General features: G+C 58.3%; 103 protein-coding genes, 3 tRNA genes, 2 other RNA genes and 4 pseudogenes (2 of these 112 only partly in view). 52 read left to right on the top strand and 60 right to left on the bottom strand.

Features of this window, described 5'->3' with window-relative positions; all coding sequences use genetic code 11:
* Both yccS and ACR809_RS16395 read right to left on the bottom strand, forming a co-directional pair.
* Positions 1-1,393, bottom strand: the 5' portion of a protein-coding gene (gene yccS, locus ACR809_RS16400; RefSeq protein ID WP_002898422.1) for a YccS family putative transporter. Its footprint begins 743 nt before the window's first position; the window shows 1,393 of its 2,136 coding nt (coding positions 1-1,393); it begins with the start codon at positions 1,391-1,393; its stop codon lies off the left edge, out of view.
* 17 nt (positions 1,394-1,410) lie between these two features.
* A complete protein-coding gene (locus tag ACR809_RS16395; RefSeq protein ID WP_002898425.1) occupies positions 1,411-1,857 on the bottom strand; it encodes a YccF domain-containing protein in 447 nt (148 codons plus the stop codon).
* A gap of 124 nt (positions 1,858-1,981) precedes the next feature.
* Here ACR809_RS16395 and helD point away from each other — a divergent pair, with 124 nt between their 5' ends.
* Positions 1,982-4,036, top strand: coding sequence for a DNA helicase IV (gene helD, locus ACR809_RS16390; RefSeq protein WP_004179218.1), 2,055 nt, complete (start codon positions 1,982-1,984; stop codon positions 4,034-4,036).
* An 11-nt stretch (positions 4,037-4,047) separates the two neighbouring features.
* Here helD and mgsA read toward each other — a convergent pair whose 3' ends face one another.
* On the bottom strand, positions 4,048-4,506 hold the full coding sequence (mgsA, locus tag ACR809_RS16385) for a methylglyoxal synthase (RefSeq protein WP_002898432.1): 459 nt from the start codon (positions 4,504-4,506) through the stop codon (positions 4,048-4,050).
* A gap of 154 nt (positions 4,507-4,660) precedes the next feature.
* Between mgsA and ACR809_RS16380 the strand changes: the two genes are divergently transcribed.
* The gene (locus tag ACR809_RS16380; protein WP_004144085.1) at positions 4,661-5,074 is read left to right on the top strand and encodes a CoA-binding protein; all 414 of its coding nucleotides are present in this window, start codon (positions 4,661-4,663) and stop codon (positions 5,072-5,074) included.
* A 30-nt stretch (positions 5,075-5,104) separates the two neighbouring features.
* Here ACR809_RS16380 and hspQ read toward each other — a convergent pair whose 3' ends face one another.
* Complete coding sequence (gene hspQ, locus ACR809_RS16375; RefSeq protein WP_002898441.1) at positions 5,105-5,422, bottom strand: heat shock protein HspQ; 318 nt, start codon at positions 5,420-5,422, stop codon at positions 5,105-5,107.
* 59 nt (positions 5,423-5,481) lie between these two features.
* A complete protein-coding gene (gene rlmI / locus ACR809_RS16370) occupies positions 5,482-6,684 on the bottom strand; it encodes a 23S rRNA (cytosine(1962)-C(5))-methyltransferase RlmI (protein WP_004141630.1) in 1,203 nt (400 codons plus the stop codon).
* Positions 6,685-6,874: 190 nt separating this feature from the next.
* Here rlmI and ACR809_RS16365 point away from each other — a divergent pair, with 190 nt between their 5' ends.
* Genes ACR809_RS16365 through yccX form a run of 3 tightly spaced genes read left to right on the top strand, consistent with a single transcriptional unit; the run spans position 6,875 to position 8,565 of the window.
* Positions 6,875-7,429 carry a YbhB/YbcL family Raf kinase inhibitor-like protein gene (locus ACR809_RS16365; RefSeq protein WP_004210995.1) on the top strand — a complete coding sequence of 185 codons (555 nt, stop codon included), beginning with the start codon at positions 6,875-6,877 and terminating at the stop codon, positions 7,427-7,429.
* Between the two features lie 17 nt (positions 7,430-7,446).
* Positions 7,447-8,235: an AraC family transcriptional regulator gene (locus tag ACR809_RS16360; protein WP_122051433.1), complete on the top strand. Its 789-nt coding sequence runs from the start codon at positions 7,447-7,449 to the stop codon at positions 8,233-8,235.
* Between the two features lie 48 nt (positions 8,236-8,283).
* Complete coding sequence (yccX, locus tag ACR809_RS16355; RefSeq protein ID WP_004150835.1) at positions 8,284-8,565, top strand: acylphosphatase; 282 nt, start codon at positions 8,284-8,286, stop codon at positions 8,563-8,565.
* Here the strand turns inward: yccX and tusE are convergent.
* Entirely contained in the window at positions 8,562-8,891 is a 330-nt protein-coding gene (gene tusE, locus ACR809_RS16350) for a sulfurtransferase TusE (RefSeq protein WP_002898457.1), read from the bottom strand. The two genes, yccX and tusE, sit on opposite strands and share 4 nt — an antisense overlap.
* A gap of 88 nt (positions 8,892-8,979) precedes the next feature.
* A complete protein-coding gene (yccA, locus tag ACR809_RS16345) occupies positions 8,980-9,639 on the bottom strand; it encodes an FtsH protease modulator YccA (RefSeq protein WP_122051432.1) in 660 nt (219 codons plus the stop codon).
* Between the two features lie 269 nt (positions 9,640-9,908).
* Here yccA and ACR809_RS16340 point away from each other — a divergent pair, with 269 nt between their 5' ends.
* The 4 genes from ACR809_RS16340 to ACR809_RS16325 all read left to right on the top strand — a co-directional run bounded on the left by ACR809_RS16340 (position 9,909) and on the right by ACR809_RS16325 (position 14,901).
* Entirely contained in the window at positions 9,909-11,561 is a 1,653-nt protein-coding gene (locus ACR809_RS16340) for an ABC transporter substrate-binding protein (protein ID WP_023286208.1), read from the top strand.
* Between the two features lie 119 nt (positions 11,562-11,680).
* Positions 11,681-11,768 (top strand) — tRNA-Ser (locus tag ACR809_RS16335).
* 303 nt (positions 11,769-12,071) lie between these two features.
* Positions 12,072-14,498, top strand: a complete 2,427-nt coding sequence (locus tag ACR809_RS16330) for a glycogen/starch/alpha-glucan phosphorylase (RefSeq protein ID WP_122051431.1) — start codon at positions 12,072-12,074, stop codon at positions 14,496-14,498.
* A gap of 64 nt (positions 14,499-14,562) precedes the next feature.
* Positions 14,563-14,901, top strand: a complete 339-nt coding sequence (locus ACR809_RS16325) for an STAS domain-containing protein (protein ID WP_117076696.1) — start codon at positions 14,563-14,565, stop codon at positions 14,899-14,901.
* A gap of 38 nt (positions 14,902-14,939) precedes the next feature.
* Here the strand turns inward: ACR809_RS16325 and ACR809_RS16320 are convergent.
* Together ACR809_RS16320 and ACR809_RS16315 are read right to left on the bottom strand one after the other, a co-directional pair.
* Positions 14,940-15,701, bottom strand: a pseudogene (locus ACR809_RS16320) (EAL domain-containing protein); the annotation flags it as partial.
* A gap of 162 nt (positions 15,702-15,863) precedes the next feature.
* A pseudogene (locus tag ACR809_RS16315) lies at positions 15,864-16,475 on the bottom strand (CSS-motif domain-containing protein); the annotation flags it as partial.
* A 399-nt stretch (positions 16,476-16,874) separates the two neighbouring features.
* Between ACR809_RS16315 and ACR809_RS16310 the strand changes: the two are divergent.
* From ACR809_RS16310 to ACR809_RS16295, 4 genes are all read left to right on the top strand, one after another.
* Positions 16,875-17,891, top strand: a complete 1,017-nt coding sequence (locus ACR809_RS16310) for an iron ABC transporter substrate-binding protein (RefSeq protein WP_004179245.1) — start codon at positions 16,875-16,877, stop codon at positions 17,889-17,891.
* Between the two features lie 21 nt (positions 17,892-17,912).
* On the top strand, positions 17,913-19,487 hold the full coding sequence (locus ACR809_RS16305; protein ID WP_046654476.1) for an ABC transporter permease: 1,575 nt from the start codon (positions 17,913-17,915) through the stop codon (positions 19,485-19,487).
* Between the two features lies 1 nt (position 19,488).
* A complete protein-coding gene (locus ACR809_RS16300; RefSeq protein ID WP_004179253.1) occupies positions 19,489-20,517 on the top strand; it encodes an ABC transporter ATP-binding protein in 1,029 nt (342 codons plus the stop codon).
* A 243-nt stretch (positions 20,518-20,760) separates the two neighbouring features.
* A complete protein-coding gene (locus tag ACR809_RS16295; RefSeq protein WP_122051429.1) occupies positions 20,761-21,681 on the top strand; it encodes a GGDEF domain-containing protein in 921 nt (306 codons plus the stop codon).
* On the opposite strand, the gene ACR809_RS16290 is transcribed toward ACR809_RS16295, so the two are convergent.
* The gene (locus ACR809_RS16290) at positions 21,678-22,511 is read right to left on the bottom strand and encodes a helix-turn-helix transcriptional regulator (protein WP_004183598.1); all 834 of its coding nucleotides are present in this window, start codon (positions 22,509-22,511) and stop codon (positions 21,678-21,680) included. The genes ACR809_RS16295 and ACR809_RS16290 overlap by 4 nt on opposite strands.
* Before the next feature lie 261 nt (positions 22,512-22,772).
* Between ACR809_RS16290 and ACR809_RS16285 the strand changes: the two genes are divergently transcribed.
* Positions 22,773-23,540 carry a phytanoyl-CoA dioxygenase family protein gene (locus tag ACR809_RS16285; RefSeq protein ID WP_004183607.1) on the top strand — a complete coding sequence of 256 codons (768 nt, stop codon included), beginning with the start codon at positions 22,773-22,775 and terminating at the stop codon, positions 23,538-23,540.
* Between the two features lie 13 nt (positions 23,541-23,553).
* Here the strand turns inward: ACR809_RS16285 and ACR809_RS16280 are convergent, their stop codons facing one another.
* From ACR809_RS16280 to ACR809_RS16260, 5 genes are read right to left on the bottom strand one after another with little or no spacing between them, the layout of a single operon-like run.
* Positions 23,554-23,895, bottom strand: a complete 342-nt coding sequence (locus ACR809_RS16280; RefSeq protein WP_004179260.1) for a PTS fructose-like transporter subunit IIB — start codon at positions 23,893-23,895, stop codon at positions 23,554-23,556.
* Between the two features lie 15 nt (positions 23,896-23,910).
* Positions 23,911-24,786, bottom strand: coding sequence for a [formate-C-acetyltransferase]-activating enzyme (locus ACR809_RS16275; RefSeq protein WP_004179261.1), 876 nt, complete (start codon positions 24,784-24,786; stop codon positions 23,911-23,913).
* Positions 24,752-27,049, bottom strand: a complete 2,298-nt coding sequence (locus ACR809_RS16270) for a formate C-acetyltransferase (RefSeq protein WP_019705935.1) — start codon at positions 27,047-27,049, stop codon at positions 24,752-24,754. Before ACR809_RS16270 ends, ACR809_RS16275 begins: the two co-directional genes overlap by 35 nt.
* Before the next feature lie 49 nt (positions 27,050-27,098).
* Positions 27,099-27,419 carry a PTS fructose-like transporter subunit IIB gene (locus ACR809_RS16265; protein ID WP_122051428.1) on the bottom strand — a complete coding sequence of 107 codons (321 nt, stop codon included), beginning with the start codon at positions 27,417-27,419 and terminating at the stop codon, positions 27,099-27,101.
* A gap of 20 nt (positions 27,420-27,439) precedes the next feature.
* Complete coding sequence (locus ACR809_RS16260; RefSeq protein ID WP_122051427.1) at positions 27,440-28,516, bottom strand: PTS fructose transporter subunit EIIC; 1,077 nt, start codon at positions 28,514-28,516, stop codon at positions 27,440-27,442.
* A gap of 309 nt (positions 28,517-28,825) precedes the next feature.
* Here ACR809_RS16260 and ptsP point away from each other — a divergent pair, with 309 nt between their 5' ends.
* Positions 28,826-31,327: a phosphoenolpyruvate--protein phosphotransferase gene (gene ptsP / locus ACR809_RS16255; RefSeq protein ID WP_122051426.1), complete on the top strand. Its 2,502-nt coding sequence runs from the start codon at positions 28,826-28,828 to the stop codon at positions 31,325-31,327.
* Positions 31,328-31,364: 37 nt separating this feature from the next.
* Here the strand turns inward: ptsP and ACR809_RS16250 are convergent, their stop codons facing one another.
* The 5 genes from ACR809_RS16250 to ACR809_RS16230 all read right to left on the bottom strand — a co-directional run bounded on the left by ACR809_RS16250 (position 31,365) and on the right by ACR809_RS16230 (position 38,162).
* Positions 31,365-32,330 (bottom strand): PDR/VanB family oxidoreductase, encoded by a 966-nt coding sequence (locus tag ACR809_RS16250; RefSeq protein ID WP_122051425.1) that lies wholly within the window; start codon positions 32,328-32,330, stop codon positions 31,365-31,367.
* A gap of 57 nt (positions 32,331-32,387) precedes the next feature.
* Positions 32,388-33,836, bottom strand: coding sequence for an NAD-dependent succinate-semialdehyde dehydrogenase (locus tag ACR809_RS16245; RefSeq protein ID WP_115664765.1), 1,449 nt, complete (start codon positions 33,834-33,836; stop codon positions 32,388-32,390).
* 18 nt (positions 33,837-33,854) lie between these two features.
* Positions 33,855-34,979, bottom strand: a complete 1,125-nt coding sequence (gene yeaW / locus ACR809_RS16240; protein WP_122051424.1) for a carnitine monooxygenase, oxygenase subunit YeaW — start codon at positions 34,977-34,979, stop codon at positions 33,855-33,857.
* Positions 34,980-35,015: 36 nt separating this feature from the next.
* Positions 35,016-36,623: a BCCT family transporter gene (locus tag ACR809_RS16235; RefSeq protein ID WP_004183615.1), complete on the bottom strand. Its 1,608-nt coding sequence runs from the start codon at positions 36,621-36,623 to the stop codon at positions 35,016-35,018.
* 453 nt (positions 36,624-37,076) lie between these two features.
* The gene (locus ACR809_RS16230; RefSeq protein WP_075394728.1) at positions 37,077-38,162 is read right to left on the bottom strand and encodes a tartrate dehydrogenase; all 1,086 of its coding nucleotides are present in this window, start codon (positions 38,160-38,162) and stop codon (positions 37,077-37,079) included.
* Positions 38,163-38,244: 82 nt separating this feature from the next.
* Between ACR809_RS16230 and ACR809_RS16225 the strand changes: the two genes are divergently transcribed.
* Positions 38,245-39,207 (top strand): LysR substrate-binding domain-containing protein, encoded by a 963-nt coding sequence (locus ACR809_RS16225; protein WP_004221441.1) that lies wholly within the window; start codon positions 38,245-38,247, stop codon positions 39,205-39,207.
* On the opposite strand, the gene ACR809_RS16220 is transcribed toward ACR809_RS16225, so the two are convergent.
* From ACR809_RS16220 to puuD, 4 genes are all read right to left on the bottom strand, one after another.
* Positions 39,204-40,484: an NAD(P)/FAD-dependent oxidoreductase gene (locus ACR809_RS16220; protein ID WP_002898585.1), complete on the bottom strand. Its 1,281-nt coding sequence runs from the start codon at positions 40,482-40,484 to the stop codon at positions 39,204-39,206. The two genes, ACR809_RS16225 and ACR809_RS16220, sit on opposite strands and share 4 nt — an antisense overlap.
* 2 nt (positions 40,485-40,486) lie before the next feature.
* A complete protein-coding gene (gene puuC, locus ACR809_RS16215) occupies positions 40,487-41,974 on the bottom strand; it encodes an aldehyde dehydrogenase PuuC (protein WP_122051423.1) in 1,488 nt (495 codons plus the stop codon).
* Between the two features lie 320 nt (positions 41,975-42,294).
* Positions 42,295-42,852, bottom strand: coding sequence for an HTH-type transcriptional regulator PuuR (gene puuR, locus ACR809_RS16210; protein ID WP_002898590.1), 558 nt, complete (start codon positions 42,850-42,852; stop codon positions 42,295-42,297).
* 25 nt (positions 42,853-42,877) lie between these two features.
* Positions 42,878-43,630 (bottom strand): gamma-glutamyl-gamma-aminobutyrate hydrolase, encoded by a 753-nt coding sequence (gene puuD, locus ACR809_RS16205; RefSeq protein WP_020802183.1) that lies wholly within the window; start codon positions 43,628-43,630, stop codon positions 42,878-42,880.
* 225 nt (positions 43,631-43,855) lie between these two features.
* Between puuD and ACR809_RS16200 the strand changes: the two genes are divergently transcribed.
* From ACR809_RS16200 to ACR809_RS16190, 3 genes are all read left to right on the top strand, one after another.
* Complete coding sequence (locus tag ACR809_RS16200) at positions 43,856-45,277, top strand: glutamine synthetase family protein (RefSeq protein WP_002898595.1); 1,422 nt, start codon at positions 43,856-43,858, stop codon at positions 45,275-45,277.
* A 172-nt stretch (positions 45,278-45,449) separates the two neighbouring features.
* Entirely contained in the window at positions 45,450-45,641 is a 192-nt protein-coding gene (locus tag ACR809_RS16195) for a YmjE family protein (RefSeq protein WP_004176616.1), read from the top strand.
* On the top strand, positions 45,631-47,022 hold the full coding sequence (locus ACR809_RS16190; RefSeq protein ID WP_004141463.1) for an APC family permease: 1,392 nt from the start codon (positions 45,631-45,633) through the stop codon (positions 47,020-47,022). The genes ACR809_RS16195 and ACR809_RS16190 overlap by 11 nt, the downstream gene beginning before the upstream one ends.
* 118 nt (positions 47,023-47,140) lie before the next feature.
* Here ACR809_RS16190 and ACR809_RS16185 read toward each other — a convergent pair whose 3' ends face one another.
* Complete coding sequence (locus tag ACR809_RS16185) at positions 47,141-47,263, bottom strand: small membrane protein (RefSeq protein ID WP_002898600.1); 123 nt, start codon at positions 47,261-47,263, stop codon at positions 47,141-47,143.
* Between the two features lie 256 nt (positions 47,264-47,519).
* Between ACR809_RS16185 and ACR809_RS16180 the strand changes: the two genes are divergently transcribed.
* Positions 47,520-47,741, top strand: coding sequence for a hypothetical protein (locus tag ACR809_RS16180; RefSeq protein ID WP_002898602.1), 222 nt, complete (start codon positions 47,520-47,522; stop codon positions 47,739-47,741).
* A gap of 20 nt (positions 47,742-47,761) precedes the next feature.
* Here ACR809_RS16180 and ACR809_RS16175 read toward each other — a convergent pair.
* Together ACR809_RS16175 and ACR809_RS16170 are read right to left on the bottom strand one after the other, a co-directional pair.
* Positions 47,762-48,550: pseudogene (locus ACR809_RS16175) on the bottom strand (SDR family NAD(P)-dependent oxidoreductase).
* 115 nt (positions 48,551-48,665) lie between these two features.
* Positions 48,666-49,115 (bottom strand): winged helix-turn-helix transcriptional regulator, encoded by a 450-nt coding sequence (locus ACR809_RS16170; protein WP_023341274.1) that lies wholly within the window; start codon positions 49,113-49,115, stop codon positions 48,666-48,668.
* A gap of 152 nt (positions 49,116-49,267) precedes the next feature.
* On the opposite strand from ACR809_RS16170, the gene agp reads away from it, so the two are divergent.
* Positions 49,268-50,515: a bifunctional glucose-1-phosphatase/inositol phosphatase gene (gene agp / locus ACR809_RS16165; protein WP_004183618.1), complete on the top strand. Its 1,248-nt coding sequence runs from the start codon at positions 49,268-49,270 to the stop codon at positions 50,513-50,515.
* Between the two features lie 68 nt (positions 50,516-50,583).
* Here the strand turns inward: agp and ACR809_RS16160 are convergent, their stop codons facing one another.
* The 3 genes from ACR809_RS16160 to ACR809_RS16150 all read right to left on the bottom strand — a co-directional run bounded on the left by ACR809_RS16160 (position 50,584) and on the right by ACR809_RS16150 (position 51,776).
* On the bottom strand, positions 50,584-50,811 hold the full coding sequence (locus ACR809_RS16160) for a YccJ family protein (RefSeq protein ID WP_002898701.1): 228 nt from the start codon (positions 50,809-50,811) through the stop codon (positions 50,584-50,586).
* 20 nt (positions 50,812-50,831) lie between these two features.
* On the bottom strand, positions 50,832-51,428 hold the full coding sequence (gene wrbA / locus ACR809_RS16155) for an NAD(P)H:quinone oxidoreductase (protein ID WP_002898704.1): 597 nt from the start codon (positions 51,426-51,428) through the stop codon (positions 50,832-50,834).
* Between the two features lie 216 nt (positions 51,429-51,644).
* On the bottom strand, positions 51,645-51,776 hold the full coding sequence (locus tag ACR809_RS16150; protein WP_004224058.1) for a hypothetical protein: 132 nt from the start codon (positions 51,774-51,776) through the stop codon (positions 51,645-51,647).
* Between the two features lie 87 nt (positions 51,777-51,863).
* Here ACR809_RS16150 and ACR809_RS16145 point away from each other — a divergent pair, with 87 nt between their 5' ends.
* On the top strand, positions 51,864-52,037 hold the full coding sequence (locus tag ACR809_RS16145) for a general stress protein (protein ID WP_002898708.1): 174 nt from the start codon (positions 51,864-51,866) through the stop codon (positions 52,035-52,037).
* Between the two features lie 162 nt (positions 52,038-52,199).
* A complete protein-coding gene (locus ACR809_RS16140) occupies positions 52,200-53,138 on the top strand; it encodes a DMT family transporter (RefSeq protein ID WP_004183619.1) in 939 nt (312 codons plus the stop codon).
* A gap of 406 nt (positions 53,139-53,544) precedes the next feature.
* On the opposite strand, the gene rutG is transcribed toward ACR809_RS16140, so the two are convergent.
* Genes rutG through rutA form a run of 7 tightly spaced genes read right to left on the bottom strand, consistent with a single transcriptional unit; the run spans position 53,545 to position 58,967 of the window.
* On the bottom strand, positions 53,545-54,867 hold the full coding sequence (gene rutG / locus ACR809_RS16135) for a pyrimidine utilization transport protein G (RefSeq protein WP_122051422.1): 1,323 nt from the start codon (positions 54,865-54,867) through the stop codon (positions 53,545-53,547).
* 21 nt (positions 54,868-54,888) lie between these two features.
* On the bottom strand, positions 54,889-55,383 hold the full coding sequence (gene rutF / locus ACR809_RS16130; protein ID WP_004176611.1) for an NADH-dependent FMN reductase RutF: 495 nt from the start codon (positions 55,381-55,383) through the stop codon (positions 54,889-54,891).
* A 10-nt stretch (positions 55,384-55,393) separates the two neighbouring features.
* Positions 55,394-55,984 carry a malonic semialdehyde reductase gene (locus ACR809_RS16125; RefSeq protein ID WP_002898814.1) on the bottom strand — a complete coding sequence of 197 codons (591 nt, stop codon included), beginning with the start codon at positions 55,982-55,984 and terminating at the stop codon, positions 55,394-55,396.
* The gene (gene rutD, locus ACR809_RS16120) at positions 55,981-56,784 is read right to left on the bottom strand and encodes a pyrimidine utilization protein D (RefSeq protein ID WP_004179289.1); all 804 of its coding nucleotides are present in this window, start codon (positions 56,782-56,784) and stop codon (positions 55,981-55,983) included. The genes ACR809_RS16125 and rutD overlap by 4 nt, the downstream gene beginning before the upstream one ends.
* The gene (gene rutC, locus ACR809_RS16115) at positions 56,781-57,173 is read right to left on the bottom strand and encodes a pyrimidine utilization protein C (protein WP_002898877.1); all 393 of its coding nucleotides are present in this window, start codon (positions 57,171-57,173) and stop codon (positions 56,781-56,783) included. The genes rutD and rutC overlap by 4 nt, the downstream gene beginning before the upstream one ends.
* Complete coding sequence (rutB, locus tag ACR809_RS16110) at positions 57,166-57,876, bottom strand: pyrimidine utilization protein B (protein WP_117076684.1); 711 nt, start codon at positions 57,874-57,876, stop codon at positions 57,166-57,168. The genes rutC and rutB overlap by 8 nt, the downstream gene beginning before the upstream one ends.
* The gene (gene rutA / locus ACR809_RS16105; RefSeq protein WP_004176608.1) at positions 57,876-58,967 is read right to left on the bottom strand and encodes a pyrimidine utilization protein A; all 1,092 of its coding nucleotides are present in this window, start codon (positions 58,965-58,967) and stop codon (positions 57,876-57,878) included. The genes rutB and rutA overlap by 1 nt, the downstream gene beginning before the upstream one ends.
* 284 nt (positions 58,968-59,251) lie before the next feature.
* On the opposite strand from rutA, the gene rutR reads away from it, so the two are divergent.
* Positions 59,252-59,890 carry an HTH-type transcriptional regulator RutR gene (gene rutR / locus ACR809_RS16100; protein ID WP_002898883.1) on the top strand — a complete coding sequence of 213 codons (639 nt, stop codon included), beginning with the start codon at positions 59,252-59,254 and terminating at the stop codon, positions 59,888-59,890.
* On the opposite strand, the gene ACR809_RS16095 is transcribed toward rutR, so the two are convergent.
* Both ACR809_RS16095 and putA read right to left on the bottom strand, forming a co-directional pair.
* Positions 59,887-60,282, bottom strand: a complete 396-nt coding sequence (locus ACR809_RS16095; protein ID WP_002898886.1) for a lysozyme inhibitor LprI family protein — start codon at positions 60,280-60,282, stop codon at positions 59,887-59,889. The two genes, rutR and ACR809_RS16095, sit on opposite strands and share 4 nt — an antisense overlap.
* Positions 60,283-60,467: 185 nt before the next feature.
* Positions 60,468-64,430: a trifunctional transcriptional regulator/proline dehydrogenase/L-glutamate gamma-semialdehyde dehydrogenase gene (putA, locus tag ACR809_RS16090; RefSeq protein WP_440310704.1), complete on the bottom strand. Its 3,963-nt coding sequence runs from the start codon at positions 64,428-64,430 to the stop codon at positions 60,468-60,470.
* 421 nt (positions 64,431-64,851) lie between these two features.
* Between putA and putP the strand changes: the two are divergent.
* Both putP and ACR809_RS16080 read left to right on the top strand, forming a co-directional pair.
* Positions 64,852-66,361 (top strand): annotated as a pseudogene (putP, locus tag ACR809_RS16085) (sodium/proline symporter PutP).
* A gap of 134 nt (positions 66,362-66,495) precedes the next feature.
* Positions 66,496-66,930, top strand: a complete 435-nt coding sequence (locus ACR809_RS16080) for a DUF3574 domain-containing protein (RefSeq protein WP_004150827.1) — start codon at positions 66,496-66,498, stop codon at positions 66,928-66,930.
* Positions 66,931-66,961: 31 nt separating this feature from the next.
* On the opposite strand, the gene ACR809_RS16075 is transcribed toward ACR809_RS16080, so the two are convergent.
* Positions 66,962-68,146: a NupC/NupG family nucleoside CNT transporter gene (locus ACR809_RS16075; RefSeq protein WP_002898911.1), complete on the bottom strand. Its 1,185-nt coding sequence runs from the start codon at positions 68,144-68,146 to the stop codon at positions 66,962-66,964.
* Positions 68,147-68,416: 270 nt separating this feature from the next.
* Here ACR809_RS16075 and efeU point away from each other — a divergent pair, with 270 nt between their 5' ends.
* The 4 genes from efeU to phoH all read left to right on the top strand — a co-directional run bounded on the left by efeU (position 68,417) and on the right by phoH (position 73,007).
* Complete coding sequence (gene efeU, locus ACR809_RS16070; protein WP_002898913.1) at positions 68,417-69,247, top strand: iron uptake transporter permease EfeU; 831 nt, start codon at positions 68,417-68,419, stop codon at positions 69,245-69,247.
* A 51-nt stretch (positions 69,248-69,298) separates the two neighbouring features.
* The gene (efeO, locus tag ACR809_RS16065) at positions 69,299-70,426 is read left to right on the top strand and encodes an iron uptake system protein EfeO (RefSeq protein ID WP_004157740.1); all 1,128 of its coding nucleotides are present in this window, start codon (positions 69,299-69,301) and stop codon (positions 70,424-70,426) included.
* A 4-nt stretch (positions 70,427-70,430) separates the two neighbouring features.
* Entirely contained in the window at positions 70,431-71,714 is a 1,284-nt protein-coding gene (gene efeB, locus ACR809_RS16060) for an iron uptake transporter deferrochelatase/peroxidase subunit (RefSeq protein WP_002898921.1), read from the top strand.
* 504 nt (positions 71,715-72,218) lie between these two features.
* On the top strand, positions 72,219-73,007 hold the full coding sequence (gene phoH, locus ACR809_RS16055) for a phosphate starvation-inducible protein PhoH (protein WP_002898923.1): 789 nt from the start codon (positions 72,219-72,221) through the stop codon (positions 73,005-73,007).
* Positions 73,008-73,904: 897 nt separating this feature from the next.
* On the opposite strand, the gene ACR809_RS16050 is transcribed toward phoH, so the two are convergent.
* The 3 genes from ACR809_RS16050 to ACR809_RS16040 all read right to left on the bottom strand — a co-directional run bounded on the left by ACR809_RS16050 (position 73,905) and on the right by ACR809_RS16040 (position 75,694).
* Positions 73,905-73,992 (bottom strand) — tRNA-Ser (locus tag ACR809_RS16050).
* A 145-nt stretch (positions 73,993-74,137) separates the two neighbouring features.
* Positions 74,138-74,815, bottom strand: a complete 678-nt coding sequence (locus tag ACR809_RS16045; protein WP_002898927.1) for an isochorismatase family protein — start codon at positions 74,813-74,815, stop codon at positions 74,138-74,140.
* Positions 74,816-74,833: 18 nt separating this feature from the next.
* Entirely contained in the window at positions 74,834-75,694 is an 861-nt protein-coding gene (locus ACR809_RS16040; protein ID WP_004199757.1) for a pirin family protein, read from the bottom strand.
* A 114-nt stretch (positions 75,695-75,808) separates the two neighbouring features.
* Between ACR809_RS16040 and ACR809_RS16035 the strand changes: the two genes are divergently transcribed.
* A complete protein-coding gene (locus tag ACR809_RS16035; protein ID WP_004141420.1) occupies positions 75,809-76,714 on the top strand; it encodes a LysR family transcriptional regulator in 906 nt (301 codons plus the stop codon).
* Between the two features lie 93 nt (positions 76,715-76,807).
* Here the strand turns inward: ACR809_RS16035 and ACR809_RS16030 are convergent.
* The 3 genes from ACR809_RS16030 to ACR809_RS16020 form a co-directional block, all read right to left on the bottom strand.
* A non-coding RNA gene (locus tag ACR809_RS16030) (RtT sRNA) lies at positions 76,808-76,946 on the bottom strand.
* Positions 76,947-76,989: 43 nt separating this feature from the next.
* Positions 76,990-77,127, bottom strand: a non-coding RNA gene (locus ACR809_RS16025) — RtT sRNA.
* A 43-nt stretch (positions 77,128-77,170) separates the two neighbouring features.
* Positions 77,171-77,258, bottom strand: a tRNA-Ser gene (locus ACR809_RS16020).
* A gap of 268 nt (positions 77,259-77,526) precedes the next feature.
* On the opposite strand from ACR809_RS16020, the gene ghrA reads away from it, so the two are divergent.
* The 6 genes from ghrA (at position 77,527) to ACR809_RS15990 (ending at position 81,791) form a co-directional block, all read left to right on the top strand.
* Positions 77,527-78,465, top strand: coding sequence for a glyoxylate/hydroxypyruvate reductase GhrA (ghrA, locus tag ACR809_RS16015; RefSeq protein ID WP_023284934.1), 939 nt, complete (start codon positions 77,527-77,529; stop codon positions 78,463-78,465).
* Positions 78,466-78,553: 88 nt separating this feature from the next.
* Complete coding sequence (locus tag ACR809_RS16010) at positions 78,554-79,291, top strand: phosphatase (protein WP_004140764.1); 738 nt, start codon at positions 78,554-78,556, stop codon at positions 79,289-79,291.
* Positions 79,292-79,313: 22 nt separating this feature from the next.
* Complete coding sequence (locus ACR809_RS16005; protein WP_004140758.1) at positions 79,314-79,868, top strand: TorD/DmsD family molecular chaperone; 555 nt, start codon at positions 79,314-79,316, stop codon at positions 79,866-79,868.
* A 103-nt stretch (positions 79,869-79,971) separates the two neighbouring features.
* Positions 79,972-80,454, top strand: coding sequence for a DUF1097 domain-containing protein (locus tag ACR809_RS16000; protein ID WP_002898950.1), 483 nt, complete (start codon positions 79,972-79,974; stop codon positions 80,452-80,454).
* A gap of 149 nt (positions 80,455-80,603) precedes the next feature.
* Positions 80,604-81,131 carry an O-acetyl-ADP-ribose deacetylase gene (ymdB, locus tag ACR809_RS15995; RefSeq protein ID WP_004176593.1) on the top strand — a complete coding sequence of 176 codons (528 nt, stop codon included), beginning with the start codon at positions 80,604-80,606 and terminating at the stop codon, positions 81,129-81,131.
* A 66-nt stretch (positions 81,132-81,197) separates the two neighbouring features.
* Positions 81,198-81,791, top strand: coding sequence for a TetR/AcrR family transcriptional regulator (locus ACR809_RS15990; protein ID WP_122051421.1), 594 nt, complete (start codon positions 81,198-81,200; stop codon positions 81,789-81,791).
* Between the two features lie 34 nt (positions 81,792-81,825).
* On the opposite strand, the gene mdoC is transcribed toward ACR809_RS15990, so the two are convergent.
* Positions 81,826-82,986, bottom strand: a complete 1,161-nt coding sequence (gene mdoC, locus ACR809_RS15985) for a glucans biosynthesis protein MdoC (RefSeq protein WP_021469789.1) — start codon at positions 82,984-82,986, stop codon at positions 81,826-81,828.
* Between the two features lie 251 nt (positions 82,987-83,237).
* On the opposite strand from mdoC, the gene mdoG reads away from it, so the two are divergent.
* The 3 genes from mdoG (at position 83,238) to ACR809_RS15970 (ending at position 87,606) form a co-directional block, all read left to right on the top strand.
* Positions 83,238-84,791, top strand: coding sequence for a glucans biosynthesis protein MdoG (mdoG, locus tag ACR809_RS15980; protein WP_004140751.1), 1,554 nt, complete (start codon positions 83,238-83,240; stop codon positions 84,789-84,791).
* The gene (gene mdoH, locus ACR809_RS15975) at positions 84,784-87,312 is read left to right on the top strand and encodes a glucans biosynthesis glucosyltransferase MdoH (protein WP_002898967.1); all 2,529 of its coding nucleotides are present in this window, start codon (positions 84,784-84,786) and stop codon (positions 87,310-87,312) included. The genes mdoG and mdoH overlap by 8 nt, the downstream gene beginning before the upstream one ends.
* A 66-nt stretch (positions 87,313-87,378) precedes the next feature.
* Complete coding sequence (locus ACR809_RS15970; protein ID WP_002898978.1) at positions 87,379-87,606, top strand: YceK/YidQ family lipoprotein; 228 nt, start codon at positions 87,379-87,381, stop codon at positions 87,604-87,606.
* Here the strand turns inward: ACR809_RS15970 and ACR809_RS15965 are convergent, their stop codons facing one another.
* The 3 genes from ACR809_RS15965 to ACR809_RS15955 all read right to left on the bottom strand — a co-directional run bounded on the left by ACR809_RS15965 (position 87,607) and on the right by ACR809_RS15955 (position 90,403).
* A complete protein-coding gene (locus tag ACR809_RS15965) occupies positions 87,607-87,993 on the bottom strand; it encodes a MysB family protein (protein WP_002898981.1) in 387 nt (128 codons plus the stop codon). It lies immediately after the preceding gene.
* 91 nt (positions 87,994-88,084) lie between these two features.
* Positions 88,085-89,311: a multidrug efflux MFS transporter MdtG gene (gene mdtG / locus ACR809_RS15960; protein ID WP_002898984.1), complete on the bottom strand. Its 1,227-nt coding sequence runs from the start codon at positions 89,309-89,311 to the stop codon at positions 88,085-88,087.
* 171 nt (positions 89,312-89,482) lie between these two features.
* Complete coding sequence (locus ACR809_RS15955) at positions 89,483-90,403, bottom strand: Kdo(2)-lipid IV(A) acyltransferase (RefSeq protein WP_032419104.1); 921 nt, start codon at positions 90,401-90,403, stop codon at positions 89,483-89,485.
* Positions 90,404-90,608: 205 nt separating this feature from the next.
* Between ACR809_RS15955 and trhO the strand changes: the two genes are divergently transcribed.
* Positions 90,609-91,673 (top strand): oxygen-dependent tRNA uridine(34) hydroxylase TrhO, encoded by a 1,065-nt coding sequence (trhO, locus tag ACR809_RS15950; protein WP_002898987.1) that lies wholly within the window; start codon positions 90,609-90,611, stop codon positions 91,671-91,673.
* Here trhO and ACR809_RS15945 read toward each other — a convergent pair.
* From ACR809_RS15945 to mdtH, 7 genes are all read right to left on the bottom strand, one after another.
* A complete protein-coding gene (locus ACR809_RS15945) occupies positions 91,659-91,772 on the bottom strand; it encodes a DUF2770 family protein (RefSeq protein ID WP_002898988.1) in 114 nt (37 codons plus the stop codon). The genes trhO and ACR809_RS15945 overlap by 15 nt on opposite strands.
* Positions 91,773-91,843: 71 nt before the next feature.
* On the bottom strand, positions 91,844-92,962 hold the full coding sequence (solA, locus tag ACR809_RS15940; protein ID WP_002898990.1) for an N-methyl-L-tryptophan oxidase: 1,119 nt from the start codon (positions 92,960-92,962) through the stop codon (positions 91,844-91,846).
* A gap of 125 nt (positions 92,963-93,087) precedes the next feature.
* Complete coding sequence (gene bssS / locus ACR809_RS15935; RefSeq protein WP_002898992.1) at positions 93,088-93,342, bottom strand: biofilm formation regulator BssS; 255 nt, start codon at positions 93,340-93,342, stop codon at positions 93,088-93,090.
* A 302-nt stretch (positions 93,343-93,644) separates the two neighbouring features.
* A complete protein-coding gene (dinI, locus tag ACR809_RS15930; protein WP_002898994.1) occupies positions 93,645-93,896 on the bottom strand; it encodes a DNA damage-inducible protein I in 252 nt (83 codons plus the stop codon).
* A gap of 72 nt (positions 93,897-93,968) precedes the next feature.
* Positions 93,969-95,015, bottom strand: a complete 1,047-nt coding sequence (pyrC, locus tag ACR809_RS15925; RefSeq protein ID WP_004176586.1) for a dihydroorotase — start codon at positions 95,013-95,015, stop codon at positions 93,969-93,971.
* 125 nt (positions 95,016-95,140) lie between these two features.
* Complete coding sequence (locus ACR809_RS15920; protein WP_004150824.1) at positions 95,141-95,701, bottom strand: lipoprotein; 561 nt, start codon at positions 95,699-95,701, stop codon at positions 95,141-95,143.
* Positions 95,702-95,814: 113 nt separating this feature from the next.
* Positions 95,815-97,023 (bottom strand): multidrug efflux MFS transporter MdtH, encoded by a 1,209-nt coding sequence (mdtH, locus tag ACR809_RS15915; protein ID WP_002899096.1) that lies wholly within the window; start codon positions 97,021-97,023, stop codon positions 95,815-95,817.
* A 229-nt stretch (positions 97,024-97,252) separates the two neighbouring features.
* On the opposite strand from mdtH, the gene rimJ reads away from it, so the two are divergent.
* From rimJ to murJ, 4 genes are all read left to right on the top strand, one after another.
* Positions 97,253-97,837, top strand: a complete 585-nt coding sequence (gene rimJ / locus ACR809_RS15910; protein ID WP_002899099.1) for a ribosomal protein S5-alanine N-acetyltransferase — start codon at positions 97,253-97,255, stop codon at positions 97,835-97,837.
* Between the two features lie 9 nt (positions 97,838-97,846).
* Positions 97,847-98,500 carry a YceH family protein gene (locus ACR809_RS15905; RefSeq protein ID WP_004179323.1) on the top strand — a complete coding sequence of 218 codons (654 nt, stop codon included), beginning with the start codon at positions 97,847-97,849 and terminating at the stop codon, positions 98,498-98,500.
* 15 nt (positions 98,501-98,515) lie between these two features.
* Entirely contained in the window at positions 98,516-99,427 is a 912-nt protein-coding gene (locus ACR809_RS15900) for a Gfo/Idh/MocA family protein (RefSeq protein ID WP_004140718.1), read from the top strand.
* 111 nt (positions 99,428-99,538) lie between these two features.
* Complete coding sequence (gene murJ, locus ACR809_RS15895) at positions 99,539-101,074, top strand: murein biosynthesis integral membrane protein MurJ (RefSeq protein WP_002899104.1); 1,536 nt, start codon at positions 99,539-99,541, stop codon at positions 101,072-101,074.
* 54 nt (positions 101,075-101,128) lie between these two features.
* Here the strand turns inward: murJ and ACR809_RS15890 are convergent, their stop codons facing one another.
* Positions 101,129-102,343, bottom strand: a complete 1,215-nt coding sequence (locus tag ACR809_RS15890; protein ID WP_004176581.1) for an MFS transporter — start codon at positions 102,341-102,343, stop codon at positions 101,129-101,131.
* A gap of 16 nt (positions 102,344-102,359) precedes the next feature.
* Here ACR809_RS15890 and ACR809_RS15885 point away from each other — a divergent pair, with 16 nt between their 5' ends.
* A complete protein-coding gene (locus tag ACR809_RS15885) occupies positions 102,360-103,388 on the top strand; it encodes a LysR family transcriptional regulator (RefSeq protein WP_004218670.1) in 1,029 nt (342 codons plus the stop codon).
* 38 nt (positions 103,389-103,426) lie between these two features.
* On the opposite strand, the gene rne is transcribed toward ACR809_RS15885, so the two are convergent.
* Complete coding sequence (rne, locus tag ACR809_RS15880; RefSeq protein ID WP_040251837.1) at positions 103,427-106,660, bottom strand: ribonuclease E; 3,234 nt, start codon at positions 106,658-106,660, stop codon at positions 103,427-103,429.
* Positions 106,661-107,359: 699 nt separating this feature from the next.
* Between rne and rluC the strand changes: the two genes are divergently transcribed.
* Positions 107,360-108,313 (top strand): 23S rRNA pseudouridine(955/2504/2580) synthase RluC, encoded by a 954-nt coding sequence (rluC, locus tag ACR809_RS15875; protein ID WP_002899271.1) that lies wholly within the window; start codon positions 107,360-107,362, stop codon positions 108,311-108,313.
* A 37-nt stretch (positions 108,314-108,350) separates the two neighbouring features.
* Here the strand turns inward: rluC and ACR809_RS15870 are convergent, their stop codons facing one another.
* On the bottom strand, positions 108,351-108,935 hold the full coding sequence (locus tag ACR809_RS15870; protein ID WP_002899273.1) for a Maf family protein: 585 nt from the start codon (positions 108,933-108,935) through the stop codon (positions 108,351-108,353).
* Between the two features lie 141 nt (positions 108,936-109,076).
* On the opposite strand from ACR809_RS15870, the gene yceD reads away from it, so the two are divergent.
* The 5 genes from yceD to fabD all read left to right on the top strand — a co-directional run.
* Positions 109,077-109,598, top strand: coding sequence for a 23S rRNA accumulation protein YceD (yceD, locus tag ACR809_RS15865; RefSeq protein WP_002899276.1), 522 nt, complete (start codon positions 109,077-109,079; stop codon positions 109,596-109,598).
* A 16-nt stretch (positions 109,599-109,614) separates the two neighbouring features.
* The gene (rpmF, locus tag ACR809_RS15860) at positions 109,615-109,788 is read left to right on the top strand and encodes a 50S ribosomal protein L32 (RefSeq protein ID WP_000290724.1); all 174 of its coding nucleotides are present in this window, start codon (positions 109,615-109,617) and stop codon (positions 109,786-109,788) included.
* Positions 109,789-109,991: 203 nt separating this feature from the next.
* The gene (gene plsX, locus ACR809_RS15855) at positions 109,992-111,089 is read left to right on the top strand and encodes a phosphate acyltransferase PlsX (protein ID WP_004224085.1); all 1,098 of its coding nucleotides are present in this window, start codon (positions 109,992-109,994) and stop codon (positions 111,087-111,089) included.
* A gap of 53 nt (positions 111,090-111,142) precedes the next feature.
* The gene (locus ACR809_RS15850; RefSeq protein ID WP_002899288.1) at positions 111,143-112,096 is read left to right on the top strand and encodes a beta-ketoacyl-ACP synthase III; all 954 of its coding nucleotides are present in this window, start codon (positions 111,143-111,145) and stop codon (positions 112,094-112,096) included.
* A 15-nt stretch (positions 112,097-112,111) separates the two neighbouring features.
* Positions 112,112-112,948, top strand: partial view of an ACP S-malonyltransferase gene (gene fabD / locus ACR809_RS15845; protein WP_122051420.1) — the 5' portion only. Its footprint extends 93 nt past the window's final position; only the first 837 of its 930 coding nucleotides appear in the window; it begins with the start codon at positions 112,112-112,114; the stop codon falls past the right edge of the window.

Raw genomic sequence — 112,948 nt, 5'->3', positions numbered from 1 at the left:
GCCCTTCAACAGAGGGAACCAGCAGCAGGACCGGCAGGCCGATCGCCACCCCAACCAGCGTGCCGATAATCCTTAGCGCCAGGCGATGGCGGGTGGCGTTATAGTTCGGCTGACAGACGAACAGGCTGGTTAGCAGGATCCAGTAGCCATGCTGGAGCCCGGTAAACTGGATAAAGGCATAGCCGGCGCAGAGCACCAACGACATACGTACTGCGTGGCGGAAAAGGGCCGACTCTGGCGACATATTGCGCTGCAGGCGCAGCCAGATATCGCTCAGACCGCCAAGTCTGTCGTCGGCCAGCAGCGTCTCGGTATTACTCCCGGCAGGCGCGGTGGTTTGCACCGATTCAATGGTGGCCAGCTGAGCATCGATAGCGCGCAGGTTATTCAGTAAATACCCTAGGGCGTTGAGCTGCTCGTCGGATGCGCCGCCGGCGCGCACGCGCTCAAGTGCCGCATCGAGATGCATGAACGCCCGTTCAAAATGGGCATCATGCTGATAGGGTTCGCGTAACAGAATCGCCCGCGACAGTTTCTGGCAGGCCTGCGCCTGCATCGAAAGCATTCGCTGGAAACGGAACATCACATCGCTATAGCGAAATTGATCGCGTAGGGTTTGATACTGAATATGCGATGAGCTGGCGCGTTCATGAATATCCTGGGCCACAAAGTAGTACTGCAGGGTGCGGCGGGTGCCGCGCTGGCCACGATCGCCTCGCAGTCGGGTTAGCAGCGAGACCTTGGTTTGGTTAAGCGTAGCTACCAGCTGGCCATTAGCGAGCGCCAGATCGTACAGCGGCGCCTGGCTCTCATCCTCAAGGTCAGGATCAAACAGCCGGGATTTGAGCTCAAGATAGCGGGCCAGCTGCTCATAGCTACGCGCCAGGTTGTCCTGCAATGGACGAATCGGAAAGATCAGGTGCCCGGACAGCGTTAGCAGGTTGTACCACACGGCCCCCGCCAGCAGGAACAACGGCTGCAGATACCAATGATCGTACAGCGTGACGCCGAGCATGGTGTAGATGGCGATAAGCAAGGCACCGAAGGCAATGGTCGCATAGCGCTGACCGAGGCCGCCAAGCAAAATAAAGCCGATGGTAGACACGGTCAAACCAAGGGCAAACAGCGGCGGCCACGGAAACAGCAGCTCCACGGAGGCGGAGGCGATAAAAAAGCAAACCAGAGTAATGGCAAGATTACGCAGACGGCCGGCCAGACGGTCGTCAAGGTCGGTCAGAGCCGCAGCTACGACGCCGAGGGTGAGGGGGATGGTCAGTTTGACTTCGCCGATCCACCAGGGAAACAGCGTTGTGCCGCAGAGCGCGATAAAAATGCGTACGTTATAAAGCCAGGCGCTGTTCCAGGTGTAGCGGCGTAGCAGGGGGCTAATCATGTCCGTGTTCCGTTCGGTTACTGAAAGCGACGACGCGCATTGGCTTCACGCGCAGCACGCGCGGTTTCCACAGAAACGACCCGGCGACCCACCGGCCAGAGGGCGATGGCGGCTATTTTGAAATTCGCGATCCCCACCGGGATGCCTATGATAGTCAGGCACTGAGCTATACCGCTGAAAATGTGCATCAGGCAGAGCCACCAGCCGAAAAAAATGAACCACAGAATGTTCAGAACGGTACCGCCGGCGTTCAGTAGACCGTTTTTGCGCCCCGGCTCGAGCTCGTCAACATGAATCGCCTCGTTACCGTAGGGAAATAACGAAAGGCGAGTGATTTCCCAGCAGGAACGAGTCAGCGGCAGCGTGACAATCAGAATGATGCTGACCAGGGTGGCGAGTAGCCAGCCTAGAGTGGTGGCGAAACCGCCAAGGATAAAGTTCAAAATATTCAGAATGGTACGCATAAAGCCTCGGTTTTGCCCGGTGGATAATAAGACCTGATGATTGTAACGTTTTTTTGCGCTGGAGCACCTGGTCCGGGGCGGTTAAACTGAAAAACAATCCACCCTGATTGAAAATCGACATTATATGGAACTTAAAGCGACAACATTGGGCAAACGCATGGCTCAGCACCCTTATGATCGGGTGCAGCTACTGAACGCCGGGGTAAAAGTTTCCGGCGATCGTCATGAGTATCTTATACCTTTCAATCAGTTATTGTCAGTGCATTGTAAGCGCGGTCTGGTCTGGGGCGAACTGGAGTTTGTGCTACCGGACGGGAAAGTCGTGCGTTTGCACGGTACCGAGTGGAGCGAAACGCAGCGCTTTTATCATCATTTACATACGCTCTGGCAGCAGTGGAGCACGGAGATGAGCGATATCGCCGCCGGCGTGCTGAAGCAGCAGCTGGCGACGATCGAGCACACTCGCGCAGAAGGCAAGTGGCTAACCCGTCAGCAGGTGGCGGATGTTCAGGATAATATACGCCATGCGTTGACTGGTTTGCCGATGCCCACCAGTCGGCTTGATGCCTTTGATAACTGCCGGGAGCTGTGGCGGGAGTGTCAGCGCTGGTTAGGCGATATTGAAGCGACGCGTCTGGCCCATAACCAGGCCTTTACCGAGGCGATGCTGGAGCAATATCGCGAATTTTTTGATAGCGTTGAGTCGTCCCCGCTCAATGCGTCACAAGCGCGTGCGGTAGTGAACGGCGAGCGCTCCCTGCTGGTGCTGGCGGGAGCGGGCAGCGGTAAAACCTCGGTGCTGGTGGCGCGAGCGGGCTGGCTGCTGGCGCGGGGAGAAGCCGCGGCAGATCAAATTTTGCTGCTGGCATTCGGCCGCCAGGCGGCGCAGGAAATGGATGAGCGGATCCGCGAGCGTCTGGCATCAGATGATATTACCGCGCGTACTTTCCATTCGCTGGCGTTGCATATTATTCAGCAGGGCAGCAAAAAAGTGCCCACTATCAGTAAGCTGGAAAGCGATACTGCGGCCCGCCACGCATTGCTGCTGAAAAGCTGGCAAAAGCAGTGCCAGGAGAAAAAAGCGCAGGCGAAAGGTTGGCGCCTGTGGCTGGAAGAAGAGATGGGCTGGCAACTGCCGGAGGGGGACTTCTGGCAGGACAAAAAGGTGCAGCGGCGGATGGCCAGCCGGCTTGACCGCTGGGTGAGCCTGATGCGCATGCACGGCGGCTCCCAGGCGGAGATGATTGCCGGGGCGCCGGAAGCGGTACGCGACCTGTTCAGTAAACGGGTGAAGCTGATGTCGCCTCTGATGAAAGACTGGAAGGCGGCGCTCAAGGCCGAGAATGCGGTCGATTTTTCCGGCCTGATCCATCAGGCGGTCAATATTCTCGATAAAGGCCGCTTCGTCAGCCCATGGAAACACATTCTGGTGGATGAATTTCAAGATATTTCGCCGCAGCGAGCCTCGCTGTTGGCCGCGTTACGCCGGCAGAATAGCCAAACCACGCTCTTTGCCGTCGGGGATGACTGGCAGGCGATCTACCGGTTCAGCGGGGCGCAGCTTTCTCTGACCACCGCATTCAACCACTACTTTGGCGAAGGGGATTGCTGTGCGCTGGATACCACCTATCGCTTTAACGGGCGTATCGGCGAAATAGCCAATGGCTTTATCCAGCAAAATCCGCATCAGTTAAGCAAACCGCTGAACAGCCTTATGGCAGGTGATAAAAAGGCCGTCACGCTGTTAGCCGACGACAAGCTGGACGATCTTCTGGATAAGCTGAGCGGTTACGTTAAGCCCGAGCAGCGCATCCTGCTGCTTGCCCGTTATCACCATCTGAAGCCTGAGGCGCTCAACAAAGCGGCGACGCGCTGGCCGCACCTGCAGCTTGATTTTATGACCATTCATGCCAGCAAAGGTCAGCAGGCTGACTTTGTCATTGTGTTGGGACTACAGGATGGGGAGGATGCGTTTCCGGCCCCGGCGCGCGAGTCGATTATGGAGCAGGCGCTCCTGCCGCAGCCGGAAGATTTTCCGGATGCGGAGGAGCGTAGACTGTTGTACGTGGCGCTCACCCGCGCTCGTCACCGGGTATGGCTGTTATTTAACAAGGCGCAACCTTCGCCGTTTGTCGAGATCCTGCAGGCGCTGGATGTGCCCGTGGCCAGGAAGCCGTAATCGCGGCTCGATTATTTCAGGCGCTCGGCAAGATAGCGTGGATAATCCGGGATCAGAATATCTAGCGGTTGACCGAAGTGCGGTGACTGGATAATAAAGTCAGCGGTGGAGACGTTAGTGGCGACCGGAATGTTCCAGACGGTGGCCAGGCGCAGCAACGCTTTGACATCCGGGTCGTGGGGAACGGCGTTCAGCGGATCCCAGAAGAAGATCAGCACGTCGATTTTGCCTTCTGAAATGAGGGCACCCACCTGCTGGTCGCCGCCCATCGGACCGCTCAGCATGGCATTAACCTCCAGGCCGGTAGCCCGGGAGACGAGATTACCGGTAGTGCCGGTAGCATACAAAATATGTTGCGCCAGCAGCGCCTGATGGCGAGCAACCCATTTCATCAGCATATCTTTGCAGTGATCGTGAGCCACCAGCGCGATATGTTTTTGCGCAGGCAGGGTACGTGTTGTCAGTTCCATATTTTCATTCCACATTTTGACCTGCAAACAGATTACTGAATGTGGCTGTCGCTGCAAGCATCGGGGATGAAAATTTTGCTGAATCTGTGGGTTAGGCTGGATGGCCCCCTGCTGCGGATTAGCATACACTTAGGTGAAATAGCAGGAGGAAACCATGAAAGAGAATGATATTGCTGGCATCCTGACCTCGACACGGACGATTGCGCTGGTCGGAGCCAGCGACAAGCCTGACCGTCCGAGCTACCGGGTCATGAAGTATCTGCTGGATCAGGGGTATCACGTTATCCCGGTTTCGCCGAAGGTGGCGGGCAAGACGCTGCTGGGACAACAGGGGTATGCGACGCTCGCCGACGTTCCGGAAAAGGTCGACATGGTTGATGTCTTCCGTAATTCAGAAGCGGCGTGGGGCGTAGCGCAGGAGGCGATAGCCATCGGCGCGAAAACGCTATGGCTGCAGCTGGGGGTGATCAATGAGCAGGCTGCGGTGCTGGCCAGGGAAGCCGGATTGAGCGTAGTGATGGATCGCTGCCCGGCCATTGAACTACCGCGACTAGGGTTGGCGAAATAAAATAAAACCCCGCGTTAGCGGGGTTTTATTTTAGTTGCGAAGGCGCGGAGCCTGCAGCTGCTGACGAATCGTTTTGGCCAGTTCGTCAAGGGACGGCTGTTCCGGGTGTTCGTCGCGGGTTTCGCTGCTCAGCTGCGCTTCTGCCAGATAGGTGTGAATCGGCTGGCCATCATCATCTTCCATCACCACATGGTACCAGGGCGCCGCGCGCAGTTCGTCATTGGCGGCAATTTCATCCTCTTCCGGCTCCGCGAGCGAATACTCGGGATCGACATCGACGATGACGCCCAGGTAGCCCAAGAGCGTATGGCGGACCTGTTGGCCGATACCGAATTTGCTGGCTATCATAGGCACCTCCTGGGAAACATGAATACTCCCTATATGAGGCTCATGTTTCGTTTTTCAAGTTACATGACGCGACAGGCAAACCCCTTCAGATACAGCCCTTCCGGGTAGGTTGCGATCACCGGGTGGTCGGCAGCCTGACGGAACTGTTCTATAAATTGTACATCACGCCCGGCATCAATTGCGGCATCGGCGATGATTTTCTGAAATAAATCGGTGGTCATCAGCCCGGAGCAGGAGAATGTCAGCAGCACGCCGCCGGGGTTCAGCAGCTGGATCGCCAGCATATTGATATCTTTATAGCCGCGGCAGGCGCCCATCAGCTGGCTTTTATTTTCCACGAACTTCGGCGGATCCATCACGATCACGTCGAATTTCTCTCCCTGATCGCGGTATTTACGCAGCAGTTTGAACACGTCGTCGCGCACAAACTCCGCTTTGGACAGATCCAGTCCGTTGATCTCCACGTTCTGGCGGGCAACGTCGAGCGCCTCCTGCGAGGTATCCACGCTGGTGACCTGGCGGCAGCCGCCCATCAGCGCCGACACCGCAAAGCCGCCGGTGTAGGAGAAGCAGTTCAGCACCCGTTTATCCGCGACATAGCGGCGGGTGGCCAGGCGGCTGTCGCGCTGGTCGAGGTAGTAGCCGGTCTTGTGCCCGCCCTGGATATCGACTAACAGCTTCATGCCGTGCTCGGTGATCGGCAGCAGCGCCGGGGGCAGTTCGCCCACCACCGGCCCCTGGGCCAGCTCCAGTCCCTCTTTTTTACGCACGGCGACATCGCTGCGATCGTAAATGGCGCAGTCCGGGAACAGGTTCTGCAGGGCGCTGATGATGGCGGCGCGCTGGTATTCGGCGCCTGCGCTGAGCAGCTGCAGCACGAAAAAGTTGCCAAAGCGGTCGATAGTGACGCCCGGCAGGCCATCGGACTCGCCGGCGATCAGGCGGTAGCTGTCGAGGCCATCGCGCTCGGCCAGCCAGGCACGCCAGGTTTGCGCCTGCTGCAGACGGCGTTCAAAGAAGGCGCTATCGATGGCTTCATTGCGGTCGAAGGTCCACACGCGGGCGCGGATCTGCGACGACGGCGAGTAAGCGCCGCGGGCCAGCCATTTTCCCTGATGGTCAACGATATCGATGGTTTCACCGCTGCGGGCTTTACCTTCCATGCGGGCGACGCCGCCGGAGAATATCCACGGATGGCGACGCAGCAGGGATTTCTCGCGTCCTTTGGCTAACACTAAGCGGGGGAATAGGGAATCTGTCATGGGGCTACCTTTAAGCAACGGGAATGTCGGCACCGAAAAATGGCGCGTAGATTAGCACACCTGGCGCACGCAAGCATCTTTCGCCCGGCAGGCACAGGTGAGCGTTTCGGCACAAAATGCAGGCGCTTCGGCACATTCAGCTGGTGCGGACTCTCATACCCTGTTTTCTCACCCCAACGAGGAGCAGACGATGAAAACAGGTATCCGCATGGCTGTGGCGATGGTAGCGGCTGTGAGCAGCGGCGCGATGGCCGCGCCGTTTAGCGTAAGCAGCAATGATATGCGTGACGGGCAGCCGCTGGCCCAGCAGCACTGGTTTGCCGGTTTCGGCTGTACCGGAGGCAATGTCTCTCCGCAGCTGGCATGGAAAAACGCCCCGGCGGGTACGCGCAGCTTCGCGGTCACCGTCCGGGATCCCGATGCGCCTACCGGCAGCGGCTGGTGGCACTGGACGGTGGTCAATATCGCCAGCAGCGTCTTTTCGCTGCCCGCTGGCGCGGGAGATAAAAACAGCGCTACACTGCCGGGCGGAGCGGTCCAGGGCCGCAACGATTTTGGCTATGCCGGCTTCGGCGGCGCCTGTCCGCCGGCGGGAGATAAACCGCACCGCTATCGCTTTACGGTATGGGCGCTGGATGTCCCCACGCTGCCGGTGGATGCCGGGGCCAGCGGGGCGCTGGTCGGCTATCTGTTACATAGCCATGCTCTCGCCAGCGCACAGTTGACGGCGATGGCCGGGCGTTAAAATAAAAGGTTGGTCTGATGGAGAGTATCCACTTTCAGCATAACGCCTTAACCGCGGCGGAGATCACCACCCGACGGCTATGCAGACTGCATCGCGTGCGGCTGTTCTCCCCGGCGCTCTGTCGGGTGAAACGCGGCAGCAAAGTTATTGTGCAAGGGGAGAGCCGGGTGCTGGCGACTCCGCAACAGCTGATTGTTTTGCCAGCTGACGTGGAACTGGAGGTGATTAACCAGCCGGAGAATGGCCTCTTTTGCTCCGATCTGCTATCGCTGACGCCCGAGCTGCTGACGAGGTTTAAGATTCGTTATCTCAGCGAACCACCGCCAGGGCGCATGACCTCGCTCTGCGCACCGGTGACGACAGAGCTGGCGTTTATGTGGCAAAGCGTTCTGCAGGCGGTGCGGGAGGGATTGTCCGTCGCGCTGCAGCAGCACCAGACCATGGGGCTGCTGCTGGCCCTGCATGAGGCTGGCTATGCGGGCCCGCTGCTCGTCGAGCGGCAGCAGGATCTGTCGGCGCAGGTGCGGCAGCTGATTATGCTGTCGCCGGCGCAGGCATGGAGCGTGTCGCGGGTGGCGAAAATGCTCTTTCTCGGCGAGTCCACGCTGCGCCGTCGGCTGCAGCAGGAATCGCAGAGTTTTCGCCAGATCGTCGAGGAGGTGCGGATGGCCCACGCCCTGGGGCAGCTGCAGACCACCTCGCGGCCAATAGGCGAAATTGCGCAGAACAGCGGATATCAGTCGGGATCGCGCTTTACCGCGCGCTTCCGTCAGCATTATGGTTTACTGCCGAAGCATGTACGCTGAGCGAATTTGCTATCCTCAGCGTATAGCGTGAGCGAAAAGGAGATGATTATGGCCAGTATCTGCACAATGGCATGGGTTTACGGTTCGGTTCAGGGCGTGGGATTTCGCTATTCCACGCAGCGGGAAGCGCTGCAGCTGGGGGTGACCGGTTATGCCCGTAATCTGGATGACGGCGGGGTGGAAGTGCTTGCCTGCGGCGAGGCGGAGCAGGTGGAAAAACTCATCGCCTGGCTTAAAGCCGGGGGGCCGCGCAGCGCGCGGGTTGACCGAGTGTTAACCGAACCCCATCAACCCACCCGCAGCTGGGACAAATTCGCGATCCTCTATTAGATGCACTTCACCGGCTTCGGCAAGCCGGCGATTTTAGTCGCCTGTTTGGCGGGTCCTTTCGGGAACAGGCGATAGAGATAGCGGCTGTTGCCTTTCTCTTCGCCAAACTTGTTGGCCATCGCCTTGACCAGCATACGGATCGCCGGGGAGGTGTTAAATTCAAGGTAAAACTCGCGCACAAAGCGCACTACTTCCCAGTGTTCAACGGCGAGCGTTATCCCTTCCTGCGCGGCAATGACTTCCGCCATCGCCTCGCTCCACTGGGTGGTATCTTTCAGATAGCCTTCGCTATCCGTTTCAATTTCGTTGCCTTCAAAAATAAACATGATTTTTCACATACCGCCTGAAACTGGCCGCAGTGTAGCAAAAAAAAAGGCCCCGCATAAGCGAGGCCTCTGTTAAGCAGGGGAGCGGTTAGTCCCGGCTGGCGAAGCCCAGGATGCTCAGCAGGCTGACAAAGATGTTGTACAGCGAGACATACAGACTGACCGTCGCGCGGATATAGTTGGTTTCACCGCCGCGGATAATGTTGCTGGTCTCGAACAGGATGGCGCCCGAAGAGATCAGGATGAACACCGCGCTAATCGCCAGGTGCAGCGCCGGCAGCTGCAGGAACAGGTTAGCGACCATACCAATCAGGACGACCACCACGCCGGCCATCAGCATCCCGCCAAGGAATGACATGTCTTTACGCGTCGTCAGCACATAGGCCGAGCAGCAGAACAAGACCAGCGCCGTGCCGCCCAGCGCCAGGCCGATTAAATCGCCCATGCCGGCAGAAAGATACGCGTTCAGCATCGGCCCAAGGATATAGCCGAGGAACCCGGTGAAGGCGAAGGCGGAAATAATCCCGGTGGGTTTATTCGCCGTTTTGTAGGTCAGGAACATCAGACCGTACATCCCCACGAGGGTCAAAATGAGACCCGGCGAAGGGAGCATCAGCACTGTGCTGGCGGTGGCGGTGATAGCGGAAAACGCCAGCGTCAGGCTGAGCAGGAAGTAGGTGTTACGCAGAACCTTGTGCGTGCTGAGCAGCGAGGAACGGTCACGCGATGATGTAATTATGCGATCCATGAGTCACTCTCTTATGACAGATGTAATTAGGGATAAAGAATAAGAAAAACAAGCGTGAAGCCCTAATGCTTTTACCCATCTTTACTTAGTTTTTACCGCTTTTGCCTGGCATAAAATTCTATATAGATAGGGAAAAGCGATATATTTTCGCTTTTCGCGTCGCTGAGCCGATCGAAATCTTATAGGTCACTGAAAAATATTGCCTTATTGCAGTTCTGCGACTAAGTGTGGAAGAGGGGGATTACCCCGTACGTCAAAGGCAAAGGGAAATGACATTACACAAAAAAAATCACATCACCCGAACACTCCTGGCTGTCAGTATGCTGGCTATGAGCGGCGGGGCGCTGGCGGCGCAGGTGCCGCCGGGCACCCAGCTGGCGGAAAAGCAGGAGCTGGTCAGAAATAACGGCAGTGAACCGGCGTCACTCGATCCGCATAAAGTCGAGAGCGATGTTGAATTCAATATCATTAGCGATCTCTTTGAAGGGCTGGTTAACGTGTCGCCAGCGGGGGCGATCCAGCCGCGACTGGCGGAACGCTGGGAAAACAAAGACAACCTGTTATGGACCTTTCATTTACGCCCCGGTCTGACCTGGTCTGACGGCACGGCCATTACAGCGCAGGATATCGTCTGGAGCTGGCAACGGCTGGTCTCGCCGGCAACAGCCTCCCCCTACGCGAGCTACCCTGGCAATATGCATATCGCCAACGCCCGCGAGATTGCCCTTGGGCAAAAGGGACCCGAGACGTTGGGGGTGAAAGCGCTGAACGACACCACGCTGCAGGTCACTCTGACCCAGCCGAATGCCGCCTTCCTGGCGATGCTGGCGCACCCTTCGCTGGTACCGATCGACAAAGTGCTGGTGGAGCGGTATGCCGATAAATGGACCCGACCAGAGCATATCGTCACCAGCGGCCCGTATAAGCTGTCCCAATGGGTGGTGAATGAGCGGCTGGTGGCTGAACGTAATGCAAAGTACTGGGATAATGCGCATACCGTTATTAATAAAGTGACTTACCTGCCAATCTCTTCGGAGGCCGCTGATGTCAACCGCTACAAAGCAGGGGAGATTGATATTGTCTATACGGTGCCGATCAATCAGTTTGCGCAGTTGCAGAAAACCATGGGCGACCAGCTGGACGTTTCGCCGCAGCTGGCGACCTATTACTACGAATTCAATACTACCCGGCCGCCGTTTAACGACGCCCGTGTGCGTCGCGCGCTGAATATGGCGCTTGATAAAGATATCATTGCCGGAAAAGTGCTTGGCCAGGGCCAGCGCCCGGCCTGGCTGATCGGTCAGCCGGATATCGGCGGCGTGACGCTGCATAACCCGGACTACGCCAGCTGGCCGCGTGAGAAACGGATTGCCGAGGCGAAAAAACTGCTGGCGCAGGCGGGGTATGATGAAAGCCATCCGCTGGTCTTTACCCTGCTCTATAACACCTCTGAGTCGCACCAGCGTATCGCCATTGCCGCCAGCTCTATGTGGAAGAAAAACCTCGGCGTCGAGGCGAAGCTACAGAACCAGGAGTGGAAGACGATGCTGGATACCATGCATACGCATAACTTCGACGCCGTCCGCTACGCGTGGATTGCCGACTACGACGATGCCGCCACCTTCCTCAATACTTTCCGTACCGGGGATAGCGAGAACACCAGTCAGTACAGCAACCCGGCTTACGACGCGGCGCTGCGCAACGCGGCGCAAGCCTCCGACGTGGCGACCCGGGGCAAATACTATCAGCAGGCGGAAGATCTGCTGGCGCAGGATGTTCCCGCCATTCCGGTCTATCACTATGTACGTACCCATCTGGTGAAACCTTGGGTAGGGGGCTTCACGCCGGATAAGCTGGGGTATTACTACACCAAAGACATGTACATTAAAAAACACCCATCCGCCAGCGGCGATGGGCGTTGATTTTCTGTGCAAACTGCCTGAAATTCAGACGAATAACACAAAATTGTTTGTTTTTAAGGCAGTTGATCAAAATGATGCTTTACAGCATCCGCCGAGGTGTTTATAGTGCGCCTCACACCGGAAGTGTGGCCGAGCGGTTGAAGGCACCGGTCTTGAAAACCGGCGACCCGAAAGGGTTCCAGAGTTCGAATCTCTGCGCTTCCGCCATATAAAAGAAGGGGTTACCGAAAGGTAACCCCTTTTTGCTTTTACCTGTAGCCGTCCTGACTGCACTTCACCTTCACCTCCCGACTCCGCAAACCCGCCATGTCTGTAGTGTTATCGCTGGCGAAAAGGTGACGATCAATCCATTGCAAATGGTTGTTATTTTAATTATTCAGCCTCTTGTTATAAACGGCAATGGTGCTGAGGAATAAAAGCCATGCGGTAAAATATCTTCGTCTATACTTGGAAAAATGATGATTTACCTGCCATGGTTTTTACGCAGATACAGAGACCAGAGAGGTCAGCATGCCTGACATTAACCCGCAAAATATCAAAGAATTACGGGCGTTGGTTGAACAGCAATTACAGTACACATTGTGTGTTAGCTTAAATAAAGCTACGCATGGCGATATTTTTAACGCGGTGGCGCTGGCCATTCGTCATTTTCAACAGGACCATTTTTTGTTGAGCCAGAAGCGGCAACGTGAAGAACGTAAAAAGCGCGTTTACTATCTGTCGATGGAGTTTTTACTGGGACAGTCGCTGCGTAATAACCTTTTGAATATGAATTTACTGGCGGAGATGCACCAGGTGGTGAATGACCTGGGGTTTGATCTTGACCACCTTCTTGACGAAGAGCCCGACGCCGCGCTGGGTAACGGAGGGTTAGGGCGCTTAGCCGCCTGTTTTATCGATTCGATGGCCACCCTTGATATTGCCGCATCCGGGCATGGCATCAAATACGAATATGGTCTTTTTCGCCAATCCTTTCAAAATGACCAGCAGATCGAGCATCCGGATGACTGGCATTCCATGCACTCCCCGTGGCTGGTCGAACATCACGCTCAGCAAATCCTGATCCCGCTGGGAGGCTATATTGAACACAGCGAAGATGTTGATGGCAATTACAATCCAATGTGGCTGGGCTGGAAAACGATTATCGGTATACCCCATGACTATTTCGTTTCCGGTTACCGGGATACGACGACCAACAAGCTGCGGCTTTATAGCGCGGTGGCCTCTGACTCCTTTAATATCCATATTTTCAATCGCGGTGATTATATCAAGGCGGTGAGTGATAAAATCGCGTCGGAGAATATTTCAAAAATACTCTATCCATCCGATGAGGTGCTGACCGGAAAAGAGCTGCGGCTGACGCAAGAGTATTTTCTGGTGGCCTGTACGCTGCGGGATATATTTCGCGACTATGCCGAGGTTAATGACGATATTACTTTCCTGCCGCAGCATGTGGCGATTCAGCTGAATGACACCCATCCGGCATTAGCGGTGGTGGAGCTGATGCGTATCCTCGTCGATGAATACCGGCTGCCCTGGGAGCAGGCGTGGGAGATAACGCAAAACACCTGTGCCTACACGAATCATACGTTGATGCCGGAAGCGCTGGAGACCTGGCCGGTGACGCTGTTTGAAAAACTGCTGCCGCGTCATTTGCAAATTATATTTGAGATCAACCATCGTTTCCTTGAAGAGGTGGCCCGGCGCTGGTCGGATAAAAATCATCTGTTATCTTCGCTGTCTTTAATCGACGAACATCACGATAAGCAAATCCGTATGGCCAATCTGGCGATTGTCGGTAGCCATCGCGTGAACGGGGTAGCATGGCTGCATTCGGAACTGGTCAAGAAACAACTGGTGCCCGACTTCTATTTTATGACCCCGGAGAAATTCATTAATCAGACCAACGGCGTCACGCCGCGACGCTGGGTGCAGCAGGCTAACCCCGGCCTGGCCGCTTTTTTGCACCAACAGCTGGGGGAAGGGTGGCCAACCGATTTACCCTTGCTGTCCAGTCTGGAAAGCCTGGCCGATGATACTGCTGTTATTGATAATATCCGGGCCATTAAATTTGCCAACAAAACCGCGCTCAGCCAGCTGGTCGCTCAACGCTATGGCATCGTCCTCGATCCGCTGGCGATGTTTGATTGTCAGGTCAAACGTATTCATGAATATAAGCGTCAGTTGCTCAATATTCTTCATGTGATCGCGCTTTACCTGGATATCAAAGAGACAGGGAAAACTATCGCGCCTAAGGCGCATTTGTTTGCGGGTAAAGCGGCGCCGGGCTATCGGATGGCGAAGCTGATTATTCAGTTGATTAATACCGTCGCCCGGAAAATTAACCGCGACCCGCAGGTCGCCGGACAGCTTAAAGTGGTTTTTCTCGAAGATTACAAAGTCTCGCTGGCGGAAAAAATCATTCCGGCCACAGACCTCTCCGAGCAAATTTCCACCGCCGGGACCGAGGCGTCCGGCACCAGCAATATGAAGTTTGCCATGAACGGCGCGTTAACCATCGGCACCTATGATGGGGCGAATATCGAAATTCGCGAGGCCGTGGGGATCGATAATTTTTATCTGTTTGGCGCCGTGGCGGAAGAGATTGAAGAGAGCCGGCGCCTTGGGCATCACCATAATTTCTATCATCAGAACCCGGCTATGGCGCGTGTTGTCGATACCCTCGTGTCTGGGTTGTTCACCAGCGATCGTGAGCTGTTTGCACCCCTTCACCACATGTTGACTGAGGGCGATCATTACTGTCATTTACTGGATTTCGACAGTTATTGTCAGGCCCAGCGGCAGGCGATGGCCGATTTTGAACTGCCGGAACAATGGCACCGTCGGGCCTTACTCAATATTTGTCGGATGGGAGAATTTTCCAGCGACAGAACCATACGTGGCTACGCCCGGGATATTTGGGGTATCACCTGCTAAAGAGAGAACACGCCGGCCGAAAAAGGGACTCGTCGACGGATATCAGTCACTATTGAGGATGAGCATGAACGTTGAATTACATACCGAGCAGGGCGTAAAAATTATTGTACCTCTTGTGCGCCGACTGGATGCTTCCGTCGTGCAGGCGTTTAAGCAGCAGGTTCTGGAGGCTATCGACCCGGATACCAAAAACGTGCTGCTGGATCTGAACCACGTCGATTTCATCGACAGTAGCTGCCTTGGCGCGCTGGTTTCCATTCTGAAAAGCGTCAACGGTCAGGGCGAGTTGGCGCTGTGTTCACTCAATGACACGATTAAAAATCTGTTTAAGCTCACCCGCATGGATCGCATCTTTTCCATTAAGGAGACCCGACAGGATGCGCTGAATTCGTTGACTCAGTGATGAGATTGGTGCAGGCCCGCGGGTTATGGAGCGCCCGCTCATTCTTCGACAATCCGCGCCTTCGGTTTGCTCAGCAGGAGCATCACCAGCGCGACGTAGGGCATCGGCTTCCAGAAATAGTAGCCCTGCAGCAGATGAATATTCTGGCGATTGAGATACTCCAGCTGGACCTGGGTTTCGACACCCTCGGCAATGATGCGCAGTGACAGCGTCCGGGCCATCTCTATCACGCAGTCCAGCAGTTTGCTTGACGGCGCCTCCCCGGTTACCCGGCCGACAAAACTCTGATCGATTTTGATATAGTCGAAAATCAGCTCGTGGAGACAGGAAAGCCCGGAATAGCCGGTGCCAAAGTCGTCCAGCGCGATGGAAAACCCGCGGGAGTGTAACGTATTGAGCTTGTCCACGACCGCGTCGTTGAGCAACAGCGGCTCCTGCTCCGTGATCTCCAGCATCAGCTTCACCGCTTTCCCCTCAAAGCCGCGCTGATAGTGCAGGCAGTCATCGATAAACGACAGGGCGTTAATGTGTGACACGCTGATATTCAGGCCAATATGAAACCCATCCGGCAGCTTACTGAAGATGGGATTCATCTGGGCGGCGACCTGCGCCATCAGGCTGCGGGTCAGCGGGATAATTAAGCCGGTACGTTCGGCCAGTGGAATAAATTCCGCTGGCGAGCGCGATGGCGTCGTGCTGTTTTGCCAGCGGGCGAGAATTTCCACGCCGTATATCTCTCCGGTTTTCCCATTCACCAGCGGCTGATAGTAGGGAACGATATAGCCCTGATTGATGGCGTAGCGCAGTCTTTCCTCTTCAGAGGTATAAACATTGAGATATTTACGCATCAGGAAATAAAACAGCAGCGAAACTGAGAAAATAAAGATCAACAGACCGGAGCCATTATGGACTAAGCGGCCGGGGCTAAAGAAAAGTGAATCAGGGTAGGTAATGCGAAATGGATAGGCAGGTGAGGTAAAGACGCCCTGGTGTGGGTCAGCAGCCAGCGGCTTAACATCGCCATATCTGGCAATCATTTGGTTCTGCACCCAGAGTGCCAGCCCGTTGTTATCGGTATCGCTATATAGTGCATCACGCAGATGGATGTCGCTGATAGTGACAATCACCCGGATCGCCGCTACGCGCGCCTGATAGATCAGTACCGGCCGTTTATTGACCATCATTCTGGCCGGGAGCAGCAGCAGAGGTTCGTCAGGCAAAGACTCAGGGCTGAGCGTCAGGACCCGATTGCCGGGCAGGGACGAGCACCACACCTGGCCATCTTTTATCAGCAGAATGGTACGCAGGTGCGGCTGCAGGGCAGCTTCCGTTCCGAGCTGAAATTGACCCTGGCCGGAGCAACCACTGCGGCTAACGTTCAGCGCCGTGGCCGTCGCTTCACGAGCCTCATCCAGAATGGCTGCGATCTTTTTCGCCGCCTGACGGGCGGCGGCGACATGGGTGGCCTGGTCTGAATGCCACAATTGCCAGTTAATGACAAACACGCCAGCAAGAAATACCACCAGTGCCAGAGAAAAGGCAATCCATGCATTTCGCCGCTTTATCTCTTTCATTTATTTAGCGTGCTAAGGTAATTAGGCATAAAGGGAACCGTCCATCTGGCGTTAAAGGCTTTTCAATGATCGTAGAAGGGGGAAATCTTTCGCGATGATTGAGCATATTAAAAATATGATCCATATCACAATACCCACTGGCAAGGCCGCTTACCGCATGTAACAACGGCAGATTTTTCCACCGACAATAAAAAATCGAAATTTAATGTTTTCTTAATATAAATTCCGGTGCGGTATGTTTTTAAGCATTTTCCCATCCAGAGTGGTGCGCCGACGTTATTTTTTGCTTTTTTAAGTTTATGATAATTGTTTTCATTATCATTCTTTTTTTGCTGTGATTTAATCCTCTCCGTTCAGGCTATTTACCGTTTATTGCCCTATTTCATTAAGGATGCGTTCATGAAATTTCGCTTATCGCCCCTCCGTACGGCAGCGCTGGTTGCCGCTTCTCTGTTTCTGGCGCCGCAGGGGATGGCGGCTGACGCTCAGAACGGGATTGTGGTTTACAACGCCCAGCACGAAAATCTAGTGAAGTCGTGGGTGGATGGATTCACCAAAGAGACCGGTATTAAGGTCACGCTGCGCAATGGCGATGACAGTGAACTGGGTAATCAGCTGGTTCAGGAAGGCTCCGCGTCGCCGGCCGATGTGTTTCTGACCGAGAACTCGCCGTCGATGGTGCTGGTCGATAATGCCAAACTTTTCGCCCCGCTGGATGCCGCCACCCTGCAGCAGGTTCCGGCGCAGTACCGTCCGCAGCATGGGCGCTGGATCGGCATTGCCGCGCGCAGCACCGTTTTTGTCTACAACCCGGCGAAAATCAGCGAGGCGCAGCTGCCGCATTCCCTGATGGATCTGGCAAAACCGGAGTGGAAAGGGCGCTGGGCGGCTTCGCCATCGGGGGCTGATTTCCAGGCTATCGTCAGCGCGATGCTGGCGCTGAAGGGTGAGCAGGCGACTCTCGACTGGCTGAAGGCGATGAAAACCAACTTTGTCGCTTACAAAGGCAATAGCACGGTGATGAAAGCGGTCAACGCCGGGCAGATCGACGGCGGGGTGATCTACCACTATTACCGCTTCGTCGATCAGTCAAAAACCGGCGAAAACAGCAAAAACACCCAACTGTATTACTTCAAACACCAGGATCCGGGCGCCTTCGTCAGCATTTCCGGTGGCGGTGTGCTGGCTTCCAGCAAACATAAAGCGCAGGCGCAGGCCTTTATTAAATGGATCACCGGCAAGCAGGGGCAGGATGCACTGCGCACCAATAACGCCTTCGAATATGCCGTGGGGGTAGATGCGGCCTCTAACCCGAAACTGACCCCGCTGAAAGATCTGGATGCACCGAAGGTAGAACCTTCCTCGCTGAACAGTAAAAAGGTCATTGAGCTGATGACGCAGGCTGGCCTGCTCTGATCCTGAGGAAGTGATGTTGCTATGTCTGTTCTGAGTTTGTCGCTCGGAAAGAAAACAGGACGCCTGCCCGAGCGCAGGCGTCCTGCATTTCCGATGGTGGCGTTAGCGCTGCTGTTTTCATTGCTGGCGCTGTTGCCGTTAGGGTTTGTGGTGGCGGTTGGGTTCGACACCGGCTGGCCGACCATTAAAGCGCTGGTCTTTCGTCCGCGGGTAGGGGAGCTGCTCAGCAATACCCTGTGGCTGACGGTGCTGGCGGTCCCCATCAGTATTGTGCTCGGCGTGACGCTGGCCTGGCTGACGGAACGTACTGCCCTTGCCGGTCGGCAGCTGTGGTCGGCGCTGGCGGTAGCCCCGCTGGCGATCCCGGCCTTTGTCCAGAGCTACGCCTGGGTCAGTGCCGTGCCTTCGCTGCATGGCCTCTCCGCCGGGGTGTTTCTCTCGGTGCTCGCCTACTATCCGTTTATTTATATGCCGGTGGTGGCCGTGCTGCGCCGCCTCGATCCCACCCTTGAAGATGTCGCCGCGTCGCTGGGCACGCCGGCGTGGAAAGTGTTCTTCCGGGTGGTGCTCCCGCAGCTGCGTCTGGCAATCTGCGGCGGTGCGCTGCTGGTGGCCCTGCATCTGCTGGCGGAATATGGCCTGTATGTGATGATCCGCTTCGATACCTTCACGACCGCTATTTACGATCAGTTCCAGTCGACCTTCAGCGGTCCGGCCGCCAATATGCTGGCAGGCGTGCTGGCCTTGTGCTGCCTGGCGATCCTGCTGCTGGAGAGCGCCTCACGCGGTAAAGCGCGTTACGCGCGTATCGGCGCCGGGGCGGCCCGCGAGCAGAAGCGGCTTGTGCTGGGTAAAGGGGCCGCTTTTGGCGCGCAGCTACTGCTTCTGCTGCTGGTGATGCTGGCGATGGGGGTTCCCTTACTGGTCCTGTGCCGCTGGCTATGGCTGGGCGGCATCGACAACTGGCTGCATGCCGATCTCTGGCATTCTCTGCGCCAGACCCTGCTCCTGGGGGCGGGCGGGGCGCTGCTGACAACGGTTTGCGCGATCCCCATTGCGTGGCTCGGCGTGCGCTATCCGCGCCCGCTGTTCCGCCTGCTGGAGGGGTGTAATTACATCACCAGCTCGCTGCCCGGTATTGTCACCGCGCTGGCGCTGGTGACGGTCACCATCCACTACGCCCGTCCGGTGTACCAGACCGAAGTGACGCTGTTTCTGGCCTATCTGTTGATGTTTATGCCGCGTGCGCTGATTAACCTGCGCGCCGGTATCGCGCAGGCGCCGGTGGAGCTGGAAAACGTTGCCCGTAGTCTCGGACGCAGTCCGGCCCGCGCCCTGTGGAGTATCACTATGCGGCTTGCCGCGCCGGGCGCGGCCGCAGGTGCCGCGCTGGTGTTCCTTGGCGTCAGCAATGAGCTCACCGCCACGCTACTGCTTTCGCCGTTAGGCACCCGCACCTTGTCGACCGGTTTCTGGGCGTTAACCAGTGAGATCGACTACGTAGCGGCGGCACCGTACGCGCTGTTGATGATCGTCATTTCGCTGCCGCTGACCGCGGTTCTTTATATGCAGTCGAAAAAAATGGCAGGGTTGTAACATGCTGGAATTGTCTTCTATTTCGAAATCCTTCGCTGATGCGCTGGTCCTCGATAATCTCAATCTGACCGTAGCGCCGGGGAGCCGGACGGCCATTGTTGGTCCGTCCGGCTCGGGGAAGACCACGTTGCTGCGCATTCTCGCCGGTTTTGAAACGCCCGATCGCGGGCGGATCGTCATGCACGGTAAGTCTCTGTTTGCCGACGGTGTGTTTGTCCCCGCCCACCAGCGACGGATCGGCTATGTTCCGCAGGAAGGGGCGCTGTTTCCTCATCTTAATGTTGCGGACAATATCGCCTGGGGGCTCGACGCCAGCCGTGAGGAGAAGCGTCGCCGCGTGGGGGCGCTAATGGAGATGGTCGCCCTCGACGCTGGCCTGGCGAGCCACTGGCCACATGAAATTTCCGGTGGTCAGCAGCAGCGCGTTGCCCTGGCCCGTGCGCTGGCTCAGCAGCCGGCGCTGATGCTGCTGGATGAGCCGTTTTCTGCACTGGATACCGGGCTGCGCGCCAGCACACGCAAAGCGACGGCGGACCTGCTGGCCGAGACGGGGATCGCCTCGATTCTGGTGACTCATGACCAGAACGAGGCGCTGTCGTTCGCTACGCAGGTGGCGGTAATGCGTCAGGGGCGCTTCGCCCAGGTTGGAACCCCGCTGACGGTTTACTCGCAGCCGGTGGATGAAGAGACGGCGTTATTTCTTGGCGATGCCCTGATCCTCCCCGCACGCCTTAGCCCCGGCCGGGCAAGCTGCGCGCTGGGGGACCTGGCGACGGACGCACTGCATCCTGCTGGCGAAGGTAGGGTGATGCTGCGTCCGGAACAGCTGAGCGTCAGTGTGAGCGGGCCGCAGGAAAGTACCGCCATTATCCGCGATGTCGATTTCTCAGGCCAGCTTTCCACGTTGACGCTGTCGATGGCTGGGCACGAGCGGCCGATTGTCCTGCGAACCGTGAGCCAGCCGGCGTGGCAGCCCGGCGCGATGGTGAGACTGACGGTCAGCGGCAAGGCGCGAGTGTTTAGCGGCTAAACCCTGAGCAGGCGGCGCCGGCTATCGCCGGTGCCGCACAGAAAGCTAATCAGGCGGAGGATGAAGCCGATAGTATCCGCGCCACTGACCTCGTCGCCATGGAGTGGTAGTACGTTGGAACAATTCCGCGGGGTCAGTCCAGTTCCCGCCATTTTACCGAACCGTCGCTTTTTCATTCGTCCCTCTACGCTTAACTGTTATCCTGTCTCGCGATCGGCCCTGTTGTTACCATGAGACACCGCTATGCCTGAACTCCATACTCCTGCGAATCGCCCCGGCCCGGCCGCTGTGGCCCGGGTGACGCTCCTGCCTGCGCTGCTGATTATCGTTGCTGTTGCTGTCGGCTGCGCCCTGGTGTCGCCTCCGGTCGGTACACGACACGAGATCCTGAATAACCCCGGCCTCTATATCGATCTGCTGGCGTTGTTGTTTCTGGTGTTTATGCTGTGGAGCTCGGCGAAGGTGCGGATGAGCCACATTGCCGTCAACTGCGTACGCTATGGGCTGCTGTTGTGGATTGCCGGCGGCACCTTTGACGTGATGGATGAGATCGTGGTTCAGCCGCGCTGGATGGGCTACTACTGCGAAGATCTGCTGCGCCTCTCCGGGATGCTGCTTACCGTGGTGGGGGTCTACAAAATTATTGAGCGAATCAATTTGCTGTACGTCGATGCGCGCTCGCAATCCCTGAAGGATGAACTGACCCAGTTACCCAACCGGCGTTTTTTCATTGATACCATTCGCGAGAAGTCCGGGCATGCGCTGGGACTCATGATTCTGGATATCGATTTTTTTAAGAAAATCAATGATAGCTGGGGCCACCTGGTGGGGGATGAAGTGTTATTTTCGCTGGGGAAACAGCTGGCGAAACTAACCAGCGAGCAGGTCCAGCCGGCGCGGATCGGTGGGGAAGAGTTTGCCATTATCGTCGATGGCCTGTCGGAGCCCGAGCTGCACGCTCTGGCGCAGGCGATCCTTGCTAACGCCCGCATCATCCTGATCAATCATCAGACGCCGCTGTCGATCAGCATTGGCGTCGGAACCTGGCGGCCAGGCGAAGCGCAGGAGACGTTTATCCGTAAAGTCGACGAGGCGCTGTACAAGGCCAAGCATAACGGCCGCGGCCGCGTGGAGTGGGCGCCATCTGCCGGTTCGGCAGGTTAGGCCTGCTGCGCGCTACGGCAGTGTCGCCGATACTCCGATGGCGAGCGTTCTGTGTAGCGTTTAAAAACCCGACAAAAATAGTTGCTGTCGACAAAGCCGCAATTATGCGCAATCTCTTTCACCTTCAGGTCATAGCCGCGCAATAGCTGCTTCGCCTTTTCCAGACGGACACGGGTCAGATATTCATTAAATCCCACCGAGCCTGATTTCTGAAAAATATGCGAAAGATAGTTGGGCGTGATGTGAAAACGTTTGGCTACCGATTCCCGCGTCAGCGGTAGACTGAGATTTTCCTCAAGGTAGTCCTGGACGGCGAGAAACAGATCCCGGCTGCGGCTGACGCGCATCTCCAGCCCGACCAGCTGTTCACGACAATGACTCAGCAGCGCGGCAACCACCAGTCGCGCGGTCAGCGGATCGGGCTGCAGGCTGACTTCATTCAGGCTCAGCAACAGGTAGGAACCCACGCGCGGCCCAAGCCGGGAAACGCTCTGTTTTTCCGTGTGCAGGCTTTTTCCGTCCCAGCGCTGAATACTGAATCCCAGTTTCTGCCGACCAAACAGAATGCTCAGGGTAGTGGCCGGGCCGGTCCACTGCGGCAGCGTCCACTTCCCCGCCTGCACGTACAGTACCTGCAGCGTGGTTAACGTCGAGGCGGCCAGCGGCAGTCCCTGTTCATTCAGTTGGCCCTCCAGCACAATTTCCAGACGCGGAAACGGCACGTTGAAGGCGAGGGCAGGCACGGAGATATCCGGCTCAGGAAATCTCACCTGTAGGTGATCTTTTTGACCGATTAACCGATGCAGTATATCCGGCAGATCTTCAATCATTCTTTGCCCTCAGCATGCGCATTATCCTGTTGATGGTAATCTATTTTTTCCTTCCCGGCAGCGTTAGTTTAGCCATTTTGCGCAGCGGATTGCCGGCCAGCTGCAGCGCATGCATCGCCGGAAAAGAGATTGTTGATGTCCATCACACTTTGTGGGCTCGCGTACGTATGTCCAGTTTTTTGTAGCGCTCGCCTCGTGTCATGCCGCGGAGGGACCAGTAGAGTTTGTTTGTGTTATCGGAACGTTAAAAAGGAACGTAAAATGAACTCATCATCGGCTAACTTTCTCGATGCGTTAGGCGCCAGCCAGACGCTCAGCGCGCAAATGAAACACGAGCTCGACACCCTCGGCTACACCGTCGTGCATAACGTCGTTGACGCCCAGTGGCTGAGCGAAATGCGCCTGCTTATTGACACCCTGGTTGAACGCGAAGGCGATAATCTGGCGATGGAGCACCATCAGGAGGCGACGGCGACGCGGATCGCTAACCTGATTAATAAGGGGGTTATCTGGGAGAAAGTCTGGTCACACCCGCTGATCCTCTCCGCTTGTCGCTATATCTTCAACGGGGATTTTAAAGTCTCCAGCCTGAACGCCCGCGAGGCGCTGTATAATGGCGGCCACCAGCCGCTGCACGCCGACTGGAAAAAGCCGCGCCCGGATTTTCCCAAAGTCCACCTGGTGAATACCATCTGGGCGATAGACGATTTGAGCGCCGCCAACGGTGCACCGCGGATCATTCCTGGTACCCACCTCCGCCCCGAGTTACCGGAGGAGGTGCTGGCCGACCCGGAACAGGCCCATCCCGATGAGATTGTGTTTGCCGCGCCGGCCGGCAGCGTGATGATCTACAACGCCCACGCCTGGCACGGCGGCACCCGTAATCGTGAAGGCAGCAGACGACGCGTACTGCATGGGTTATATATCGATCGTGCGGATACGCCGCAGCAGGACCAGCGGCGCTGGCTCACGCCGGAGACGGCAAGCCGCCTGACGCCGGCGCAAAAGTGGCTGCTGGATGTAGAATAAGGTCTGTCGCCGGTCAGGGAAGTTCTACATAGACGACCGGCTTTTTCATGATGCTTTTCACGGCCTCGACGATCTGCTGCGGCTGCAGCAGGAAGCTCTTGATGCTGGTTTTAATCGTCCGCAGGCCGCGAAAGCGATGAGGGTCGTCGATTTCGATATCCGTCACCAGCAGCACCACTTCGGCGCGGGCGATATCTTCCGCGGTGATCCGATTTTCTACGCCGAGCGCCCCCTGGGTTTCCACCTTCAGGTGCCATTTTTCATGATGACCGACCTTTTCCAGTCGTTCGGCGGCCATGTAGGTATGTGCCACGCCGCTGACGCAGGCGGTGACGGCGACAATATTGAAGTCCATAACATCCTCCTGGCGTTAACCGCCGATAGTGACGTGGAAACCGGCCGCTTCGGCCATCACCCGATATGGTTGAATTTCCGCTTCGTCAGGCGCTTTCACGCTGGCCAGCGTCCAGGGTTTGCCCAGCAGACGGTATTTGGGCTCGCCATATTGATGAAACGGCAACAGGTGCATTTCTTTTAGCGCGAAAGGGGCGAGGAACGCCAGAATCTGGCGAAAATTATCGGTATTCAGGGTGTAGCCGGGGATCAGCGGCACCCGCGGGATCAGGTTGATTTTTCTCGCCGCCAGCTGGCGAAAATTGTCCAGCACCCGTGGCTGATTCATTCGCAGCAGCGACCGCGCCCGCTCAGGTTCCATGATTTTAAAATCAAACAGCACTTCATTACAGGCTTCGGCCACCGGCAGAAAGCGGTCAAAAGCGCTGTCGCCCGCGGTTTCGATGGCGGTGCGGATCCCCCACTGGCGCAGGCGCTGGAGAAAGCGGGCGGCAAACCCGGCCTGCATGAGCACTTCGCCCCCGGAGAGGGTGACTCCGCCGCCGGAGGCGCGAAAGAAGACCTCATCCTTCAGCACCTCCTGCAACAGGTTATCCAGCGTCACATCGCGGCCAATCTGTTCCCACGCTCCGGATGGACATTCGGCAACGTCCTGCTGGCAACGGGTGCAGCGCAGGCATTTGCTCTCCCGGCGCAGGGTCTGAATCCTGGGTGAAATTGATTCGGGATTGGCGCACCACGGACAGGTATGAGGGCAGCCTTTAAAAAAGACCACCGTGCGGATCCCTTGTCCGTCATTGAGCGAGTAGCGCTGGAGGTTAAAAATACGCGCCCGGTCGGCGCGCGTGTCGATGACCTCACAGCTGATGCGCGGTGCGGCGGATAATGTCATCCTGAATCTCCTTCGACAGCTCAACAAAGAAGGCGCTGTAGCCCGCGACCCGTACCACCAGACCGGCAAAGTCCTGCGGCCGCTGCTGCGCTTCACGCAGGGTGTCGGCATTGACCACGTTGAACTGAATATGCTGCAGCTTGAGCTTGCAGAAGGCCTGTAAAAAATCGGCCAGTTTGTTCAGGCCGCCGTCGCCGGCCAGCGTTGCCGGAGTGAATTTGACGTTCAGCAGCGTACCGTTCGACAGCAGATAGTTATCCAGCTTGCTGACCGATTTCAGCACTGCCGTCGGCCCCTGGGAATCCTGACCAACCATCGGCGACAGGCCGCCGTCCGCCAGCTGTTCTCCGGCCAGCCGCCCGTCCGGGGTGGCGCCCACCACCGAACCCAGCGGCACGTGCGCGGAGACGGTGTAGGAGCCGGGGGTAAAATGACCGCCGCGCGGGTTCAGATACTGCTCGACTTCTTTGCAGTAAAAACGCAGCAGATCGGCGCTAATATTGTCGACATCGTCGATATCGTTGCCGTACTTGTCAAAACGGTTAATCAGCCGGGCGCGGATCTTTTTCCCTTCCGGCGTCTGGAAATTGGCTTTCAGCACGGCCATCAGTTGGTCAAAGCTGAGACGCTGCTGGTCGAAGACCATACCCTTCAGGGCGTACAGCGAATCGCTCAGGTTAGCGATTCCGATACCCTGAACGCCGGAGAAGTTATAGCGCGCGCCGCCGGCGGTGATATCTTTGCCGTGCTGCACGCAATCTTCAATGAACGAGGAGAGCAGCGGGACCGGCGCCCAGTCGCGGTGGCCGATATCGCAAATGTTGCTGCCCTCGACCATCAGCTTGATGTAATGGCGGATTTTGTCGCGGATCTGGCAGATAAGGCCGTCCCAGCTGACGTCAGGCTGATGTTCATTTTCCTGCAGCACAATTTCCATCACCTTCAGCAGATTAAACATGGCGATATCATGCAGGCCGTAGGTGCGCCCTGGAATAGAGAGCTCCACGCAGCCGACCACCGCGTAATCTCTGGCATCTTCCAGCGACACGCCGCGGTTAAGGAAGGCCGGCACGACCACCTCATCGTTGAAAATCTGCGGGATGCCGGTGCCCAGGCGGATGGTTTCGGCAGTTTTGCGCAGGAACGGGCGATCAATCAGCTCGTTGACCCGCACGCCCAGATTCGGCTGCGGCAGCTGAACGTTTTGATAGGCGTCGAGGCATAAAAATGACAGCACGTTGACCGCGCTGCGCCCGGTGTCCGTCAGCCCGCCGAGCAGGGCGGTATAGCCGGTGGGAAAACCCGCGAAATAGCGCGCGCTGCTGGAGGAGCGTAGCAGGACGATATCGTTGCATTTCACCCACAGCGACTCCAGCAACTCCTTGAGATATGCGGGATCCTGACCCTGATTCAGCGATGCCTGATAAAACGGCAGCATGTACTGGTCAAAGCGTCCGAGTGAAATCGAGCTGGCGTTGGATTCGTATTGCAGAATGATATTCATATACCAGAACAGCTGGCAGGCCTGGGGGAAGTCCGTTGGCCGATGCTGCGCGTTGTGGCGCGAAATAGCGGCGATGGTTAACAGCTCCTGCTGACGCTGCGGGTCCTGACAGTGCCCTGCCATCTCCTCGGCCAGCGCGGCGTAGCGCAGAATATGGCGCTGGGAAGCTTCCAGCAGGATCAGTACCGCCTGATAAAAGGGGTTCTCCGGTTGCCGGGCGCAGTGCGTTTTGAGCTCGGAGACCAGGGCGCCAAGGCCATGATTCAGCAGCCGTGGATAGTCGATGATGATATGGCCCTGGCCTTTATCGGTCTGGTTCACGCTAAATATCTGGGTGTTGACGGCGGCCTTGACCTCTTCGGTCATCTGGCCGTTGATGAAATCTTTCATTGAACGCTTTTCCCAGTAGGGGTACAGCGTTTCGCGGTAGATTTGCTTATCTTCTTCGCTTATCGCGAAGCGGTCCTGTGGGCGGGTCGGGAAGGCGTCGAGCTCGTTGAGCAGCCAGTAGGGGTCCATCTCGGGCGACATAATCCCTGCCCGCGGTTTGACGGTGCGGTTGCCGGCGATCAGTTCATCCTCACGAATCGAAATCATCACCTTATCGAGGATCCACGCGGTGGCTTTCGCCCGGCGGATAATCACCGGCTCGCCCTCCGTCTGCCGATGGCTGGCAGTGTAGAGTAATGCGCGCTCAAGGGAGATTTCGCGCGGCTGGGCGAACAGGCTGGCTTTCAGGCGTTGGGTACGATTCGTCATGATAAACTCCATGTTGTGGCGAAGGGCGCGAAGGCGCCCTTTTAAGGCTTCAGGCGCTCTGGGAAAGGTGGCTGTCTATCTTGTTCATGATGGCGTCGGCGCGCTTGACCGCATCGCTGATATTGACGCGCACGATAGTTTTCCCGGCAAAACGCTCTTCGAATTTGATGCCGATATCTTTGGTCAGAATGACCATATCGGCGGTGGCAATCTCCTCCGCCGTCAGTTCGTTTTCAATGCCGATAGAACCCTGCGTTTCAACCTTGACCTGCCAGCCTTTGGCTTTGGCGGCGCTTTCCAGTGATTCAGCGGCCATGTAGGTGTGAGCCACGCCCGACGGGCAGGCGGTGACAGCGATAATGTGGGTCATAATCTGTTCCTTCCAGTCTGTTAGTTAATTTCGAAATCAAGGTCTAGTTCATCGTCAGTGGCGACGTTAGTGGGTTTCTTTTTGGCGAAGGCTTTCAGCAGGATGACGCAGGCAGCGCTGACGCAGGCGCCGACCAGCAGCGCGGCAACAAACCCGAGCTTGCCCTGGACCACCGGCAGCACGATAAGCCCGCCCCAGCCGGCGTAACACTGGGCGCCCATCAGCGCGGCGGTGACGCAGCCGCTGGCGGCGCCAATCATATTGGCCGGAATGACGCGCAGCGGATCCGCGGCGGCAAAGGGAATCGCCCCTTCGGTCACGCCGACACAGCCCATCACCAGCGCGGCTTTGCCGGTTTCCCGCTCTTCGGCGGTGAAATATTTGCGGCCAATCAGCGTCGCCAGCCCCATGCCCAACGGCGGTACGGCGATACCGACGGCGGCGATAGCCACCACGCTGTAGACGCCCTGCGAAACGCAAATCAGCATGAAGGCGTAGGCAACTTTGTTCACCGGGCCGCCCATATCAAAGGCCAGCATCAGACCCATAATGATGGCCAGCACCACGATGCTGCCCTCGCGCATCCCCTGCAGCCAGCCGGTCAGGTTAGCGGTCAGCGCGCCAACCGGCTCGCCAAGCCCCCACATCATGATCCCGGCGGTGATAAAGGTGCCGACGATGGGAATGATGAAAATCGGCATCACCGAGCGCAGAACTTTATGTACGGGGATTTTTTTCAGGTAATAGACCACCAGGCCGCCAATCATGCCGGCGATCAGCGCGCCGAAGAACCCGGCGCCAAAACTGTTGCCCACCCAGGCGCCGATGGAGCAGGGGGCCAGCGCGGCGCGGTCAGAAATGGAGTAGCCGATGTAGGCGGCGAGAAAGGGCACCATCAACGTCAGCCCGGCGACGCCGATATCAAAGAGTTTCTTCAGGTTGGGGTCGGAGGCAGCATCGGGTACCGCGCCTTTGCCATACAACATGACGGACACCGCCAGCAGGATCCCGCCGGAGACCACGAAGGGGATCATATGTGACACGCCGGTCATCAGATGCTGGCGGGTATTTTTTAGTATTTGCACCAGTTCGTTCATTGCTTGCTCCTGAGCGCTGTAGGGCCCGTGACAGTATGGATGGCTCAACATTAGAAAAAGGGCGTCGCATAAAACAGTAGAGAAAAAGTGCATTTACTGGATATTTGTAAGATGAGAAAAGAATTGCGATCCACCTCAAATCTTAGTGATGACAGGAGATATGAGAGCTAACAGGGTGGAATTGTGATGGCGGGCATAAAAAAATATTGTGTGTACAATAGTCCAGTAATTGCCAGTTTTATCACCTAGTGCCTGGGGCTGTCTTTTATTACTTTTTGAGGAAATAATGGATTGCTCTGGAGGAAGGCGATGGCTCTGGTCATTGAATTTACATGTGATTTGCCCAACGGCGTGCATGCGCGTCCGGCCAGTCTGGTCGAAACGCTGTGTAACCGTTTTTCATCAGCGATTGAGTGGCGGAACTTGCGCCGCGGGACCGGCGGAAATGCCAAAAGCGCGCTGGCGATTATCGGCAGCAATACCCTGAAGGGCGACGCCTGCCAGCTGCTTATCAGCGGCGAAGATGAAGCTGAGGCATTCGCCGCGATAACGGCCTTTATGCGCGATGAGTTTCCTCACTGTGACGCGCCGCTGCCCGCTGCGCCAACGCTGGATGTCCAGCCGGTGCCAGAGTCGCTTTCGCGGCTGAACCCGACGCTGTTTCATGCCCACCCGGTGTGCGCCGGCAGCGCGGGAGGGACGCTGGTTCATCTCAAATCACGCGATCTGCACGAGCTGGGCGAACTGCCCGTCGCCGTCAGTCCCGAACAGGAGCAGGCGGCGCTGGATAATGGCCTGCGCCTGCTGGTGAAAGATATCGAGCTGCGGCTGCTGGACAATGACGGCACCGCCAGCGCGATCCTGGAAGCTCACCGTTCGCTGGCGACGGATGCCTCGCTGCGCCAGCACCTGCTTGGTGGCATCCTCACCGGCCTCAGTTGCGCCCAGGCGATTGTCGCCACCGGCGACCACTTCTGCGCCCAGTTCCGCGACTCCGGCAACAGCTATCTGCAGGAGCGGGTACTGGATGTACGCGACGTTTGCTTCCAGCTGTTACAGCATATCTACGGCGAAGCTCGTTTCCCGGCGCCGGGCCAGCTGCGGGAAGCGGCCATTTGCCTTGCCGACGAGTTGACCCCCAGCCAGTTTCTGGAACTGGATAAAACGCATCTCAAAGGACTGCTGCTGCGCAGCGGCGGCACCACCTCGCATACCGTGATTCTGGCACGCTCATTCAATATCCCTACTCTGGTGGGCGTGGATTTAGCCGCGCTGCTGCCGTGGGTAGATACGCAGGTGCAGATTGACGGCAACGCCGGGCTGTTGGTGGTGGATCCGAGTCCGGCGGTAGCGCGCTACTATCAGCAGGAGGCCTGGCTACAGGCGCAAATCCGGCAACAGCAGCAGGTATGGCTGGATAAAGCCGGGCAGACGCAAGACGGTATCCGCGTGGAAATCGCCGCCAATATCGCCCATTCGGTGGAAGCGGTGGCGGCATTCAACCAGGGCGCGCAGTCGGTAGGGTTGTTCCGCACTGAAATGCTGTATATGGATCGCCCGAGCGCGCCGTCGGAAGATGAGCTGTACAACATCTTCTGCCAGGCGCTGGAACCCGCTGCCGGGCGCAGCATTATCGTGCGGACTATGGATATCGGCGGCGATAAGCCGGTGGCCTATCTCAACATCCCTGCGGAAAACAATCCGTTCCTCGGCTACCGCGCGGTGCGCATTTATGAAGAGTATCAGGCGCTGTTTCACACTCAGCTACGGGCGATTTTACGCGCCTCGGCACACGGCTCGCTGAAGATTATGATCCCCATGATTTCATCAATGGAAGAGATCCTGTGGGTGAGAGAGCGACTGGCGGAGGCCAAACAGTCGCTGCGCGTCGAGCAGATCCCGTTTGATGAAAAGATCCCGCTCGGCATCATGCTGGAAGTGCCGTCGGTGATGTTTATCATCGATCAGTGCTGTGAAGAGGTGGATTTCTTTAGCATCGGCAGCAACGACTTAACGCAGTATCTGCTGGCGGTGGATCGCGATAACGCGAAAGTGACGCGCCACTACAACAGCCTGAATCCGGCCTTCCTGCGCGCGCTGGACTATGCCGTGCAGGCGGTGCATCGGCAGGGGAAATGGATTGGTCTGTGCGGCGAACTGGGGGCCAAAGGATCGGTGCTACCGCTGCTGGTAGGCCTCGGTTTAGATGAATTGAGCATGAGCGCACCGGCGATCCCGGCAACCAAATCGCGCCTGGCCCAGCTGGACAGCCGCGCCTGCCGCCAACTGCTGAATCAGGCCATGCAGTGCCGTACCTCACTGGAAGTGGAGCATCTGCTGGCCCAGTTCCGCATGCGTCAGCAGGATGTCCCGCTGGTGAGCGCCGAGTGCATTACGCTGAATAGCGACTGGCGCAGTAAGGAGGAGGTGCTGAAAGGGATGACGGATAATCTGCTATTGGCCGGCCGCTGTCGCTATCCGCGTAAGCTGGAGGCCGACCTGTGGGCTCGCGAGGCGGTGTTCTCCACTGGTCTGGGCTTTAGCTTCGCCATTCCGCACAGTAAATCCGAGCATATTGAGCAGTCGACTATCAGCGTCGCGCGGCTGGCGCAGCCGGTGATATGGGGCGATGAAGAGGCGCAGTTTGTGATTATGCTGACGCTGAATAAGCACTCGGCGGGCGATCAGCATATGCGTATCTTCTCGCGGCTGGCGCGGCGCATTATGCACGCGGAGTTCCGTCAATCTCTGGTATCCGCGGAGAGCAGCGAGGATATTGCCGACCTGCTGCGCCGCGAGCTGGAACTGTAATTGTCTCTCCGGCCAGCGCCGCTGGCCGGAGAGCGAGCTATAAATCCAGCACTAACCGGCCGCCTTTAGCGCGCGAGCAGCAGATCAGCATACTCTGCTGGCTGGCTTTCTCTTCCTCGCTGTAATACTGATCGCGGTGGTCGGCTTCCCCCTCCAGAATCATCGTTTCGCAGGTGCCGCACACCCCTTCTCGGCACAGGCATTCGACCTTCGCCGCTTTGTTATTCTCGATCACCTGCAAAATGGTCATATCCTGCGGCACGGTAAATTCGCGTCCGGAACGCGCCAGCACCAGGGTAAATGCCTCTCCGCTTTTATCCTCAAGGATAAACTGCTCAAAGTGCAGCTGGCTGGCGGGCACCTGATGGCGTTCGGCGGCGGCTTTCACCGCCTCGTTAAGCGCCGCTGGGCCGCAGGTATACACGTGGGTTCCTGGCTCGAGGTCGGCGAACAGGCGCGGTAGGTCGAGACGGCTGCCGAGCGCTGATACATGAACATTGACCCGATCGCGCCATGGCGCAGCGCGAAGCGTATCGACGAAAGCATTACTGTCGGCGTCGTGAAAACAGTAATGCAGCTGCCAGTCGGCCTGCCGCTGTTCCAGTTCCGGAATATGCGATAAGAATGGCGTAATGCCGATGCCGCCGGCGATCAGCAGATGTTTTCGCGCCTGTGGTTCGATGGGGAACAGATTGTTGGGCGTGGACACCGTCAGGGTATCGCCCGGGCGCACCCGCTGGTGCATAAAACGCGAGCCGCCTTTGGAAGGCGACTCAAGACGCACCGCAATCTGCCAGCTGGTGGTATCCAGCGGCGAGCTCATTAGCGAATAGGCGTTACTGTAGCGCTGCTCGCCATCCTGCATCTGGACGATAATATGGCTGCCGCCGCTGAATGCCGGCAGCGGGGCGCCGGTCGGCGACACCAGCGTAAAACGCTTCACAAGAGGGGTGATCTGTTCAACATCGCGAACGACCGCCTCAAACATTTGATAATCAGACATCGCTGAACTCCATCAAAAAATCCCGGCGTGGCTAGCGCCATCGCCGGGAGAGCACATTTACAACCCCTGGCAGAGATACTTCATCTCCAGGTAATCTTCGATTCCGTGTTCCGACCCTTCGCGGCCAAGACCGGACTGCTTTACCCCGCCAAACGGTGCGACTTCGTTGGAAATCAGTCCGGTATTGATGCCGACCATGCCGTATTCCAGCTGCTCGGAGACGCGCCAGATACGGGCGGCATCGTTGCTGTAAAAATAGGAGGCGAGGCCGTAGATGGTGTTATTCGCCTGCTCGATGACCTGCTGCTCATCGTCAAATTTCACCAGCGCCGCCACCGGGCCGAAAATCTCTTCCTGCAGCAGCAGTGACCCCGGCTGTACGTCGCCGACCACCGTAGGGGTGAAGAAATTACCGCCCAGCGGATGCGCTTTACCGCCGGTTAACAGCGTGGCGCCGCGGCTCAGGGCGTCGTCGAGCAGGGACTGCACTTTGCGCCCGGCGTCGGCGTTGATCAGCGGGCCAATCTGTACATCGGACTCGCTGCCATCGCCCACTTTCAGGGCGGCGACGCGAGCGACGAACTTATCGCAGAATTGGTCGTAGACGGCGCGATGAATATAGAAGCGGTTGACGCAGACGCAGGTTTGCCCGGCGTTGCGGAACTTGGCGATCAGCGCGCCCTCGACCGCTTTATCGATATCGGCGTCGTCAAAGACGATAAACGGCGCGTTACCGCCGAGCTCTAAGGAGAGCTTTTTGATGGATTCCGCGCACTGGCGCATCAGCACGCGGCCAACTTCGGTCGAACCGGTAAAGGAGAGCTTACGCACCCGCTCATCGCCGGTGAACACCGCGCCAATCTCTCGCGACTGGCCGGTAACGACGTTAATGACGCCCTGCGGGATCCCGGCCTGATTCGCCAGCTCCGCCATCGCCAGCGCGGTAAACGGCGTTTCGTTAGCCGGCTTAATCACCATCGTACAACCCGCGGCCAGCGCCGGGCCGGCCTTCCGGGTGATCATCGCCGCCGGGAAGTTCCACGGGGTGATCGCCGCGCAGACGCCTACCCCCTGGCGGATCACCATCAGGCGTTTATCGGCGCCGGGGGAGGGGATTATCTCGCCGTTGGCGCGTTTCCCTTGTTCGGCAAACCACTCGATAAACGAGGCGGCATAGGCGATTTCGCCTTCCGCTTCCGCCAGCGGCTTGCCCTGCTCGGCGGTCATGATCTGCGCCAGCGCGGTCTTGTTTTCGAGGATCAGGCGGTGCCAGTTTTTCAATAGCGCGGCGCGCTGGGCGGCGGTTAATGCGCGCCAGCCCGGCAGCGCGGCCGCGGCGGCATCCACTGCCTGTTGCGCTTCCGCACGCCCCATATTGGGGATCTGGCCGAGCGTCGCGCCGGTGGAAGGATTGCTGACGGCAAGCGTCGTGCCGTCGGCGGCGTCGCGCCAGCTTCCGGCAATCAGCGCCTGCTGGCGAAACAGATCTGAGTGAAACACAGACATAGCAAGCTCCTTCAACGATTACGGCTGGAACACCTGGGCGACCAGATTGTGGAAATGCGCGATCCCGTGCTCGGAGATACCGCTGCCGCTGTTATCCGCCATAATGCGCCCCTGGCCGCGATAGCCGCGGGACTTCAGCCCCTTCTGCACGCTTTCCACCAGGCGTAAATCTTCCGGGCGGAACACGTCGCGATACCACTCAATCAGCGCTTTCTGATCGTCAGTCAGCTCTTCGTTGGTGAAATAGATGTCGTAATTCTGCAGAGTGGTCTCTTCATCCACCGGGAATTCATAGATAACGGTCATCATGCCCTTGATCGGCGTGACGTTGAACATGGTGCAAGGCCACAGCCAGAAACCGTGAAACGCGGCGTCGGTACCCTCTTCGAATTTAAACGACTGCTCGGACGGTTTGGCGAAGCCATACTGCAGCGTCCATTTGCCGTGCATGGTGTGCCAGTAGCGGTCAACCTGGACGGAATCCGAGAAGCCCGGGTGCGCCGGACCGCAGTGGTAACATTCCAGATAGTTATCGACGATATTTTTCCAGTTCGCTGGGGTGAGGGTGGTAAAGCGCGCCGCCAGTTTCAGATCATGCACGTCCGGACAGGCTTTCAGCACTTTGTCCTGCAGCCCCGGTAGCTGCGTTTCCACACTCTCCGCTTCCGGATTCATATTGATAAACACAAAGCCGGCATACTCTTCCAGGCGAACCGGCACCAGCGTTGCCTTTTCGCTATCGAAATTCGCCACGTTTTCGCAGTTGCGGGCGTGGGCGAGATTGCCGTCCAGCTTGAAGGCCCAGGCGTGATAGGGGCAGGTAATCACGTTTTTGGCTTTGCCCTCGCCGCTCAGTAGCTGGTGGCCGCGGTGTGGGCAGACGTTATAGAAGGCGCGCAGAATGTTGTCGCGGCCGCGGACGATAACGATATTTTCGCCGATGATCTCCCGGGTAATGTAATCGTTCGGCCGAGCGACCTCGCTGCCGTGGGCGACGCAAATCCAGCTATTGGCGAAGATGCGCTCTTTCTCGTGCTCAAACGCCTGGCTGTCGGTATAAAAACGGGCCGGAATGGTCCAGGCATCCTGCGGATTAGCGCAAAAGTTAATCGGCAGGGTGAAGTCAGGGCTCAAATTGCTCATGTAGGGTCTCCTTGTGATTATTGTCAGTAAGAGGTTTTACAGCGACTGGCCGTCGCCTTTGAGTACCGCGCCAACCGGCAGCGTCTCGGCTTTAATAATGGGCTCGGGGGTATGGGTTTCTATCTGATGGACCGGAACGTGGGCGTAGTCCTGTTTTAACCAGCGCACGAAGCCGCCGGTTTTAATCAGTAAAATGGCCAGGAACGGTAGGGCGGTCAGCACCACGGTAGTTTTCATGGTCTCAAGCGAAGCGCCGGTAAACAGAATCGACAGCGGGATGAGGGTGATCACCACGCACCAGAACAGGCGCATGCCGCGATCCGGATCCTCGCCTTCGCGCAGGTTGCGGGTACTGGTCGCCGCCATGGTGTAGGCCACCGCATCCATGTGCGAGGCGAGGAAAACAATCATCACGAACAGATAGGCGGCGAGGAACAGCTTACCTGCCGGCAGCGACATCAGGACCTGCTGGACGGCGGTTTCGCCGCCGAGAGTCTGCATCACCTGTGGTACGTTAATCACGCCGTTAACGAACTGGTGCATGGCGTAGCTTTCCATCACCCCGAAGAAAAACCAGCAGCCGGCGGTGCTACCGAGGAGCAGTCCCCAGATCACCTCTTTGATTTTGCGCCCGCGGGAGACGCGGGTGACGAACATCGCCACGCCTGGGGTATAGGAGATCCACCACAGCCAGTAGAAGACGGTCCAGTTGCGGGTAAAGGCGCCGTCGCCGAGCGGGTCGGTAAACAGGCTCATCTGCAGGAAGTTTTGGGTCGTCAGGCCGACGGCGTTAATGACGTTATTGGTGATGAATTCGGTCGGGCCAACCAGTAATACCACCAACGGCAGCAGAAACGCCCCCCAGCCGACCATTTTGCTCAGGCGCTGCAGGCCGTTGTTGATGCCAATCCACGAACTCATGCAGAAAATACCGCCGGAGAGCAGGATCACAAATGCCTGCACGGTGAAGTTATCCGGCAGTCCGGTCAGCGCTGACAGGCCGCGGGTGAAGGTGGCGGCGGTGACTACCAGCGAAATGGTTAACGCGCCGACGGTAGCGATCAGGAACATCAGATCGACCAGACGGCCCCAGAAACCTTGCGGATTAACGCCGGTGATCGCCGAAACGATCCCGGAGAGGCTGAGGCCTTTATTTTTCCGCACGTGGAAGTGATAGGCCATGATCAGCGAGGCGAGGGTATAGGTTGCCCAGGCGCTTACGCCCCAGTGGAAGAAAGAGTAAGGGATGCTGTATTCCAGCGCTTTCGGCGATTGCGGGGCAATGTTAAGGCCCGGGGTCTGGTAGTAATAAGCCCATTCGGCAACGCCCCAGTACAGCGTGGAGGAGCCGAGACCGGCGCAGATAAACATAAACAGCCATGAGAGGGTACTGTATTCGACTTTACCTTCGCCGAGACGGATATTGCCGTATTTGCTGGTGGCCAGATACAACACCAGTCCCAGCGCCAGCAGCACCAGTACCTGTACCGTGGAACCCAGCAGGCGGGTCACGCCGTTAAAAATCGAATCAGCCGCTTGCGCGGTTTGCTGGGGGAAGAGACTTAATGTAGCGGCGATGAAAACAATGGCCGCCAGGCTGATGGCAATCAGCGGCACATCTTTTTTCTTTACGTTGCTCAACATGAGTGATCTCCTGGGCATGATTGCCCGTCGGTGGCTTTAGCCTGTCGTTGTTATCACGCTGTAGGGTCAGGGTTCGTAGCAAAATGCTATTAACAATTGGATTATTTCTTCGTTACATGAATTAAACAATTGGCCGTTTCGTGAAGCAATAAAACACGAAACGGAAATAATAAAAGGTGAATTGGCGCAGGTTCTGTCCTTTCAGGAATTAATAAAGTTCACCGCTGTGATGCGGTTCACTTGTCAATCGTGGGGGATTCTGCATAGCGAAAAGAGAGGGGCGTTGGCGGACCAGGCGCGCGGGTTTTCCCGGGTAGCGGCTGCGCCTTACCCGGGCTACTTGCTGTGCCGTTTTTTGCCGGGTGGCGGCTGTGCCTTACCCGGCCTACTCACTACATTATCGTGCCATTGTAGCCCCGGTAAGCGCAGCGCCACCGGGGAGCGGCGGAGTAATTACGCCAAAATGGCCTTGCAGATAGCCTCGCTAACCTGCTGCGTTGAGGCACTGCCTTTCATGTCCGGAGTTTTCGGTCCGCAGGCGATCGTCTGCTCAATCGCCGCCAGAATGCCATCGTGAGCGGCGTGGTAGCGCTCATCGCCGTTGCCGAGGAAATCGAGCATCATCGCCCCGGCCCAAACGGTGGCGATCGGGTTGGCGATATTTTTACCGTAAATATCCGGCGCCGACCCGTGAACCGGTTCGAACAGCGACGGGAAATTGCGCTCCGGATTGAGATTGGCCGATGGCGCAATACCGATAGTGCCGGTACAGGCCGGGCCGAGATCGGAGAGAATATCGCCGAACAGGTTAGAACCCACTACCACGTCGAAACGCTCCGGCTGCAGCACGAAACGGGCACACAGGATATCGATATGCTGCTTGTCCCAGCGAATTTCGGGATAGTTTTTGGCCATCTCTTCCACCCGCTCATCCCAATAGGGCATGCTGATGGCCAGGCCATTGGATTTGGTTGCGGAGGTTAGCGTTTTGCGTGGGCGGCTTTGCGCCAGCTCAAAGGCGTAGCGCAGGATCCGGTCCACGCCGCGGCGGGTGAAGACCGACTCCTGAATCACCAATTCATGCTCGGTGCCTTCATTGGCGCGGCCGCCGAGGGCGGAATATTCGCCTTCGGTATTTTCGCGCACCACGTAAAAATCAATATCGCCGGCCTTTTTACCCGCCAGCGGGCAGGGGACGCCGGGGAACAGGCGCACCGGGCGCAGGTTGACGTATTGATCGAACTCGCGGCGGAACTTCAGCAGCGACCCCCACAGCGAAATGTGGTCGGGAACGGTATCCGGCCAGCCGACGGCGCCGAAGTAGATAGCATCGAAGCCCTGCAGCTGCTCGCGCCAGTCGTCCGGCATCATCTTGCCGTGATGGGCGTAATATTCGCAGCTTGCCCACTCCATCTGCTCGAAGCTCAGCGACAGATCCCAACGCTGCGCAGCGGCTTGCAACACGCGAATCCCTTCAGGCAGCACTTCTTTGCCAATTCCGTCACCCGGGATGGCGGCAATACGACAGGTTTTTTTCATTCCGGTTCTCACTTTTTAACGATGATGTTTGACCACCTGCCTATCCTATAATTGACTGGTTCATAATTAATCACGCTAACTGGTGAAACATAAAACACAGATCATGAATAATCTGCCGCTGCTAAATGATTTACGCGTCTTTATGCTGGTCGCTCGCCGGGCCGGGTTCGCCGCCGCCGCCGAGGAGCTTGGCGTATCGCCGGCGTTCGTCAGCAAGCGGGTTTCGCTGCTGGAGCAAACCCTGAATGTGATGTTGCTGCACCGGACCACCCGCCGGGTCACCATTACCGAAGAGGGGGAGCGGATCTATGAATGGGCGCAGCGCATTTTGCAGGATGTCGATGAGATGATGGATGAGCTTTCCGACGTGCGCCAGGTGCCGCAGGGAACGCTGCGTATTATCAGTAGCTTCGGCTTTGGCCGTCGGGTTGTCGCCCCGGCGCTGTCGGCGCTGGCTCTCCAGTACCCGCAGCTGGAGCTGCGTTTCGATGTCCAGGACCGGCTGGTGGATTTAGTCAATGAAGGGGTGGATCTCGATATTCGCGTCGGCGACGATATCGCACCGAATCTGATTGCCCGCCAGCTGGCGGCCAATCACCGCGTACTCTGCGCCTCGCCGCAGTTCCTTGCCCGCCATGCGCCGCCGAAACAGCTGAGCGATCTGGCCGCGTTACCCTGCCTGGTGATTAAAGAGCGCGATCACCCGTTCGGCGTCTGGCAATTGCATAGTAAAGAGGGCCAGCACGCCATCAAGGTAACCGGGCCGCTCTCCTCCAACCATGGTGAAATTGTGCATCAGTGGTGTCTGGACGGGCAGGGGATTGCGCTCCGTTCGTGGTGGGACGTCCGGGAGAATATCGCCAGCGGACATCTGGTGCAGGTGCTGCCGGACTACTGGCAGCCGGCCAACGTCTGGGCGGTTTACGTCTCCCGGCTGGCGACGTCGGCCAAAATCCGCACCACCGTGGAGTTTCTGCGCCACTACTTTCAGTTGCACTATCCGCAGCATGAGCCGACGGCCAGCGCCGTCGGCAGAGGCGATTAAACCCCAAGGCGGTCGCGCAGGCTGTAGTAGGCGGCGCCCATGGCGGTAAAAGGAATGCGCAGGCTGCGGCCGCCCGGGAACGGGTAGTGCGGCAGTTTGGCGAAGGCGTCGAAACGCTCGGCGTCGCCGCGCAGCAGCTCTGAAATCAAGCGTCCGGCAAGGTGGGTACAGGTCACGCCGTGGCCGCTGTAGCCCTGCATGTAGTAAATATTGTTATCGAGACGCCCGAACTGCGGCATCCGCGACAGGGTTAGCAGGAAGTTGCCCGTCCAGCGGTAGTCAATCTTCACCCCCTGCAGCTGCGGGAAGGTTTTCAGCAGTTTCGGCATAATCAGCCGCTCCACGTCGTCCGGATCGCGCGCGCCGTAGACTACACCTCCGCCGTACAGCAGACGGTTGTCGCCGGTCAGACGGTAGTAGTCCAGCAGGTAGTTACAGTCTTCCACACAGTAGTTTTTCGGGATCAGCGAGCGGGCGACCTCTTCCGACAGCGGAGCGGTAGTGACCACCTGGGTGCCGCACGGCATGCTGCGTTTCGCCAGCTCCGGCTCCAGTTTATCGCCGAGATAGGCGTTGCCGGCGACGATCACGTAGCGCGCGGTGACCTGGCCGCGCGCGGTGCTGACCACCGCCGGGCTGGTGTGCTGGATGCGGGTGACCGGCGACTGCTCATACACCCGGCCGCCGTTCAGGCGAATGGCATCCGCTTCGCCGATGGCAAGGTTCAGCGGGTGAATATGGCCGCCGCTGTGGTCGAGCAGGGCGCCGACGTAGCGGTCGCTGTCCACTTCGCGACGAATGGCCTCTCTGTCCAGCAGCTCCAGCTGGGTGTTGCCGTAGCGCTCCCAGTTGGCTTTCTGCTCTTCCAGGGTTTCCAGCTGTTTATGGTTCATCGCCACGAACAGGCCGCCCGGGCGGTAATCGCACTGGATCTGATACCGCTGGATGCGTTCGCGGATGATATCGCCGCCTTCGAACATCATGCTGCCGAGCATTTTTGCCGCATCCGGGCCGTAGTTCTTTTCAATGACGTCGATATCGCGGCTATAGGAGTTGACCAGCTGACCGCCGTTGCGGCCGCTGGCGCCGAAGCCGATGCGCGCCCCTTCCAGCACCACCACGTCGTAGCCCATTTCGGCCAGATGCAGGGCAGACGAGAGGCCGGTGTAGCCGCCGCCGACGACGCAGACGTCACAGTTGATGGATCCCTCCAGCGTCGGGAACGGTTCATACTTGTTGGCGCTGGCGGCATAGTAGCTAGTGGTATGTTCAGTCATGATCAAGACTCCAGGGCAATCCAGATGGTTTTCAGTTCGGTGAATTTTTCCAGTGCGTGCAGCGATTTATCGCGCCCGTTGCCGCTCTGCTTGTAGCCGCCGAACGGAACGGTCATATCACCATCGTTATAGTTGTTGACGAAGACCGAGCCGGCCTTCAGGCGGCGGCTCATGCGGTGGGCGCGGGAGAGATCGCGGGTCCACACCGCGGCGCCCAAGCCGTAGTCGCTGTCATTGGCGAGCTTTAGCGCCTCTTCTTCGCTTTTGAAGCGGGTCACCACCAGCACCGGGCCGAAGATCTCTTCCCGGCTGAGGGTTGATGCCGGGTCGACGTCAACGAAAATGGTCGGGCCAACGGCGGCAGGCCACGGGTTTTTCCGTCCGTCGAGGAACAGGGTGCTTTGGCTTTCGCCGCCGCGAATAAAGCTATGCACGTTGTCGGCATGGGTATTGTCAATCAGCATGCCCATGGTGGTGTCCGGATCGAGCGGGTTGCCCGGCTGCCAGTGTTGCGCCTCACCTTTCAGCCGCGCCAGGAACTCGTCAGCGATGCTCTCCTCGAGCAGCAGACGGGTCCCGGCGATGCACACCTGTCCCTGGTTGTAGAAGATGCCGCCGGCGGTGGCGCGAACCGCTTGTTGCAGATCCGGGCAGTCGGCGAAGACAATGTTGGCGCTCTTGCCGCCCGCTTCCAGCCACACGCGCTTCATATTGCTGTCGCCGGCGTCTTTCAGCAGCTGCTTGCCGGTGCGGGTGGATCCGGTGAAGGTGATGACTTCAACATCAGGATGCAGGGCCAGCGCCTGCCCGGCCTCGTGGCCAAAGCCGCTGACCACGTTCAACACGCCGTCCGGCAGGCCGGCCTCTTTCGCCAGCCCGGCCAGACGCAGGGCGGTGAGCGGCGATTTTTCCGAGGGTTTGAGGATTACGCTATTGCCCGCCGCCAGCGCCGGGCCGAGTTTCCAGCAGGCCAGCAGCAGCGGGAAGTTCCACGGCACCACCGCGGCGATCACGCCAATTGGTTCGCGAACGATCATCGCCAGCTCGTTGCTGCCGGTGGGGGCCACTTCGCCATAGACTTTATCCAGCGCTTCGGCATACCAGCGAATGGCGCGGGCGGCGCCGGGAATATCGTCGCGCAGGCTGTGGCGAATCGGTTTGCCGGTATCCAGCGTTTCCAGCAGCGCCAGCTCTTCACGATGGGCCTCCATCAGATCAGCAAAGCGAGTGAGGATCGCTTTACGCTGTGCGGGGGAGGCCTGCGACCAGTCGCCGTTATCAAAAGCCTGGCGCGCGGCTTTCACCGCCCGTTCGACGTCGGCTTTTTTACCGCGGGCGACCTGGGCTAATGTCTGCTGCGCGGCAGGGTCGATAGTCTCAAAGGTGGTATTATCGGCCGCGGCGCAATATTCGCCGTTAATAAATAAGCGCGTTTCAATGGCCAGGTTTTTCGCTTTTTCCTGCCAGTAAGCCAGGTGCTGAAAATTCATCATGACTCCTTAAAAACATTATCGGCAAATTAATCAGTGCGGCGTTTTCAGGCTGCACGGGGGCACTGCGCCGGGCGCAGGGCATAGCGTATCCCCGGAGTTGAATACCGTTTTATTCTCCTGAGTTTTGACGGGTTGTTTGCAACCCGAATTATTCAGGAGCGAGTCGCCATTCACTGGCGTTAATTATTTCAGGGCCAACAGGAAATAATATTCCGTACGGCGCAGACGTTATTACTACGAGTTCTTCGCCGCGACGAAAATAGATTTTCCGTCGCGACAGGCCTGAAGTAAGCCTGAACCTCGTTCAGGCGAAATAATCAGAATGTGGTGGGGGTGTGGGCACTGATGATGCGGCAGATGCCTGCCGAGGTGTTGCTGAAGCTGTGCGGAATGCCGGTATTAATGGCATAGCTCTGTCCAGCCACCAGGTGGTACGACTGACCGTTAATGGTCAGCACGATCTCACCTTCCAGTATGGTGCCTATCTCCTCACCCTGATGCTTAATCCTCTCCCCGGTCGTGGTTCCAGGCTGGTAAGTTTCAAAAATCATCGCCAGCGTACGGTTCGGATTTCCGTTATGAACCAGCTTCATGGAAACGCCCTGACTTCCCATCTCAATCAGGTCATCCTGATTAATGACCACCTGGGGTTCGTCCGGCTTTTCGGGTTCAGAAAAGAATTCCGAGAGCGACAGCCCATAGACTTTCAGCAGCTTTTGCAGCGTACTGATGGCAGGACTGACTTTATCCTGCTCTATGGTGCTGATGGCACTATGTGTTAACCCAGACAGTTCGGCGGCACGACGCTGTGAGAGACCCAGCTGTTGGCGGATCTCTGACAGACGTTTCCCTGGCGCCAGTCCGTCATCGCTCATATTTGCATTTCCTTAACGGTAGTGGTCAGCGCCGCCGCTTTTCAGCATGATGGCCCTGACAGGCGGTGATAAAACCATCAAACAACATACGCGACAGGGCGTATTCGCTACTGTTCCATTCTGGATGCCATTGTACGCCCAGCGCGAAAGGATGATCGTTCACGCTGACCGCTTCCACCAGTCCATCTGGCGCTCGCGCCTCCACGCGCAGCTGCGGACTGAGGGTTTTTGCCCCTTGCCCATGTAGCGAGTTTACCCAAAACGTGTTGCAGCCCGGTATCAATTGCGACAGCAATCCTCCTTCCTGAACCTCAACCTGATGGGACGGCGCATACTGCTGCTCGACGGGCAGTTCAGGATCTTCGCGATGTTCAAGGAGCTCAGGCTGCTCGAACAGACGACGATACAGAGTCCCGCCGGTGGCGACAACCAGTTCCTGCAGTCCACGACAGATGGCGAAAATGGGGATGCGCCTTTCGAGCGCGGCGTTAATCAGCGCCATGCTCAGAAGATCACGCCCGGGGTCGGCGTCAGGCTCATCGCCGTTTTCACCATAAAGGTGCGGCTGCACATTGCTGGGGCTGCCTGGCAGGTAGATCCCGTCCAGTTTATCAACGACCGCGTTCAGTAGCTCCGGCTCCGCCAGCGCATGCGGCAGGGCAATCGGCAGTCCGCCGGCGTTCACAATTGCATTCAGGTACTTTTCTTGCAAGGTCTGGGTCTGGTGACCCTTAAGCCTGTTTCTACACATCACGACGCCAATAACTGGCTTGTACATTATATTTTCCATGATCGCCCTCACAAAGTGGACTAAATTATGACCGCTATAGCGGGTTTAACGGCCATATCGTTCAATATTTTCTCAATCTAGCAGTGGAAATAGCCCTTTGCAAACTTAATTTAACATTTGACAAACAATTTATTTGCATACACAGTCGATGGGGTGGACATTATATTTAACGGTCTGAGTGCAGGACCGAAACCCAACCAACGGCGGTGAATCATGGAAACCAATATCGTAGAAGTTGAGAATTTTGTTCAGCAAACGGAAGAGAGACGGGTTAGCGCGTTCGCGAAAGAAGTGAAGCGCTACCTCGAAACCTACCCTGATACCCAGTATGTCGATGTCCTCCTCACTGACCTGAACGGCTGCTTCCGCGGCAAGCGCATCCCGGTTGCCGGCCTGAGCAAACTGGAGAAAGGCTGTTATTTCCCGGCCTCGGTGTTTGCGATGGATATTCTCGGCAATGTGGTGGAAGAGGCCGGTCTGGGCCAGGAGATGGGCGAGCCGGATCGCAGCTGCATCCCGGTACCCGGCACCTTAACCCCTTCGGCGGCTGACCCACAATCGATAGCCCAGGTACAGCTAACCATGGTTGATGAAGATGGCGCTCCCTTTGACGTTGAGCCGCGGAACGTACTCAACCGCCTCTGGCAGCAGTTGCGCCAGCGCGGGCTGTTCCCCGTGGTAGCGGTAGAGCTGGAGTTCTATTTACTGGACCGCAAACGCGATGCCGAAGGCTACCTGCAGCCGCCGTGTGCGCCGGGCACTGACGATCGCAACACCCAAAGCCAGGTCTACTCGGTCGATAACCTTAACCACTTCGCCGACGTGCTCAACGACATCGACGAGCTGGCCAAACTGCAGCTGATCCCCGCCGATGGCGCGGTGGCGGAAGCCTCGCCGGGCCAGTTTGAAATCAACCTTCACCATACCGATAACGTGCTGGACGCCTGCGATGATGCGCTGGCGTTAAAACGTCTCGTGCGTTTGATGGCGGAGAAGCATAAGATGCACGCCACTTTTATGGCGAAGCCTTATGAAGAGCATGCCGGCAGTGGGATGCATATCCACATCAGCATGCTGAACAATAAAGGGGAAAACGTGCTGGTGGACGGCGATGGGGAAGACTCTGCGCTGCTCAAACGCGCACTGGCCGGGATGATCGATCTGATGCCGGCCTCGATGGCGCTGCTGGCGCCGAACGTGAACTCGTATCGCCGCTTCCAGCCGGGGATGTACGTCCCGACGCAGGCTTCGTGGGGGCATAACAACCGCACCGTCGCGCTGCGTATTCCGTGCGGCGAGCGGCAGAACCACCGCGTGGAGTATCGCGTCGCGGGGGCGGATGCCAACCCGTATCTGGTGATGGCGGCGATTTTCGCCGGCATTCTGCACGGGCTGGATAACCCCCAGCTGCCTTTACAGGAAGAGGTGGAAGGTAACGGTCTGGAACAAGAGGGCCTGCCGTTCCCGATCCGCCAGAGCGATGCGCTGTGGGAGTTTATGCAGAACGATCACTTGCGTGAGCGCCTCGGCGAGCGTTTCTGCCATGTTTTCCATGCCTGTAAGCATGATGAATTACTGCAGTTTGAGCGTCTTATCACAGAAACCGAAATTGAGTGGATGTTGAAAAACGCCTGATGGTCGCCCCGCGAGGGGCCCATAAGTTTGGTAATCAGTAGCATCATACGGCCTGAGCGGAGCCTGGCCGACGTTTTTGCTGGGAGCCCAGCCATTTCCCGGATGTCGCGTTAAGGAGCGCAGGCGGCAACGGGGCTTCAGTTAACGACACAGTGTGTGACGAGGAAATGAGATGATGCAGATGTTCAAATATCCGCAGGGAGAGGGAGGCCGCTCAGGCCGCATTGGATGCCAGCCAGCTACCGCTTACCGGTCCGTCTTACCCTTTTATCTACGCCTTACCCCTTTGCTAAGCAGGTTTGTCACGCGGACGTTGGGCCCGCAAACTGTTAACAGCAAGGGGGGGATGGGCGATGGCTATTAATCCTCCGGCGCATAACGCCGCTCAGGCGGGCAGACCGCGTCTGCGTAAATCCCTCAAACTCTGGCAAGTGGTGATGATGGGGCTGGCCTATCTGACGCCAATGACGGTGTTTGATACCTTCGGCATCGTCTCCGGCATCAGCAATGGCCACGTTCCGGCGTCTTATCTGCTGGCGCTGGCTGGCGTGCTGTTCACCGCCATCAGCTACGGCAAACTGGTGCGTCAGTTTCCGGAAGCCGGTTCCGCCTATACCTACGCGCAAAAATCCATCAGTCCGCACGTCGGCTTTATGGTCGGTTGGTCGTCGCTGCTGGATTATCTGTTTCTGCCGATGATCAACGTCCTGCTGGCGAAGATCTATCTCTCGGCCTTGTTCCCCGAAGTGCCGCCGTGGGTGTGGGTAGTGACCTTTGTCGCTATTCTGACCGCCGCGAACCTGAAAAGCGTTAACCTGGTGGCCAACTTCAATACCCTGTTCGTGCTGGTGCAGATTTCGATCATGGTGGTGTTTGTCATTCTGGTGGTGCAGGGGCTGCATAAAGGCGAGGGGGTGGGTACCGTCTGGTCGCTGCAGCCGTTTATCAGCCAGAATGCGCATTTGATCCCGATTATTACCGGCGCGACCATTGTCTGCTTCTCGTTTCTCGGTTTCGACGCGGTGACCACCCTGTCGGAAGAGACCCCTGACGCCGCGCGAGTGATCCCGAAGGCAATTTTTCTCACCGCGATGTACGGCGGCATTATCTTTATCGTCGCGTCGTTCTTTATGCAGCTGTTCTTCCCGGATATTCATCGCTTTAAAGACCCCGATGCCGCGCTGCCGGAGATTGCGCTGTACGTGGGCGGCAAGCTGTTCCAGTCGATTTTCCTGTGCACCACCTTTGTTAACACCCTGGCGTCCGGCCTGGCCTCCCATGCCAGCGTCTCCCGTCTGCTGTACGTGATGGGCCGCGACAACGTCTTCCCGGAGCGCATTTTTGGCTATGTGCATCCGAAATGGCGTACCCCGGCGCTGAACGTGATTATGGTGGGCATCGTTGCGCTGTCGGCGCTGTTCTTCGACCTGGTGACCGCCACCGCGTTGATTAATTTCGGCGCGCTGGTGGCCTTCACCTTCGTTAACCTGTCGGTGTTCAACCACTTCTGGCGGCGCAAGGGGTACAACAAAACCTGGAAGGATCGACTGCATTATCTGCTGCTGCCGATGGTCGGGGCGTTGACGGTCGGGGTATTGTGGATCAATCTCGAGGCCACCTCCCTGACGCTCGGCCTGGTGTGGGCGGCGCTTGGTCTGCTGTACCTGACTTATCTGACCCGACGCTTCCGCAAACCGCCGCCGCAGTTTGATGCCGCTAAAGCGGAGCAGGCCTGGGAGTCATAGGTTCTGAGGCATAAACTGAACGAAGGCAGGCCCGCAGGCCTGCTTTCGTTTTGGCTTCGGTAAGGGACAGTACAGGACGGTAAAGAAATCAGCAGAAAACGGTGGGGAACGGAAGGTATTATTTCTTCTTTTTATGGACAGGTAACTGACTGGCGCGCCGCTCTTTGAGGTACGACACCAGGCTGTAGATGGCGACGCCCAGCAGCGCCACCGCGACGATAAAGAGAATAAGACCCGACATAGACCAACCTAATATTCTGTTTGGAAAGGGAAAAAGATACAGGGCTCTGTGTGAAGATAACATCGGGATATGTCTGAAAGATGACGCCTCATCGCGAGAATATCCGGCGGCGGGGTTGTGATAAAATATTTCCCGCAGGGATGTGACCGCCTGGGTTTCACCTGAAATGGCGTAACACTCCGTTAAGTGATTTTACAGAAGTGCGGCCTACAGCGAGTTACGCTGACCGCGAATAAGAACGATCTGAGAGTCAGTCATGTATAAGAAAACCCTCAGCCTGCTGGGCGTAGCGTTGGCGCTGTCTGCCTTCGCCAGTCAGGCTGAAAGTGAACGTCAGGCGAGCCGCGAGCGGATCGTGGAGCAGGTCCTCAAGCCGTGTGAAGGCAAAAAGGCGGGCGATAAGGTGGTGATTACCGATCGCCGCGGCGGCGAGCACGAGGCGATCTGTACCCTGACGGCGGTTCCGCTACCGGAGTAGCGTCCGCCGCACGGTGCCGCTTATCGATACCGCGGCGCAGGCTGTCCGGTTCGCGCGCTGGTAAACAGCGCCAGTCTGGACTGCTCAAAAGTCTCCCACAGTCCCAGGTCATGAACCGGTGGTAAGGTGACCTATTCCCCCATCTCCAGCCCCCTGAGAGCGGCGTCAACCAGATCCTCGGTGGTCATTACCGTGCCGCTGGGCAGAGTGTCCAGCGCCACGCCGGAGGTCGGCCACAGATCGGTAGCGGTCGCCGCCGGCAATACCGCCTGAATACGCACGCCGCTGTCGGCAAACTCCTCCTGCAGGCCGCGGGTGAAGCTCAACACCCAGGCTTTGCTGGCGCTGTAGACTGCGCTGCCCGGCAGCGTATGCAGCGCGAGGATAGAGGCAATATTGATCAGCGTCCCCCGGCGTCGTGGGGTGAAAGCGGCCAGCGCGGCATAGCTCAGACGCAGCAGCGCGGTGGTGTTGAGCGTATGAATCGCCTGGTGCTCGCGTGGCGTACTGGCGAGAAAATCCGCCAATTTCGCGGTGCCGGCGTTGTTAATGAACAGGTCGATGGCGGGATCCTGCTGCAGACGCTGCTCTACGGCGGCAATCCCGTGCTCTTCGCTAAGATCGGCTTTGAGGATGCTTGCCTGGATGGCGTAGCGCGCCTGCAGCTGGTCGGCGAGCGCCTGCAGACGGTCTTCACGACGGGCGGCGAGGATCAGGTTGTAGCCGCGGGCGGCGAGTCGTTCGGCATAGATCGCGCCGATACCTGAGGACGCGCCGGTGATAAAAGCTGTGTGCGATGGTTGGGTCATGAGAAACGCCTCGTAAAAGGTTGCATTATTAAACCAAATTCAGCATGAGATATTAGGTTTAATAATGCAACCATTTTACCAGGACTTTTTCATTTTTGCCTGTCGCGGGCAGCGTTTAGTCGTTCAGCGGGATAGCGATGGTGATGTCCGCCGGGGCCAGCTCACGGCCATCCGCCGACTGCAGGACCAGCTTACGCAGGGGCTGGCGCTGCTGGCGGTCAATGAGCCGGGTCGCCGGTTCGTCAGGATCGAACAGATAGTCGTCTGCCCACTGGGAGAGGGCGACCAGCACCGTCTGCAGGGCACGGCCCTTATCGGTCAGGACATACTCCTGCCAGGCGCTGCCGTCGGAGGCCGGCTGCAGGCGCAGGATGCCTTCATCCACCAGCATTTTCAGCCGCCCGGCGAGCATGTTTTTGGCGATACCGAGGTTTTTCTGGAATTCGCTAAAACGGCGCACCCCGCGCAGAGCATCGCGGACGATCAGCAGCGACCACCAGTCGCCGATAACGTCGAGGGAGCGGGCGATAGGGCAACAGCTGTTTTCCAGACGGGTACGTTTCACGAAAGCCTCCAGGTTAATTGTTTCATTATAAAACTCTTTGCCCTGCAGGGGAAATTTTCGGCTACGGTCTAAGTTTGCGAGCGATTACCAGGAAAAATGTCATAAATCCGGCACAATTAACGCGATGATAATAAATGACTAAGGATGAAGGGATGAAAAAACGTCTACTTGCCGCCGCCGTTGCCGGCGCGGTGATGTTATCCGCTGGCGCTCAGGCGCAGGACACGGCCGCCCCGGAGGGGTATCAGCTGCAGCAGGTGCTGATCATGAGCCGTCACAACCTGCGTGCGCCGTTGGCCAATAACGGCAGCGTGCTGGAGCAGTCCACCGCCAAGGCCTGGCCGCAGTGGGATGTGCCGGGCGGCCAGCTGACCACCAAAGGCGGTGTGCTGGAGGTGTATATGGGCCACTATATGCGCGAATGGCTGGCGCAGCAGAAGCTGGTGACCAGCGGCGAGTGCCCGCCGGAAAACGCGGTTTATGCCTACGCTAACAGCCTGCAGCGCACCGTCGCCACCGCGCAGTTCTTTATCACCGGCGCGTTCCCGGGCTGCGGCATCCCGGTGCATCACCAGCCGCAGATGGGCACCATGGACCCGACCTTCAACCCGGTTATTACCGACGACTCCCCGGCGTTTCGCGAGAAAGCGCTGCAGGCGATGGAAAAAGAGCGCCAGGGAATGCAGTTGACCGAGAGCTACAAGCTGCTGGAGACGATGATCGATTACCGCAACTCGCCCTCCTGCAAAGAGAAGAAGGTCTGTTCCCTGAGCGAGGGTAAAGATACCTTTAGCGCCGGTTATCAGCAGGAGCCGGGAGTGTCCGGACCGTTGAAGGTGGGCAACTCGCTGGTAGACGCCTTCACCCTGCAATATTATGAAGGCTTCCCGAAAGATCAGGTGGCGTGGGGGGAGATCGCCAGCGATAAGCAGTGGCAAGTGCTGTCGAAGCTGAAAAACGGCTATCAGGATAGTCTGTTTACCTCGGTGGCGGTGGCGCAAAACGTCGCCAAACCGCTGGTTAAATATATCGATAACGCGCTGGTGGGCGAGGGAGCCAGCAAGGCGAAAGTCACGCTGCTAGTCGGACACGACTCGAATATCGCCTCGCTGCTCACCGCCCTGGACTTTAAGCCCTATCAACTGCCCGGCCAGTATGAGCGCACTCCTATCGGCGGCAAACTGCTGTTTCAGCGCTGGCATGACAGCGCCGGCAATCGCGATCTGATGAAGATTGAGTATGTCTATCAAAGTACCGAGCAACTGCGTAACGCCGACGCGTTAACCCTGCAGGCCCCGCCGCAGCGGGTCACTCTGGCGCTTAACGGCTGTCCGGTTGATGACCAGGGATTCTGCCCGCTGGAGACCTTTAAAAAGGTGATCAACGAGGCGGCGAAATAACGAAAAAAACCCGGAGCACTCCGGGTTTTTTTAGCAGGTTAGGGTGAGCCCAGGTGGGGATAAACCTCCTAGACGTTTTTACGCTCAATCGTCTGTTCGCCCCAGAACAGGCTGTCTTTATCGGTTTTGGCAAAGGCCAGCGCCAGCACTTCGTCGCTGCCTTCCTCCCAGATTTGCTCCGCCAGTTTCTCATCGTAGTGGGCGACTTCGAAAATCGCCTCGGCAATTTCCGGTGAGGTGTTACGTAAACTTGCCCATTCGCCGACGCGATGTGCTTTTGCTTCTTGAGTTGGCATAGTGCTCCTCCTGCAGAAGATTAGCCGTGCAGTTTAACGGCCAGTTTGGCGACATGTTCACCCTGATAGCGGGCGATGGCTAACTCTTCCTCGCTCGGCTGCCGCGAGCCGTCGCCGCCGGCGATGGTGGTTGCGCCATAAGGGGTACCGCCGCGTACCTGGGAGATATCGAATAGCTCCTGGGCGCCATAGCCGATCGGGACGATGATCATGCCGTGGTGGGCCAGCGTCGTCCAGGTCGAGGTAATGGTTTGTTCCTGGCCGCCGCCGGTACCGGTTGAGCTAAATACGCTGGCGATTTTGCCATACAGAGCGCCGGACGCCCACAGACCGCCGGTTTGATCGAGGAAAGTACGCATCTGACCGGACATGTTGCCGAAGCGCGTCGGGGTACCAAAGATGATGGCGTCATACTCTGCCAGCTCCTGCGGCGTGGCGACGGGCGCGTTTTGCGTTTTCCCGCCTGCTTTGGCGAATGCTTCAGCCTGCATGGTTTCCGGCACGCGCTTCACAACCACCTCAACGCCGTCCACCCGGTTCGCCCCATCGGCGACGGCGTGAGCCATGGTTTCAATGTGTCCATACATGGAATAATAAAGCACCAGAATTTTAGCCATTTCCATCACTCCTCGGTTGCATTATAAGCCAGCAAAATAGCTGGTACCTTTAAAGATAAAGCCTCCGCCGGAGAGTGCAAATCCAACGGGCATTTGTTTGATTTATAACAAAATGACAAAGCGTTATTTACTTTTCCTTGCACCGCGCGGCCTGAAAGGAAGTGAAGGAGGAAGCGTTGCGCCTGCTATTTTGGCCGCTGCGGCGAGGATGTAGCATCAGGATACATTTTTGCTGACTATTTTTTCTTCGCCAGCAGAGTCGGTTAGGAGCTGTTCGCGGCGCGAGGAAGCTTTTTTCGCCCGGCTTTGTTTCTGGATATTACATTCGCCGCCGTCAGCCGCAGTCATTCACTAACCTTATAGATACGCGGCAGGACAGCGGCGTCGCCGCTCCCGCGTAATGCACTATGATGTCTAACCTAATGGAGGTCAGTAATGGCAAACCATCGTGGCGGTTCCGGCAACTTTGCTGAAGACCGTGAAAGAGCATCAGAAGCAGGACGTAAAGGTGGCCAGCATAGCGGGGGGAATTTTAAAAATGACCCTCAGCGCGCCTCAGAGGCTGGCAAAAAAGGGGGTAAAAACAGTCATGGTAGTCGTGAAAGTTAACGCGCGACTCGCACTGTTCTCTTTGATGCGGTGTTAATCTCCCCGACCCAACCGCATCGCCCTCGCCGCCGGCATCTGCCGGCGGTTTTTTTATCTGTCGGTGGTTGCGCTCCCGCCGGGCGGATTGCACACTGGTCGCCCGTTAATCGTCATGGCTGTCTTATGTCTTCGTTAAAATTCTCCGTTAGCCGCCAGGAAGCGCTCCTTATCATGATCACCATGTTCTGGGGAGGGACGTTCCTTGCCGTACAGTACGCGGTGAGCCTCAGCGGGCCGCTGTTTTTTGTCGGTTTGCGTTTTGCGACCGCCGCGCTGGCGGTGGGCCTGCTTTCGCTGCGCACTCTGCGCGGTCTGACGTGGCTGGAGGTGAAGGCCGGGGTAGCGATTGGCGTGGCGATTGCGCTGGGGTATGGCCTGCAGACCTGGGGACTACAGACCATCTCCAGCAGTAAATCTGCCTTTATCACCGCGATGTATGTGCCGCTGGTGCCGCTGCTGCAGTGGCTGTGCCTGGGACGTATGCCGGGGGTGATGTCCTGCGTGGGGATTGTGCTGGCCTTTATTGGTTTAATTCTGCTGGCCGGGCCGGAAAATAATCTGCTGGCGCTTGGCGTGGGGGAGATGATCACTCTGGCAAGTGCGGTAGCGATCGCGGCGGAGATTATCCTTATCAGCGCCTGGGCCGGAAAAGTCGATGTCCGCCGGGTGACGGTGGTGCAGCTGGCGACCGCGTCGCTGGTGGCTTTCGCCGCCATGAAGCCGGCGGGTGAATCGGTGCCGTCGTTGACGCCGGCCCTGCTCGGCGTCGCGCTGGGGCTGGGGATTTTCAGCGCGATCATTCAGGTGACCATGAACTGGGCGCAGCGCAGCGTCTCGCCGACGCGGGCCACCCTTATTTATACCGGTGAACCGGTATGGGCCGGTATTTTTGGCCGGCTGGCCGGTGAGCGTCTGCCGCTGCTGGCTCTGCTCGGCTGCGTTTTGATCCTCGCGGGGGTGCTGGTGAGCGAGCTGAAGTGGAAGCGCAAGTCGCCGCCGCAGGTTTCCACAAACGACGATGCGCAGCCGCTCACGGACCTGGCCGATCGCCGCGAGCCATAATATTTTCCTTCTGACCCGACAGCGGCGCTTATCCTGGCTGGTACTCGTCCGGCTCTGATTGTCTCCAGGCCCGTGCAAGCGCAGCGCCGCCGGGCGATGACTGCGGGAACGGAGCCGCTTTTATGCCGGGTGGCGGCTGCGCCTTACCCGGCCTACGTTCGTACGACCTGCCGTTAATTTATTCACCTTTCTTGCTGAAACTGCCGGTGCTGACGGCCTCAAAATCGCTGAGACATTCCCGGAAGGCCGTGGCAGTCTCCAGGCCCGCGCAAGCGCAGCGCCGCCGGGCGGTCAGGTTCCGTGCCCGTGGTGGTGCCGGATGGCGGCATAAATGCCTTATCCGGCCTACAGGATCACACCACCCAGGCCCACACCGCTCCCTGCGCCAACGCCGCGCTAATGTGGCTTACACCGGCGTTACCCTGGCCTCCTTCGCCTCGCGCGTCCCGCGATGAAGCAGCGCGTGCAGCAGGATCGCCCCGAAGGTGGCCGTGCCAATCCCGCCCAGCGTAAAGCCGCCCAGCGACAGCGCGAAATCGCCGGCGCCCAGCACCAGGGTCACCGACACCATGATCAAATTGCTGTTTTGACTCAGATCCACCCGGTTTTGCACCCAGATCCGCGCCCCGGCGACGGCAATTAAGCCAAATACCACGATCGAGGCGCCGCCGATCACCGGCCCGGGAATGGTGTGGATTAATGCGCCGAACTTCGGCGAGAAACCCAACAGTATGGCAATCAGCGCCGCGGCGACAAACACCAGCGTTGAGTAGACCTTGGTCACCGCCATGACGCCGATGTTCTCCGCATAGGTGGTGACCCCGCTGCCGCCCACCGAACCGGAGAGCATGGTCGCCAGCCCGTCGCCGACGAAGGCGCGCCCCATGTACGGGTCCATATTGCGCCCGGTCATCCCGGCGACGGCCTTCAGGTGCCCGAGGTTCTCGGCCACCAGGATCACCGCGACCGGCGCAATCAACATCATCGCCTGGCCGTTAAAGGATGGGGGGGTAAAGTGCGGCAGCCCGAACCACGCCGCCTGGGCGAGGGGGGAGAAGTCCAGCGGTTTGCCAAGGCCCAGGCCGTTAGCCAGCAGGGCGTACAGCGCGCAGGCGACGATCAGGCCGACCAGGATCAGCAGTCGCTGCAGCATCCCGCGGGTAAATACCGCCACTATGCCGATGCAGAGCACAGTTAACACCGCCATCCAGCTGTCGAAGGCGCTGGCGGAGACGCTGCGCACGGCAATCGGCGCCAGGTTCAGGCCGATAGCCATCACCACCGCGCCGGTCACCACCGGCGGCATCAGGCGCTCGATCCAGCGGGTGCCGATCTTCATCACCACCAGACCAATCAGGGTGTAGACCAGCCCGCAGGCGATGATCCCGCCAAGGGCGACGCTCAGATGAGGGTTCAGCCCCTGGCCGTTAAAGCCGGTAATGGCGATCACCACCCCGACAAAAGCGGCGCTGGAGCCGAGATAGCTCGGCACCCGTCCGCCGGTGACGACAAAGAACAGCAGGGTGCCGACGCCCGACATCAGAATAGACAGGTTCGGGTCGAGCCCCATCAACAACGGCATCAGCACCGTCGCGCCGAACATCGCAACGGCGTGCTGCACGCCCATCACCAGCGTTTGCCCGGCCGACAAGCGTTCATCGGGGGCGACAACGCCGGATTCGGCGGCGGGGGAGGTCAGCTTCCAGCGAGGAAAATCGAAGAGTGCCATGATGATATCCCGGGTTAAAGGTTAACAAGCGGGTCGCATAAGCGTGTGATAGCCGCGGTCAAACCACATCAGTCCCCGGGGCTCCGGGTGACGGGTAATGGCCACGACGTGACAAAACAGAATGTCGTGCGTCCCGACGCTGACGCGCTGGTCGATGCGGCAGTCAAAGCTGACCAGAGCCGCCTCCAGCCGCGGACAGCCGGTGGCGCCGGTCTGCCAGTCGGCGGCGGCAAAACGCTCGTCCATTGCGGTTTTACCGCCAAACAGCGTCGACAGGGCCTCCTGTCCGGCCGCCAGGGTATTGACGCACAGCGTGTGGTGTTCGCTGAACACCGGCCACACCGAAGCCGAGCGGTTCAGGCAGACCAGCAGGGTCGGCGGCGTGTCGGTAACGCTGCAGACCGCGCTGGCGGTGAACCCCGCCCGGCCCGCCGGGCCATCGGTGGTAATAATGTTAACCGCGGCGCCGACGTGGGCCATGGCGTCACGGAAACTCGCTTTGTCCGTTAACTCCATCGTAAACTCCTTATGCCAGCAGGCAGGCTTCATCAAAGGACAGGCGCGGCAGGCGGCCGTACAGCTTGCCGGGGTCGCCATAGCCGATATTCACCAGTAGATTGCTTTTCCAGCCGTTGTCGGCAAAAAATGCCGCGTCGACTTTTTCCCGGTCAAAACCGGACATTGGCCCGGTGTCGAGGCCCAGCGCCCGGCAGGCAAAAATCAGATACGCCGCCTGCAGGGAGCTGTTGCGAAACGCGGTCTCTTCCGCCAGCTGCGGGCTGGAGGTAAACCAGCTGCGGGCGTCACCGTGGGGAAACAGGGTCGGCAGCCGGTCGTAGAAGGCGCTATCCCACGCCACGATGGCGGTCACCGGCGCCTGCATGGTTTTCTGCAGATTGCCGCTGGAGAGCGTCGGGCGAAGTTTCTCTTTGCCTTCCGCGCTGCGCACGAACACGATGCGCGCTGGCGAACAGTTGGCGGAAGTCGGCCCCATTTTCATCAGGTCCCAGACGGCCTGCAGCTGCGCATCGCTCACCGGCTTATCCAGCCAGCCGTTGTGGGTCCGGGCCTGGGTAAACAGCGTCTCGCAGGCCGTGTGGTTTATCGCGTCGTTCATCGGGTCTCCCTGGCGACCGGCAGCATAGCGGACAGCCCGTCGCGTAAAATGGTATTAAAGGTATCGGCGTCGGTGACGTTACAGGCATGGCCGCCCCACGGCATTTCCACGAGCTGGCTGCCGGGGATCGCCGTCTGCAGCACGCGGGAGCAGGAGGCGGGGACCAGCAGGTCGTCAGCGGCGCTGATAATCAGCGTCGGGCAGGCGATGGCCGACGCACGGCGTGAAAAATCAGCCTGCTTCAGGGCCTGCAGCCGCTTCAGCAGATTCTCTTTGCCCTGAAAATGGCTGATGGCAAGCGCATCTTCCGCTTCGAGGCGCGGCAGGCGCGCGGCCATCCATTCCGCCGGGTAGAGAAATAGCGGCTGCGCTTCGACCCACGCCTGTGCGCCGCCAGCATGCAGCAGACGCTCGCGCACCTGGAAGCAGCGGCGGGTATGCGGCGACAGCGACAGCCAGCCGTTGACCAGCGCCAGGGCGCTCACCGCCTCGGGGCGATCGAGCGCCAGCTGCAGGCCAATCAGCGCCCCCAGGGCGTGGCCCACCAGCGCGAAGCGGGCGATCCCCGCCGCTTGCAGAGCGCTGAACAGCTCCCCGGCCATCGTCGCCAGGCTGTAGTCGGCGGGCAGCGGACCGGCGTTCTCCCCGGTCCCGTTATGGTCATAACTCACCAGCTGATACTGTTCCTCCAGCGCCGCGCGCTGCGCCAGCCAGTAGCCGCCGCCCCCGCCCAGACCGGCGCTGAGGACCACCACCGGCGCGCCGGGCCACGGAGCCGGAGCAATATTGAGCCTCATCATGTCGGGGTACCGATATGGGCGACGCTGGCGATTTCCACCAGCGCATCGGGCTTCACCAGTCCGCACTGAATGCAGAAGCGCGCCGGTTTATCGCCGGGGAAGAACTCGGCGTAGACCTCGTTAATCGCGGCGTAATTTGTCCAGTCGGTGATAAAGATGCTGTTGAAAGTCACATCCGCCATACTCCCGCCCGCCGTTTCGATAACGCTCCTGATGGTCTCCAGCACGTGGCGGGTTTGCGCCTTTGGGTCGCCGATGTGCACCACATTGTTTTGCTTATCAAACGGCAGGGTGCCCGAGACGTAGACCACCCCGTCGGCGAGCGTCCCCGGAACAAAGGGGGCAATCGGCGCGGTGGTGCCTGGCGGAATAATCACCTGTTTAGGCATAACGTTTCTCCTTGGCTAAAGCCAGCGGGGCGGCGGGGGACAGCTCGTGGCAGAAGCTCTCAACGTCGCTGACCCAGCCGAAAAAGGTTTCAATATTGAACAGCGCCGCCTGCTGGGCGAAGGCCGGGCCGGCCTGATGGGTGGCATCCTCCAGCACGATGCCGAAGTATTCGAGAAAGAAGCCATCGCGCAGCGTCGATTCGACGCAGACGTTGGTGGCGATCCCGGTGAACACCAGGTGGCGTATGCCGCGGCTGCGCAAAATGCTGTCGAGCGGGGTGTTAAAGAAGCCGCTGTAGCGCGGTTTCGGCAACACGATATCGCCTTCCTGCGGCGTCAGCTCGTCCACCAGCTGATAATCCCAGCCGCCTTTCGCCAGCAGCTTGCCCTGCAGCTCCGGACGCTGACGCATCGTTTTCAGCGCGTTGGATTTGTGATAGTTCGGCGAGCCCGGGCCGCCGGCTTCAACATACTGGTCATCCCAGCCATTCTGGAACCAGATAATCAACATACCCGCGGCGCGAGCGGCGGCGACGGCGGTATTAATATTGTCGATAACCGGCCGGGTAGCGGAGACGTCAAAGCCGGCGAGATCCAGATAACCGCCCTGGCTGGCGTAGGCGTTCTGCATATCGACCACAATCAGCGCGCTCTGCTGCGGCGCGAAGGTCAGGGATTCCGGGCGAGCGGGAAGGGTAATCATCAGGCCACCTCACGGGTAACAGAAGCAATGTGGTCCCGGCAGCGCATCAGCGGCTGAATGCGTTCGCCAAAGGCGTCAATGCCGGCAAGAAAATCATCAAAGGTCAGCAGCACGCCGTCGGTGCCGGGCACGCTCGCTACTTCATCAAGCATACGGGCGACGCTGGCATACGATCCGACCAGGGTGCCCATGTTAATGTTGACCGCCGAGGTGGGGTCGGCCATCTGGCGCACGTTGGTATCGCTGCCGGAGCGGGTATCTTTCTGACTCTGCTCGGTGAGCCACGCCAGCGCTTCTTCATCGGCGCCCGCTTTGTAATGTTCCCATTTGGCGCGCGCCGCCTCGTCGGTTTCGTCGGCGATCACCATGAACAGCACATAGGACCCCACGTCGCGGCCGGTTTTTTCCGCCGCCTGCATCATGCGTGCGGCGGTCGGGGCAAAGGCCGTTGGCGTGTTGACCCCTTTGCCAAAGCAAAAGTTGTAGTCCGCATGCTGGGCGGAGAAGGCCATCCCGGCATCGCTCTGCCCGGCGCAGATCACCTTCATCGGCTGCGACGGGCGCGGGCTGACCCGGCAGTCGTTCATGGTGAAGTAGTCGCCTTTGAAATCGCTGCGCCCGGTGCCCCACAGGTCACGGAGCACCTGGACGTATTCGGTGAGATAGTCATAGCGGCTGGCGAAATAGTCATCTCCCGGCCACATGCCCATCTGGTCATATTCCGGTTTTTGCCAGCCGGTCACCAGATTGACGCCAAACCGGCCGCCGGAGATGGAGTCGATAGTGGAGGCCATCCGGGCGACAATCGCCGGCGGCAGCGTCAGGGTGGCGGCGGTGGCGTAGATCTGGATCTTCGAGGTCACCGCGGCCAGGCCGGCCATCAGGGTAAAGGACTCCAGGTTGTGATCCCAGAATTCAGTTTTCCCACCGAAGCCGCGCAGTTTGATCATGGAGAGCGCGAAGTCGAAATGGTAGTGCTCGGCCTTCTGCACGATGGCCTTATTCAGTTCAAAGGTCGGCATATACTGCGGGGCATGGGTGGAGATCAGCCAGCCGTTGTTGCCAATGGGAACGAAAACACCAATTTTCATACCTACCTCTCTGCAGTCATGGAAGATGGGTTGCGATGGTGCGGCATCCTGCCTCTCCCTGGACCACCTCGCAGAAAAGGTAAAGCAAAGGCGATGCCAGTTTTATAAATGCTAATGTTATTAATGTGTTACTTTTGAGTTGCTAAAAAGGACGGTAAAAAAGTGGACTGGATGGTCAAAATCAGTGCACGAAAAAACGGCAGTCATGCGCAATCAGGGTGCATGGGGTCGTGTCGGCGCAGGGCTTTTGCTATGCTGGTGGCGTCAACTGAAGGAGAGGATGTATGGCACAGGGCGCGGTGAAGAAAAGCGGCAAACGTTCACAAGCGGTCAGCGCCAAAAAGGAGGCCATCCTGGCCGCCGCGCTGGAGGCATTTTCGCAATTTGGTATTCACGGTACGCGGCTGGAGCAGGTGGCTGAACGCGCCGGGGTATCGAAAACCAATCTGCTATATTACTACCCTTCGAAAGAGGCGCTGTATGTGGCAGTCCTGCAGCAGATCCTCGCCATCTGGCTGGCGCCGCTGAAGGCCTTTCGTGAGGATATCAGCCCGCTGGTGGCGATCCGCGAATATATTCGCCTGAAGCTGGAGGTGTCCCGCGATCACCCCCAGGCCTCGAAGCTCTTCTGCCTCGAGATGCTGCAGGGGGCGCCGCTGCTGATGGGCGAACTGACCGGGGATCTGAAAGCGCTGGTCGATGAGAAATCGGCGATAGTCTCCGGCTGGATCGACCGCGGCAAGCTGGCGCCGGTCGATCCACAGCATTTAATCTTTATGATCTGGGCTACCACCCAGCATTACGCCGACTTCGCCACCCAGGTGGAGGCGGTCACCGGCGCCACGCTGCAGGATGCGGCCTTTTTTGAACAAACGGTCGATAATGTCCAGCGGATGATTATCGAAGGCATTCGCGTCCGTTAATTGGCGGGCGGCAGCGGGCAGCTTTGATCGCCATCCTCGCACTGTAGCAGCGAGGCGAGGAAAGACTCCCGCTCCACGCTCTTATCGGTCATGCACTGGCTGACCAGCATTGGCTGCATGCTGCCGCCTTCGGCGCCGGACGCGAGAAAGGCGCAGTCGGCGTCGCGGAGGGCGATCCATGCCTGCTGCGCCTGCTTCAGTAATGTTTGTTGTTTACCCACCGCCCGCTGCAGGGCCTGCTGCCAGGTGTCGTTCAGTTTTTTATCGGCCGCCTGATACTGCGCAGCCGCGCACTGATTCATTTCGGTTTGGGTGTTGGCGCTGCTGCACTCGTCCGCCAGCGCCGCGCCGCTGGCCAGCAGGGCCATCACGGCAAATAACGTGCGTTTCATTGTTCTGCTCCCATAAAAAAGGCTCCCGTCCGGGAGCCTTAATTAAACACAGCTGACGTCGGCTGTCATTAGCTGATCGCAGCGCAGACTGATTGCCCGGATGGCGGCGCACCGCACCTTATCCGGGCTACCCTTTGGCGGTGGTAGGTAGCCCCGGTAAGCGCAGCGCCACCGGGGAGCCCGTTTTAGCCGATGGTCATCAGGCTAGCGTTACCGCCTGCCGCCGCGGTGTTAACGCTCAGCGAACGCTCGATATACAGCCGCTCCAGCAGCAGATTGGTTTCGCCGCGGGCGAAACCCTGCACGGAGACAATCGCCCCGTCGCGCGCCGCCACCTGCTCGCACAGCTCGCGCAGCTGGTCGGAATCGCCGTGGTAGATAACCGCGTCGAAGGCCTGGCCAGGCAACTGCTCCGCTTTGGTAAAGCGAATGCGCTCGCTGACCTCCCGCGGCAGTTTCTTCGCCAGATCGCGCTGCAGGGCGCTGTCCGGCCACAGTACTTCACAACCCACCGCCAGCACAGCCGCCAGCTGGATCAGCGCATCCTGTTCGTTATCCGCTACGCACAGCACGCGCTCGCGCGGCATCAGCGTCAGGGTGTTGCGCTCGCCGGTTGGCCCCGGCAGCAGGCGTTGAGTGCCGCTTTGCGCCTGCTCGCTGTACTGCTGGCACAGCGCCTGCAGCTCAGGACGGCCCGCGGCCCACTGCTGCAGCGCCTGTAGCGGTTTTTCCAGCAGCGTTTTCAGCTGGGCGTCCAGCGGACGCTCTGCATCCTGGCGGGCGAAGGTCACGCCAACCGCGTCCTGCGGACGGCTGGAGAGCAGACGGTACAGATACAGCGGACCGCCGGCTTTCGGACCGGTACCGGACAACCCTTCGCCGCCGAACGGCTGAACGCCGACCACCGCGCCTACCATATTGCGGTTGACGTACAGGTTGCCCACCTTGGCGCTGCCGGTGACCTGGGCGATGGTTTCGTCGATACGGGTATGCACGCCGAGGGTCAGGCCGTAGCCAGAGGCGTTAATCTGCTCGACCAGTTTGTCCAGCTCGTTACGGTTGTAGCGCACCACGTGCAGTACCGGGCCGAAGACCTCTTTTTTCAGCTCGTCGAAGCTGTCGAGCTCGATAAGCGTCGGCGGCACGAAGGTCCCGTGACGCCATTCGCGGGCGTCTTCGCTATTCTCGCGCACCGCCTGGTAGACGGTGCGGCCTTTGGCGCGCATCGCCTGAATATGGCGTTCGATATTCTCTTTCGCTTCCGCATCGATAACCGGACCGATATCGGTGGTCAGGCGCCCCGGATTGCCCATCCGGCACTCGCTCATGGCGCCGCGCAGCATGGTTAAGGTGTGATCGGCGACCTCTTCCTGCAGGCAAAGCACGCGCAGGGCGGAGCAGCGCTGGCCGGCGCTGTCGAACGCGGAAGCCAGCACGTCGATCACTACCTGCTCGGTGAGCGCCGACGAATCGACGATCATCGCGTTCATCCCGCCGGTTTCGGCGATCAGCGGCGTCGGGCGGCCCTGGGGATCGAGGCGGCTGGCGATATTGCGCTGCAGCAGGGTGGCCACTTCGGTGGAGCCGGTGAACATCACGCCGCGCACGCGCTCATCGGAGGTTAGCGCGGCGCCCACGGTCTCCCCGCGGCCCGGCAGCAGTTGAATAACGCCCGGCGGCACGCCGGCTTCCAGCAGAATCGCCACGCCCTGGGCGGCGATAAGCGGCGTCTGCTCGGCAGGTTTCGCCAGCACGCTGTTGCCGGCCGCCAGCGCGGCGGCAATCTGGCCGGTGAAGATCGCCAGCGGGAAGTTCCACGGGCTGATACAGACCACCGGACCCAGCGGGCGGTGAGTTTCATTATCGAAATCGTCGCGCACCTGGCCGGCGTAATAGTGCAGGAAGTCAACGGCTTCGCGCACTTCAGCGATGGCGTTGCTGAAGGTTTTACCCGCCTCGCGCACCAGGATCCCCATCAGGGTCGGCATTTGGCTTTCCATCAGCACCGCGGCGCGCTCAAGAATGGCGGCGCGCTCCTGCGGCGGAGTGGCGAACCAGTTCGGCGCATTGTTGATAGCGCTGGTCAGCGCCTGCTGCACTTCAGCGTCGCTGGCTTCGCGGACGTAGCCGACGATATCTTTCGGCTCTGCCGGGTTAACCACCGGCTGCATCTCGCCTTCGGCCACCGGCTGCTCCAGCATCGGCAATGCCTGCCATTTATGCAGCGCGCTGTTGAGCAGGGAAGAGGAGAGGGAGGCCAGACGGTGCTCGTTCGCCAGATCGAGACCGGCGGAGTTGCTCCGGCCGCTGCCGTAGAGATCGCGCGGCAGCGGGATTTTCGGATGCGGCAGGCCGGCCTGGCCTTCCTGCTGCGCCAGTTTTTCTACCGCGCTGACCGGGTCGGATACCAGCTCGTCCAGCGGCAGGGTATTGTCCGCGATACGGTTGACGAAAGAGGTATTGGCGCCGTTCTCCAGCAGACGACGCACCAGATACGCCAGCAGCGTCTCGTGGGTGCCCACCGGGGCGTAGATCCGGCACGGCCGATTCAGTTTGCCGTCGGCGACCTTGCCCACCACCTGCTCGTACAGCGGTTCGCCCATGCCGTGCAGGCACTGGAACTCATACTGGCCCGGGTAGTAGTTCTGGCCCGCCAGCTGGTAGATAGCCGCCAGAGTATGGGCGTTATGGGTGGCAAACTGCGGGTAAATCAGGTTCGGCACCGCCAGCAGCTTCTTCGCGCAGGCGAGGTAGGAGACGTCGGTGTAAACCTTGCGGGTGTATACCGGATAGCCTTCGAGACCTTCCATCTGCGCGCGTTTAATTTCGCTATCCCAGTAGGCGCCTTTCACCAGACGGATCATCAGGCGACGGCGGCTGCGAGTGGCGAGGTCAATCAGGTAATCAATGACAAACGGACAGCGCTTCTGGTAGGCCTGAATCACGAAGCCAATCCCGTTCCAGCCGGCCAGTTCCGGCTCGAAGCACAGTTTTTCCAGCAGGTCGAGGGAGATCTCCAGACGGTCTGCCTCTTCGGCGTCAATATTGATGCCGATGTCATACTGGCGCGCCAGCAGGGTCAGCGATTTCAGCCGCGGGTAAAGCTCTTCCATCACCCGGTCATACTGCGCGCGGCTGTAGCGCGGGTGCAGCGCGGAGAGCTTAATGGAGATACCCGGACCTTCATAAATGCCGCGGCCGTTGGAGGCTTTGCCGATGGCATGGATCGCCTGCTGATAAGAAACCATATAGGCCTGGGCGTCAGCGGCGGTCAGGGCGGCTTCGCCGAGCATATCGTAGGAGTAGCGGAACCCTTTTTCTTCCAGCTTGCGGGCGTTGGCCAGCGCTTCGGCGATGGTTTCCCCGGTGACGAACTGCTCGCCCATCAGGCGCATCGCCATATCCACGCCTTTGCGGATCAGCGGTTCGCCGCTCTTGCCGATGATGCGGTTCAGGGAGCGGGAGAGGCTGGTTTCGTTATGGGTCGACACCAGTTTTCCGGTGAACAGCAGCCCCCAGGTGGCGGCGTTGACGAACAGCGACGGGCTGCGGCCGATGTGCGACTGCCAGTTGCCGTTGCTGATTTTGTCGCGGATCAGCGCATCGCGGGTGGCTTTATCCGGAATACGCAGCAGGGCTTCCGCCAGGCACATCAGCGCCACCCCTTCCTGTGAAGAGAGGGAGAACTCCTGCAGCAGGCTCTGCACCATACCGGCGCGGCCGCTGGCGGTTTTCTGGTTGCGCAGTTTTTCCGCCAGCTGATACGCCAGCTTGTGCGCCTGTTCGCCCAGCGGCTGCGGCAGACGGGCCTGCTCCAGCAGCATCGGTACCGCGTCGGTTTCCGGACGTCGCCAGGCGGCGGTGATCGCCGCGCGGCTCACCGACTGCGGCAGGATCTGCTCGGCGAATTCGAGGAACGGCTGATAGGGCTCTTCCGTTGGTTCGCTGGCGTCATCGCTTTCGTTGGCGGCCCCGGAGAGCAGGGCCGGCAGCTCAGGCAGCGTCTCGTCGTTCTCCAGTTTTTCCAGATAATTAAAGATGGCCTGCTTAATCAGCCAGTGCGGCGTGCGGTCAATACGGCTCGCGGCGGATTTAATGCGCTCGCGGGTTGCGTCGTCAAGCTTAACACCCATGGTGGTGGTGCCCATGCTCAAAACTCCTGTCATTTATCGTTAGGCTTATGCGGTTGCATGGAAATATCCACTATGTTGCAACTTTGTGCAACCTTGTTAATTGTGGCTTGTGACGGAAGCCGTGAAATGGCTAATTTGTTAAAAATAACCCCTAAAATAGCAGAAATTTAACCCCGGGCTCATAGGGTATTTGTATGCGTGAGTTAACACTTTTGTTTGGTGCAACCTTTAAAAACGTGAGAGAGTGCAACCTCTAACAAATTGACGTTTTGCGCCGTCGGTTTTTCGTGTAAATGCTGTGTTAAATCGTTTGTGAAAAACCGAAGCTTCCGTCAGGATACGGTCGCCCAATTAAACAATGCGCCATTACCCCGTTCCGGTAGTGGAAAAAAACGACGAAGTTGGACGCTGTCGATAAAAATTCTGGAGACTTTGCATGGCTATTAGCACACCGATGCTGGTGACATTTATTGTTTATATTTTTGGTATGGTATTGATAGGGTTTATTGCCTGGCGTTCGACCAAAAACTTCGATGATTATATTCTCGGGGGGAAGGAGTCTGGGGCCATTTGTGACCGCGCTTTCCGCAGGGGCGTCGGATATGAGCGGCTGGCTGCTGATGGGCCTGCCAGGGGCGATTTTCCTCTCCGGGATTTCCGAAAGCTGGATCGCCATTGGCTTAACGCTGGGGGCGTGGATTAACTGGAAGCTGGTGGCCGGTCGCCTGCGCGTGCATACCGAGGTGAATAATAACGCCCTGACGCTGCCCGATTATTTTACCGGCCGTTTTGAAGATAAAAGCCGGGTGCTGAGAATTATTTCGGCGCTGGTTATTCTGCTGTTCTTTACCATCTATTGCGCTTCAGGAATTGTCGCGGGGGCGCGTCTGTTTGAAAGCACCTTCGGCATGAGTTATGAAACCGCACTGTGGGCCGGGGCGGCGGCGACGATTATCTATACCTTCGTCGGCGGCTTCCTCGCGGTTAGCTGGACCGATACCGTGCAGGCCAGCCTGATGATTTTCGCGCTGATCCTCACCCCGGTGATCGTGATTATTTCCGTCGGCGGCTTTGGCGATTCGCTGGAAGTGATTAAGCAGAAGAGCATCGAAAATATCGACATGCTGAAAGGGCTGAACTTCGTGGCGATTATCTCGCTGATGGGCTGGGGGCTGGGTTATTTCGGTCAGCCGCATATTCTGGCGCGCTTTATGGCGGCGGATTCGCACCACAGCATCGTTCACGCACGTCGCATTAGTATGACCTGGATGATCCTCTGCCTCGGCGGGGCGGTGGCCGTCGGCTTCTTTGGCATCGCCTACTTCAATAACAACCCGAGCCTGGCGGGCGCGGTTAACCAGAACGCCGAGCGCGTGTTTATCGAACTGGCGCAAATCCTGTTTAACCCGTGGATTGCCGGGATCCTGCTGTCGGCGATTCTGGCGGCGGTGATGTCCACCCTGAGCTGTCAGCTGCTGGTCTGCTCGAGCGCAATTACCGAAGACCTGTATAAAGCCTTCCTGCGTAAAAACGCCGGTCAGAAAGAGCTGGTGTGGGTGGGCCGTATGATGGTGCTGGTGGTTGCCCTGGTGGCCATTGCCCTGGCGGCCAATCCGGAAAACCGCGTGCTGGGTCTGGTGAGCTACGCCTGGGCTGGCTTCGGCGCCGCCTTTGGCCCGGTGGTCCTGTTCTCGGTAATGTGGTCGCGCATGACCCGTAACGGCGCGCTGGCCGGGATGGTGATTGGCGCCCTGACCGTGATCGTCTGGAAGCAGTTTGGCTGGCTGGGCCTGTATGAAATTATTCCGGGCTTCGTCTTCGGCAGCATCGGGATTGTGGTCTTTAGCCTGCTGGATAAAGCGCCGTCGGCCAGCATGCAGCAGCGCTTTGCCGAAGCGGATGCCCACTACCATACGCCGCCGCCGGTACGCGCCACGGCTGAGTAAGATCATCTGATGCTCACGAGCCCGCCGCTGGCGGGCTTTTTATTGCCTGGTGCCGTGCCGGAATATTATAACCCTTGCTAATTATCTGAAAATCCGCTGATATTTCCTGACTAATAACAATGAGGATAGCAAAGATGACGTTCAGACAGGGTGCAATGGCGCTGGTGCTGGCAGGGTTACTCAGCGGCTGCGTGGCGGGTGGAAGTTCATCGACCAGCGCGCCGAAGCCCGGCGTCTGCCCGGCGGATAAGTCCATGGTGCAAACCACGCTTTACTTCGGTCTGAGCCGCCCGGCGGGGAAAGACATCACCGCTGAAGAGTGGCAACAGTTTGTCGACCGTGACGTCACGCCGCGCTTTCGCGACGGGCTGACGGTGTTTGATGCCCACGGCCAGTGGCTTGGCCAGAATGGTCAGGTGGTGCGGGAGCAGAGCAAGGCGCTGATGGTGATCCATGGGCATGACGCGCAGAGCGAGGCCGGTATTGAGGCTCTGCGCCAGGGCTATAAATCACGCTTCGCGCAGGAGTCGGTGATGCGTGTCGACCAGCCGGTCTGCGTGCAGTTCTGAGTAAACGGCGGGGGCAGCCCCGCCGTTTGTTTTACAGCACCAGCCCGGCGAAGCTGGCGGAAAGCAGGCTTACCAGCGTGGCGCTATACACCAGCCGCAGGCCGAAGCGGGAGACGATATTGCCCTGCGGTTCATTCAGGCCTTTGATCGCCCCGGCGATAATGCCGATCGAGGCAAAGTTGGCAAACGACACCAGGAATACCGAGAGAATGCCGAGCCCGCGAGGAGTCATGCTGGCGGCAATCTTTTGCAGCTCAATCATCGCCACAAATTCGTTAGCGACCAGTTTGGTGGCCATGATGCTGCCGGCGTTTAGCGCATCGCTCAGCGGGATGCCGATAAGCCACGCCAGCGGATAAAAGACGTAGCCGAGGATCTGCTGGAAGCTGAGACCAAACAGGGTGGCGAACAGCGCGTTAATGGCGCTGATCAGGGCGATAAAACCGATCAGCATCGCCAGAATAATCATCGCCACTTTAAAGCCGGCCAGAATATATTCCCCGAGCATTTCAAAGAAACTCTGCGATTCATGCAGCTTCTCGAGTTTTATTTCCTGCTCGCTGCCCGGCCGCGTCGGGTTAATTACCGACAGCACGATAAAGGTGCTGAACATATTGAGGATCAGCGCTGCGACGACATATTTGGCGTCCAGCATGGTCATATAGGCGCCGACAATCGACAGCGATACGGTTGACATGGCCGTCGCCGCCATAGTGAACAGTCGCCGTGAGGAGAGGTCGCCCAGTACGCCCTTGTAGGCAATGAAGTTCTCCGATTGACCGAGGATCAGCGAGCTGACGGCGTTGAAAGATTCCAGCTTACCCATGCCGTTTACTTTCGACAGCAGGGTGCCAATCACGCGAATAAAAATCGGCAGGATCCGCCAGTGCTGGAGAATACCAATCAGCGCGGAAATAAACACAATCGGACACAGGACGCCGAGGAAAATAAAGGCTAAGCCTTTTTCGCTCATGCCGCCAAAGACGAAATTGGTCCCTTCGGCGGCAAAGCCTAACAGCGAAGCAAAAAAGCCGGAAATATTTTTTACCAGCCACAGGCCGCTTTCGGCGTGCAGGAAAAAGAAAGCGAGCGCTATTTCGATAATAATCAACTGGAGAATATAACGAATACGAATTTTTTGTCTGTCGTAGCTGACAAGCCAGGCCAGGGCGAGGATCACCGCCAGCGCCAGCAGGAAATGAAAAAATGCAGTCATGTTGTTCTTTTCGCAAGTCAATAAGGCCGCCATTTAGCCATAGCCGCTACGGCGGGTAAATATCTGGCGTAAAAAATCCTTTGCTTATTCTTTCCCTTCATAACAGGCGAATATTTTCATAAGTCATTATTTGTCAGCGATTTATTTACAACTGATCATCATTCTCTGCACATTTCGCTTGTGTTTCTGAGCATTGTAATGATAATCACTATCATAAATATTACCTGTTTTTGCATTCGTTGACGGTGCTTTACATTTAAGGGTATTGGCATGTTTGTCCCATTTCTCATTATGTTACGCGAAGGCCTGGAGGCGGCGCTGATTGTCAGCCTGATCGCCAGCTATCTGAAACGCACCCAGCGCGGCAACTGGATTGGCGTGATGTGGATTGGCGTGATCCTCGCGGCGGCGCTGTGTCTTGGCTTAGGCATCTTTATCAACGAAACCACCGGTGAATTTCCTCAGCGTGAACAGGAGCTGTTCGAAGGGATCGTCGCGGTCATTGCGGTGGTGATCCTGACGTGGATGGTCTTCTGGATGCGCAATGTCTCACGCAACGTCAAGCAGCAGCTGGAGCAGGCCGTGGACAAGGCGCTGCAGCGCGGTAATCACCACGGCTGGGCGCTGGTGATGATGGTCTTTTTCGCGGTCGCCCGTGAGGGGCTGGAGTCGGTCTTCTTTCTGCTGGCGGCCTTCCAGCAGGATGTCGGCATCTGGCCGCCGCTGGGGGCGCTGCTGGGTCTGGCCACCGCTATCGTGCTGGGCTTCCTGATCTACTGGGGCGGTATCCGCCTTAACCTTGGCGTGTTCTTCAAATGGACCAGCCTGTTTATTCTGCTGGTGGCTGCTGGCCTGGCCGCGGGGGCGATCCGCGCCTTCCACGAGGCGGGCCTGTGGAACCTGTTCCAGGATACCGCCTTCGATCTGAGCAACGTGCTGTCGACGCATACGCTGTTCGGCACGCTGCTGGAAGGGATCTTCGGCTATCAGGAGACGCCGAGCGTCAGCGAAGTGGCTGTCTATCTGCTTTATCTGATCCCGGCGCTGGTGCTGTTTGCCCTGCCGCCGCGGAATAATACCACTGCCTCGCGGGCTGCCTGACCGGGCGCTGCGAGCTTATAAGCGACACTCTACTTACCGAAAGGGATGATCATGATGATTCATTTTCGCCGTAATGCGCTGCGGGTGACCGTGGCCGCGCTGCTCAGCTCTGCATTCGGTGCTCAGGCTGCGGATATCCCGCAGGTCAAAGTCACCGTCAACGACAAGCAGTGCGAGCCGATGCAGGTGACCGTTAACGCGGGTAAAACCCAGTTTATTATTCAGAACCACAGCCAGAAAGCGCTGGAGTGGGAGATTCTGAAAGGGGTGATGGTGGTGGAAGAGCGCGAAAACATCGCGCCGGGCTTTACTCAGAAGCTCACCGCGAACCTGCAGCCGGGCGAATATGACATGACCTGTGGCCTGCTCACCAACCCGAAAGGCAAACTGATCGTCACCGGCGCCGCCACCAAAGACGCGGCGAAAGCGGATGCGGTGCTGAGCCTCGGCGACGCGATCACCGCCTATAAAGCCTATGTGACGGCGGAAACCGCGCAGCTGGTTAGCGGCACCAAAGCCTTTACCGACGCGGTGAAAGCCGGCGATATCGAAAAAGCGAAAGCGCTGTACGCCCCGACGCGTCAGCATTACGAGCGCATCGAGCCCATTGCCGAGCTGTTCTCTGACCTTGACGGCAGCATCGACGCCCGCGAAGACGACTTCGAGAAAAAAGCGGAAGATCCGAAATTTACCGGTTTCCACCGTCTGGAAAAAGCGCTGTTTGGCGATAACAGCGTCAAGGGGATGGAAAAATATGCCGATCAGCTGAACAGCGATGTGCTGGAGCTGCAAAAGCGTATCAGCGAGCTGGCGTTCCCGCCGTCAAAAGTCGTGGGCGGCGCGGCAGGATTAATTGAGGAAGTCGCGGCCAGCAAGATCAGCGGTGAAGAAGATCGCTACAGCCATACCGATCTGTGGGACTTCCAGGCCAACATTGACGGCGCGCAGAAAATTGTCGACCTGCTGCGCCCGCAGCTGCAAAAAGAGAACAGCGCGCTGCTGGCGAAAGTGGACGCCAACTTTAAGAAAGTGGACAGCATCCTCAGCAAATATCGCACCAAAGACGGTTTCGAGACCTACGATAAGCTGACCACCGCCGACCGTAATGCGCTGAAAGGGCCGATCACCACCCTGGCGGAAGATCTGGCTCAGCTGCGCGGGATCCTGGGGCTGGACTAAGTCGATGGCACAGCAGAAACCCCACGACGTGAACGAGCCGTCACGTCGTCGCTTACTGAAAGGGATCGGCGCGCTTGGCGGCGCGCTGGCCATCACCGGCGGCTGCCCGGTAGCGCATGCGGCAAAAGCGGAAAGTTCCCCGGGGACGCTCACACCCGACGCGCGCCAGGAAAAGCAGCCATTCTATGGCCGGCATCAGGCGGGCATTCTGACGCCGCAGCAGGCTTCGATGATGCTGGTGGCCTTCGATGTGCTGGCGGCTGATAAAGCCGACCTCGAGCGGCTGTTTCGACTGCTGACCCAGCGTATCGCCTTTTTAACCCAGGGCGGCCCGGCTCCGGACACGCCGAATCCGCGGCTGCCGCCGATGGATTCCGGCATCCTGGGGCCGTGGATTGCGCCAGATAACCTGACCATCACCGTCTCGGTCGGCCATTCGCTATTTGATGAGCGCTTTGGCCTGGCGGATAAAGCACCGAAAAAGCTGCAGCCGATGACCCGCTTCCCCAACGATTCGCTGGATGCCGCGCTGTGCCATGGCGACCTGCTGCTGCAGATCTGCGCCAATACTCAGGATACGGTGATCCACGCCCTGCGTGATGTCATCAAACATACGCCGGATCTGCTCAGCGTGCGCTGGAAACGGGAAGGGTTTATCTCCGACAGCGCGGCGCGCAGCAAAGGCAAAGAGACCCCTATCAACCTGTTGGGGTTTAAGGACGGCACCGCTAACCCGGCGAGCCACGACAGCGCGTTGATGGATAAGGTAGTGTGGGTGACAGCCGATCAGGACGAGCCGGCCTGGACCGTGGGCGGCAGCTATCAGGCGGCGCGAATTATCCAGTTTCACGTGGAGTTCTGGGATCGGACGCCGCTCAAGGAGCAGCAGACGATCTTTGGTCGCGACAAGCACACCGGTGCGCCGCTGGGGATGAAAAACGAACACGATACCCCGGATTACAGTAAAGATCCTAACGGCGAAGTCATTGCGCTGGATAGCCATATTCGTCTGGCCAATCCCCGCACGCCGGAAACCCAGTCCAGCCTGATGATGCGCCGCGGCTACAGCTATTCGCTGGGGGTTACTAACGCCGGACAACTGGATATGGGGCTGTTATTCGTTTGCTATCAGCACGATCTGGAAAAGGGTTTTCTGACGGTGCAGAAACGGCTTAACGGCGAGGCGCTGGAGGAGTATGTCAAACCGATCGGCGGAGGCTACTTCTTTGTTTTACCCGGCGTAGTGGATGATAAACACTATCTGGGAGAGTCGCTGCTGCAGGCCTGATACCGACCCTGCCCGTAAGGGTAGGGCGTTTTCTGCTGTTTTTCTCATTTTTCTTATATTTCCTGCCATGTGTTATATTTCTGTAATACAAATGACCGATAGTCTCCTACACTTGCTTAAGAACTATTTGTTGCGTCATTGTGAAAAATAAGTTGCATTAAGAATCTTTTTTGATGTACTTATTACATACGCGGTAGTTCCCGGCAGTGTGACGTTTCACTATGGAGATCGCGAATGGTAAGGTCCCGTACCGGACAACGTAAAACCTCAGACCGTACTCTTCAGCACGGAAGCCCCGCTTCCGGCAGCGATTTTCTTACTCTTTCTCTCTCCGCTTCGCATTATTACAACCTTGGCAGGGTACGCGGTGCGCGTAGCCGCGACTCGTTGTCAGTTCTACCGGCAAGCAATGGCTTACAAGGAAGCCAAACCTCAATCGTTCGTGCGCATAGTCGCGTCGATGTTGACGCGTGTGATGTAAACCAACAACGCAAGGTGCTATCCATGGGAAGACAAAAAGCAGTGATCAAAGCTCGTCGTGAAGCAAAACGTGTGCTGAGACGGGATTCACGCAGCCATAAGCAGCGTGAAGAAGAATCGGTCACATCGCTTGTGCAAATGAGTGGCGTAGAAGCAATTGGCATGGCGCGGGACAGCCGTGATACTTCCCCAATTGAGGCGCGCAATGAGGCTCAGGCGCATTATTTGAATGCCATCGACAATAAGCAGCTGATTTTCGCTACCGGCGAAGCTGGATGCGGCAAGACCTGGATCAGTGCGGCGAAGGCAGCTGAAGCCCTGATCCATAAGGATGTGGACAGAATTATTGTTACCCGTCCCGTTCTGCAGGCCGACGAAGATCTCGGCTTCTTACCGGGAGATATCGCCGAGAAGTTCGCTCCCTATTTCCGACCGGTTTACGATGTGCTGGTGAAAAGGCTGGGGGCTTCCTTTATGCAGTACTGCCTGCGTCCGGAAATCGGCAAGGTGGAAATCGCGCCGTTCGCCTATATGCGCGGACGTACCTTTGAAAATGCGGTGGTGATTCTGGACGAGGCCCAGAACGTGACCGCAGCGCAAATGAAGATGTTTTTAACCCGCCTCGGGGAGAACGTGACGGTCATCGTCAATGGCGATATCACCCAGTGCGACTTGCCCTCTGGCGTGAGATCTGGCCTGAGCGATGCGCTGGCGCGTTTTGAGGAAGACGAGATGATCGGCATCGTGCGTTTCACCACCGATGACTGCGTGCGCTCGGCCCTCTGCCAGCGGACGCTGAAAGCCTATTATTAATCGTCATACTGTGAGCAAGGCCCGGGCTAGCCCGGGCTTTGTTGTTTTTGGGCATCCTCCCGGCGGCGCTGCGCTTAGCCGGGCTACCTGGCGGGTACGGTCTGGTAGCCCGGGAGAGGCATTGCTGCCGACCCCGGGGATGTCTGCGGTGCCACATGCGAAAAAAAAGCCCGTACATGCGTACGAGCTCTTCTTAAAATATGGCGGTGAGGGGGGATTGACTCGCTTCGCTCGCCGTTACTCGGCCCATCCCTGGGCCTCGCCCCTGCGGGGCCAACGCAGGCGTTGTTCAAAAACGCTCCCGGCGTTTTTGTCGGGGCAGCCCGCTCGCAGGCTCGCGGTCTGTCCAACTGGCGTTGCCAGTTGTCGAACCCCGGTCGGGGGTTCCCATCCCCCCCGGTGGGTGCCACATGCGAAAAAAAAAGCCCGTACTTGCGTACGAGCTCTTCTTAAAATATGGCGGTGAGGGGGGGATTGACTCGCTTCGCTCGCCGTTACTCGGCCCATCCCTGGGCCTCGCCCCTGCGGGGCCAACGCAGGCGTTGTTCAAAAACGCTCCCGGCGTTTTTGTCGGGGCAGCCCGCTCGCAGGCTCGCGGTCTGTCCAACTGGCGTTGCCAGTTGTCGAACCCCGGTCGGGGGTTCCCATCCCCCCCGGTGGGTGCCACATGCGAAAAAAAAAGCCCGTACTTGCGTACGAGCTCTTCTTAAAATATGGCGGTGAGGGGGGGATTGACTCGCTTCGCTCGCCCCTGCGGGGCAGCCCGCTCGCAGGCTCGCGGTCTGTCCAACTGGCGTTGCCAGTTGTCGAACCCCGGTCGGGGGTTCTCATCCCCCCCGGTGGGTGCCACATGCGAAAAAAAAAGCCCGTACTTGCGTACGAGCTCTTCTTAAAATATGGCGGTGAGGGGGGGATTCGAACCCCCGATACGTTGCCGTATACACACTTTCCAGGCGTGCTCCTTCAGCCACTCGGACACCTCACCATATTGTCTTGCTGCTCACCTTGGGTGGGCAACGGGGCGCTACTATAGGGAGTTGCGTTAAAACGGTCAAGCATATTTTCTTCTTTCTTTGCCGTTCGCTCACGCAATGAACAATGCCCCGCTGCGGCTCAGCGGGGCGGGCGTTTTAGCGCTGGGAATCCAGCTGTTCGTTATTCTTCACGACGTCCTGCGCTTTGCTGTAGCTTTCGATCAGCAGCTGGTAGGCCGGGAAGACTTTGGTGTACACCTCCGCCCATTCTGCGGCGTCCGGGCGATTCCAGGTGCGCTGCAGCTCAGAGGCGACGGCGGCGGTATCCATTGGCACTACGCCGGCCTGTACCACGCGAGCCAGGGTGATCTCCTGCGCCATTTTGCTGTAGGTGCCGGAAGCGTCAATCACGGCAAACACTTTATAACCGTCGGCGACAGCGGCGATAGCCGGGAAGGCCATGCAGACGCTGGTGATGGTCCCGGCGATAATCAGCGTTTTACGACCGGTCGCTTTCACCGCGGCGACGAATTCCGGGTTATCCCAGGCGTTAATCTCACCTTTACGGGCGATGTATTTCGCATGCGGCGCGTTTTCATGAATCTCCGGGATCAGCGGACCGTTCGGCCCCTGCGGCACGGAGGCGGTCGTGATCACCGGGATCCCGGCAAGCGACGCCATCTTGGCCAGCGCGGCGGCGCGAGCGCGCAGCTCTGGCATCGGCATATCGCCGACGGTCTGGAACAGACCGCTCTGATGGTCAATCAACAGCATTGCGGTATCGTTAACATCAATCACCGGACGAGCACCGTTAAAGTTAGCGGGAGTAGACATAGTATTCACCTCAATCAGTTAGATTTGGCCAAAGCGGCCGCTGTTAAAATCGCGTACAGCTTCTGCGATCTGCGTTTTGTTATTCATGACAAACGGGCCATAGCCCACAATCGGCTCCTGTAGCGGTTCTCCGGCCATCAGCAGAACTTTTGCCGGGGCGGTCGCCTCCAGATGCACTGCGTCACCTGCCTGGCTCAGGACGGCCAGCTGGCCTTCGCGAGCAGATTCGGAACCGTTAATGATCACTTCCCCTTCCAGCACCACCAGCGCGGTACTCCAGCCCTCCGGTTGGCGCAGCGTGAGGTCGTGCCCCTGATTCAGCTGCAGATCCCACACGTTAAGCGGTGAGAAGGTATGGGCCGGGCCGCTGACGTCGTCATACTGGCCGGCAATAACCCGGACCTGTCCGGCGCCGTTCGCCAGCGCCACGGTGGGGATCGTCCCGGCGGTAATGCTCTGGTAGCCGGGGGTCGCCATTTTGTCTTTCGCGGGCAGGTTGACCCACAGCTGGATCATCTTCAGCTCGCCGCCGCTGCGGGTGAAGGCCTCCGAGTGGAACTCTTCGTGCAGGATCCCGGCGCCCGCCGTCATCCACTGCACGTCGCCTGGACCAATCACCCCGCCGCGTCCGGTGGAGTCACGATGCTCTACTTCACCGGCGTAGACGATGGTGACGGTTTCAAATCCGCGATGCGGATGCTCACCGACGCCGCGTTTTTCGCTGCCCGCCGGGAAGGTGTACGGCCCGGCATAGTCGAGCAGTAAGAAGGGGCTCAGCTGCTGGCCGTGCGTCTGATAGGAAAACATCGAGCGAACCGGGAAGCCGTCGCCTACCCAATGCTGCGCAGGCGCGGTGTAGACTCCTGTGATCTGTTTCATGGCTTTCTCCTGTGTATCGGTATCTGATGTAAATAAGCTTATATCCGGGACGACGTATGCGGTAGTGAGCAAAAATGACCTATACTGTTCTAAAAATGGAACAATGGAGGAAGGATGCAGGATCTCAATGACTTCGCCTGGTTTGTCCAGGTGGTAGACCATGGCGGTTTCGCCGCGGCGGGGCGAGCGCTTGACCAGCCGAAATCCAAACTCAGCCGCCGCATTGCGCAACTCGAGGAGCGGTTGGGCGTGCGTTTGATTCAGCGAACCACCCGTCAGTTCGCGGTCACCGAGGTCGGGCAGACCTTTTATCAGCATTGCAAAGCGATGCTGATTGAGGCCGAGGCGGCGCAGCAGGCGGTCGAGACGCTGCGCGCCGAGCCGCGCGGTAGCGTCAGGATCACCTGTCCGGTCACCTTGCTGCATGTCCATATCGGACCGATGCTGGCGCGATTTATGGCGCGCTATCCTGGGGTAACGCTGCATCTTGAGGCGACCAACCGCCGGGTGGATGTGGTCGGGGAGGGCATTGATGTGGCGATCCGCGTCCGTCCCCGGCCCATCGAGGATAGCGACCTGGTGATGCGCGTGCTGGCGGACCGCGGGCACCGGCTGGTGGCCAGCCCGGATCTCATTTCCCGGCTCGGACGTCCGCAGGCGCCGTCCGAGCTGAGCGCCTGGCCGGGGCTCAGCCTGGGTGCGAACAAGCATCAGCATAAATGGCAGCTCACCGGGCCCGGGGGAGCGAGAGCGGAAGTGTATTTCACGCCGCGAATGGTGACCACCGATATGCTGGCGCTGCGCGAGGCGGCGATGGCCGGCGTAGGCGTGGTGCAGCTTCCTTTATTAATGGTGCGCGATCAGCTGGCGTCAGGGGAATTAGAGGTGGTTCTGGACGAGTGGCAGCCGCGGCGGGAAGTGATCCATGCGGTATTTGCCTCACGGCGCGGGCTGCTGCCCTCCGTCAGGGCGCTGGTGGACTACCTCAGCGAAGAGTATCAGCGGATGGAGGAGGATTAGCTTCGGGATTGGCTTTTCTCGAGGGGCTCCCCCCCCGGCAGAGAATATAAAAGAAAAGAGCCCGTGCTTGCGTACAGGCTCTCATCTTGAATATGGCGGTGAGGGGGGGATTGACTCGCTTCGCTCGCCCCTGCGGGGCAGCCCGCTTACTGCGTGCGCGGTCTGTCCAACTGGCTGCGCCAGTTGTCGAACCCCGGTCGGGGGTTCTCATCCCCCCCTGTGGAGAATATAAAAGAAAAGAGCCCGTACTTTCGTACAGGCTCTCATCTCGAATATGGCGGTGAGGGGGGGATTGACTCGCTTCGCTCGCCCCTGCGGGGCAGCCCGCTCGCAGGCTCGCGGTCTGTCCAACTGGCTGCGCCAGTTGTCGAACCCCGGTCGGGGGTTCTCATCCCCCCCTGTGGAGAATATAAAAGAAAAGAGCCCGTACTTTCGTACAGGCTCTCATCTCGAATATGGCGGTGAGGGGGGGATTCGAACCCCCGATACGTTGCCGTATACACACTTTCCAGGCGTGCTCCTTCAGCCACTCGGACACCTCACCATATTGTCTTTCCCGTTGTTGTCGGGAACGGGCGCTAATGTAGGGAAATACGTATCGCCCGTCAATCAACTTTTTGCAAAAAAAGCGCGTTTAGACAAACTTCGAGCAACTTGCTCCTTAAACGTGCGAAATCCGTTTTTTTTGTCGCCAGTAGCTTTTCCCTTTTCGCTCGGGGGAAATTTGTTATGCTGGCAAACCAATAGAAAACAATGAGTAAAATAAGACGCCAGCGTCAATCGGCCAAAGGCGTCTGCTATCAGGAGCCCCTATGGAGATTATTTTTTACCATCCGACCTTTGATACCCAATACTGGATCTGTGAGCTGGAAAAGCAGTTACCCGGCGCGCGGGTGCGCGAGTGGAAAGCGGGCGATAACCGGCCGGCGGACTATGCCCTGGTCTGGCATCCGCCGGTAGAGATGCTGCAGGGCCGGGCGCTGAAGGCCGTGTTCGCCCTCGGGGCAGGGGTGGACTCTATTCTCAGCAAGCTGCGCGACCATCCGGATATGCTGCCGCTGTCGATTCCGCTGTTTCGTCTCGAAGATACCGGTATGGGACGGCAGATGCAGGAGTATGCCGTTAGCCAGGTGCTGCACTGGTTCCGCCGCTTTGATGACTATCAGGCGCTGAAGCTGGCTTCCCGCTGGCAGCCGCTGCCCGAGTACCGCGCCGACGAATTCACCGTCGGGATTATGGGCGCCGGCGTGCTGGGGGCGAAGGTTGCGGAAAGTCTGCAACCCTGGGGGTTCCCGCTTCGCGTCTGGAGCCGTAGCCGCAAATCCTGGCCGCAGGTGCAGAGCTTCGCCGGCCAGGCCGAGCTGGGCGAATTCCTGCAGGGCACTCGCGTGCTGATCAACCTGCTGCCGAATACCGCCGAAACCGCCGGCATTATTAACCAGACGCTGCTGGCGCAGTTGCCTGATGAGAGCTATGTCCTCAACCTTGCTCGCGGCGTGCATGTCGTTGAAGAGGATCTGCTGGCGGCGCTGAACAGCGGTAAGCTCAAAGGGGCGATGCTCGATGTCTTCAGTCGCGAACCGCTGCCGCAGGAGAGCCCGCTATGGGTGCATCCGCGGGTGGCCATGACCCCCCATGTGGCGGCAGTGACCCGTCCAATGGAAGCTATCACCTACATTGCGGAGACCATTAGCCGGCTTGAGCGAGGGGAGCCGGTAAGCGGTCAGGTCGACCGCCAGCGCGGTTATTAAGACGAGAGAACCCCGCCACGGCGGGGTTTTTGCTAATCAATAGCCCGGTTTCCTGCTATTCTTGCGGCAAACAGAAGAGGAGAATGTGATGTATCCCGTTGACCTGCACATGCATACCGTCGCCAGCACCCATGCCTACAGCACCCTGCACGATTATATTGCGGAAGCAAAGCGTAAAGGGATCAAACTCTTCGCCATCACCGACCACGGCCCGGACATGGCGGATGCTCCGCACTACTGGCACTTCGTTAATATGCGCATCTGGCCCCGCCTGGTAGACGGGGTGGGGATCCTGCGCGGTATTGAGTCGAATATTAAAAATATTGAAGGCGAGATCGACTGTTCCGGACCGATGTTGACTTCTCTTGATCTGATCATCGCCGGATTTCATGAGCCGGTGTTTCCGCCGCAGGATCGTGACACCCATACACAGGCGATGATAGCCGCGATGGCCAGCGGTAAAGTGCATATGATTAGCCATCCGGGTAATCCGAAATTCCCGGTGGATATCCCGGCGATTGCCGAAGCGGCGGCTCGCTACCAGGTGGCGCTGGAGATTAATAACTCCTCGTTCGTATCATCGCGCGTGGGCAGTGAAGACAACTGCCGGGCCATCGCCGCCGCAGTGCGTGATGCCGGGGGATGGGTGGCGCTGGGCTCGGACTCTCACACCGCCTTTACCCTCGGGGAGTTTACCGAATGCCGCAAGATCCTTGATGCGGTCGATTTCCCGGAGGAGAGGATCCTCAACGTTTCTCCGCGTCGCCTGCTTAACTTCCTCGAGTCGCGGGGCATGCCGGCGATCCCGGAATTTGCTGACCTTTAATTTGTATAACTGGAATAACTGAATGAACGAGTTTTCAATCCTCTGCCGCGTGCTGGGTTCGCTGTATTACCGTCAACCGCAGGACCCGCTGCTGGTGCCGCTGTTTACCCTGATCCGCGAGGGCAAACTGGCCGCCAGCTGGCCGCTTGAGCAGGACGAGCTGCTGGCGCGTCTGCAGAAAAGCTGTGAAATGCAGTCCCTGGCGACGGACTATAATGCGCTGTTCGTCGGTGAAGCCTGCAGCGTCCCGCCGTACCGTAGCGCGTGGGTGGAGGGTTCCTCGGAAGCGGAAGTTCGGGCTTTTCTGAGCGAACACGGCATCCCGACAGGGGAAGGTCCGGCGGATCATCTCGGCTCGCTGCTGCTGGCCGCCTCCTGGCTGGAGGATCATGCCGCAGAAGACCAGAGCGAGACGCTGGAGCTCCTGTTCGCCGACTATATCCTGCCGTGGTGCGGGACGATGCTGGGGAAAGTCGAAGCCCATGCGCACACGCCGTTCTGGCGCACCATGGCGCCGTTGACCCGCGACGCCATCGCCGCGATGTGGGACGAGCTTCAGGAAGAAGATGAGCAATAATATGTGATGTAAATCACTGTTTGAATGAAACTGAAAGAAAGTTCATTCATATACTGTGTTTTAGATCGCATTCTTCCGGCGCGTATCTGCTAGGATACGCGCCATGAACATACTCTTCGCAATCGCATTAACGACAGGCATCCTCTCCGGGATTTGGGGGTGGGTGGCGGTCGCTCTCGGCCTGCTGAGCTGGGCCGGATTCCTCGGCTGTACGGCCTATTTCGCCTGCCCGCAGGGCGGCTTGAAAGGGCTGGCCATCTCGTCCTGCACGGTGATGAGCGGCGTGGCCTGGGCGTTAGTGATTATCCACGGTAGCGCGCTGGCGCCACAGGTGCAGATCCTCAGCTATATGATGACCGGTGTGGTCGCCTTCCTGATGTGCATTCAGGCGCGACGGACGCTGCTGTCGTTTGTCCCGGGCACCTTTATCGGCGCCTGCGCGACCTTCGCGGCAGACGGCGACTGGCGTCTGGTGATCCCTTCCCTGGCGCTGGGTCTGGTCTTTGGCTATGCCATGAAAAATAGTGGCCTGTGGCTGGCGGCCCGTGCGGATAAGCATAAATCGTTCGCCAACGACAACGCCTGATCGGCGGGACGACTAAAAAACAGGACCTTACGGGTCCTGTTTTTTTATCTTCTCGTCACCGGACAAAGCGATAATCTTGCTCCCGCAGGCGAGAATGCCCTAGTATCGGCAGAAAGCCGTATCCACACGCTATGCCTACAGGAGGAGAAATGGCTGTTAAACCTGAGGTAATTCTCGGCGATATTACGACACTTGATGTCGATGTGATTGTTAATGCGGCAAATCCCTCGCTGCTGGGTGGTGGCGGAGTAGACGGGGCCATCCACCGGGCGGCCGGTCCCGCGCTGCTGGCGGCTTGCAAGCAGGTGCTGCAGCAGCAGGGCGAATGCCCTCCCGGGCATGCGGTAATTACTATTGCCGGCAATCTGCCGGCCAGCGCGGTGATCCACACCGTGGGCCCGGTCTGGCACGGCGGCGACCGCATGGAGGCGCAAACCCTGGCCGATGCTTACAAAAACAGTCTGCAGTTGGCCTCGGCAAACAACTATCGCTCCATTGCGTTTCCGGCGATAAGCACCGGCGTGTATGGCTATCCGAAAGAGGAAGCGGCGGCGATCGCCGTGCGCACCGTCACCGCGTTTCTCACTCGCTATAATCCTCTTGAGCGCGTCCTGTTCGTCTGTTTTGACGAGGAAACGGCGGCTATCTATCGCCGCCTGCTGGCGTCATACCCCTGATTCAACAGAATAGGCTATGATAACCGCCAGTCTTGACGGGAATGATGGGTAGCAGGAGGGAGCAGGGTGTCAGAAGGAAAAGTCCAGCAGAAACAGCAGGCGCGCCGCGCGGAGATCGTTGTCGCCGCGCAAAAATGTTTCGCTGAAAAGGGGCTGCACGGCGCTTCCGTCGCCGATATCGCCCGGGAAGCGGGCCTGAGCGTCGGTCAGCTATATCGCATTTTTGCCAGCAAGGAAGCGATCATCGAAGCGATTGTTAGCAAAATCGTCAACGCCAGGGTCGGGGAGATGATCGATGAGAACCACAATCTGGCGCGTAAAGCGGCGGTTTTGGCTGGCAGGATCCCGACGTCGGCAGCCACCAAAAGCGATAATTATCTGCTGATGGAGATCAATGCCGAGGCCTCGCGTAACCCCCGCTTGCGTGAGATCCTGATGCAGGCCGATCGGCGGTTTAAAGAGGAGGGCGGTCGCCTGTCGCAGCGCTACCATCCCGGGCTCAGCGATGCGCGACGCAATGCCGCATCAGAGCTCATCGCCGTTCTGACAGAGGGGGCAGCCTACCGCTGTGAGCTGAGCGCCTCCACCCCGGTCGATAAGGCAGATTTAGAAGCCCTGTACAATATGATTTTCGACCGGCTTTTTGACGAGCAGGCATAATACGGCACGCCTGGCGTGCCGCACAGGCTAATGGTTAGCTGGCCGAGGCTGGGGTTTTGGCCGGTTTGTTCATCGGTTTACCGGAGAACAGGAAACGCAGCAGCGGAATGCGCAGATGAATTTCATACAGGATCAGGGCAATACCCACCACAAAAACCAACCCGCCAATAAAGCCTAAGGTATTGGACTTAATGGCCGGGGTGATCCACGCCCCGTACAGCAGCGTCAGCGGATGGTGCACCAGGTAAATAAACAGCGAAGCATTGACGAAATAGGTTACGCGCGCCGACTGGAAGTTCAGCAGGCGATGGCCGAGCGAAAAGACCACATTGACCATCCACAGCCCAAGCACCATGGTGATCACCGATTCCGTTTCATACATCCAGCCGTCGCCGGAGCCGTACTGCTGGTTCAGCCGGTAGGCGATAAATCCCAGCAGCGCCGCTGCGCAACACCATGGTGACGGGGTGGTAAACATCGCCTTCAGCCGCGGATTAATAAAGGTCTGCGCCCCCAGCACAAAGAAGGGAAGATAGAACAGCGTCTGCATCACCACAAAGTTAAACAGACCATTGCTAAGCAGCGGCGGGTAAATCAGGAACAGCGATCGGCGGATCAGCGCGTAAAGCACCCCCAGCGCAAGGAAAATCATCGTTAGCTGGCCCATAGTGACAGTGTCACCAAAGGCTGAGGCACCCCCTGCCGGGCGGCGCGTCAGCCATTTAAATAGCACCACGCCCAACGAGGTCAGCACCACCAGCACCAGTAAAAACCACAGGTGGGAAATAAGCTCCCACGCCAGGGTGTTAAATTTGTCGTACCCGGAAAGGGTGTGCCAGTTTTCCGCCTTGCCGTTGACGTACTGCAGCATAATAAACTGCGGCAGCGTCAGCAGTGGGATAGCGGTCAGCAGCGGAATACCGACCCGTTCGACGCGCACTTTCCACCACTTTTTCAACGGGTAGCGCAGGAACAGCATGTAGGAGAAATAGCCGGAGATGACGAAAAAGACCTGCATCCGGAAGGCATGGATGAAGTCATTAAACAGCGTCAACCACCACGAGGGCTCAGCGCTGTTGACATGCCAGCTGTGGCTGGAATAAATCAGCGAAATGTGGAAAGGGATCCCCAGCAGCATCAGCCAGGCGCGGATGCTGTCGAAGAAATATTCACGCTGTACCGGAGTATTATTCATACGATTCACGACAATCTCAGATAATTCGTCTTATCACTCAAGATGATAACGCTTACATTATCAGCAACCCTACATGAACTCGGGGTACCTGTCTCCAGGATAAGCACGCAAAGTGCAAACGGGATAGCGAACTGTTTATTCCCTGCGCCGCTACGCTGAACAAAGCAGGGATTATGTTGTCGGATTGCCTGAGTTTCCATTAAAATAGATCGGATCGATTTAAGCACACAAAGGGGGAAGTGCTTACTTATATGAAACATAAACCACAGATGATGAAAATGCGTTGGTTAAGCGCAGCCGTAATGTTGTCCCTGTGTACTTCATCTGCATGGGCATTTAGCATTGATGACGTTGCAAAAGAGGCCAAAACGTTAGCCGGGAAAGGCTATGAAGCGCCGAAGAGTAACCTGCCCTCCGCTTTCCGCGACATGAAATACGCGGATTACCAGCAAATTCAGTTTAATCACGATAAAGCTTACTGGAATAACCAGAAAACCCCATTCAAGCTTGAATTTTACCATCAGGGTATGTACTTCGACACGCCGGTCACCATCAATGAAGTGACGGCCACCAGCGTGCGCAAAATTAAATATAGCCCGGACTATTTTAACTTTGGTAACGTTCAGCACGATAAAGACACGGTGAAAGACCTCGGTTTCGCCGGCTTCAAAGTACTGTATCCGATCAATAGCAAAGATAAGAACGATGAGATCGTCAGCATGCTCGGTGCCAGCTACTTCCGCGTGCTGGGTCAGGGTCAGGTTTACGGCCTGTCCGCGCGTGGCCTGGCTATCGATACCGCGCTGCCGTCCGGCGAAGAGTTCCCGCGTTTTCGCGAGTTCTGGATCGAGCGTCCTAAAGCCACCGACAAACGTCTGACTATCTATGCGCTGCTGGACTCCCCGCGGGCAACCGGCGCTTATCGCTTTGTCATCATGCCGGGACGCGACACCGTGGTAGATGTCCAGTCCAAAGTTTACCTGCGTGACAAAGTGGGCAAACTGGGCGTGGCGCCGCTGACCAGCATGTTCCTGTTCGGTTCCAACCAGCCTTCTCCGGCGCTTAACTATCGTCCGGCGCTACACGACTCCAATGGTCTGTCGATCCTGGCCGGTAACGGCGAGTGGATCTGGCGTCCGCTGAACAACCCGAAACACCTTGCCGTTAGCAGCTATGCGATGGAAAACCCGCAAGGGTTCGGCCTGCTGCAGCGCGGCCGTCAGTTCTCGCGCTTCGAGGATCTCGACGATCGTTATGACCTGCGTCCGAGCGCCTGGATCACCCCGAAAGGGGAGTGGGGCAAAGGGAAAATCGAACTGGTTGAAATCCCGACCAACGATGAAACCAACGATAACATCGTGACTTACTGGACGCCGGATCAGCTGCCGGAGCCGGGCAAGGAGATGAACTTCAAGTACACCATCACCTTCAGCCGCGATGAAGACAAGCTGCATGCGCCGGATAACGCTTACGTTATGCAGACCCGCCGCTCTACCGGCGACGTGAAGCAGTCGAACCTGATCCGCCAGCCGGACGGCACCATTGCTTTCATTGTCGACTTCACCGGCGCCGATATGAAAAAACTGCCGGCGGATACCCCGGTCGCCGCCCAGGCGAGTACCGGCGATAACGCTGAAATCGTTGAAAATACCGTGCGTTACAATCCGGTGACCAAAGGCTGGCGAATGATCCTGCGTTTGAAGGTGAAAGATCCGAAGAAAACGACGGAAATGCGCGCCGCGCTGGTTAACGGTGATGACACGTTGAGCGAAACCTGGAGCTATCAGCTGCCTGCCAATGAATAAGATAACAAAGTACATTGACGCATTGCCGCTGTCGGACGCCGAGAAATCGGCGCTGCCGGACACCAGCCTGCAGGCCGTTCATCAGGCCCTGGATGACGACCATCAGACCTTCGCCCGCGAAGACGACTCCCCGCTGGGGTCGGTCAAGGCACGGCTGGCGCACAGCTGGCCGGATTCGCTGTCTGGCGATCAGCTGGTGAAGGATGATGAAGGCCGTACTCAGCTGCATGCGATGCCTAAAGCCAAGCGCTCCTCGATGATCCCGGACCCGTGGCGTACCAACCCGGTCGGCCGCTTCTGGGACCGTCTGCGCGGACGCGATGTCACGCCGCGCTATCTCTCCCGTCTGACGCAAGAAGAGCGCGAGAGTGAGCAAAAATGGCGTACCGTCGGCACCATTCGTCGCTATATCCTGCTGCTGCTGACGCTGTCGCAGACCGTGGTAGCCACCTGGTATATGAAAACCATTCTGCCTTATCAGGGCTGGGCGCTGATCAACCCGGCCGACATGGTGGGGCAGAACCTGTGGATCTCGTTCATGCAGCTGCTGCCGTACGTGTTGCAGAGCGGCATTCTGATCCTCTTCGCGGTGCTGTTCTGCTGGGTTTCCGCCGGCTTCTGGACCGCGTTAATGGGCTTCCTGCAGCTATTGATCGGCCGCGATAAGTACAGTATTTCCGCCTCGACGGTCGGTGACGAACCGTTGAACCCGGCGCACCGTACGGCGCTGATAATGCCGATTTGTAACGAAGACGTTGACCGCGTTTTCGCCGGCCTGCGGGCGACCTGGGAGTCGGTGAAAGCGACCGGTAACGCCGCTCATTTCGACGTCTATATCCTCAGCGATAGCTATAACCCCGATATCTGTGTGGCTGAGCAAAAGGCGTGGATGGAGCTGATTGCCGAAGTGCAGGGCGAAGGGCAGATCTTCTACCGCCGCCGTCGTCGTCGAGTGAAGCGTAAGAGCGGCAACATCGATGACTTCTGCCGCCGCTGGGGCAGCCAGTATAGCTATATGGTGGTGCTGGACGCTGACTCGGTGATGACCGGTGAGTGTCTGAGCAGCCTGGTGCGCCTGATGGAAGCGAACCCGAATGCCGGGATCATCCAGTCTTCCCCGCGCGCCTCGGGCATGGATACGCTGTATGCGCGTTGCCAGCAGTTTGCCACCCGGGTGTACGGTCCGCTGTTTACGGCGGGTCTGCACTTCTGGCAGTTGGGGGAGTCCCACTACTGGGGCCACAACGCCATAATTCGCGTGAAGCCGTTCATTGAGCACTGCGCGCTGGCGCCGCTGCCGGGCGAGGGCAACTTTGCCGGGTCGATCCTGTCGCACGACTTCGTCGAAGCCGCGCTGATGCGCCGTGCCGGCTGGGGGGTGTGGATTGCCTACGATCTGCCGGGCTCCTATGAGGAGCTGCCGCCGAACCTGCTGGACGAGCTGAAACGCGACCGTCGCTGGTGTCAGGGCAACCTGATGAACTTCCGCCTGTTCCTTGTCAGAGGGATGCACCCGGTTCACCGGGCGGTGTTCCTTACCGGCGTGATGTCCTACCTGTCGGCGCCGCTGTGGTTTATGTTCCTTGCCCTGTCGACGGCGTTGCAGGTGGTGCATGCCCTGACCGAACCGCAGTACTTCCTGCAGCCGCGTCAGCTGTTCCCGGTGTGGCCGCAGTGGCGGCCTGAGCTGGCCATCGCGCTGTTCGCCTCGACCATGGTGCTGCTGTTCCTGCCGAAGCTGCTGAGTATTATTCTGGTGTGGTGTAAAGGGCCGAAAGAGTACGGCGGATTTATCCGCGTCACGCTTTCACTGCTGCTGGAGGTCCTGTTCTCGGTCCTGCTGGCGCCGGTCCGTATGCTGTTCCACACGGTCTTCGTGGTCAGCGCCTTCCTCGGCTGGGAGGTGGTATGGAATTCGCCGCAGCGTGATGATGACTCCACGCCGTGGGGGGAAGCCTTTATGCGCCACGGCTCGCAGCTGCTGCTGGGGCTGGTGTGGGCGGTCGGGATGGCATGGCTGGATCTACGCTTCCTGTTCTGGCTAGCGCCGATTGTTGTCTCGCTCATCCTCTCGCCGTTCGTGTCGGCGATTTCGAGCCGGGCGACAGTGGGCCTGCGCACCAAGCGCTGGAAGCTGTTCCTGATCCCGGAAGAGTATTCGCCGCCGCAGGTGCTCAAGGATACCGATGCGTACCTGACGATGAACCGTCAGCGTTCGCTGGACGATGGCTTTATGCACGCGGTGTTTAATCCGTCGTTTAACGCCCTCGCCACCGCAATGGCCACTGCGCGCCACCGTCAGGGTCATATCCTGGAGATCGCCCGCGAGCGCCATGTCGAGCAGGCGCTGAATGAAACGCCGGATAAGCTGAACCGCGATCGCCGACTGGTGCTGTTGAGCGACCCGGTAACCATGTCGCGTCTGCACTATCGCGTATGGGCCGCGCCGGAGAAATACTCTTCATGGGTGAACGCCTATCAGCAGTTGGCGCTTAACCCGCTGGCGCTGAAAACGAAATAAGCCGCACGTTAAGGAAAATACCGGCAGCGATGCCGGTATTTTTTTATCTGAAATACGAGGATGTGGATGCGAATACTACCGATCATTGCCATGGCGCTGCTGCTCAGCGGCTGCGGCAGCATTATCAGCCGTACGGTGCCCGGGCAGGGGCATGGCAATCAATATTACCCGGGCGTACAGTGGGATGTTCGCGATTCGGCATGGCGCTATCTCACCATTCTCGACCTGCCGTTCTCGCTGGTATTTGATACGCTTCTGCTGCCTCTGGACGCCAGCCACGGACCCTATAACTGATTAACGCTCGTCCCACTCGTCGGCTGCCGTCTGCCCCTCTTCGGTGTCCAGCGAGGGCTCGAGCTGAAATTCGCCTTCATCCCATTCGTGGAGCGTATTTTCCTCCAGCCACTCCTGACGCAGCTCTATCTCATCATAATCCCCGTCGAAGACGCTCTGCGCGGCTTCGCCGCTGAGCATCGGGAGGCATTCGCCTTGTTCCTCTTCGTCAGCAAAAAATTCGGCCTGCCAGGCGATATCGCCATCCTGCAGCACATACTTTTGAATGTTGAGCTGCTCAACGTTGGCGCTCTCTTCATCGCTGTCAGGGTTGTTGGCGAGAAATTCTTCACGTGCTGCATCAATAGCTTCTTCAAGCGTGGCGTAGAACATCGAATCCTTTGGCATAGCGAATCTCCTGAGAAGAATATGAATTGAACACGATTCAATCTATAGAAGGCGGTACGCACGGCGTCAAGGGACAGAGCCACTCTCGACGTTAATTTACTGAATGCGAAGTATCCGCGGCTGGCCGACGCAGGCTGAGGGTGGAGTAGATCGCATTAAACAATACCACCCCTGCGGTGACCAGAAATACAGCGCGGAAGCCATAGTTAGCGGAAACCGACGCGCCAATCAGGGGGCCGGTAACGTTGCCAATATCGCGGAACGACTGGTTATAGCTGAAGATTCGCCCGGAGATCTGACTGGTGGAGTTGTACACCAGCAGGGTTTGCACCGCCGGCAGCAGCGCGCCGTCCGCGGCGCCGAGCAGGAATCGCAGGATACCTAACTGCAGCGGGGTCTGAACGAACGACATCGGGATCAGGAGTAGCACCGAGATAATCAGCGCCACGATGAGGATTTTTTCCGGCCCGATGCGATCCCCCAGTTTGCCCAGCCGCGGGGCGCTCATCAGCGCGGCAATGCCCGGCACCGAGGCGATCATTCCGCTGATAAAGGCGATGTTACTGACGTTGCCCGCGAGATCGCGTACATAAAGCGTCAGGATCGGCGCAATGGAACCGGTGGCCACCTGGATTATCAGCGAGGTCACAAACAGGCTGAGCACCAGTTTGGGATTCTGCAGCGAGGAGAACACCTCTCTGGCACTGAGCATCTCTTTCCTGGCGATCGGCACAAAATTTTCGCGGATTAAAAACAGGGTAAACAAGAAACAGATAAATAGTACCGCCGCGGTCATAAAGAAGACGGTGCGCAATCCCCAGTGGTCGGCCAGGAAGCCACCTGCCAGCGGGCCGAGCAGGGCGCCGCTTACCGCGCCGGTAGACAGTGTCCCCAGCGCCCAGCCGCTTTTATGGCGCGGGATCTGGGTGGCGATCAGGGCGTTGGCGTTAGGAATAAAACCGCCCAGCAGGCCGAGCAATGCGCGCAGCAGCAGAAACTGCCAGATATTCTGCGCCATTCCCATCAGCATCATCACGATGGCCATCCCGAGGGCGGAACGCAGCAGCATGATTTTTCTCCCCTTGCGATCAGCAAGCCCCCCCCAGAACGGCGAGGCGATGGCAGAGAAAAGAAAGGTAATACTAAAGACCAGCCCGGACCACATGTTCAGGGCGCTATGCCCGGTGACGCCGAGCTGTTCGACGTAGAGTGGCAGAAAGGGCATGACCAGGCTGAAGGCGGCGCCGGTTAAAAAGCAGCCAAGCCAGGTCACGGTCAGGTTTCGTTTCCAGTTAATGGGGGTTTCAGCAGACGACATAGGGTTCCACTGGCCTGCGCGGCAGGTCAAATTAAGAGAAAATATGAGCCTGCTAATTATGCGCCTGAGAAATAGATGCCGCAATGGAGGAGAGCTTTTAAAGCTAAAGGAGAGCCTAAAGCCTGAGCGGCGAAGCTTCCCGGCCGGGATGAGCGCGGCCGGGAAAAGGGATCAGTAGCGGGAGGGCATGCCTTCGGGGCGGGTTTTGAAGCGACGATGGAGCCACATATACTGTTCCGGGGCCATCATGATGCACTGCTCAACGATCTTGTTCATCCACGCGGCGGTGGTTTCCGCGTCGTCCAGCGGCGGGGAACACTCTGGCGGCAGGATAATCAGTTCATAACCTTTACCGTTCGGTTTGCGGCGCGGGACGAAGGGCACGATGCAGGCTTTGGACATTTTCGCCAGCATCCAGGTGCCGGAGGTGGTCGCCGCCTGGTCGACCGCAAACAGTGGGGCGAAGACGCTGGCGGTCGGGCCGTAATCGTGATCCGGTGCGTACCACACCACTTCGCCTTTTTTCAGTGCCCGGATCATGCCTTTCAGATCCTTACGGTCAATCATATCCTTGTTGGAGCGCAAGCGGCCCCAGGTCTGCAGCCAGTCGATCACCGGGTTGTCGTTGGGGCGATAGACGCCAATCCCCGGCTCGTTCATACCGAACATCCGCGCACCCATCTCGAGAGTGAGGAAATGAATACCGATCAGCAGAATGCCGCGCTGCTGCGCCTGCACATCGCGAATATGCTCAAAGCCGATGGTGTCGGTCCAGCGGGCGATACGGCGAACCGGCCAGAACCAGGCCATACCGGTCTCCATCAGCCCCATGCCCACCGATTCAAAGTTCATCACCACCATTCGGTGGCGTTCCTGCTCGCTTTTCTCGGGGAAGCAGAGCTCAAGGTTGCGATAGGCGATTTTCGCCCGGCGCTTCATAAAGCGCATGGCCAGACGGCCGATGGCGTTCCCGAGGCGGTAGATCAGCGGGTAGGGCAGTTGGACAACCAGCCACAGCAGGCCGATACCCAGCCACAGCAGCCAATAGCGCGGATGTAGCAGCGCCGGAGAAAATTTAGGCAAATGAGTCATTTGATACCCGTATCAGTGAGCAACGTCTTATATTATCGCATTTTTTTACCGGCCAGCCAAAGGCGGCGGCAGTCAGATCGTTTTGTTAAGCGGGGCGTGACCGGGTGAGAGAAATGTAGCGTAAAATGTAGGGATGTAAATTAATTAGCTTTGCTATATCATGCCCGCCGTTTATTTCCTCATTTCTATGTCGAGCAGGTACACCATGCCAGTGTTACACAACCGCATTTCAAATGAGACGTTAAAGGCGCAAATGCTGGCTGAAACCGAGCCGCGCACGACGATCTCATTCTATAAATATTTCACCATTGTCGACCCGCAGGCGACCCGCGATGCGCTGTGGGTTGCCTTAACCCAGCTGAAGGTCTTTGGCCGCATCTATCTGGCCCGGGAAGGGATCAACGCGCAAATCAGCGTGCCGCAAAGCAACGTTGAGGCTCTGCGTGAGTTTCTCTATGGCTTCGATCCGGCGCTGGCGGGGCTGCGTTTCAATATCGCCGTGGAGGACGATGGTAAGTCTTTCTGGGTGCTGCGCCTGAAAGTTCGCGATCGTATCGTCGCCGACGGCATCGACGATCCCTCGTTTGACGCCTCCAATGTGGGGGAGTATCTCAAGGCGGCGGAAGTCAACGCGATGCTTGACGATCCGGATGCCGTGTTTATCGATATGCGCAACCACTATGAATATGAGGTGGGCCATTTCGAAAACGCGCTGGAGATCCCGGCGGATACCTTCCGCGACCAGCTGCCGAAAGCCGTGGAAATGATGCAGGACCATAAAGACAAGAAAATTGTCATGTATTGCACCGGCGGCATTCGCTGTGAAAAAGCCAGCGCCTGGATGAAGCATAACGGCTTCAATAAGGTCTGGCACATCGAGGGTGGCATCATCGAGTACGCCCGTCGCGCCCGCGAGCAGGGGCTACCGGTGCGCTTCATTGGCAAAAACTTTGTCTTTGATGAGCGGATGGGCGAGCGGATCTCCAATGACGTTATCGCGCACTGTCATCAGTGCGGCGCGCCGTGCGACACCCATACTAACTGCCTGAACGATGGCTGCCATCTGCTGTTTATCCAGTGCCCGAGCTGCGCCGAGAAGTTTGCCGGCTGCTGTAGCGAAGCCTGCATGGAAGAGCATAAGCTACCGGAAGAGGAGCAGCGTAAGCTGCGCGCCGGGCGTGAAAACGGCAACAAAATCTTTAATAAATCCCGTGGCCGGCTGAATACCAAACTCGGGATCCTCGATCCGGAGCCGTCAGAAAAACCATAACCAGACGAGATCGATGATCGCCAGCAGCAGCCAGAGCGCCAGGTAGATCATAAAATGCTCGCGCACGTTGTTGACCAGCATATTAAACAGGCGACGCATAACCGCTCTCAATCACTAACGGCCTCAGCAGAGGCCGTTTCTTTACCCGACGGCAAAAGTGCCGCATTCCATTACGCGTTAAAGCGCGCCAGAGAAAAGGGGGCCAGATTGAAGCTCGATGCTTCGCCCTGAGCAAACTGACTGGCAATTTCGCCCAGCACCGGCGCAAACTTAAAGCCGTGGCCGCTCAGCCCGGTGATCAGCAGCGTGTCTGGCCTGCCTGGCAACGTATCGATAATAAAGTCCTCATCGACGGTATTGTCGTAGGTACAGGAGGCGCCGTGCAGGCAGCCGCCGATGCCAGGCAGGACGTTACGCAAAAACGGGAAGGATTCGGAACCATCGCTGGCGACAGCGCCAAACGCTACCCGTTCCTGCGGGGTGGAGATCGGCTGGCCGCCGTTATGCTTGCCAATCTTCAGTTCATTATCTTCCGCCGGGAAGCCGTAATATTGATCGCCGTTGGGCAACTCGCCGGTGAATGCCGGGAAATGATTTTTGCTGCTGTAACGGCCATCGGCCTGGTACCAGGCGAAGACCTTGCGTACCGGCTGGATGGGGAGATCCGGCAGCAGGCGGGTAACCCAGGTGCCGGCGCTGACCAGCAGCTTTTTACCATGATATTCACCGTCGAGGGTATCGATGGTGATCCCGTCAGCATGGTGATGAATAGCCGAGACCGGACAGTTGAATAGCTGCGCGCAGCCTGCTTCCCGCGCCAGTCGGATCCAGGTTTCGACGGCCAGTTCGCTGCGCAGTACGCCGGAAGCGGGTTCGAAAATCGCCCGATAGTCATCGGGGAGGCGTATCTCCGGCCAGCGCTGCATCACGGCCTGGGCATCAAGCTCTTCCACCTCAAGCTGGAACGCACGGGCGCTGGCGGCGACGTTGGCGAGAAAAGCGGAGCTGGCGGGGCCGAGGTTAATGACGCCGGTGCGTTCAAACACGGCTTCGCCACTGATCTCTGCCAGTTCATCCCATAGCTGCTGGGCACGCAGCACCAGCGGAACATATTTCTCACCTTCGCCATAGGCGTGACGGATAAGACGGCTGCTGCCGTGATGGCTGCCTTCCTGGTGGGGAGGTTGATGGGCATCGGTCATCAGAACATTGAGTCCGGCACGGCGCGCATAATAGCCAGCGGCGGCGCCGACGGAGCCGCTGCCAATAATGATAAGATCGTATTGCATGGTGAGTTCCGGGTAATTGCCTTGTTAGCAGGGTAATTAACTCCCTGTGCTTATACAAGCCCGAAAATAATTCAGGCACCCGCAGGTGCCTGTTAAGTTTAATGTTAAGTCATTCGCAAGCCGCGTTAATGTCGGCGGTACTCGTTTTCCTGGTATTCGCCAGATTCAATCTTCGCAATGCCTGCTTCCAGGATTGAAATAAACTGACGTGCGACGTCCGTCGTTAGCCATAGCGTCTGGCCGATCTCAGCATCATTACTGTTTTCTTGAGTGGGGTTCTGGTAGTGCAGGCGCAACATCAGCGCATCGTAGCTATCAACGGTGCTGATGTCCCATCCAACGAGGGGATGGGTCTGAATGACTTCATTATTTTTTTCCATCATAACCCCTTATTCATATGTTAAAAGACAACAATTCTCGAGGTTTAATGCATATTTTTTGAAGCAAGTTAATTATATCAGGGATCAAGAATAAACTCGAGAAATTAAATGAAAGGCAGCATGATTTTCTTCTTTTGCCGCTTTTTTACTCAAGATAAGCGCGTAAAATGGCCACTTTAGTCGATATTGAGCAGAATAATCAGGACTATTCTGAACAGAAGAGGGGATAAAAAAAGCCGGGGCGACCCGGCAAAAAAAGCACAATGAGGGAGCAAACCAGAGTAACTGGATCCCGCCATGCTTCAGGAGAGATCGTGGACAAACCAGTCGTCCGCGCTTTCCCATGTTTCCTGCAGGATTTCGCTTATCCGGTCTTTGTCTTCTTTCAGGGCGCCAAACACCGAGAGCTGATTACCGGTGGCGTAGCGGACGCTCACCTGGCTATCGATGGCCGGGAATTGCTCGGCGATACGGCGAGAGAGTTCGTTATTCAGCGCTTCCAGCGCGCCGTTAGGTAAGGCGGTCGTTTTGGCGATAGACACTTCAATGCGCATAATTGCCCCCTGCGTTTGATACTGGTTATTTATACAGTATCCGGTTGGCGTTGACAACAGGGGGCTGCGTTTTTATTTCTTCACGGTCCAGCGAACGGTTTCACCCGCCAGGAAGGGCACCAGGGTGTCATTAGGCAGGGCAATGCTGTCCACAACGGTCGTCTCTTCACGCACCAGTTCAACGTAGCTCTCATTGACCGGCAGACCGTAGAAGCGTGGGCCGTTCAGCGAGCAGAAAGCCTCAAAGTGCTGCAGAGCGTTCATTTCTTCAAACACCGTGGCGTAGCTGCCGAGGGCGGTCGGGGCGTTAAAGCAGCCGGCGCAGCCACAGCTGGCTTCCTTACGGTGGCGGGCGTGCGGTGCGGAGTCGGTGCCGAGGAAGGCGCGGCTGAAGCCGCTGGCGACCAGCTCCCGCAGAGCCTGCTGATGAATATTGCGTTTAAGTACCGGCAGACAGTACAGGTGAGGGCGAATGCCGCCCACCAGCATATGGTTGCGGTTGAACATCAGATGCTGCGGGGTGATGGTAGCAGCCAGCAGTTCATTACCGTCACGCACGTACTCGGCGGCGTCTTTGGTGGTGATATGTTCAAAAACCACTTTCAGGCCGGGCAGGCGCTGGCGCAGGGGCTCCATCACCGTCTCAATAAAGCGCGCTTCACGATCGAAAATATCAATCTCGGCGTGAGTGACTTCGCCGTGAACGAGCAACGGCATCCCCAGTTTTTCCATCCGCTCCAGCACTGGCATAATGGCGTCGGTGCTGGTGACGCCGTGGCTGGAGTTAGTGGTGGCATTGGCCGGGTAGAGCTTGGCGGCGGTGAACACCCCTTCGTTAAAGCCGCGTTCCAGCTCCGCTGGGTCGAGAGAGTCTGTCAGATAGCAGGTCATCAGCGGGGTAAAATCATGCCCGGCCGGCACGGCGTCCATAATGCGCTGGCGGTAAGCGATAGCCGCCGCGACGGTGGTGACAGGCGGCACCAGATTCGGCATCACGATCGCCCGGCCATAAAACTCACTGGTATAAGGCACGACGGTTTTCAGCATATCGTCATCGCGCAGATGGATATGCCAGTCGTCTGGGCGGCGGATTTTCAATACCTGGGATTGTGCTGTCATGGAAGGCTCCGGCTAATAGGTTCAGTCATCAGGGCTGTTTTTTGCCGGGCACTAAGGATAAGCGTAAACGTTTTCCTTTGCACTCATTTCCGTAAAAAATTCAGGGCGCCGTAGCGCCCTGGAGATTAATTGGTAAAGGGGATGACAATCTCGCCTGGCTTCACCTCTATACCTTTGGCGTATTTCTTCGCCAGCGCTTCGCCGGTGCTGGCGTCCTCACGCAGGACATAAGCCGGCTGCTGGCTGAAGTAGCTGCGCAGAGACTGATTCAGGTAGGGGAGCAGGGCCTGAATAACCGACTGCAGCTTCTCCGGCGCCACTTTGGCATCGACCACTTCCATTTCCTGCAGGAAGATGGCGCCTTTCTCTCGGTCAAAGGTTGGCAGCGCTTTGAGCTTCAGATCGATCGTCGCTTTCTGCGTGCCGAACAGGGAGTTAAGATCGACGTTGGCGATCCCGCTCAGGGTGACTTTGCCCGGCTCCTCGCGCCCGATAGCGCTGGTCAGGTTCTGCAGTTCGATATGGGCGTCGGCAACGCCTTTCAGACCAATATCTTTGGCGAAATGGTTTCGCTTCTGCAGGGCCTGGTTAATCTCCTGCTCGCTTACCGTGTATTGGGTCAGCTGATTACAGCCGCTCAGCAGGCCGCTGACAATTAGCGCGGCGGCGATCAATATCTTTTTCATGGGGTTCCTCAAGCTCATACCTTCCTTCATCCTGACACAAAGCATCATGATCTGTCAGCACCCATCGCGCCAGCAGAATAGGCTGAAAGCAGGAGAAACCGCCGCCGCGCGCATCAGGTGCGCGGCTCCAGCATACCGGAGGCAGAGCGTTTCGGACTGAATTGCCACCATAGCGCCAGGAAGGTGATAACCCCGATGGCGCCGAGCATCAGCCACGGCAGTTCGGGCTGGCCGACGGCTTTCCCGGCATCAAACAGCCAGCCGCCGCCCGCGTAACCCAGCGCGCCGCCGAAGGCGAGCCCCAGACGGCTGAAACCCATATAGCTGCCACGCGCCCGGGCGTCCGCCAGCGAAGCGCCCAGCGTCTCGCGGGCGGGTTCGGCAATGATAGAGCCGATGTAAAACAGGCAAATCAGGGTAAACAGCTGCTGTAAACTGCTGGTCATCCCGATGGGGAGCATGGCCAGGGTCATCACCAGCAGACCGGCCATCAGCCGGTGCTCAAGGCGGAAGCGTTTTTCGCTCCAACGGGCAATAGGATAGAGCAGGGTGAGCGAAATGGTGGCTTCGATGGCGTACATCCATTTCACTGCGGCCGGCGAGCCGGCGATATCATTCACCATGATCGGCAGCATCAGCATCACCTGTACCGCCAGCATATAATAGCCGGTTAGCGTCAGGACATAGGTGACGAAGCGTTTGTCCCGCAGCACCCGGCCCAGCCCCTCACGAATCGGCGTTTTCACCGTCGAGAGCTTCCATGCCGGCAGATACCAGGCGTTAAACGCGGCGCAGGCGATAAACAGCGCGGCGCCGGCGCTGCACACCAGGCGAAAATCATACTGCAGCAGCCAGCTGCCCAGCAGCGCGCCAATCACCGCGCCGGCGCTATCCTGCATCATCAGGATGGAGAAAAAGCGGCCGCGCTGATGCGGACGCACCAGCTTAACCACCAGCGCCGCCCGCGGCGGATCGAACAGTGTACCGCCGAGTCCGGAGAGTATGCACGAGAACCACAGCACCCACGGCTCATGGGCGACGGCCATCGCCGCGAAACCGCCGGCACGCATCAGCATACCGGTGACGATCATCGGTTTCGCGCCGAAGCGGTCGGCGATGGCGCCGCCAAAGATGCCTAATCCCTGCTGTACCAGCTGGCGCAGGCCGAGCGCAATGCCGACCATCAGCGCTGCCCAGCCCATCTGATCGACAAAGCGGATGGAAATCAGCGGAAAAACGACAAAAAAGCCCAGCACGACCAGCATGTTATCGACTAACAGGAAATATTTACCCAGGCTCCTTGCCTGCGAGACGCGGGACATTTCCCCTCCAGGGAAAAATAGAGATAAGCGAGGATATTCTGCGGGCAATCTGCTGCTTTTCCCAGCACCCTTGCGACAATATTTTTTTATCAAAAAGCAAGATCGATTGAGCCTATTCATCGAAAAGAGGAGATGGCGCAGAAAATGGTATGTTGCTGTTTTCACACTATCGTGCAGGAAAGGTATAGTGATGAAAGCAAGAGTGAAGTCAGGGGGACTGAAAAAGGAAATGTTTGGCTATCGCAGTAACGTGCCGAAGGTGCGTTTGACGACGGACCGGCTGGTGGTGCGCCTGGTTCACGATCGTGACGCCTGGCGTCTGGCCGATTATTACGCCGAAAATAAAGCGTTCTTAAAACCCTGGGAGCCGGTTCGTGACGACAGCCACTGCTATCCCTCCGGATGGCAGGCGCGTCTGTCGATGATCGCTGAGTTTCATAAGCAGGGGTCAGCTTTTTATTTCGCGCTGCTCGACCCTGAGGAAAAAGAGATCATCGGTGTGGCGAATTTCTCCAACGTGGTGCGCGGATCTTTCCATGCCTGTTATCTTGGCTATTCCATTGGCGAGAAGTGGCAGGGGCAGGGGCTGATGTTTGAAGCGCTGACGTCGGCGATTCGCTATATGCAGCGCACGCAGCATATTCATCGCATTATGGCCAACTACATGCCGCATAATCAGCGCAGCGGCGCGCTGCTGGCGCGGTTGGGGTTTGAAAAAGAGGGTTACGCCAAAGATTATCTGCTGATTGACGGGCAGTGGCGTGACCATGTACTGACGGCGCTAACGACGCCGGACTGGTCTGCGGGACGTTAAGGAGAGAGGATGAAATATCAGTTAACTGCGCATGAAGCGCGCGTCATTGGCTGCCTGCTGGAAAAGCAGGTCACTACCCCCGAGCAGTATCCGCTGTCGGTAAATGCTGTGGTGACCGCCTGCAATCAGAAAACCAACCGCGAGCCAGTGATGTCGCTGAGCGAAAGCGAGGTCCAGGCCCTGCTGGATACGCTGGTGAAACGGCACTATCTGCGCACGGTCAGCGGATTCGGTAATCGCGTCACCAAGTATGAACAGCGCTTTTGCAACTCTGAATTTGGCGATCTGAAGCTTAGCGCCGGCGAGGTTGCGGTGGTCACGACGCTGCTGCTGCGCGGTGCTCAGACGCCGGGCGAACTACGCAGCCGGGCGCAGCGGATGTATGAGTTCAGCGATATGGCGGAAGTGGAAAGCGTGCTGGAAGGGCTGACGACGCGCGAAGATGGCCCCTTCGTCGCCCGGCTGCCCCGGGAGCCGGGAAAACGGGAAAGCCGCTATATGCATCTGTTTTGCGACGATATGGACACGCTGATCACCACAGTGGAAGCTCTCGCGCCGCTGGACGATGACGGCGATCTGCGCGCCAGGGTTGAAGCGCTGGAGGGCGAGGTGGCGGAGCTGAAAGCGCGCCTCGATTCGCTGTTACACCATCTGGGAGACTAAAACGTGGGGACAAGATTGCGCATTGGGGTGGTCGGCTTAGGCAGCATTGCGCAGAAAGCGTGGCTGCCGGTGCTGGGGGCGGCGGAAAGCTGGACGCTGCAGGCGGCCTGGTCGCCGGGTAAAGAGAAGGCGCTGCGGATCTGCGAAACCTGGCGGATGCCATACGCTGATTCCCTCGATGCCCTGGCGGCACAGTGCGATGCGGTCTTTGTCCATACCTCGACGGCTTCACATTATGAAGTAGTGAATCACTTACTGAATGCCGGGGTTCATGTTTGTGTGGATAAACCATTGGCGGACAAGCTGAGTGAGGCGGAGACGCTGGTCGAGCTGGCGGCGCGACGTCGACTGACGTTGATGGTCGGTTTTAATCGCCGCTTCGCGCCGCTCTATCGGGAGCTGAAGGGGCGGCTGGGCGAGGCGGCCTCGCTGCGGATGGATAAACACCGTAGCGATAGCGTCGGCAACGATCTGCGCTTTACGCTGCTTGATGACTATCTGCACGTGGTGGATACCGCGCTATGGCTGGCCGACGGTCAGGCACGTCTGCGCGGCGGCGCGCTGAAGATCACCCCGCAGGGCGAAATGCTCTATGCCGAACATCAGTTCAGTTCGCCCCGGCTGCAGGTCACCACCAGCATGCATCGTCGCGCAGGCAGCCAGCGCGAGTGGGTGCAGGCGGTCACGGATGGCGGGCTATATGCCGTCAGCGAGATGCGCGAATGGCAGGAGGAGTGCGGTCATGGCGTGGTCCAGCGCCCGGTTGCCGGCTGGCAAACCACCCTTGAGCAGCGCGGCTTTGTCGGCTGCGCGCGCCATTTTATCGAATGCGTGCAAAATCAGACAGTTCCTGAAACTGCAGGCGAACAGGCGCTGCTGGCTCAGCGGATCGTTGAGAAACTGTGGCGCGACGCCATTAGCGAATAATCCATTGTAACAACTGACAGTAGTAATTCATGTTGAACCCGGTAGACTATCGCCACTTTCCAGCGCCCGCATTTGCGGGCGTTTTACTCCAGGGTTTGGAATAACAGCGTAATGAACCTTTTAAAATCACTGGCGGCAGTCAGTTCGATGACCATGTTTTCGCGCGTGCTGGGCTTTGCCCGCGATGCGATTGTGGCGCGTATTTTTGGCGCCGGGATGGCGACCGATGCCTTTTTTGTCGCCTTCAAACTGCCTAACCTGCTGCGGCGTATTTTTGCCGAAGGCGCCTTCTCACAGGCGTTTGTGCCGATCCTTGCCGAATATAAAAGCAAGCAGGGCGAAGATGCCACCCGCGTGTTTGTCTCATACGTCTCCGGGCTGCTGACCCTGGCCCTGGCTATCGTTACCGTTATCGGGATGCTGGCGGCGCCGTGGGTAATCACCATTACTGCGCCCGGCTTTGCCGATACCGCCGATAAGTTTGCGCTAACCACCCAGCTGCTGCGTATTACCTTTCCCTATATTTTGCTGATCTCCCTGGCTTCGCTGGTGGGGGCGATCCTCAATACCTGGAACCGCTTCTCGGTGCCGGCCTTTGCGCCGACGTTCCTCAACGTCAGTATGATTGGCTTTGCGCTGTTTGCCGCGCCGTATTTCCATCCGCCGGTGCTGGCGCTGGCCTGGGCGGTGACGGTCGGCGGCGTGCTGCAGCTGGCTTACCAGCTGCCGCATCTGAAGAAGATTGGCATGCTGGTCCTGCCGCGAATTAATCTGAAAGATGCCGGCGCGATGCGGGTGGTGAAGCAGATGGGGCCGGCGATCCTTGGCGTGTCGGTAAGCCAGATCTCCCTTATCATCAATACCATTTTCGCCTCATTCCTCGTGTCGGGCTCGGTGTCGTGGATGTATTATGCCGACCGCCTGATGGAGTTTCCCTCCGGCGTGCTGGGCGTGGCGCTCGGCACTATCCTGCTGCCATCGCTGTCAAAAAGCTTCGCCAGCGGTAACCATGACGAGTATTGCCGGCTGATGGACTGGGGACTGCGTCTCTGTTTTCTGCTGGCGCTGCCGAGCGCGGTGGCGCTGGGGATCCTCGCCAAACCGCTAACCGTGGCTCTGTTCCAGTACGGCAAATTCAGCGCCTTTGACGCGGCGATGACCCAGCGCGCGCTGGTGGCTTATTCCGTGGGGCTGATGGGCCTTATCGTGGTGAAAGTGCTGGCGCCGGGCTTCTATTCCCGTCAGGACATCAAGACCCCGGTCAAGATTGCTATTATCACCCTGATTATGACCCAGGTAATGAACCTGGCGTTTATCGGCCCGCTGAAGCATGCGGGTCTGTCGCTGTCCATCGGCCTGGCGGCCTGCCTGAACGCCGCGCTGCTCTACTGGCAGCTGCGTAAACAGAAAATTTTCACCCCGCAGCCAGGCTGGTTGGCCTTCCTGCTACGTCTGATTATTGCAGTGCTGGTTATGGCCGCGGCGCTGCTGGGCGTCATGCATCTCATGCCTGAGTGGTCGCTGGGGACGATGCCGTTCCGTCTGATGCGTTTGCTGGCGGTGGTTATCGCCGGGGTGGTAGCCTATTTCGCCACGCTGCTGGTGCTGGGCTTCCGCGTGAAAGAGTTTGTCCGTCGCACGGCGTAAGCGGTTGTGAGGGTAGAAAAACCCCGCTTCGCCGCAGGCGAAGCGGGGTTTTTTTTATGATGCGCTGCGTTCGGCAGCGAGGATGCGGGCATTCTCCAGCAGACGGATCGCCAGGGCTAGCGCGCCAGTGATCACTGCCAGCGTGACCACTCCGTTCCAGCCGGCCAGCACGTACAGCTTACTGCCCAGCACCGACCCCAGCGACATCCCGATAAACACCACGGTGAACAGCAGGGCGTTGAGGCGGCCGCGGGCCTGTGGCTCAAGGCCATATACCAGGTTCTGATGCGCCACCAGGCTTGACTGCAGGCCAAGGTCAAAGCCAATCGCCGACAGGGCAATCAGCGCCAACTGAGCGTGCACTGGCAGCAGCGGCAGCATAAACATCAGGGCAAAGGAGAGGGTGACCAGCGCCGCACCCATCTGTGTCACCTTACCGGCGCCAAATTTATCGGCCAGACCGCCGGCAAGCGGCGCGGCCAGCGCCCCGGCGGCCCCGGCGATACCGAAACCGCCCGCTACTGCGCTGCCCATGTGATAGTGTTCGGAGAGCATCACCGCCAGCGTCGACCAGAAGGCGCTAAAGGCGATAGAGAGCGCGCCCTGAGCTAGCGCGGCGCGGCGTAATGCCGGGTAACGCTGCCACAGATGCGCCATCGAGGCCATCAGCTGCGGATAGCTCAGCGTCGAGTGCACAGCGAAGCGCGGCAGGACGCGCCACATTACCAGGCCAATCAGCGCGACGCTGACCGCCGCCGCCTGATACATCACCCGCCAGCCGAATACGGCGCCCACCACGCCGCTGACCGTCCGGGAGAGCAGGATCCCCAGCAGCAGCCCGGTCATCACCGTGCCCACCATTTTTCCCTGCTTGCCCGCCGGGGCGAGGATCGCCGCCGCCGGGACGATATCCTGCGCCATGGTCGCCGCCATACCGATCAGCAGACTGACCACCAGCAATGAGCTGAGCTGGCCGGTGAGGCTGCACAGGAGCAGCAGGAGCGCCAGCAGCGCGCTTTTCACCAGGATCAGCCGGCGGCGATCGTGGCGGTCGCCGAGCGGGAGCAGGAACAGAATGCCGAGCGCATAACCCGCCTGCGTCAGGGTAGGGACCAGACCCATACCTTCTACAGTCAGGTGGAGATTGGCGCCCATCAACGGCAGCAGCGGCTGCGCGTAGTAAATAGAGGCGACGCTAAAGCCGGCGCCGAGTGCGAGAATGAAGATAATCCAGCCTGCGTCGCGGGTGGAAAGGGAAGTCGGTGTCATGTTCAATGCCTCATAGATGCGATGGGGCTATTTTTCCCTGAACGCGACTGGCGCGGTAGCCGGGCTGGTGGTAAAACGGTTATACGTAGCACGTATAGGCAAAAGGAAAATGAAAAGACAAGAGCGTATAGACCGCATTGAGCTGATGCGCACCTATATCCGCATCGTAGAGGCCGGATCGCTCTCCGCCGCCGCAGGGCAGATGGACACTACCCAGGCGACCGTCAGCCGCCGCCTGCAGTCCCTTGAAGGGCTGCTGGGGGTTAAGCTGATCCTGCGCACCACCCATGCGATGAAGCTCACTGACGATGGCGAACGCTGTTATCGTCACGCCCGTCAGGTGGTGGACGCCTGGCTGGCGCTGGAGGATGACCTGCGTATTGCCGACGATCGGCCGGTGGGCGTTCTGCGAGTGCGGGCGCCCCACGCGTTTGGCCAGCAGCAGCTGCTGGCGCCGCTGGTGGCATTTCTACAGCGCCATCCGCAGCTGTCGGTGGAGTGGATGCTAAACGATAATACCGTCGACTTCCTCAGCGATAATATCGACTGCGCTATTCGCGTGGGGGCGGAGGTGGATCCAGCAACGGTATCCGTACTGCTGGCGGAAGTGCCGCGCTGCGTAGTGGCTTCTCCTGAGCTGCTGGCGAAGTATCCGCCGTTAACCTCGCTGGAGGCGTTATCGGGCCTGCCATGGATCGCCATTAATACCTTTTATCAGCATGAGGTACGGCTCAGGCATCAGGCAAGCGGGCAGATTGTCTCTACAGCGATTACTCCCTGTCTGAGCACTGACAGTCTTTACGTCGCGCGCAACACCGCGCTGGCGGGGCTGGGGGTGGCGATGGTGTCCAGCTGGACGGTCGTGGAGGATATTGCCGCCGGACGGCTGATTGAGCTGTTCCCGCAGTGGCGACCCGCCTCGCTGCCGGTTCATCTGGTTTATCCCTGGGCGCGCTATTACCCGACACGCCTGCGTAAGTTCCTCGACCTGATGCGGGAGATCATGCCGGATCTCGCCGGGATGCAGCGTCCGCAAAGCGCATAAAAAAACCGGCCAAAGGCCGGTTTTTTTATTAAGCACGCTTACTCGACGGGCTGTGGGCGAGTCGGTTCAGCGGTGGCTTTATGGGTCGCGCTATGACCACCGGCGGCGCCTTTACCTTCAAAGGCGAACGGCGGGCGCACCCAGGTGCTGTGACGCGGTGCTTCCGGGACATAGTCCGGAGCTGGCGCACGGGTCATTGGCGCGGTGGCATGGCGATGACCCGCCACTACGACCGGCTTGCTCACCGGGGGCTCGGCTTTGACCGGTTCGGCAGGGGCCGCTTCGGTCACTGGCGCTTGCTCCACGGTTTCTGCGGCCGGGGAGATGGTTTCCACTGGCGCTGCAACGACAGGCGTCGTTTCCACCGCTTCAGGTTCTACCACCACCGGCTCGGCGTCGAGCGTCACTGGCGCGATAGCCTGAGGCGCTTCGACAGCCGGTGCTTCGGTGACCGGCTCCTGAGGCGCTGGCTCGACGGCTGCTGGCGCGACAACTTCCGCAGCATCAACGACCAGCGGCTCGGCGGCCGCTACCGGCTCGACGACTACCGGCTCAGCGGTTACTGGTTCCATGGTAGCCGGCTCGACGGTGACCGGCGCAGCGGTAACGGTTTCAACGACGGCAACCGGGGCCGCTACGGCCTCGACAGTTTTCGCGACGCTGGCGTCCTGAACCTGAACCTCTTCCGGCTGCTGATCCTGCGGACGAACCACCGGGTAGCGGATCCAGACTTTACCGGAAGCCATCTCCGGCGATGCGCAGGCTACGGTCAGCGGCATAGGCGACTGGGTCGGATAGCGTTCGTCACGATAGCGACGACGACGCTGACCGCTGACGCGCAGGTGACGCGGGGAGCGACGTGAGCGACGCGGCATACCGTTCGCTTCACGGGATTCGCCATTTTCGTCCTGGTCCGCAACGCTCTCCACCCCTGCCGGCAGCTCGGCTTTCACCGGCTCGCTGTGCGGAGCGATAACTTCAGCCACTACGGCTTCTGGCACGATCTCGGCAACTGGCTCGACGACAGCGGACTCAACGCGCACTTTCTGTGCCAGCTGGCGCGGTTTACGACGCGGCAGAGTTTGTACACGCTCTTCCTGCTCCGTCTCCTGCACAACCGGCTCTTCGCGAGTCTGCGCTTTGGCTTCCTGCTGCGCCTGACGTTTGTCGTCACTGCGGCGGCGGGTGCGTTCGCGGCGCGGCTGCTGCTCGTCACGGGATTTCGCTTTCTCCGCGTCGTCGCCTGAGGTTTGGCGAACATCACGGGCTTCCACGTTCTGCGACGGCTTCTCGCGACGGTTGCGACGGTTCTCTTCACGCGATTCGCGCGGTTCACGGCCCTCGGCATTGTCCGCACGGGTGTCGCGATTGTCACGGTTATCGCGGTTGTCACGATTGTCGCGGTTATCACGGCGGTCGTTGCGGTCGCGGCGGTTGTTGGCGCGCGGTTTACGACGCTCCTGCTGACGCTCCGGTTTTTCTTCCGCTTTCTTCTCGACCTGAACTTCAGCCGGTTTGGCCTCTTCGGCGCCAGAGAAGATATTCTTCAGCGCGCTGAAGAAGCGTGAGAGCAGGCCAGGCTGCGCCGGTGCGGCGGCCGCGACCGGTGCCGCTGCGGCGACAGGCGCGGCGGCAGGCTCTTCGAGCATCGGGGCTGGCGGCGCATCTGGCATGACAAAAGCGGCCAGGGCCGGCTGTTCCGGACGTTTCCGCTCCGCCGGCTCATCGTCGCCTGGCAGCGCCATTTCTTCTTCATGCAGCTTCGGCAGCAGATAGCTCAGCGTTGAGGTTTCTTCACCTTTGCGCACGCGCAGGACGGAGTAGTGCGGCGTTTGCATTTCGTCGTTTGGCACGATAATAACGCGCACATCGCCCTGACGGGATTCGATAGCGCTCACTGCGGCACGTTTTTCGTTCAGCAGATAGGAGGCGATCGGTACCGGAACAATGGCGTGGACTTCTTTGGTATTCTCTTTCAGCGCTTCTTCTTCGATCAGACGCAGAATAGAGAGCGACAGCGATTCGTTATCACGCACGGTGCCGGTGCCGGAGCAGCGCGGGCAGACGTGGTGGCTGGACTCGCCCAGCGACGGGCTCAGGCGCTGACGGGACATCTCCAGCAGGCCGAAGCGCGAAATATGGCTGATCTGAATGCGCGCCCGGTCCTGACGGACGGCTTCGCGCAGACGATTCTCCACGGCGCGCTGGTGGCGAACCGGGGTCATATCGATGAAGTCGATAACGATCAGGCCGCCGAGGTCGCGCAGACGCAGCTGGCGGGCAATTTCGTCAGCCGCTTCGAGGTTGGTATTGAAGGCTGTCTCTTCGATATCGCCGCCGCGGGTGGCGCGGGCGGAGTTGATATCGATCGCGGTCAGCGCTTCGGTGCTATCGATAACGATAGACCCGCCGGAAGGCAGGCGCACTTCGCGCTGGAAGGCGGACTCAATTTGCGATTCGATCTGATAATGGCTGAACAGCGGGATTTCACCGGTGTACAGTTTGATTTTGCTGCTGAAATCCGGACGACCCAGCGCGGCGATATGCTGGCGCGCCAGCTCAAGCACTTTCGGGTTATCGATCAGGATTTCGCCGATGTCCTGGCGCAGGTAGTCACGGAAGGCGCGGACAATGACGTTGCTTTCCTGGTGGATCAGGAACGGCGCCGGACGGCTTTCCGCGGCTTTCTGAATCGCTTCCCAGTGCTTCAGGCGGAAGCTCAGGTCCCACTGCAGGGCTTCGGCGGATTTGCCGACGCCAGCGGTGCGAACGATCAGGCCCATGCCGTCCGGAAGCTCCAGGCTCGCCAGCGCTTCTTTCAGTTCGGTACGGTCGTCGCCCTCGATACGGCGGGAAATTCCCCCGGCGCGCGGGTTGTTCGGCATCAGTACCAGATAGCTGCCCGCCAGGCTGATAAAGGTGGTGAGCGCAGCGCCTTTGTTGCCGCGTTCTTCTTTATCAATCTGCACGATAACTTCCTGACCTTCCCGCAGTACGTCTTTGATATTAGGACGACCATGCGCATTGTAGTTGGCGGGGAAGTATTCGCGGGCGATTTCTTTGAGGGGGAGGAAACCATGACGCTCGGCGCCGTAATCAACAAACGCGGCTTCAAGGCTGGGTTCAATGCGGGTGATTTTGCCTTTGTAGATGTTCGCTTTTTTCTGTTCGTGCCCGGGGCTTTCGATATCCAGGTCGTACAGGCGCTGCCCATCAACAAGGGCGACGCGCAACTCTTCCTGCTGAGTTGCGTTGATTAACATTCTTTTCATCGTAACTTACTCATTATTCTTACATTGACGACTAAGCTGCGGGCAGAGTAATGCCTTTCCGGGGGAAAACCGATGGCCTCGTGTCTGGTTCACGTCGCCAACCTCACGGTTGTCGCGCGCTTAAGAGGCGCAGAGTGTCGGTCGCCTGTGTTTCAAACGGAAACACAGCGCAATTATTCAGGGGAACAGCCTGGGATGTATCACCAGAGAATATTCCATTTATACTCGTCGTCTTTCGCGTTGCAGGCATGGTGGCTTAACCTGCTCACCTCGATCTGGCGATCCAGATGAGCTCCCGGGAGTCCCGGAGTTGACGCCTTCCTGCGACTTGAAATCCATAGAGCCTGTACCGGTAAGGACTGCAACCCGCAGCCCGCTAACTGTCTGAAAGATCACAACGTCTTACGCCATTGCTGCGTGGGCGATCGGTCAGACAAAATTGGTCATTCCGCTAATGTCTTGTTCTAACAAGATGCAATACGGAAAACGGTCTCATTATTCCATTGCTAACCTTGTTATAGCAAGTTGACTTTCACCTTTTATCACCCGGTTACTCACAGTTTTATCACCTGCCCATACAGATTGTTCTAATAACAAACAAAATGGCGGTCAGGTAAACCGTGAAAACAGGATAATGATAAATATAAGCATATAAAAATGAGTGGCGCTAATGCGTCCGGCTATTTAGAATCGCGCACCATGAAAACTGAGACCCCAACCGTAAAAATGGTTGCCATTGCTGCTGATGAAGCGGGGCAACGTATCGACAACTTTTTGCGTACGCAATTGAAAGGCGTACCGAAGAGCATGATTTATCGCATCCTGCGTAAAGGCGAGGTGCGGGTAAACAAAAAGCGCGTGAAGCCGGAGTATAAGCTGGAAGCGGGCGATGAAGTCCGTATCCCGCCGGTACGCGTGGCGGAGCGTGAAGAAGAGGCGGTATCGCCGCACCTGCAGAAAGTGGCCGCGCTCTCTGAGGTGATCCTCTATGAAGACGATCATATTCTGGTGCTCAATAAGCCTTCTGGTACCGCGGTACACGGCGGCAGCGGCCTGAGCTTCGGCGTGATTGAAGGGCTGCGCGCCCTGCGCCCGGAGGCGCGCTTCCTTGAGCTGGTGCATCGTCTCGACCGGGATACCTCCGGCGTGCTGCTGGTGGCGAAAAAGCGCTCAGCGCTGCGTTCGCTGCACGAGCAACTGCGCGATAAAGGCATGCAGAAAGATTATCTGGCGCTGGTGCGCGGCCAGTGGCAGTCGCATACCAAAGTGGTCCAGGCCCCGCTGTTGAAGAATATTCTGCAGAGCGGGGAGCGCATCGTTCGCGTGAGTCAGGAAGGCAAGCCGTCGGAAACGCGCTTTAAAGTGGAAGAGCGTTACGAATTCGCCACGCTGGTGCGCTGCAGCCCGGTCACCGGCCGCACGCATCAGATCCGCGTTCATACCCAGTATGCCGGCCATCCTATCGCTTTTGACGACCGCTATGGCGACCGCGAGTTCGACAAGCAGCTGTCCGCTACCGGCTTAAACCGCCTGTTCCTGCACGCGGCGGCGCTGAAGTTTACCCACCCGGGGAGCGGGGAGGTGATGCGCGTTGAGGCGCCGCTGGACAACCAGCTGAAGCACTGTTTACAGGTGCTACGGAAGAGCAAATAAGCGCAACGGCGGAATCAGTTCCGCCGTTTTTTTTGCCTCAGCCTAACAGTGGGTTGTAGTTTTCACGGCGCAACATCTGACAGAGCGCGATTAAGGGTAAACCGACCAGGGTGTTCGGGTCGCGGCCTTCCAGCCGTTCGAACAGCGTAATGCCCAACCCTTCGCTCTTGAAACTCCCGGCGCACTGCAGCGGGTTCTCTTTGCGCACATAGCCTTCTATCTCTTTATCACTGAGATGGCGAAAGTGAACGTCAAAGGGTTCGCATTCGGTTTGCAGATGGCCGCTGGCAGAGTTGTACAGCGCCAGTCCGGTATAAAAGGTAATGATTGACCCGCTTGCCTTTCTTAACTGCCTGCGGGCATTTTCCTCGGTGTGCGGTTTGCCGGTGATTTCACCGTCCAGCACGCAAACCTGATCGGAGCCTATAATAAGGTGATTAGGGAAGCGTGTGGCCAGACTTTGCGCTTTGGCCTGCGCCAGCCGGGTGACAAGCTGACGTGCGGATTCATCAGGCCGGGGCGTTTCGTCGACGTCAGGCGCGGCACATTCAAACGGTAAACCCAGTTTTTCCAGCAGCATGCGCCGCCAGGGAGAGGTTGACGCGAGGATAAGATCAGACATATTTTTTCATCCACATATAGCGCTTCGCAGAGCATCATCTTAAACTATGCGCCGCAATGTGTGCGAATAAATGGCAAAAGGCAACCTGAGGCTGCCTTTTTCTTTGACTCTATGACATTACAAAGTTAATATGCGCGCCCTATGCAAAAGGTAAAATTACCCCTGACTCTTGATCCGGTACGCACGGCTCAAAAACGCCTTGATTACGAAGGCATCTATGCCCGCGATCAGGTTGAACGTGTAACCGATTCTGTAGTCAGCGTGGACAGCGATGTGGAATGCAGCATGTCGTTCGCTATCGATAACCAGCGTCTCGCCGTTATTACTGGCGATGCAAAGGTAACGGTAACTCTCGAATGCCAGCGTTGCGGGAAACCGTTCTCCCATCACGTCCACACCACGTATTGTTTTAGCCCCGTCAGAAATGACGAACAGGCCGAAGCACTACCGGAAGCGTATGAGCCGATTGAGGTTAACGAATTCGGTGAAATCGACCTGCAGGCAATGGTCGAGGATGAAATTATCCTCTCCCTGCCCGTAGTTCCGGTGCATGATTCTGAACACTGTGAAGTGTCCGACGCGGACATGGTCTTTGGCGAACTGCCTGAAGAGGCACAAAAACCAAACCCATTTGCCGTATTAGCCAGCTTAAAGCGTAAGTAATTGAGGAGTAAGGTCCATGGCCGTACAACAGAATAAACCAACCCGTTCCAAACGTGGCATGCGTCGTTCCCATGACGCGCTGACCGCAGTCACCAGCCTGTCTGTAGACAAAACTTCTGGTGAGAAACACCTGCGTCACCACATCACTGCCGACGGTTTCTACCGCGGTCGCAAGGTTATCGCTAAGTAATCACGCGATACTCGCAGGATTTCCCGTTGCAGGCCATGGCGGGCGTGTGCGTCCCTGGAAACTCGGTTAACCCGGTCGCTGGGGGCATTTATGCCCGGATTGTTGCGTCTGCAGCGTGAATATTCGCGGGTGCCAGCGTGATGAAGCTTAGTGAGGACTCCCCGGGCAACTGGGGAATCACCGAACCGGGCAGCGACGATACCTTGACACGTCTAACCCTGGCGTTAGATGTCATGGGGGGCGATTTCGGCCCATCCGTGACGGTGCCTGCAGCACTGCAGGCACTGAACTCTAATTCGCAACTCACACTTCTTTTAGTCGGCGATCCCGACGCCATCACGCCATTACTCGCCAAAGCTGATTTCGAACAACGTTCGCGTCTGCAGATCATTCCTGCGCAGTCAGTTATTGCCAGTGATGCGCGACCCGCACAGGCTATCCGCAGCAGTCGCGGAAGCTCAATGCGCGTGGCGCTGGAGCTTGTGAAAGAAGGGCGGGCGCAAGCCTGCGTCAGCGCTGGCAACACCGGCGCGCTGATGGGTCTGGCGAAACTGCTGCTCAAACCGATCGAAGGTATTGAGCGGCCGGCGCTGGTGACGGTTTTACCGCACCAGCAGAAGGGCAAAACCGTGGTGCTGGATCTCGGCGCCAACGTCGATTGCGACAGCACGATGCTGGTGCAGTTCGCGGTAATGGGCGCGGTGCTGGCGGAAGAAGTGGTCGGCATTGCCAACCCCCGCGTCGCTTTGTTGAACATCGGCGAAGAAGAGATGAAAGGCCTCGGCAGCATCCGCGATGCTGCCGCAGTGCTCAAAACGCTGCCTTCCCTCAACTACATCGGCTATCTTGAAGCCAATGAACTGTTGACCGGAAAAACCGATGTGCTGGTTTGTGATGGATTCACGGGCAACGTCACATTAAAAACCATGGAAGGTGTTGTCAGAATGTTCCTTTCACTGCTGAAATCTCAGGGAGAGGGCAAAAAACGGTCGTGGTGGCTGCTGTTACTAAAACGTTGGTTACAAAAAAGCCTGGCGAGGCGATTCAGTCACCTCAACCCCGACCAGTATAATGGCGCCTGTCTGTTAGGATTGCGCGGTTCCGTGATCAAGAGTCATGGTGCTGCCAATCAACGCGCCTTTAGCGTCGCGATAGAGCAGGCAGTGCAGGCGGTGCAGCGGCAGATCCCTCAGCGGATCGCCGCGCGCCTGGAATCTTTATACCCAGCTGGTTTCGAGCTGCCGGAAAGCGACAGTGACGTGAACGCCCGACAGCAAAGCGGGACGAATGGCCACGATTGACGCCGCGGCGGTTGAACGAGGCGGGTATATCACCCAAGAGTGACTGAGCGTACATGTATACGAAGATTATTGGTACCGGCAGCTATCTGCCCGAGCAAGTGCGTACAAACGCCGACCTGGAAAAAATGGTAGAAACCTCTGACGAGTGGATTGTCACCCGCACAGGTATCCGTGAGCGTCGTATTGCCGCAGCGCATGAAACAGTTGCTACGATGGGCTTTGAAGCCGCAAAGCAGGCGCTGGCGATGGCGGGCGTGTCCGCGGAGCAAATTGGTCTGATTATCGTTGCGACCACCTCCGGCACGCACGCGTTTCCGAGTTCTGCATGCCAGATCCAGTCAATGCTGGGCGTTAAGGGTTGCCCGGCGTTTGATGTCGCCGCCGCCTGCGCCGGTTTCACCTATGCGCTAAGCGTCGCCGATCAGTATGTGAAGAACGGCGCGGTAGATTATGCGCTGGTTGTTGGCGCCGATGTGCTGGCGCGCACCTGCGATCCGGCGGATCGCGGAACGATTATTATTTTCGGCGACGGCGCCGGCGCGGTTGTGCTGGGCGCCTCCGAAGAGCCGGGCATTATCTCGACGCATCTGCATGCCGACGGCAGCTATGGCGAACTGCTGACCCTGCCGAACGCCGATCGTGTCGATCCGGAAAACCCGATCTATCTGACGATGGCCGGCAACGAAGTCTTCAAAGTGGCGGTCACCGAGCTGGCGCACATCGTTGATGAGACGCTGGCAGCGAATAATCTTGAACGTTCAGCGCTGGACTGGCTGGTGCCGCATCAGGCTAACCTGCGTATTATCAGCGCGACGGCGAAGAAACTGGGTATGTCGATGGATAACGTCGTTGTGACCCTCGACCGCCATGGCAACACCTCCGCGGCGTCAGTCCCTTGCGCGCTGGATGAGGCCGTCCGCGATGGCCGTATTCAGCGCGGTCAGCTGATTTTGCTGGAAGCCTTTGGTGGCGGTTTCACCTGGGGTTCCGCGCTGGTTCGTTTTTAGTATAAGGATTTAAACATGACGCAATTCGCATTTGTGTTCCCGGGGCAGGGCTCTCAGGCCGTAGGCATGCTGGCCGAAATGGCTGCCGCCTGGCCGGTCATTGAAGAGACCTTCGGTGAAGCTTCCGCAGCGTTGGGTTACGATCTGTGGGCGCTGACGCAACAGGGCCCGGCAGAAGAACTGAATAAGACCTGGCAGACTCAACCGGCGCTGCTCGCCGCCTCCGTGGCGCTGTACCGCGTCTGGCAACAGCAGGGCGGCAAAGCGCCAGCGCTGCTGGCGGGTCACAGCCTCGGCGAATACTCCGCGCTGGTATGCGCGGGCGTTATCGGTTTCGCTGATGCCGTTCGCCTGGTTGAGCTGCGTGGTAAATTCATGCAGGAAGCCGTACCGGAAGGTACCGGCGCCATGTCCGCGATTATCGGTCTGGACGACGCCGCTATCGCCAAAGCCTGTGAAGAATCTGCCGAAGGGCAGGTGGTCTCTCCGGTGAACTACAATTCCCCGGGCCAGGTGGTTATCGCCGGGCACAAAGAGGCCGTTGAACGCGCTGGCGCCGCCTGTAAAGTCGCCGGCGCCAAACGCGCGCTGCCGCTGCCGGTGAGCGTGCCGTCCCACTGCGCGCTGATGAAGCCAGCCGCAGAAAAACTGGCGGTAGAGCTGCAGAAAATCACCTTCAACGCGCCGACGATTCCGGTGGTGAATAACGTCGACGTGAAGTGCGAAACCGCGCCGGACGCCATTCGCGACGCGCTGGTGCGCCAGCTGTACAGCCCGGTGCAGTGGACCAAAACCGTTGAGTTTATGGCTGCCGAGGGCGTATCGCACCTGTATGAGGTTGGCCCGGGTAAA

Origin of the sequence: Klebsiella sp. CD33, from assembly GCF_051992865.1 — a bacterium.
GTDB classification, from domain to species: domain Bacteria; phylum Pseudomonadota; class Gammaproteobacteria; order Enterobacterales; family Enterobacteriaceae; genus Klebsiella; species Klebsiella pneumoniae.
This window is presented reverse-complemented; position numbering and strand designations above follow the sequence as displayed.

Excerpts from the sequence above, each read along its gene's own strand:
- ACR809_RS15890 (WP_004176581.1), bottom strand. The coding sequence starts at position 102,343 with ATGACACCGACTTCCCTTTCCACCCGCGACGCAGGCTGGATTATCTTC.
- phoH (WP_002898923.1), top strand. The coding sequence starts at position 72,219 with ATGGGAAGACAAAAAGCAGTGATCAAAGCTCGTCGTGAAGCAAAACGT.
- ACR809_RS16220 (WP_002898585.1), bottom strand. The coding sequence starts at position 40,484 with ATGACTGAACATACCACTAGCTACTATGCCGCCAGCGCCAACAAGTAT.
- yccX (WP_004150835.1), top strand. The coding sequence starts at position 8,284 with ATGGCCAGTATCTGCACAATGGCATGGGTTTACGGTTCGGTTCAGGGC.
- wrbA (WP_002898704.1), bottom strand. The coding sequence starts at position 51,428 with ATGGCTAAAATTCTGGTGCTTTATTATTCCATGTATGGACACATTGAA.
- ACR809_RS16080 (WP_004150827.1), top strand. The coding sequence starts at position 66,496 with ATGACGTTCAGACAGGGTGCAATGGCGCTGGTGCTGGCAGGGTTACTC.
- ACR809_RS16395 (WP_002898425.1), bottom strand. The coding sequence starts at position 1,857 with ATGCGTACCATTCTGAATATTTTGAACTTTATCCTTGGCGGTTTCGCC.
- ACR809_RS16270 (WP_019705935.1), bottom strand. The coding sequence starts at position 27,049 with ATGACGAATCGTACCCAACGCCTGAAAGCCAGCCTGTTCGCCCAGCCG.
- mdoG (WP_004140751.1), top strand. The coding sequence starts at position 83,238 with ATGAAACATAAACCACAGATGATGAAAATGCGTTGGTTAAGCGCAGCC.
- rutG (WP_122051422.1), bottom strand. The coding sequence starts at position 54,867 with ATGGCACTCTTCGATTTTCCTCGCTGGAAGCTGACCTCCCCCGCCGCC.
- ACR809_RS16185 (WP_002898600.1), bottom strand. The coding sequence starts at position 47,263 with ATGTCGGGTCTTATTCTCTTTATCGTCGCGGTGGCGCTGCTGGGCGTC.
- yccA (WP_122051432.1), bottom strand. The coding sequence starts at position 9,639 with ATGGATCGCATAATTACATCATCGCGTGACCGTTCCTCGCTGCTCAGC.
- ACR809_RS16295 (WP_122051429.1), top strand. The coding sequence starts at position 20,761 with ATGCCTGAACTCCATACTCCTGCGAATCGCCCCGGCCCGGCCGCTGTG.
- hspQ (WP_002898441.1), bottom strand. The coding sequence starts at position 5,422 with ATGATAGCCAGCAAATTCGGTATCGGCCAACAGGTCCGCCATACGCTC.
- mdtG (WP_002898984.1), bottom strand. The coding sequence starts at position 89,311 with ATGTCGTCTGCTGAAACCCCCATTAACTGGAAACGAAACCTGACCGTG.
- helD (WP_004179218.1), top strand. The coding sequence starts at position 1,982 with ATGGAACTTAAAGCGACAACATTGGGCAAACGCATGGCTCAGCACCCT.
- ACR809_RS16145 (WP_002898708.1), top strand. The coding sequence starts at position 51,864 with ATGGCAAACCATCGTGGCGGTTCCGGCAACTTTGCTGAAGACCGTGAA.
- ACR809_RS16245 (WP_115664765.1), bottom strand. The coding sequence starts at position 33,836 with ATGTCTGTGTTTCACTCAGATCTGTTTCGCCAGCAGGCGCTGATTGCC.
- rutB (WP_117076684.1), bottom strand. The coding sequence starts at position 57,876 with ATGATTACCCTTCCCGCTCGCCCGGAATCCCTGACCTTCGCGCCGCAG.
- ACR809_RS16250 (WP_122051425.1), bottom strand. The coding sequence starts at position 32,330 with ATGTCTGATTATCAAATGTTTGAGGCGGTCGTTCGCGATGTTGAACAG.
- ACR809_RS16150 (WP_004224058.1), bottom strand. The coding sequence starts at position 51,776 with ATGACTGCGGCTGACGGCGGCGAATGTAATATCCAGAAACAAAGCCGG.
- rutC (WP_002898877.1), bottom strand. The coding sequence starts at position 57,173 with ATGCCTAAACAGGTGATTATTCCGCCAGGCACCACCGCGCCGATTGCC.
- ACR809_RS16310 (WP_004179245.1), top strand. The coding sequence starts at position 16,875 with ATGAAATTTCGCTTATCGCCCCTCCGTACGGCAGCGCTGGTTGCCGCT.
- ACR809_RS15885 (WP_004218670.1), top strand. The coding sequence starts at position 102,360 with ATGCGATGGGGCTATTTTTCCCTGAACGCGACTGGCGCGGTAGCCGGG.
- rpmF (WP_000290724.1), top strand. The coding sequence starts at position 109,615 with ATGGCCGTACAACAGAATAAACCAACCCGTTCCAAACGTGGCATGCGT.
- yceD (WP_002899276.1), top strand. The coding sequence starts at position 109,077 with ATGCAAAAGGTAAAATTACCCCTGACTCTTGATCCGGTACGCACGGCT.
- efeU (WP_002898913.1), top strand. The coding sequence starts at position 68,417 with ATGTTTGTCCCATTTCTCATTATGTTACGCGAAGGCCTGGAGGCGGCG.
- ACR809_RS16195 (WP_004176616.1), top strand. The coding sequence starts at position 45,450 with ATGATGCAGATGTTCAAATATCCGCAGGGAGAGGGAGGCCGCTCAGGC.
- ACR809_RS16075 (WP_002898911.1), bottom strand. The coding sequence starts at position 68,146 with ATGACTGCATTTTTTCATTTCCTGCTGGCGCTGGCGGTGATCCTCGCC.
- ACR809_RS16045 (WP_002898927.1), bottom strand. The coding sequence starts at position 74,815 with ATGTCTACTCCCGCTAACTTTAACGGTGCTCGTCCGGTGATTGATGTT.
- ACR809_RS16200 (WP_002898595.1), top strand. The coding sequence starts at position 43,856 with ATGGAAACCAATATCGTAGAAGTTGAGAATTTTGTTCAGCAAACGGAA.
- ACR809_RS15850 (WP_002899288.1), top strand. The coding sequence starts at position 111,143 with ATGTATACGAAGATTATTGGTACCGGCAGCTATCTGCCCGAGCAAGTG.
- efeO (WP_004157740.1), top strand. The coding sequence starts at position 69,299 with ATGATGATTCATTTTCGCCGTAATGCGCTGCGGGTGACCGTGGCCGCG.
- ACR809_RS16040 (WP_004199757.1), bottom strand. The coding sequence starts at position 75,694 with ATGAAACAGATCACAGGAGTCTACACCGCGCCTGCGCAGCATTGGGTA.
- ACR809_RS15920 (WP_004150824.1), bottom strand. The coding sequence starts at position 95,701 with ATGAAAAAGATATTGATCGCCGCCGCGCTAATTGTCAGCGGCCTGCTG.
- pyrC (WP_004176586.1), bottom strand. The coding sequence starts at position 95,015 with ATGACAGCACAATCCCAGGTATTGAAAATCCGCCGCCCAGACGACTGG.
- ACR809_RS16330 (WP_122051431.1), top strand. The coding sequence starts at position 12,072 with ATGCCTGACATTAACCCGCAAAATATCAAAGAATTACGGGCGTTGGTT.
- mgsA (WP_002898432.1), bottom strand. The coding sequence starts at position 4,506 with ATGGAACTGACAACACGTACCCTGCCTGCGCAAAAACATATCGCGCTG.
- rlmI (WP_004141630.1), bottom strand. The coding sequence starts at position 6,684 with ATGACAGATTCCCTATTCCCCCGCTTAGTGTTAGCCAAAGGACGCGAG.
- ACR809_RS16230 (WP_075394728.1), bottom strand. The coding sequence starts at position 38,162 with ATGAAAAAAACCTGTCGTATTGCCGCCATCCCGGGTGACGGAATTGGC.
- putA (WP_440310704.1), bottom strand. The coding sequence starts at position 64,430 with ATGGGCACCACCACCATGGGTGTTAAGCTTGACGACGCAACCCGCGAG.
- ACR809_RS16260 (WP_122051427.1), bottom strand. The coding sequence starts at position 28,516 with ATGAACGAACTGGTGCAAATACTAAAAAATACCCGCCAGCATCTGATG.
- mdtH (WP_002899096.1), bottom strand. The coding sequence starts at position 97,023 with ATGTCCCGCGTCTCGCAGGCAAGGAGCCTGGGTAAATATTTCCTGTTA.
- ACR809_RS16190 (WP_004141463.1), top strand. The coding sequence starts at position 45,631 with ATGGCTATTAATCCTCCGGCGCATAACGCCGCTCAGGCGGGCAGACCG.
- dinI (WP_002898994.1), bottom strand. The coding sequence starts at position 93,896 with ATGCGCATTGAAGTGTCTATCGCCAAAACGACCGCCTTACCTAACGGC.
- ACR809_RS15955 (WP_032419104.1), bottom strand. The coding sequence starts at position 90,403 with ATGACTCATTTGCCTAAATTTTCTCCGGCGCTGCTACATCCGCGCTAT.
- yeaW (WP_122051424.1), bottom strand. The coding sequence starts at position 34,979 with ATGAGCAATTTGAGCCCTGACTTCACCCTGCCGATTAACTTTTGCGCT.
- rutF (WP_004176611.1), bottom strand. The coding sequence starts at position 55,383 with ATGGAGTTAACGGACAAAGCGAGTTTCCGTGACGCCATGGCCCACGTC.
- ACR809_RS16125 (WP_002898814.1), bottom strand. The coding sequence starts at position 55,984 with ATGAACGACGCGATAAACCACACGGCCTGCGAGACGCTGTTTACCCAG.
- ACR809_RS16340 (WP_023286208.1), top strand. The coding sequence starts at position 9,909 with ATGACATTACACAAAAAAAATCACATCACCCGAACACTCCTGGCTGTC.
- ACR809_RS16000 (WP_002898950.1), top strand. The coding sequence starts at position 79,972 with ATGAACATACTCTTCGCAATCGCATTAACGACAGGCATCCTCTCCGGG.
- ACR809_RS15970 (WP_002898978.1), top strand. The coding sequence starts at position 87,379 with ATGCGAATACTACCGATCATTGCCATGGCGCTGCTGCTCAGCGGCTGC.
- rutD (WP_004179289.1), bottom strand. The coding sequence starts at position 56,784 with ATGATGAGGCTCAATATTGCTCCGGCTCCGTGGCCCGGCGCGCCGGTG.
- ACR809_RS16365 (WP_004210995.1), top strand. The coding sequence starts at position 6,875 with ATGAAAACAGGTATCCGCATGGCTGTGGCGATGGTAGCGGCTGTGAGC.
- rutR (WP_002898883.1), top strand. The coding sequence starts at position 59,252 with ATGGCACAGGGCGCGGTGAAGAAAAGCGGCAAACGTTCACAAGCGGTC.
- rne (WP_040251837.1), bottom strand. The coding sequence starts at position 106,660 with ATGAAAAGAATGTTAATCAACGCAACTCAGCAGGAAGAGTTGCGCGTC.
- ACR809_RS16035 (WP_004141420.1), top strand. The coding sequence starts at position 75,809 with ATGCAGGATCTCAATGACTTCGCCTGGTTTGTCCAGGTGGTAGACCAT.
- mdoC (WP_021469789.1), bottom strand. The coding sequence starts at position 82,986 with ATGAATAATACTCCGGTACAGCGTGAATATTTCTTCGACAGCATCCGC.
- ACR809_RS16360 (WP_122051433.1), top strand. The coding sequence starts at position 7,447 with ATGGAGAGTATCCACTTTCAGCATAACGCCTTAACCGCGGCGGAGATC.
- ACR809_RS16235 (WP_004183615.1), bottom strand. The coding sequence starts at position 36,623 with ATGTTGAGCAACGTAAAGAAAAAAGATGTGCCGCTGATTGCCATCAGC.
- puuC (WP_122051423.1), bottom strand. The coding sequence starts at position 41,974 with ATGAATTTTCAGCACCTGGCTTACTGGCAGGAAAAAGCGAAAAACCTG.
- ACR809_RS15965 (WP_002898981.1), bottom strand. The coding sequence starts at position 87,993 with ATGCCAAAGGATTCGATGTTCTACGCCACGCTTGAAGAAGCTATTGAT.
- ymdB (WP_004176593.1), top strand. The coding sequence starts at position 80,604 with ATGGCTGTTAAACCTGAGGTAATTCTCGGCGATATTACGACACTTGAT.
- mdoH (WP_002898967.1), top strand. The coding sequence starts at position 84,784 with ATGAATAAGATAACAAAGTACATTGACGCATTGCCGCTGTCGGACGCC.
- rutA (WP_004176608.1), bottom strand. The coding sequence starts at position 58,967 with ATGAAAATTGGTGTTTTCGTTCCCATTGGCAACAACGGCTGGCTGATC.
- ghrA (WP_023284934.1), top strand. The coding sequence starts at position 77,527 with ATGGAGATTATTTTTTACCATCCGACCTTTGATACCCAATACTGGATC.
- ACR809_RS16275 (WP_004179261.1), bottom strand. The coding sequence starts at position 24,786 with ATGACATTATCCGCCGCACCGCGCATCAGCTGTGAGGTCATCGACACG.
- ACR809_RS16280 (WP_004179260.1), bottom strand. The coding sequence starts at position 23,895 with ATGGACTTCAATATTGTCGCCGTCACCGCCTGCGTCAGCGGCGTGGCA.
- trhO (WP_002898987.1), top strand. The coding sequence starts at position 90,609 with ATGCCAGTGTTACACAACCGCATTTCAAATGAGACGTTAAAGGCGCAA.
- puuR (WP_002898590.1), bottom strand. The coding sequence starts at position 42,852 with ATGAGCGATGACGGACTGGCGCCAGGGAAACGTCTGTCAGAGATCCGC.
- tusE (WP_002898457.1), bottom strand. The coding sequence starts at position 8,891 with ATGTTTATTTTTGAAGGCAACGAAATTGAAACGGATAGCGAAGGCTAT.
- murJ (WP_002899104.1), top strand. The coding sequence starts at position 99,539 with ATGAACCTTTTAAAATCACTGGCGGCAGTCAGTTCGATGACCATGTTT.
- efeB (WP_002898921.1), top strand. The coding sequence starts at position 70,431 with ATGGCACAGCAGAAACCCCACGACGTGAACGAGCCGTCACGTCGTCGC.
- ACR809_RS16265 (WP_122051428.1), bottom strand. The coding sequence starts at position 27,419 with ATGACCCACATTATCGCTGTCACCGCCTGCCCGTCGGGCGTGGCTCAC.
- ptsP (WP_122051426.1), top strand. The coding sequence starts at position 28,826 with ATGGCTCTGGTCATTGAATTTACATGTGATTTGCCCAACGGCGTGCAT.
- bssS (WP_002898992.1), bottom strand. The coding sequence starts at position 93,342 with ATGGAAAAAAATAATGAAGTCATTCAGACCCATCCCCTCGTTGGATGG.
- ACR809_RS15905 (WP_004179323.1), top strand. The coding sequence starts at position 97,847 with ATGAAATATCAGTTAACTGCGCATGAAGCGCGCGTCATTGGCTGCCTG.
- ACR809_RS16160 (WP_002898701.1), bottom strand. The coding sequence starts at position 50,811 with ATGCCAACTCAAGAAGCAAAAGCACATCGCGTCGGCGAATGGGCAAGT.
- agp (WP_004183618.1), top strand. The coding sequence starts at position 49,268 with ATGAAAAAACGTCTACTTGCCGCCGCCGTTGCCGGCGCGGTGATGTTA.
- ACR809_RS16380 (WP_004144085.1), top strand. The coding sequence starts at position 4,661 with ATGAAAGAGAATGATATTGCTGGCATCCTGACCTCGACACGGACGATT.
- ACR809_RS16140 (WP_004183619.1), top strand. The coding sequence starts at position 52,200 with ATGTCTTCGTTAAAATTCTCCGTTAGCCGCCAGGAAGCGCTCCTTATC.
- ACR809_RS16285 (WP_004183607.1), top strand. The coding sequence starts at position 22,773 with ATGAACTCATCATCGGCTAACTTTCTCGATGCGTTAGGCGCCAGCCAG.
- rimJ (WP_002899099.1), top strand. The coding sequence starts at position 97,253 with ATGTTTGGCTATCGCAGTAACGTGCCGAAGGTGCGTTTGACGACGGAC.
- ACR809_RS15945 (WP_002898988.1), bottom strand. The coding sequence starts at position 91,772 with ATGCGTCGCCTGTTTAATATGCTGGTCAACAACGTGCGCGAGCATTTT.
- ACR809_RS16290 (WP_004183598.1), bottom strand. The coding sequence starts at position 22,511 with ATGATTGAAGATCTGCCGGATATACTGCATCGGTTAATCGGTCAAAAA.
- puuD (WP_020802183.1), bottom strand. The coding sequence starts at position 43,630 with ATGTACAAGCCAGTTATTGGCGTCGTGATGTGTAGAAACAGGCTTAAG.
- ACR809_RS16010 (WP_004140764.1), top strand. The coding sequence starts at position 78,554 with ATGTATCCCGTTGACCTGCACATGCATACCGTCGCCAGCACCCATGCC.
- ACR809_RS15870 (WP_002899273.1), bottom strand. The coding sequence starts at position 108,935 with ATGTCTGATCTTATCCTCGCGTCAACCTCTCCCTGGCGGCGCATGCTG.
- ACR809_RS16305 (WP_046654476.1), top strand. The coding sequence starts at position 17,913 with ATGTCTGTTCTGAGTTTGTCGCTCGGAAAGAAAACAGGACGCCTGCCC.
- ACR809_RS16300 (WP_004179253.1), top strand. The coding sequence starts at position 19,489 with ATGCTGGAATTGTCTTCTATTTCGAAATCCTTCGCTGATGCGCTGGTC.
- ACR809_RS16095 (WP_002898886.1), bottom strand. The coding sequence starts at position 60,282 with ATGAAACGCACGTTATTTGCCGTGATGGCCCTGCTGGCCAGCGGCGCG.
- ACR809_RS16005 (WP_004140758.1), top strand. The coding sequence starts at position 79,314 with ATGAACGAGTTTTCAATCCTCTGCCGCGTGCTGGGTTCGCTGTATTAC.
- ACR809_RS16180 (WP_002898602.1), top strand. The coding sequence starts at position 47,520 with ATGTATAAGAAAACCCTCAGCCTGCTGGGCGTAGCGTTGGCGCTGTCT.
- rluC (WP_002899271.1), top strand. The coding sequence starts at position 107,360 with ATGAAAACTGAGACCCCAACCGTAAAAATGGTTGCCATTGCTGCTGAT.
- ACR809_RS16325 (WP_117076696.1), top strand. The coding sequence starts at position 14,563 with ATGAACGTTGAATTACATACCGAGCAGGGCGTAAAAATTATTGTACCT.
- solA (WP_002898990.1), bottom strand. The coding sequence starts at position 92,962 with ATGCAATACGATCTTATCATTATTGGCAGCGGCTCCGTCGGCGCCGCC.